This is a genomic window from Klebsiella sp. A-Nf5, from assembly GCF_002810545.1.
Lineage (GTDB): Bacteria > Pseudomonadota > Gammaproteobacteria > Enterobacterales > Enterobacteriaceae > Klebsiella > Klebsiella variicola.
In genome coordinates this window covers 1-113,605 of the sequence record NZ_PIOG01000280.1, presented here as the reverse complement: position 1 = coordinate 113,605, position 113,605 = coordinate 1, and the positions used below count along the sequence as shown (strand labels likewise).

The 113,605-nt window shown below is 56.2% G+C and carries 105 protein-coding genes, 4 tRNA genes and 3 pseudogenes (1 of these 112 cut by a window edge); 55 read left to right on the top strand and 57 right to left on the bottom strand.

Annotated features, from left to right (window positions below):
* Positions 1 to 3,558: the 5' portion of an autotransporter assembly complex protein TamB gene (gene tamB / locus CWM53_RS28740; protein ID WP_100730134.1), read on the bottom strand. Its footprint begins 219 nt before the window's first position; 3,558 of the gene's 3,777 nt are visible here — the first part of the coding sequence; it begins with the start codon at positions 3,556 to 3,558; its stop codon lies off the left edge, out of view.
* Complete coding sequence (gene tamA / locus CWM53_RS28735) at positions 3,555 to 5,288, bottom strand: autotransporter assembly complex protein TamA (protein ID WP_074387259.1); 1,734 nt, start codon at positions 5,286 to 5,288, stop codon at positions 3,555 to 3,557. The genes tamB and tamA overlap by 4 nt, the downstream gene beginning before the upstream one ends.
* A gap of 208 nt (positions 5,289 to 5,496) precedes the next feature.
* On the opposite strand from tamA, the gene msrA reads away from it, so the two are divergent.
* The 3 genes and pseudogenes from msrA to CWM53_RS28720 all read left to right on the top strand — a co-directional run.
* Positions 5,497 to 6,135, top strand: a complete 639-nt coding sequence (gene msrA / locus CWM53_RS28730) for a peptide-methionine (S)-S-oxide reductase MsrA (protein WP_100730133.1) — start codon at positions 5,497 to 5,499, stop codon at positions 6,133 to 6,135.
* Positions 6,136 to 6,315: 180 nt separating this feature from the next.
* The gene (locus CWM53_RS28725) at positions 6,316 to 7,653 is read left to right on the top strand and encodes a hemolysin family protein (RefSeq protein ID WP_100631241.1); all 1,338 of its coding nucleotides are present in this window, start codon (positions 6,316 to 6,318) and stop codon (positions 7,651 to 7,653) included.
* A 62-nt stretch (positions 7,654 to 7,715) separates the two neighbouring features.
* Positions 7,716 to 7,853 (top strand): annotated as a pseudogene (locus CWM53_RS28720) (helix-turn-helix domain-containing protein); the annotation flags it as partial.
* A 61-nt stretch (positions 7,854 to 7,914) separates the two neighbouring features.
* Here CWM53_RS28720 and CWM53_RS28715 read toward each other — a convergent pair.
* A complete protein-coding gene (locus CWM53_RS28715) occupies positions 7,915 to 8,121 on the bottom strand; it encodes a DUF1107 domain-containing protein (RefSeq protein ID WP_002886707.1) in 207 nt (68 codons plus the stop codon).
* A 323-nt stretch (positions 8,122 to 8,444) separates the two neighbouring features.
* Between CWM53_RS28715 and CWM53_RS28710 the strand changes: the two genes are divergently transcribed.
* Positions 8,445 to 9,002 (top strand): YtfJ family protein, encoded by a 558-nt coding sequence (locus CWM53_RS28710; RefSeq protein ID WP_074387261.1) that lies wholly within the window; start codon positions 8,445 to 8,447, stop codon positions 9,000 to 9,002.
* Here the strand turns inward: CWM53_RS28710 and cysQ are convergent.
* Complete coding sequence (cysQ, locus tag CWM53_RS28705) at positions 8,992 to 9,735, bottom strand: 3'(2'),5'-bisphosphate nucleotidase CysQ (RefSeq protein WP_074387262.1); 744 nt, start codon at positions 9,733 to 9,735, stop codon at positions 8,992 to 8,994. The genes CWM53_RS28710 and cysQ overlap by 11 nt on opposite strands.
* 191 nt (positions 9,736 to 9,926) lie before the next feature.
* Between cysQ and cpdB the strand changes: the two genes are divergently transcribed.
* Positions 9,927 to 11,870: a 2',3'-cyclic-nucleotide 2'-phosphodiesterase gene (gene cpdB / locus CWM53_RS28700; RefSeq protein WP_100730132.1), complete on the top strand. Its 1,944-nt coding sequence runs from the start codon at positions 9,927 to 9,929 to the stop codon at positions 11,868 to 11,870.
* 471 nt (positions 11,871 to 12,341) lie between these two features.
* On the opposite strand, the gene CWM53_RS28695 is transcribed toward cpdB, so the two are convergent.
* Entirely contained in the window at positions 12,342 to 12,713 is a 372-nt protein-coding gene (locus CWM53_RS28695) for a winged helix-turn-helix transcriptional regulator (protein WP_061156005.1), read from the bottom strand.
* 90 nt (positions 12,714 to 12,803) lie between these two features.
* Here CWM53_RS28695 and CWM53_RS28690 point away from each other — a divergent pair, with 90 nt between their 5' ends.
* The 4 genes from CWM53_RS28690 to ytfE all read left to right on the top strand — a co-directional run bounded on the left by CWM53_RS28690 (position 12,804) and on the right by ytfE (position 16,346).
* Positions 12,804 to 13,652 (top strand): SDR family oxidoreductase, encoded by an 849-nt coding sequence (locus CWM53_RS28690; RefSeq protein ID WP_100631238.1) that lies wholly within the window; start codon positions 12,804 to 12,806, stop codon positions 13,650 to 13,652.
* A 77-nt stretch (positions 13,653 to 13,729) separates the two neighbouring features.
* Positions 13,730 to 14,554 carry an AraC family transcriptional regulator gene (locus tag CWM53_RS28685; RefSeq protein ID WP_061156007.1) on the top strand — a complete coding sequence of 275 codons (825 nt, stop codon included), beginning with the start codon at positions 13,730 to 13,732 and terminating at the stop codon, positions 14,552 to 14,554.
* A gap of 75 nt (positions 14,555 to 14,629) precedes the next feature.
* Positions 14,630 to 15,601, top strand: a complete 972-nt coding sequence (locus tag CWM53_RS28680; RefSeq protein ID WP_165785149.1) for a DMT family transporter — start codon at positions 14,630 to 14,632, stop codon at positions 15,599 to 15,601.
* A gap of 82 nt (positions 15,602 to 15,683) precedes the next feature.
* Complete coding sequence (ytfE, locus tag CWM53_RS28675) at positions 15,684 to 16,346, top strand: iron-sulfur cluster repair protein YtfE (protein ID WP_061156009.1); 663 nt, start codon at positions 15,684 to 15,686, stop codon at positions 16,344 to 16,346.
* Between the two features lie 105 nt (positions 16,347 to 16,451).
* Here ytfE and cycA read toward each other — a convergent pair whose 3' ends face one another.
* Together cycA and fklB are read right to left on the bottom strand one after the other, a co-directional pair.
* Positions 16,452 to 17,855: a D-serine/D-alanine/glycine transporter gene (gene cycA, locus CWM53_RS28670; RefSeq protein WP_023323511.1), complete on the bottom strand. Its 1,404-nt coding sequence runs from the start codon at positions 17,853 to 17,855 to the stop codon at positions 16,452 to 16,454.
* Between the two features lie 305 nt (positions 17,856 to 18,160).
* The gene (gene fklB, locus CWM53_RS28665; protein ID WP_165785147.1) at positions 18,161 to 18,781 is read right to left on the bottom strand and encodes an FKBP-type peptidyl-prolyl cis-trans isomerase; all 621 of its coding nucleotides are present in this window, start codon (positions 18,779 to 18,781) and stop codon (positions 18,161 to 18,163) included.
* Between the two features lie 218 nt (positions 18,782 to 18,999).
* Between fklB and CWM53_RS28660 the strand changes: the two genes are divergently transcribed.
* Positions 19,000 to 19,671, top strand: a complete 672-nt coding sequence (locus CWM53_RS28660; protein WP_022064856.1) for a LysM-like peptidoglycan-binding domain-containing protein — start codon at positions 19,000 to 19,002, stop codon at positions 19,669 to 19,671.
* 111 nt (positions 19,672 to 19,782) lie between these two features.
* On the opposite strand, the gene rplI is transcribed toward CWM53_RS28660, so the two are convergent.
* Genes rplI through rpsF form a run of 4 tightly spaced genes read right to left on the bottom strand, consistent with a single transcriptional unit; the run spans position 19,783 to position 21,221 of the window.
* Complete coding sequence (rplI, locus tag CWM53_RS28655; RefSeq protein ID WP_008807173.1) at positions 19,783 to 20,232, bottom strand: 50S ribosomal protein L9; 450 nt, start codon at positions 20,230 to 20,232, stop codon at positions 19,783 to 19,785.
* A gap of 41 nt (positions 20,233 to 20,273) precedes the next feature.
* The gene (rpsR, locus tag CWM53_RS28650; RefSeq protein ID WP_000135199.1) at positions 20,274 to 20,501 is read right to left on the bottom strand and encodes a 30S ribosomal protein S18; all 228 of its coding nucleotides are present in this window, start codon (positions 20,499 to 20,501) and stop codon (positions 20,274 to 20,276) included.
* A gap of 4 nt (positions 20,502 to 20,505) precedes the next feature.
* On the bottom strand, positions 20,506 to 20,820 hold the full coding sequence (gene priB, locus CWM53_RS28645) for a primosomal replication protein N (RefSeq protein ID WP_002885722.1): 315 nt from the start codon (positions 20,818 to 20,820) through the stop codon (positions 20,506 to 20,508).
* 5 nt (positions 20,821 to 20,825) lie between these two features.
* A complete protein-coding gene (gene rpsF, locus CWM53_RS28640; RefSeq protein ID WP_008807174.1) occupies positions 20,826 to 21,221 on the bottom strand; it encodes a 30S ribosomal protein S6 in 396 nt (131 codons plus the stop codon).
* Between the two features lie 342 nt (positions 21,222 to 21,563).
* Between rpsF and CWM53_RS28635 the strand changes: the two genes are divergently transcribed.
* Positions 21,564 to 21,839, top strand: a complete 276-nt coding sequence (locus CWM53_RS28635; protein ID WP_061156018.1) for a DUF1471 domain-containing protein — start codon at positions 21,564 to 21,566, stop codon at positions 21,837 to 21,839.
* 149 nt (positions 21,840 to 21,988) lie between these two features.
* A complete protein-coding gene (locus CWM53_RS28630; protein WP_100730129.1) occupies positions 21,989 to 23,182 on the top strand; it encodes an MFS transporter in 1,194 nt (397 codons plus the stop codon).
* Positions 23,183 to 23,244: 62 nt separating this feature from the next.
* Here CWM53_RS28630 and CWM53_RS28625 read toward each other — a convergent pair whose 3' ends face one another.
* From CWM53_RS28625 to ulaA, 6 genes are read right to left on the bottom strand one after another with little or no spacing between them, the layout of a single operon-like run.
* On the bottom strand, positions 23,245 to 23,931 hold the full coding sequence (locus CWM53_RS28625) for an L-ribulose-5-phosphate 4-epimerase (protein ID WP_100730128.1): 687 nt from the start codon (positions 23,929 to 23,931) through the stop codon (positions 23,245 to 23,247).
* A complete protein-coding gene (locus CWM53_RS28620) occupies positions 23,931 to 24,785 on the bottom strand; it encodes an L-ribulose-5-phosphate 3-epimerase (RefSeq protein WP_008807178.1) in 855 nt (284 codons plus the stop codon). Before CWM53_RS28620 ends, CWM53_RS28625 begins: the two co-directional genes overlap by 1 nt.
* A gap of 9 nt (positions 24,786 to 24,794) precedes the next feature.
* On the bottom strand, positions 24,795 to 25,445 hold the full coding sequence (gene ulaD / locus CWM53_RS28615) for a 3-keto-L-gulonate-6-phosphate decarboxylase UlaD (RefSeq protein WP_074387274.1): 651 nt from the start codon (positions 25,443 to 25,445) through the stop codon (positions 24,795 to 24,797).
* Positions 25,446 to 25,458: 13 nt separating this feature from the next.
* A complete protein-coding gene (gene ulaC / locus CWM53_RS28610) occupies positions 25,459 to 25,926 on the bottom strand; it encodes a PTS ascorbate transporter subunit IIA (protein WP_100730127.1) in 468 nt (155 codons plus the stop codon).
* A 9-nt stretch (positions 25,927 to 25,935) separates the two neighbouring features.
* On the bottom strand, positions 25,936 to 26,241 hold the full coding sequence (ulaB, locus tag CWM53_RS28605; RefSeq protein ID WP_100730126.1) for a PTS ascorbate transporter subunit IIB: 306 nt from the start codon (positions 26,239 to 26,241) through the stop codon (positions 25,936 to 25,938).
* Between the two features lie 12 nt (positions 26,242 to 26,253).
* Positions 26,254 to 27,654, bottom strand: a complete 1,401-nt coding sequence (ulaA, locus tag CWM53_RS28600) for a PTS ascorbate transporter subunit IIC (protein ID WP_046622924.1) — start codon at positions 27,652 to 27,654, stop codon at positions 26,254 to 26,256.
* 366 nt (positions 27,655 to 28,020) lie between these two features.
* On the opposite strand from ulaA, the gene ulaG reads away from it, so the two are divergent.
* Positions 28,021 to 29,085, top strand: coding sequence for an L-ascorbate 6-phosphate lactonase (ulaG, locus tag CWM53_RS28595; protein ID WP_008807182.1), 1,065 nt, complete (start codon positions 28,021 to 28,023; stop codon positions 29,083 to 29,085).
* Between the two features lie 107 nt (positions 29,086 to 29,192).
* Positions 29,193 to 29,948 (top strand): HTH-type transcriptional regulator UlaR, encoded by a 756-nt coding sequence (gene ulaR / locus CWM53_RS28590; protein ID WP_004206453.1) that lies wholly within the window; start codon positions 29,193 to 29,195, stop codon positions 29,946 to 29,948.
* On the opposite strand, the gene yjfP is transcribed toward ulaR, so the two are convergent.
* Positions 29,945 to 30,661, bottom strand: a complete 717-nt coding sequence (yjfP, locus tag CWM53_RS28585; RefSeq protein WP_100730125.1) for an esterase — start codon at positions 30,659 to 30,661, stop codon at positions 29,945 to 29,947. The genes ulaR and yjfP overlap by 4 nt on opposite strands.
* A 209-nt stretch (positions 30,662 to 30,870) precedes the next feature.
* On the opposite strand from yjfP, the gene bsmA reads away from it, so the two are divergent.
* Complete coding sequence (gene bsmA, locus CWM53_RS28580) at positions 30,871 to 31,179, top strand: biofilm peroxide resistance protein BsmA (protein ID WP_008807185.1); 309 nt, start codon at positions 30,871 to 30,873, stop codon at positions 31,177 to 31,179.
* A 137-nt stretch (positions 31,180 to 31,316) separates the two neighbouring features.
* Entirely contained in the window at positions 31,317 to 31,592 is a 276-nt protein-coding gene (gene yjfN, locus CWM53_RS28575; protein WP_008807186.1) for a DUF1471 family protease activator YjfN, read from the top strand.
* On the opposite strand, the gene CWM53_RS28570 is transcribed toward yjfN, so the two are convergent.
* The 6 genes from CWM53_RS28570 to CWM53_RS28545 all read right to left on the bottom strand — a co-directional run bounded on the left by CWM53_RS28570 (position 31,583) and on the right by CWM53_RS28545 (position 38,808).
* Complete coding sequence (locus CWM53_RS28570; RefSeq protein ID WP_074387278.1) at positions 31,583 to 33,220, bottom strand: isovaleryl-CoA dehydrogenase; 1,638 nt, start codon at positions 33,218 to 33,220, stop codon at positions 31,583 to 31,585. The genes yjfN and CWM53_RS28570 overlap by 10 nt on opposite strands.
* A 125-nt stretch (positions 33,221 to 33,345) precedes the next feature.
* Positions 33,346 to 34,077, bottom strand: a complete 732-nt coding sequence (gene rlmB / locus CWM53_RS28565; RefSeq protein ID WP_061156025.1) for a 23S rRNA (guanosine(2251)-2'-O)-methyltransferase RlmB — start codon at positions 34,075 to 34,077, stop codon at positions 33,346 to 33,348.
* 82 nt (positions 34,078 to 34,159) lie between these two features.
* A complete protein-coding gene (rnr, locus tag CWM53_RS28560; RefSeq protein ID WP_100730124.1) occupies positions 34,160 to 36,598 on the bottom strand; it encodes a ribonuclease R in 2,439 nt (812 codons plus the stop codon).
* Between the two features lie 35 nt (positions 36,599 to 36,633).
* Positions 36,634 to 37,059 (bottom strand): nitric oxide-sensing transcriptional repressor NsrR, encoded by a 426-nt coding sequence (gene nsrR / locus CWM53_RS28555; RefSeq protein ID WP_002885667.1) that lies wholly within the window; start codon positions 37,057 to 37,059, stop codon positions 36,634 to 36,636.
* Positions 37,060 to 37,209: 150 nt separating this feature from the next.
* Positions 37,210 to 38,508, bottom strand: coding sequence for an adenylosuccinate synthase (locus tag CWM53_RS28550; protein ID WP_032736719.1), 1,299 nt, complete (start codon positions 38,506 to 38,508; stop codon positions 37,210 to 37,212).
* Positions 38,509 to 38,610: 102 nt separating this feature from the next.
* Entirely contained in the window at positions 38,611 to 38,808 is a 198-nt protein-coding gene (locus CWM53_RS28545) for a DUF2065 domain-containing protein (RefSeq protein WP_002885664.1), read from the bottom strand.
* Positions 38,809 to 39,031: 223 nt separating this feature from the next.
* Here CWM53_RS28545 and CWM53_RS28540 point away from each other — a divergent pair, with 223 nt between their 5' ends.
* Entirely contained in the window at positions 39,032 to 39,322 is a 291-nt protein-coding gene (locus CWM53_RS28540; protein WP_074387280.1) for a hypothetical protein, read from the top strand.
* A gap of 80 nt (positions 39,323 to 39,402) precedes the next feature.
* Here CWM53_RS28540 and hflC read toward each other — a convergent pair whose 3' ends face one another.
* The 9 genes from hflC to nnr form a co-directional block, all read right to left on the bottom strand.
* On the bottom strand, positions 39,403 to 40,407 hold the full coding sequence (gene hflC / locus CWM53_RS28535; protein WP_061156028.1) for a protease modulator HflC: 1,005 nt from the start codon (positions 40,405 to 40,407) through the stop codon (positions 39,403 to 39,405).
* Positions 40,408 to 40,409: 2 nt separating this feature from the next.
* Positions 40,410 to 41,672, bottom strand: a complete 1,263-nt coding sequence (hflK, locus tag CWM53_RS28530; protein ID WP_061156029.1) for an FtsH protease activity modulator HflK — start codon at positions 41,670 to 41,672, stop codon at positions 40,410 to 40,412.
* A gap of 65 nt (positions 41,673 to 41,737) precedes the next feature.
* Positions 41,738 to 43,018, bottom strand: coding sequence for a ribosome rescue GTPase HflX (gene hflX / locus CWM53_RS28525; protein ID WP_004146725.1), 1,281 nt, complete (start codon positions 43,016 to 43,018; stop codon positions 41,738 to 41,740).
* A 75-nt stretch (positions 43,019 to 43,093) separates the two neighbouring features.
* Positions 43,094 to 43,402, bottom strand: a complete 309-nt coding sequence (hfq, locus tag CWM53_RS28520; RefSeq protein ID WP_002885659.1) for an RNA chaperone Hfq — start codon at positions 43,400 to 43,402, stop codon at positions 43,094 to 43,096.
* Positions 43,403 to 43,494: 92 nt separating this feature from the next.
* Positions 43,495 to 44,445 carry a tRNA (adenosine(37)-N6)-dimethylallyltransferase MiaA gene (gene miaA, locus CWM53_RS28515; protein WP_061156030.1) on the bottom strand — a complete coding sequence of 317 codons (951 nt, stop codon included), beginning with the start codon at positions 44,443 to 44,445 and terminating at the stop codon, positions 43,495 to 43,497.
* Entirely contained in the window at positions 44,438 to 46,297 is a 1,860-nt protein-coding gene (gene mutL / locus CWM53_RS28510; protein WP_100730123.1) for a DNA mismatch repair endonuclease MutL, read from the bottom strand. Before mutL ends, miaA begins: the two co-directional genes overlap by 8 nt.
* Positions 46,298 to 46,307: 10 nt before the next feature.
* Positions 46,308 to 47,663, bottom strand: coding sequence for an N-acetylmuramoyl-L-alanine amidase AmiB (amiB, locus tag CWM53_RS28505; RefSeq protein ID WP_074387282.1), 1,356 nt, complete (start codon positions 47,661 to 47,663; stop codon positions 46,308 to 46,310).
* Between the two features lie 16 nt (positions 47,664 to 47,679).
* Positions 47,680 to 48,141 (bottom strand): tRNA (adenosine(37)-N6)-threonylcarbamoyltransferase complex ATPase subunit type 1 TsaE, encoded by a 462-nt coding sequence (tsaE, locus tag CWM53_RS28500; RefSeq protein ID WP_008807197.1) that lies wholly within the window; start codon positions 48,139 to 48,141, stop codon positions 47,680 to 47,682.
* Entirely contained in the window at positions 48,134 to 49,645 is a 1,512-nt protein-coding gene (gene nnr / locus CWM53_RS28495) for a bifunctional ADP-dependent NAD(P)H-hydrate dehydratase/NAD(P)H-hydrate epimerase (protein ID WP_165785145.1), read from the bottom strand. The genes tsaE and nnr overlap by 8 nt, the downstream gene beginning before the upstream one ends.
* Positions 49,646 to 49,658: 13 nt before the next feature.
* Between nnr and queG the strand changes: the two genes are divergently transcribed.
* Positions 49,659 to 50,798 carry a tRNA epoxyqueuosine(34) reductase QueG gene (queG, locus tag CWM53_RS28490; protein ID WP_074387284.1) on the top strand — a complete coding sequence of 380 codons (1,140 nt, stop codon included), beginning with the start codon at positions 49,659 to 49,661 and terminating at the stop codon, positions 50,796 to 50,798.
* 270 nt (positions 50,799 to 51,068) lie between these two features.
* Here queG and CWM53_RS28485 read toward each other — a convergent pair.
* The 3 genes from CWM53_RS28485 to CWM53_RS28475 form a co-directional block, all read right to left on the bottom strand.
* A tRNA-Gly gene (locus tag CWM53_RS28485) sits at positions 51,069 to 51,144 on the bottom strand.
* Between the two features lie 72 nt (positions 51,145 to 51,216).
* Positions 51,217 to 51,292 (bottom strand) — tRNA-Gly (locus CWM53_RS28480).
* A 68-nt stretch (positions 51,293 to 51,360) separates the two neighbouring features.
* A tRNA-Gly gene (locus CWM53_RS28475) sits at positions 51,361 to 51,436 on the bottom strand.
* A 294-nt stretch (positions 51,437 to 51,730) separates the two neighbouring features.
* Between CWM53_RS28475 and CWM53_RS28465 the strand changes: the two genes are divergently transcribed.
* The gene (locus CWM53_RS28465) at positions 51,731 to 52,462 is read left to right on the top strand and encodes a transporter substrate-binding domain-containing protein (RefSeq protein ID WP_100730101.1); all 732 of its coding nucleotides are present in this window, start codon (positions 51,731 to 51,733) and stop codon (positions 52,460 to 52,462) included.
* Between the two features lie 53 nt (positions 52,463 to 52,515).
* On the opposite strand, the gene orn is transcribed toward CWM53_RS28465, so the two are convergent.
* Positions 52,516 to 53,061 (bottom strand): oligoribonuclease, encoded by a 546-nt coding sequence (gene orn, locus CWM53_RS28460; protein ID WP_074387286.1) that lies wholly within the window; start codon positions 53,059 to 53,061, stop codon positions 52,516 to 52,518.
* A gap of 94 nt (positions 53,062 to 53,155) precedes the next feature.
* Between orn and rsgA the strand changes: the two genes are divergently transcribed.
* The 3 genes from rsgA (at position 53,156) to mscM (ending at position 58,694) form a co-directional block, all read left to right on the top strand.
* The gene (gene rsgA, locus CWM53_RS28450; protein WP_100730100.1) at positions 53,156 to 54,217 is read left to right on the top strand and encodes a small ribosomal subunit biogenesis GTPase RsgA; all 1,062 of its coding nucleotides are present in this window, start codon (positions 53,156 to 53,158) and stop codon (positions 54,215 to 54,217) included.
* A 160-nt stretch (positions 54,218 to 54,377) separates the two neighbouring features.
* On the top strand, positions 54,378 to 55,340 hold the full coding sequence (gene asd / locus CWM53_RS28445; RefSeq protein WP_074387288.1) for an archaetidylserine decarboxylase: 963 nt from the start codon (positions 54,378 to 54,380) through the stop codon (positions 55,338 to 55,340).
* A gap of 24 nt (positions 55,341 to 55,364) precedes the next feature.
* Positions 55,365 to 58,694 carry a miniconductance mechanosensitive channel MscM gene (gene mscM / locus CWM53_RS28440; protein ID WP_074387289.1) on the top strand — a complete coding sequence of 1,110 codons (3,330 nt, stop codon included), beginning with the start codon at positions 55,365 to 55,367 and terminating at the stop codon, positions 58,692 to 58,694.
* A 37-nt stretch (positions 58,695 to 58,731) separates the two neighbouring features.
* Here the strand turns inward: mscM and yjeM are convergent, their stop codons facing one another.
* Positions 58,732 to 60,234, bottom strand: coding sequence for a glutamate/gamma-aminobutyrate family transporter YjeM (gene yjeM / locus CWM53_RS28435; RefSeq protein ID WP_074387290.1), 1,503 nt, complete (start codon positions 60,232 to 60,234; stop codon positions 58,732 to 58,734).
* A 188-nt stretch (positions 60,235 to 60,422) separates the two neighbouring features.
* Positions 60,423 to 61,400 carry an elongation factor P--(R)-beta-lysine ligase gene (gene epmA / locus CWM53_RS28430; protein ID WP_008807206.1) on the bottom strand — a complete coding sequence of 326 codons (978 nt, stop codon included), beginning with the start codon at positions 61,398 to 61,400 and terminating at the stop codon, positions 60,423 to 60,425.
* A 274-nt stretch (positions 61,401 to 61,674) separates the two neighbouring features.
* On the opposite strand from epmA, the gene frdA reads away from it, so the two are divergent.
* From frdA to CWM53_RS28405, 5 genes are all read left to right on the top strand, one after another.
* On the top strand, positions 61,675 to 63,465 hold the full coding sequence (gene frdA, locus CWM53_RS28425; protein WP_061156040.1) for a fumarate reductase (quinol) flavoprotein subunit: 1,791 nt from the start codon (positions 61,675 to 61,677) through the stop codon (positions 63,463 to 63,465).
* Positions 63,458 to 64,192, top strand: a complete 735-nt coding sequence (locus CWM53_RS28420; RefSeq protein WP_061156041.1) for a succinate dehydrogenase/fumarate reductase iron-sulfur subunit — start codon at positions 63,458 to 63,460, stop codon at positions 64,190 to 64,192. The genes frdA and CWM53_RS28420 overlap by 8 nt, the downstream gene beginning before the upstream one ends.
* Before the next feature lie 10 nt (positions 64,193 to 64,202).
* Positions 64,203 to 64,598 carry a fumarate reductase subunit FrdC gene (frdC, locus tag CWM53_RS28415; RefSeq protein WP_074387291.1) on the top strand — a complete coding sequence of 132 codons (396 nt, stop codon included), beginning with the start codon at positions 64,203 to 64,205 and terminating at the stop codon, positions 64,596 to 64,598.
* A 10-nt stretch (positions 64,599 to 64,608) separates the two neighbouring features.
* Entirely contained in the window at positions 64,609 to 64,968 is a 360-nt protein-coding gene (gene frdD, locus CWM53_RS28410) for a fumarate reductase subunit FrdD (RefSeq protein WP_061156043.1), read from the top strand.
* A 113-nt stretch (positions 64,969 to 65,081) separates the two neighbouring features.
* On the top strand, positions 65,082 to 65,615 hold the full coding sequence (locus CWM53_RS28405; protein ID WP_074387292.1) for a lipocalin family protein: 534 nt from the start codon (positions 65,082 to 65,084) through the stop codon (positions 65,613 to 65,615).
* Here CWM53_RS28405 and sugE read toward each other — a convergent pair.
* The 4 genes from sugE to efp all read right to left on the bottom strand — a co-directional run bounded on the left by sugE (position 65,612) and on the right by efp (position 67,150).
* The gene (gene sugE / locus CWM53_RS28400) at positions 65,612 to 65,929 is read right to left on the bottom strand and encodes a quaternary ammonium compound efflux SMR transporter SugE (protein WP_049157131.1); all 318 of its coding nucleotides are present in this window, start codon (positions 65,927 to 65,929) and stop codon (positions 65,612 to 65,614) included. The two genes, CWM53_RS28405 and sugE, sit on opposite strands and share 4 nt — an antisense overlap.
* A gap of 143 nt (positions 65,930 to 66,072) precedes the next feature.
* On the bottom strand, positions 66,073 to 66,219 hold the full coding sequence (ecnB, locus tag CWM53_RS28395) for a lipoprotein toxin entericidin B (RefSeq protein WP_004206423.1): 147 nt from the start codon (positions 66,217 to 66,219) through the stop codon (positions 66,073 to 66,075).
* Between the two features lie 159 nt (positions 66,220 to 66,378).
* Positions 66,379 to 66,510 carry an entericidin A/B family lipoprotein gene (locus tag CWM53_RS28390; RefSeq protein ID WP_025712607.1) on the bottom strand — a complete coding sequence of 44 codons (132 nt, stop codon included), beginning with the start codon at positions 66,508 to 66,510 and terminating at the stop codon, positions 66,379 to 66,381.
* Positions 66,511 to 66,583: 73 nt separating this feature from the next.
* Positions 66,584 to 67,150: an elongation factor P gene (gene efp / locus CWM53_RS28385; RefSeq protein WP_004206421.1), complete on the bottom strand. Its 567-nt coding sequence runs from the start codon at positions 67,148 to 67,150 to the stop codon at positions 66,584 to 66,586.
* Between the two features lie 41 nt (positions 67,151 to 67,191).
* Here efp and epmB point away from each other — a divergent pair, with 41 nt between their 5' ends.
* Entirely contained in the window at positions 67,192 to 68,220 is a 1,029-nt protein-coding gene (epmB, locus tag CWM53_RS28380; protein WP_074387293.1) for an EF-P beta-lysylation protein EpmB, read from the top strand.
* Between the two features lie 124 nt (positions 68,221 to 68,344).
* On the opposite strand, the gene CWM53_RS28375 is transcribed toward epmB, so the two are convergent.
* A complete protein-coding gene (locus CWM53_RS28375; protein ID WP_100730099.1) occupies positions 68,345 to 68,989 on the bottom strand; it encodes a winged helix-turn-helix domain-containing protein in 645 nt (214 codons plus the stop codon).
* A 474-nt stretch (positions 68,990 to 69,463) separates the two neighbouring features.
* On the opposite strand from CWM53_RS28375, the gene CWM53_RS28370 reads away from it, so the two are divergent.
* From CWM53_RS28370 to yjeJ, 8 genes are all read left to right on the top strand, one after another.
* A complete protein-coding gene (locus CWM53_RS28370) occupies positions 69,464 to 70,015 on the top strand; it encodes a fimbrial protein (RefSeq protein ID WP_074387294.1) in 552 nt (183 codons plus the stop codon).
* A gap of 69 nt (positions 70,016 to 70,084) precedes the next feature.
* Positions 70,085 to 70,774 (top strand): molecular chaperone, encoded by a 690-nt coding sequence (locus tag CWM53_RS28365; protein WP_074387295.1) that lies wholly within the window; start codon positions 70,085 to 70,087, stop codon positions 70,772 to 70,774.
* Between the two features lie 58 nt (positions 70,775 to 70,832).
* A complete protein-coding gene (locus CWM53_RS28360) occupies positions 70,833 to 73,370 on the top strand; it encodes a fimbria/pilus outer membrane usher protein (RefSeq protein WP_074387296.1) in 2,538 nt (845 codons plus the stop codon).
* A 26-nt stretch (positions 73,371 to 73,396) separates the two neighbouring features.
* Positions 73,397 to 74,407, top strand: a complete 1,011-nt coding sequence (locus tag CWM53_RS28355) for a fimbrial protein (protein ID WP_074387297.1) — start codon at positions 73,397 to 73,399, stop codon at positions 74,405 to 74,407.
* Positions 74,408 to 74,685: 278 nt separating this feature from the next.
* Positions 74,686 to 75,075 (top strand): hypothetical protein, encoded by a 390-nt coding sequence (locus tag CWM53_RS28350; RefSeq protein ID WP_100750906.1) that lies wholly within the window; start codon positions 74,686 to 74,688, stop codon positions 75,073 to 75,075.
* A gap of 71 nt (positions 75,076 to 75,146) precedes the next feature.
* Positions 75,147 to 76,433: an HlyD family secretion protein gene (locus CWM53_RS28345; RefSeq protein WP_077268437.1), complete on the top strand. Its 1,287-nt coding sequence runs from the start codon at positions 75,147 to 75,149 to the stop codon at positions 76,431 to 76,433.
* The gene (locus CWM53_RS28340) at positions 76,426 to 78,543 is read left to right on the top strand and encodes a peptidase domain-containing ABC transporter (protein WP_100730098.1); all 2,118 of its coding nucleotides are present in this window, start codon (positions 76,426 to 76,428) and stop codon (positions 78,541 to 78,543) included. Before CWM53_RS28345 ends, CWM53_RS28340 begins: the two co-directional genes overlap by 8 nt.
* 25 nt (positions 78,544 to 78,568) lie before the next feature.
* Positions 78,569 to 79,435, top strand: a complete 867-nt coding sequence (gene yjeJ, locus CWM53_RS28335) for a YjeJ family protein (protein ID WP_074387302.1) — start codon at positions 78,569 to 78,571, stop codon at positions 79,433 to 79,435.
* Positions 79,436 to 79,477: 42 nt separating this feature from the next.
* On the opposite strand, the gene CWM53_RS28330 is transcribed toward yjeJ, so the two are convergent.
* From CWM53_RS28330 to CWM53_RS28320, 3 genes are all read right to left on the bottom strand, one after another.
* The gene (locus CWM53_RS28330; protein ID WP_004152419.1) at positions 79,478 to 79,831 is read right to left on the bottom strand and encodes a DUF4156 domain-containing protein; all 354 of its coding nucleotides are present in this window, start codon (positions 79,829 to 79,831) and stop codon (positions 79,478 to 79,480) included.
* Between the two features lie 260 nt (positions 79,832 to 80,091).
* Positions 80,092 to 81,738, bottom strand: a complete 1,647-nt coding sequence (gene groL, locus CWM53_RS28325; RefSeq protein ID WP_074387303.1) for a chaperonin GroEL — start codon at positions 81,736 to 81,738, stop codon at positions 80,092 to 80,094.
* A gap of 37 nt (positions 81,739 to 81,775) precedes the next feature.
* Positions 81,776 to 82,069 carry a co-chaperone GroES gene (locus CWM53_RS28320; protein WP_003855929.1) on the bottom strand — a complete coding sequence of 98 codons (294 nt, stop codon included), beginning with the start codon at positions 82,067 to 82,069 and terminating at the stop codon, positions 81,776 to 81,778.
* Positions 82,070 to 82,301: 232 nt separating this feature from the next.
* Between CWM53_RS28320 and yjeH the strand changes: the two genes are divergently transcribed.
* Entirely contained in the window at positions 82,302 to 83,552 is a 1,251-nt protein-coding gene (gene yjeH / locus CWM53_RS28315; RefSeq protein WP_061156056.1) for an L-methionine/branched-chain amino acid transporter, read from the top strand.
* 50 nt (positions 83,553 to 83,602) lie between these two features.
* On the opposite strand, the gene CWM53_RS28310 is transcribed toward yjeH, so the two are convergent.
* Entirely contained in the window at positions 83,603 to 84,079 is a 477-nt protein-coding gene (locus CWM53_RS28310) for an FxsA family protein (protein ID WP_061156057.1), read from the bottom strand.
* Between the two features lie 337 nt (positions 84,080 to 84,416).
* Between CWM53_RS28310 and aspA the strand changes: the two genes are divergently transcribed.
* The 7 genes from aspA (at position 84,417) to CWM53_RS28270 (ending at position 92,447) form a co-directional block, all read left to right on the top strand.
* The gene (aspA, locus tag CWM53_RS28300) at positions 84,417 to 85,853 is read left to right on the top strand and encodes an aspartate ammonia-lyase (RefSeq protein WP_002885424.1); all 1,437 of its coding nucleotides are present in this window, start codon (positions 84,417 to 84,419) and stop codon (positions 85,851 to 85,853) included.
* Between the two features lie 115 nt (positions 85,854 to 85,968).
* The gene (locus CWM53_RS28295) at positions 85,969 to 87,270 is read left to right on the top strand and encodes an anaerobic C4-dicarboxylate transporter (protein ID WP_008807221.1); all 1,302 of its coding nucleotides are present in this window, start codon (positions 85,969 to 85,971) and stop codon (positions 87,268 to 87,270) included.
* A 124-nt stretch (positions 87,271 to 87,394) separates the two neighbouring features.
* The gene (gene cutA, locus CWM53_RS28290; protein ID WP_061156059.1) at positions 87,395 to 87,718 is read left to right on the top strand and encodes a divalent cation tolerance protein CutA; all 324 of its coding nucleotides are present in this window, start codon (positions 87,395 to 87,397) and stop codon (positions 87,716 to 87,718) included.
* The gene (locus tag CWM53_RS28285; protein ID WP_100730097.1) at positions 87,694 to 89,490 is read left to right on the top strand and encodes a protein-disulfide reductase DsbD; all 1,797 of its coding nucleotides are present in this window, start codon (positions 87,694 to 87,696) and stop codon (positions 89,488 to 89,490) included. The genes cutA and CWM53_RS28285 overlap by 25 nt, the downstream gene beginning before the upstream one ends.
* Positions 89,491 to 89,525: 35 nt before the next feature.
* Positions 89,526 to 90,101, top strand: coding sequence for a transcriptional regulator (locus CWM53_RS28280; protein ID WP_074387375.1), 576 nt, complete (start codon positions 89,526 to 89,528; stop codon positions 90,099 to 90,101).
* 67 nt (positions 90,102 to 90,168) lie between these two features.
* Complete coding sequence (locus tag CWM53_RS28275) at positions 90,169 to 92,256, top strand: DUF1176 domain-containing protein (RefSeq protein ID WP_074387306.1); 2,088 nt, start codon at positions 90,169 to 90,171, stop codon at positions 92,254 to 92,256.
* A gap of 115 nt (positions 92,257 to 92,371) precedes the next feature.
* A tRNA-Phe gene (locus CWM53_RS28270) sits at positions 92,372 to 92,447 on the top strand.
* 579 nt (positions 92,448 to 93,026) lie between these two features.
* Here the strand turns inward: CWM53_RS28270 and CWM53_RS28260 are convergent.
* Positions 93,027 to 93,317 carry a PerC family transcriptional regulator gene (locus tag CWM53_RS28260; RefSeq protein WP_061156062.1) on the bottom strand — a complete coding sequence of 97 codons (291 nt, stop codon included), beginning with the start codon at positions 93,315 to 93,317 and terminating at the stop codon, positions 93,027 to 93,029.
* A 206-nt stretch (positions 93,318 to 93,523) separates the two neighbouring features.
* Between CWM53_RS28260 and CWM53_RS32135 the strand changes: the two are divergent.
* A pseudogene (locus tag CWM53_RS32135) lies at positions 93,524 to 93,631 on the top strand (hypothetical protein); the annotation flags it as partial.
* Here CWM53_RS32135 and CWM53_RS28255 read toward each other — a convergent pair.
* Positions 93,629 to 94,195 (bottom strand): helix-turn-helix transcriptional regulator, encoded by a 567-nt coding sequence (locus CWM53_RS28255; protein WP_074387307.1) that lies wholly within the window; start codon positions 94,193 to 94,195, stop codon positions 93,629 to 93,631. The pseudogene CWM53_RS32135 and the gene CWM53_RS28255 overlap by 3 nt on opposite strands.
* Before the next feature lie 632 nt (positions 94,196 to 94,827).
* On the opposite strand from CWM53_RS28255, the gene pgaA reads away from it, so the two are divergent.
* The 4 genes from pgaA to pgaD are packed head-to-tail and all read left to right on the top strand — an operon-like array spanning position 94,828 to position 101,066.
* The gene (gene pgaA / locus CWM53_RS28250) at positions 94,828 to 97,272 is read left to right on the top strand and encodes a poly-beta-1,6 N-acetyl-D-glucosamine export porin PgaA (RefSeq protein WP_165785144.1); all 2,445 of its coding nucleotides are present in this window, start codon (positions 94,828 to 94,830) and stop codon (positions 97,270 to 97,272) included.
* Between the two features lie 8 nt (positions 97,273 to 97,280).
* On the top strand, positions 97,281 to 99,296 hold the full coding sequence (gene pgaB, locus CWM53_RS28245) for a poly-beta-1,6-N-acetyl-D-glucosamine N-deacetylase PgaB (protein ID WP_074387377.1): 2,016 nt from the start codon (positions 97,281 to 97,283) through the stop codon (positions 99,294 to 99,296).
* Complete coding sequence (pgaC, locus tag CWM53_RS28240; protein WP_032736701.1) at positions 99,289 to 100,617, top strand: poly-beta-1,6-N-acetyl-D-glucosamine synthase; 1,329 nt, start codon at positions 99,289 to 99,291, stop codon at positions 100,615 to 100,617. The genes pgaB and pgaC overlap by 8 nt, the downstream gene beginning before the upstream one ends.
* Complete coding sequence (gene pgaD, locus CWM53_RS28235; RefSeq protein ID WP_008807231.1) at positions 100,617 to 101,066, top strand: poly-beta-1,6-N-acetyl-D-glucosamine biosynthesis protein PgaD; 450 nt, start codon at positions 100,617 to 100,619, stop codon at positions 101,064 to 101,066. The genes pgaC and pgaD overlap by 1 nt, the downstream gene beginning before the upstream one ends.
* 46 nt (positions 101,067 to 101,112) lie before the next feature.
* Here the strand turns inward: pgaD and CWM53_RS28230 are convergent, their stop codons facing one another.
* Positions 101,113 to 101,898, bottom strand: a complete 786-nt coding sequence (locus CWM53_RS28230; RefSeq protein ID WP_008807232.1) for a DsbA family protein — start codon at positions 101,896 to 101,898, stop codon at positions 101,113 to 101,115.
* 223 nt (positions 101,899 to 102,121) lie between these two features.
* Here CWM53_RS28230 and CWM53_RS28220 point away from each other — a divergent pair, with 223 nt between their 5' ends.
* The 3 genes from CWM53_RS28220 (at position 102,122) to cbpM (ending at position 104,173) form a co-directional block, all read left to right on the top strand.
* Positions 102,122 to 102,805 carry a TerC family protein gene (locus tag CWM53_RS28220; protein WP_100730096.1) on the top strand — a complete coding sequence of 228 codons (684 nt, stop codon included), beginning with the start codon at positions 102,122 to 102,124 and terminating at the stop codon, positions 102,803 to 102,805.
* A 145-nt stretch (positions 102,806 to 102,950) separates the two neighbouring features.
* Complete coding sequence (cbpA, locus tag CWM53_RS28215; protein ID WP_100730095.1) at positions 102,951 to 103,868, top strand: curved DNA-binding protein; 918 nt, start codon at positions 102,951 to 102,953, stop codon at positions 103,866 to 103,868.
* On the top strand, positions 103,868 to 104,173 hold the full coding sequence (gene cbpM / locus CWM53_RS28210) for a chaperone modulator CbpM (RefSeq protein ID WP_074387311.1): 306 nt from the start codon (positions 103,868 to 103,870) through the stop codon (positions 104,171 to 104,173). Before cbpA ends, cbpM begins: the two co-directional genes overlap by 1 nt.
* 568 nt (positions 104,174 to 104,741) lie before the next feature.
* On the opposite strand, the gene CWM53_RS28205 is transcribed toward cbpM, so the two are convergent.
* The 5 genes and pseudogenes from CWM53_RS28205 to CWM53_RS28185 all read right to left on the bottom strand — a co-directional run bounded on the left by CWM53_RS28205 (position 104,742) and on the right by CWM53_RS28185 (position 109,214).
* Entirely contained in the window at positions 104,742 to 105,113 is a 372-nt protein-coding gene (locus tag CWM53_RS28205) for a plasmid partitioning/stability family protein (RefSeq protein WP_048331451.1), read from the bottom strand.
* A gap of 9 nt (positions 105,114 to 105,122) precedes the next feature.
* Positions 105,123 to 106,079 carry a plasmid segregation protein ParM domain-containing protein gene (gene parM, locus CWM53_RS28200; protein ID WP_074387312.1) on the bottom strand — a complete coding sequence of 319 codons (957 nt, stop codon included), beginning with the start codon at positions 106,077 to 106,079 and terminating at the stop codon, positions 105,123 to 105,125.
* A gap of 150 nt (positions 106,080 to 106,229) precedes the next feature.
* A pseudogene (locus CWM53_RS31510) lies at positions 106,230 to 106,349 on the bottom strand (hypothetical protein); the annotation flags it as partial.
* Between the two features lie 4 nt (positions 106,350 to 106,353).
* Entirely contained in the window at positions 106,354 to 107,769 is a 1,416-nt protein-coding gene (gene melB / locus CWM53_RS28190; RefSeq protein ID WP_100676127.1) for a melibiose:sodium transporter MelB, read from the bottom strand.
* Positions 107,770 to 107,861: 92 nt separating this feature from the next.
* On the bottom strand, positions 107,862 to 109,214 hold the full coding sequence (locus tag CWM53_RS28185) for an alpha-glucosidase/alpha-galactosidase (protein ID WP_074387314.1): 1,353 nt from the start codon (positions 109,212 to 109,214) through the stop codon (positions 107,862 to 107,864).
* A 239-nt stretch (positions 109,215 to 109,453) separates the two neighbouring features.
* On the opposite strand from CWM53_RS28185, the gene melR reads away from it, so the two are divergent.
* Positions 109,454 to 110,392 (top strand): transcriptional regulator MelR, encoded by a 939-nt coding sequence (gene melR, locus CWM53_RS28175; protein WP_165784212.1) that lies wholly within the window; start codon positions 109,454 to 109,456, stop codon positions 110,390 to 110,392.
* A gap of 49 nt (positions 110,393 to 110,441) precedes the next feature.
* Here the strand turns inward: melR and proP are convergent, their stop codons facing one another.
* The gene (gene proP / locus CWM53_RS28170; protein ID WP_008807240.1) at positions 110,442 to 111,944 is read right to left on the bottom strand and encodes a glycine betaine/L-proline transporter ProP; all 1,503 of its coding nucleotides are present in this window, start codon (positions 111,942 to 111,944) and stop codon (positions 110,442 to 110,444) included.
* A gap of 544 nt (positions 111,945 to 112,488) precedes the next feature.
* Here proP and CWM53_RS28160 point away from each other — a divergent pair.
* Together CWM53_RS28160 and yjdN are read left to right on the top strand one after the other, a co-directional pair.
* Positions 112,489 to 112,824, top strand: a complete 336-nt coding sequence (locus tag CWM53_RS28160; protein ID WP_008807241.1) for a zinc ribbon domain-containing protein YjdM — start codon at positions 112,489 to 112,491, stop codon at positions 112,822 to 112,824.
* 228 nt (positions 112,825 to 113,052) lie between these two features.
* Entirely contained in the window at positions 113,053 to 113,487 is a 435-nt protein-coding gene (gene yjdN, locus CWM53_RS28155; RefSeq protein ID WP_100698487.1) for a VOC family metalloprotein YjdN, read from the top strand.
* Positions 113,488 to 113,605: the final 118 nt, after the last annotated feature.

The window sequence follows — 113,605 nt, the reverse complement described above, 5'->3', positions numbered from 1 at the left end:
GCCAAACGTCTCGCCGATTTTACCCACAACCTGACCACTTTGTGCAACCCCCATTCCAATAAGCATTGAGGTCATCGCGGCACTATCGCTCTGTCCGCTGCTCAAACCCTGGCCGCGCAGCAGATAAGATAGCGCTTCCTGCTGGGACATCACCGGGTCAGAGAAGATCTCCGCTTTCGGCTGATCGGCGGAGCCGGTGACGCGAACGCCGGCGATCACATCGTCTTCGGTAGCATCCGGGTTACGAATCGCTTCGATATTCAGCAGCGGCTGATCCGGCGGACCGGAGAACAGCAGCTCCCCTTTGCGAACAATCAGATCCTGACCATAGGCGTGGAAGCGGCCGTCCGGAATATTGATCTGCCCGTTGAGACCCAACCCTTGTTTATCCTGTGCCACTTTCAAATCACCGGTCAGACGCGCTTTCAGACCAAAGGCTTCCAGACGCACGTTGTTGCCGACGTGAATCGTCAGGTTGCTGTTGATCGGGATACCGGCGCTCTGCTGGTTAATCGGCTTGAGGTTTTTATCCAGCATCACTTCATCAGAAGACACGCCAACCGCGCTCTCCGGCACCTCGTTGACCACGATGCGCGCCCAGGGCACATCCACCTTGCCATCAAGGCTGAACAGGCTCGGCGTGGCGGTAAACACCACGTCCGGCGACACATCGAGACGTACCATTGGCGGCACCGTGATCCGCACCCGGCTGCCCTTCGCCGCAATCTGTGCCCGCCAGTTATCGATCTGCGTCCAGTCGGCGTTGCCGCTGAGAGCGATTTGCCCCTGGCGGGTGTTCACCGTCCCCTGCAGGGTCGAGCGCGTGCCGTTGAAGTTCATCGCCAGCTGGCTCGGCTGCATATCAAACGGCATGAAGTTGCCATCGATATCCACCCCGCTCAGTTGCATCTGGCCGAACAGCTGCGGGCTTTTCACGTTGCCGCCCAGACGCAGACGGGCGTTGAGCCTCCCCTCGGCTTTTTCGCCGCGTGCGAAAATCGGGTTGATCATCGCCAGCGAGAAGTTGCTGATATTGACGTTGCCGCCGAGATTACGCCGCCCCTGCGGGTCGGTGACCTGCACCTGCCCATCCAGTTGACCATTGTTGGTCAGGCGGATAAGCCAGCCCAGCTCGGCGCGATTGTTATGCAGGTCGGCGCTGAGATTCAGCGTATCGAACGCCACCGGCAGCGGCGCGTCATTGACCACCTGGGTCACCTTGACGTTGCGCCCACTGAGGGTCACTTTGCCCTGCGGCAGCCCCTCTTTGGTGGTGTCCCAGCTCACATCGGCATTACCGGTAAAGACGCCGCTGGCCTGGGTCGCCTCCGGCATAAACGGCTTGAGCATCGCCAGATCGAAGCGGTTGAGATTCACTCGCGCACGCCCGCTGGCGCCCGCGTCGATGGTCTCAGGGACGCAGAGCTCGGCGTTCGGGTTGCTCCAGCAGTGTGGCCCGATGCTGATTTTCTGCTCCTGGTTGCGGTAGTCCAGCGCAATGCTGCGCGTCAGCGCTACCGGCCCCACCGGCGTCTGGAAGCGGGTATCGCTCAGGGAGCCTCTCCAGCGTTCGGCCTGACGATCGAAGCTACCTGCCAGCGTCAGCTGGCCGGAAACCGGATCGCCCTGCACCCGCAGCCGCAGCTCATGCTGCTTCTCAGTACCTTTGGCATTGAGCTGCACCAGACTGATATTGACCCCCGGCTGGCTAATGCGATCTACCCGCACATCCAGGTTACCGCCAATCTGATCGGTGGATTTCACGTCCCCTTTGACGTTGACCTGGGCGATGGTCAGTTCCTGCCAGCGCAGCGCCCGGGCGGTGATGTCGGCCAGCAGCTGCGGCGCATCGACGGCGCCGCGCACTTTCACCAGCCCCTTCGCCGTTCCGCCGAGCCCCGGCAGCGCATTATCCAGGTGCGGGGCATCGATAGTGGCGTCGAGATTAAGATCCCTCACCCCCAGCTCGCCTTTGATATCGGCGCTGTTCGGGCCTAACGCCAGGTGCAGGCCCGGGATTTTCCACTGCAGATAGCTGTTACCCTGCAGCGAGCCCGAAACATCCACTTTGTTCTGCTTCACGTTGCCGGTAATTTTCAGCTCCGGCACCGACATCTGCCAGCTGCCGCCGTACAGGCTGCCCTGGGTCTTGATCATGCCGTTGAGCTTCGACGGCCAGTCCGGCACCTCTTTGGCGGTGTTGATCCCGTCAAGGGTCAGCTCGCCGCGCCAGCTGATCGCCTGCTGCCAGTCGAGCAGCGCCTTCAGCTCGGTTTTCCCTTCCAGGGCGTTGACCGTCAGCTTGTCGAGATTAATCTGCCGCTCATTGCCTTTGGCGTTGAGGGTGATTTTCGCCGGCGGCAGCGACTGACCTTTCACCGCCGTGGAGAAGGCCAGCGCGTAGTCGGTCATTTTGCCGCTGAACTTCAGCTGAACATCGTCGGCCTGGAACTGCTTCTCGCCGCTGAATGGCCAGGCGAGCTGCTTACTCTTCAGCTCCATATTGAGCGGCAGCCCGGCCTCCGCCAGCTGCGCATCCGCGCGCAGCGTGGCCGCGACCGGCCCGCTTAAGTCCACCCCGACCTTAAGCGTTTTACGCACTTCGCCGCCCACCTTCAGCTGCACCTTCTCCCCTTTCATCGGGTCAACGTTCAGCGTTCCGGCGAGGGTAATGTCCACCGGCCAGTTATCCTGCAATTGCGCGTGGCCCGAGGCGCTGACCTTGCCCTGATCGGAGTCGATATCGAGGGCGTCGAGCTTCATCTGACCGTCGATACTGCTGACTTTCAGCAGCAGGTTATACACGGTGATGTCGGTATCGCCGGTCAGGCGCAGCTGCTCCCCGCGGAACGCCTGAATATTGAGGTTCAGCGGCAGATGGACATCGGTCATTGCCGGCAGTACCGGCTGCGAGAAGAGGTCGGTCATCGTCTCGCCGAGCGGTTTTTCCTGCGGCTGCGGGTTGTCGATTTTCGGCTCGACCACCTGCTCCTGCGCCACTTTCGCCACCTTCGGCAGGGCAATCAGCAGCCCCTGCAGCGAGGTCGGCGTCAGGGTCAGGTTTTTCTCCTGCCAGTTCAGGCCGGTGGAAAAATCGCGCACGGACACTGCGGTATCGTCGATTTTAACGTTGACGTTATGCAGCGCGACGCGGCTGAGGGTGATCGGATAAGGGGTGGAGAGATTCAGCGGCCCGCTGTCTTCTTCCTCGACCGGCGCGGCGGGCGGCATCTTCTTGGTATCGACGGCGACGTAAATATCGCGCAGCGCGATGTCGTTCACGCACAGGCTGCTGCCCCACAGGCAGCGCAACCGGACGCTGAGGTGAAACTGGCCAGCGGTGACCGCCACGCCGGGCTGCTCGTAGCGAACATTATCGAGGGTTAAATCACGCCAGCCACCGGTGACTTTGCCGATATCCAGCCCCGGTACCCAGCGATCCGCCGCTTTGAACACCAGATGCAAGCCGGTGGTCGTCCCCACCAGGAACCCGACGGTGCCCAGCAGGAGCACCAACACGATTAAGACGCCGAGGCTTATCTTCTTCCATAAACTCATAATTCAGGCCCCAGACCGATGTAAAACTGTAAACCATGCTCTTCTTTGTCGCCGATCGGCCGGGCGATATCCAGCTTGATCGGCCCCACCGGCGACTGCCAGCGCACGCCCACCCCGGCGCCGGTTTTGAAATCACTCTCGCGAATATCGCTGACCGCTTCGCCGCTATCGACAAACACGGCCCCCCACCATTTACCACTGACGTTGTACTGATACTCCAGCGAGCCGGTCGCCAGCTTCGAGGCCCCGATCAGCTTGCCGTCATCGTCCTTCGGCGAGATGGATTTATATTTATAGCCACGAATACTGCGATCGCCCCCGGCGAAAAAGCGCAGGTCCGGCGGCACCTTGTCAAAGTTATCCGCTTCGATCCAGCCAAGGTTGCCGCGCACCACAAAGCGGTGGCGGTCATAGAGGGTACGGATCCAGACGTCCTGGGCCTGCATCACGATGAAGTTGATGTCCGAGCCCCACATGGTGTTCGAGTAGTCCACGGAGTAGCGCTGTGAATCGCCCCAGGTGGGCATCAGACCGCCGCGGGATCGGGTGCGGTTCACCGAGACCCCAGGGTAAATCAGCATGGTGGTGTTGGTGACGTTCGCCTGGGTAAAGTGGTCCAGGCTCCAGCGCAGGTTGATCGCCCGCTGCCAGCCGCTCGACATCTCCCAGAAACGCGACACCCCAAGCGTGGTGGAGTCGGCCTGGGTGTCATTAAGATCGGTGCGCTTAAAGCCGCCCTGCATCAGATAGTACTGCTCCAGCGGGCTCTTCAGCAGCGGGACTTTGTAGGTAAAGTCGAACTGCTGCTCCGGGGCAGAGAGACTGATGCTGGAGGTCAGGCTGTGGCCATACGAGTTCATCCACGGTTTTTTCCACGTGGCTTTCACGCGCGGCCCGACATCGGTTGAAAAGCCAACCCCGGTTTCCACGGTGTTCTCTTTGCGTGGCGAAACAACGCCCTGCAGAGGCAGCACCTTGGTTTTCCGTGACTTAGCGAAATCAGGCGCCACCACGACTGAACTGAACCAGCCGGTCGCCGCCAGGCGGCGGTTTAGCTCGGCCAGATCCTGCGAGGTGTAGTAGTCGCCCTCTTTAAACGGCACGAGGTTTTGCAGGTATTCATCGCGAATTTGCGATCCGGAGAAGGTGACGTGACCAAAGCGATAGCGCTCGCCGCTGTCGTAATCGATATCCCAGAACGCCTGGTGGCGGTCAAGGGAGACCCCGAGCTGGCTTTTGTTGAACTCGCTGTCAAAGTAGCCTTTGCGCAGGGCGACGCGGGTCAACGAGCTCTTGAAACCGTCATAATCGCCATGGTTCAGCACCGTCCCGATGGCCGGACGCGTTTTTAGCAGCGCCAGATAGTCGCTATCGGTACGGGCGCCGCCGCGCAGAATCACCTCGGTTCCGCCAATGCGGACCGGTTCACCCGGGGTCACTTTGGCGATCAGCACCTGACGCCCCCTTTGCGGCGGCGGACGTAAATCAAATTCAATCGTCGGCTCGTAATAACCCAGCGCTTTCAGACCTTCGCGAATGGCGTCATCGACGCGCGCGCGAAAGCGACGATCCGGCGTGACTTCATCACTCTGGATCGTGGAAAGCTGGGCGCGAACGTTTCTCTCCAGCTCCCCGGATAATCCCTCAACCTGCAAACGCACATTCGCTGCGCTGGCGATCCCGCTGACCAGCAAAAGGCTGGTGACACATAACTGGCGGATTTTTAGCACATTTTCTCCTGAATATCCCTGTTTCCCCCCACAGGAAACACTGGCGCCGCTCCACGGCTTAACAAAACCCTAACAACCAGGGTTGAAAAAGTGGCAATAACCCAAATAATTCTTATGTATTAATCTAGACGTATTACGCGTGTTTATTGTGTTAAAAGACACGCTTCGTTACAACCTTAACGACGATTTCTGTATTGAGAGGCCAACCGTGAGTCTATTTGATAAAACGCATCTTGTCGCCCAGGCGGATGCGCTGCCTGGACGCAATACCCCCATGCCAGTGGCGACGCTCCACGCAGTTAACGGCCACTCGATGACCAACGTCCCGGCGGGGATGGAAGTGGCGCTGTTCGCCATGGGCTGCTTCTGGGGAGTTGAACGCCTGTTCTGGCAATTGCCGGGGGTTTACAGCACCGCCGCAGGCTACACCGGTGGCTATACGCCGAATCCGACCTATCGCGAAGTGTGCAGCGGCCAGACCGGCCACGCGGAAGCGGTGCGCGTGGTTTACGATCCGCAGGTGATTAGCTATGAGCAGTTATTGCAGGTGTTCTGGGAAAATCACGATCCGGCGCAAGGCATGCGACAGGGGAACGACCACGGTACCCAGTACCGTTCGGCGATTTACCCGCTGACGCCGGAACAAACGGCAGCGGCAAAGGCCAGTCTCGCCCGCTTCCAGGCGGCGATGAATGATGCGCACGATACCCGCCACATCACTACCGAGATCGCTACCGCCAAACAGTTCTACTATGCCGAGGACGATCATCAGCAGTATCTGTATAAAAACCCGCACGGCTATTGCGGCATCGGCGGCATTGGCGTGTGCCTGCCGCCTCAGGCGTAATTCTGATTTCTGCCTCTACAGCGAGGCGGTTAATGAACGCTCTGGCGGCTTTACATTCCCTTACGCTATACTACCCAGTGTGACAGCCGGTCCAGCGCCTTCGGACCGGTTTTTTATGTATTCCACATTTAAGTTATCAACTTCCCTTCCGAGGATCTGACCTCTACGGTCAGAAAAGATATGTTAAACAGTATTTTAGTAATACTCTGTCTGATAGCCGTCAGTGCCTTTTTTTCGATATCGGAAATCTCACTGGCCGCCTCACGTAAAATCAAACTGAAACTGCTGGCCGATGAAGGCAACATCAACGCACAGCGCGTGCTGAAGATGCAGGAGAACCCAGGTACCTTCTTTACCGTCGTGCAGATTGGCCTCAACGCCGTTGCTATTCTTGGTGGTATCGTGGGCGACGCAGCCTTCTCCCCGGCTTTTTATAGCCTGCTCAGCGGGTATATGTCGCCGGAGCTCTCCGAGCAGCTGAGCTTCATCATCTCTTTTACCCTGGTCACCAGCTTGTTCATCCTGTTTGCTGACCTGACTCCGAAACGCATCGGTATGATTGCGCCCGAAACCGTGGCCCTGCGCATCATCAACCCGATGCGCTTCTGCCTGTTAGTCTTCCGCCCGCTGGTGTGGTTGTTTAACGGCATGGCCAACATGATCTTCCGCATCTTCAAACTGCCGATGGTGCGTAAAGACGATATTACTTCCGACGATATCTATGCCGTCGTCGAAGCCGGCGCGCTGGCCGGGGTACTGCGCAAGCAGGAGCACGAGCTGATTGAGAACGTGTTCGAGCTGGAGTCCCGTACCGTTCCTTCCTCCATGACCCCGCGCGAAAACGTCATTTGGTTTGATTTACACGAAGACGAGCAGAGCCTGAAGAATAAAGTGGCCGAACATCCGCACTCGAAATTCCTCGTCTGTAATGAAGATATCGACCACATTATCGGTTACGTCGATTCAAAAGATCTGCTCAACCGCGTGCTGGCAAACCAGAGCCTGGTGCTGACCGGCGGCGTGCAGATCCGTAACACGCTGATCGTGCCGGACACCCTGACCCTGTCGGAAGCGCTGGAAAGCTTCAAAGCCGCCGGGGAAGACTTCGCGGTGATCATGAATGAATATGCGCTGGTCGTCGGCATTATCACGCTGAACGACGTGATGACCACCCTGATGGGCGACCTCGTCGGCCAGGGGCTGGAAGAGCAGATCGTCGCCCGTGATGAAAACTCGTGGCTGATCGATGGCGGCACGCCTATTGATGACGTGATGCGCGTGCTGGATATCGACGAGTTCCCACAGTCCGGGAACTACGAGACTATCGGCGGCTTTATGATGTTTATGCTGCGTAAAATCCCCAAACGTACCGACGCGGTGAAGTTCTCCGGGTATAAGTTCGAGGTCGTGGATATCGATAACTACCGGATCGACCAGCTGCTGGTGACCCGTATCGATAACAAGCCAACGGTGCTGGTGCCTAAGCAGGCCGAAGCGGCGGAAAGCCAGAACGCCTGAGCGTAACCCTTTCTCTATTTTCAGGGCGGATAACTATCCGCCCTTTTTATTGCCCGAATGTGACGTCCTCGCTCCCACTTAACAAAATTGCTTTATCGGTGGGTTACAGCGATCCGGTCTATTTCACCCGCCTTTTTCGTAAACATAACGGCATCCCACCGGGCGAATATCGCAAACGCTATGCGGAAATGAAGGGCTAAAAACATCAACGGCTCCCATCGGGAGCCGTCTTTTACCTACTACGTACTGCTACGTTTCAGGTTATGCCATCTCAGTTTGCAGACGCAACACCTGACGATTGACTTCGGACATCACTGACAGATGCAGCTTGTCCTTTACCTTCGGGATAAGGATTTTGCCCTTATCAAATTCAAATGCGCCAACGTCCTTGATGTACAACCGTCCACGAAACAGGATCTTCACGTACTTCGCCACTTGCAGCGGATTGTAGCGTTGGAAAATTTTCATTCTTCTCTCCTGCCAGGGTTACGCTCCTGTGGTGCCACAGTTAGCCCACGTATCGGGAGCGCAAATTTTAATGCCCTAAAACTATAGTCCAGAATCTCAGAGGGACCCAGTGTGTATAAGTTTATTTACCGTTTGATGACAATAATTCAGAATTTTCGTTTCGGACATACGATGAAGTAAGTATAAGTCGCCGTTTTTCTACTGATTTGTGCGTCAACACACAAACTGGCATCCTCATTGCGGGTAATCGCCGCCAATCGCACTTATGATTAAACGAGACCAAGTGGTCGGATCACCTGCATAAAAATGATTAAGGATTGCGCATGACCCTACGTAGCATACTGGCCGCCTCGTTACTCCTTCTCCCGCTGCTGGCCACAGCGCATAACTTCGTCGACGGCCAGCGTGTGGCGCCGGTCGGCGTTGCGGATCGGGGAGAACTCATTCTGGATAATGATCAGTTTAGCTATAAAAACTGGAATAGCTCGCAGCTGGTGGGCAAAGTGCGAGTCATCCAGCACATCGCCGGACGCTCGTCAGCAAAAGAGAAAAATGCCAACCTGATCGAAGCGATTAAAGCGGCAGGCTTCCCGCACGATCGCTACCAGACCACCACTATCGTCAACACCGACGATGCCATTCCGGGCACCGGCATGTTCGTGCGCAGCAGCATTGAGAGTAATAAAAAGCTCTTCCCGTGGTCGCAGTTTATTGTCGACAGCAATGGGCTGGCGCGTAAAGCCTGGCAGCTGGACGAGAAGAGCTCGGCGATCGTGGTGCTGGATAAGGATGGGCGCGTGCAGTGGGCCAAAGACGGTGCGCTGACCCAGCAGGAGGTGCAGCAGGTGATCGACCTGCTGCATAAGCTGCTTAATAAATAGAGACCCGGAAGCCGGGGTTGAGGAAGGATTCACGCGGCGTGTAATCGAGGGTTTTGCCCTGCCAGTCGTGAACATGCGCCCCGGCGGCCACCGCGACCGCGTGGCCGGCGGCGGTGTCCCAGGTGCTGGTCGGCCCGAAGCGCGGATAGAGCTGGGCCTGGCCTTCCGCCACCAGGCAGAACTTCAGCGAAGATCCGATAGAAGTGGTTTGATGCTCGCCCAGTTGCTCAAGGTACTCCTGCAGCTCCGGATCGTTACCGTGAGAGCGGCTGATTACCACCAGCGGCGGACGGGCATCGCGGACCTGGATCTGCTTGCGCACGCCGCACTCTTCTTTCCATGCTTTACCTTTTTCCGCGCTGTACATCACCTTCATCACCGGCGCATAGACGACGCCCAGCGTCGGCTTGCCGTTTTCAATCAGCGCGATATTGACGGTGAATTCGCCGTTACGCTTAATAAATTCTTTGGTGCCGTCCAGCGGATCGACCAGCCAGTAGCGCTGCCAGTGCTGGCGTACCTCCCACGCTGGCGGGTCCTCTTCGGAGAGAACCGGGGTGTCAGGATCCAGCGCTTGCAGACCGCTGATGATGACGTTGTGCGCTGCGATATCCGCCGCCGTGACCGGAGAATCATCTTTCTTGCTGGCCACGTTAATCGGCTGGTTTCCATCGTAGACTTCCATGATGGCATCGCCCGCGTTCCGTGCAAGCTGACATACTTGTTCTAACATTCTCCACCTCGTCTGGTTACAGTGGCGTTAACTCGTTGTTTTATTTATATCGCATCACCGCGAGTTCCGCTATCTGTGATAACGATGGCGGTTTCTCTGCCCGCTTTTCTGGCAAGATTCACATTTCTGTAAGCAACAGAATATAAATACATTTTCTTCTGTGCTATCGCTCATAAAAAAGGACGCCTCTGATGATTAAGTTTAGCGCAACGCTCCTGGCCACGCTGATCGCCGCCAGCGTCAACGCCGCGACGGTCGACCTGCGGATCATGGAAACCACCGATCTGCACAGCAATATGATGGACTTTGACTATTACAAAGATGCCGCCACGGAGAAATTCGGTCTGGTGCGCACCGCCAGCCTGATCGAACAGGCGCGGGCAGAAGCGAAAAATAGCGTGCTGGTGGATAACGGCGATGTTATTCAGGGTAGTCCACTGGGCGACTATATGGCGGCAAAAGGACTCAAAGAGGGTGATGTGCATCCGGTGTATAAGGCGATGAACACCCTGAATTACGCCGTCGGCAACCTGGGCAACCATGAATTCAACTACGGTCTCGACTTCCTGCACAAGGCGCTGGCCGGGGCGAAATTCCCCTACGTGAACGCCAATATCATCGATGCCAAAACCGGCAAACCGATGTTCACCCCGTACCTGATTCAGGATACCCGGGTCGTGGACAGCGACGGTCAATCCCACACCCTGCGCATCGGCTATATCGGCTTTGTGCCACCGCAGATCATGACCTGGGATAAAGCCAATCTTAGCGGCAAGGTGAAGGTCAACGATATTACCGAAACCGCGCGCAAATACATCCCGGAGATGCGGTCGAAAGGCGCTGACGTGGTGGTGGTGGTCGCGCACTCCGGCCTCTCCGCCGACCCGTATCAGGCGATGGCCGAGAACTCGGTCTACTACTTAAGCCAGGTGCCCGGCGTTGACGCCATTATGTTCGGCCACGCCCACGCGGTGTTCCCAGGCAAAGACTTCGCCACGATTAAAGGCGCGGATATCGCCAAAGGGACGCTGAACGGCGTACCGGCAGTGATGCCAGGGATGTGGGGCGACCATCTCGGGGTCGTCGATCTGGTGCTGAACAACGACAGCGGCAAATGGCAGGTCACTCAGAGTAAAGCGGAAGCGCGGCCAATCTATGACGCGGTGGCGAAGAAATCGCTGGCGGCGGAAGATGGCAAGCTGGCGGCGGTGCTGAAAGCCGATCATGACGCCACCCGCGAATTCGTCAGTAAGCCTATCGGCAAGTCCGCCGACAACATGTACAGCTACCTGGCGCTGGTGCAGGACGACCCAACGGTGCAGGTGGTCAACATGGCGCAAAAGGCCTACGTCGAACACTACATTCAGGGCGATCCGGACCTGGCGAATCTGCCGGTGCTCTCTGCCGCCGCGCCGTTTAAAGTCGGCGGGCGTAAAAACGATCCGGCGAGCTTTGTCGAAGTGGAGAAAGGCCAGCTCACCTTCCGCAATGCCGCCGACCTCTATCTCTACCCCAACACCCTGGTGGTGATGAAGGTCAGCGGGAAAGAGGTCAAGGAGTGGCTGGAATGCTCCGCCGGACAGTTTAACCAGATCGATCCCGCCAGCAGCAAACCGCAGTCGCTGATCAACTGGGACGGCTTCCGCACCTATAACTTCGACGTGATTGACGGGGTGGACTACCAGATTGACGTCACCCAGCCGGCCCGCTACGACGGCGAATGTCAGATGATTCACCCGCAGTCAGAGCGTATTAAGCACCTGACCTTCAACGGTAAATCCATCGATCCGCAGGCCACTTTCCTGGTCGCGACCAATAACTATCGCGCTTACGGCGGCAAATTCGCCGGCACCGGTGAGAGTCATATCGCCTTTGCCTCACCGGATGAAAACCGTTCAGTGCTGGCGGCGTGGATAGGCGCGCAATCGAAAAAGGATGGCGCGATCCATCCGGCGGCGGATAACAACTGGCGTCTGGCGCCGATCCACAGCAACACGCCGCTGGATATTCGTTTTGAGACCTCGCCAGGCGACAAAGCCGCGGCGTTTATCAAAGAGAAAGCACAGTATCCAATGCGCCAGGTGGCCACCGATGATATCGGCTTCGCCATTTATCAGCTGGATTTGAGCAAGTAATGCCTGTTCCCCGGTGGCGCTGCGCTTACCGGGGCTACAAACCGGAGCTGACGGGTAGCCCGGATAAGGCGCCAGCCGCTATCCGGGAATATCCCCCCGGTGGCGCTGCGCTTACCGGGGCTACAAACCGGAGCTGACGGGTGGCCCGGATAAGGCGCCAGCCGCTATCCGGGAATATCCACCGGTGGCGCTGCGCTTACCGGGGCTACAAACCGGAACTGACGGGTGGCCCGGATAAGGCGCCAGCCGCTATCCGGGTACATCTCCCCGGTGGCGCTGCGCTTACCGGGGCTACAAACCGGAGCCGACGGGTAGCCCGGATAAGGCGCCAGCCGCTATCCGGATACATCTCCCCGGTGGCGCTGCGCTTACCGGGGCTACAAACCGGAGCTGACGGGTAGCCCGGATAAGGCGCCAGCCGCTATCCGGGAATATCCCCCCAGTGGCGGGGCTACAGGGAGTGATACTTTTTCACTCCCCGTGGTTAGCCAGCACCGCAGGCAGATTGCTCTCGATCCAGTCCGCCAGCGCCGCCACTTTCTCGCTCACCTGCAGGCCGAGCGGCGTCAGGCTATATTCAACGTGTGGCGGTACCACCGGATAAGAGACGCGGTCGATAAAACCATCCTGTTCCAGCGACTGCAGCGACTGCGCCAGCATCTTTTCGCTGACCCCACCCATTTTGCGGCGCAGATCGCTGAAGCGATGGGTCCCCTCGCGCAGCGCCACCAGAATCAACACGCCCCAGCGACTGGTGACATGTTTAAGCACATCGCGCGACGGGCACTGTTCCGCAAACAGGTTGCCGTTGCGCAGTTTCTCGCTCAGCGTCGGTTCGGCCATTTTCACACTTACCTTTTTGTACGTACTTACTAAAAGTTAGTTAAGGTGTTAGGTTACCACAACTGCCAATAAACACGAAGGAGAAGACCCATGATCGCCCTTACCGGTGCCACCGGCCAGCTTGGCCACTACGTTCTGCAAGACCTGTTAAAAACCGTTCCTGCCAGCCAGATTGTGGCGATTGTCCGCAACCCGGCAAAAGCCCAGGCGCTCAGCCAGCAGGGCGTTGTCGTCCGCCAGGCCGAGTACGGCGATGAAGCGGCGCTAACTGCCGCGCTGCAGGGCGTGGATAAACTGCTGTTAATCTCCTCCAGCGAAGTCGGTCAGCGCGCCGTTCAGCATCGCAACGTCATCAACGCCGCCAAAGCCGCTGGGGTGAAATTTATCGCCTACACCAGCCTGCTGCACGCCGACACCTCGCCGCTGGGCCTGGCCGGTGAACACATTGAAACCGAGCAGATGCTGGCCGACTCTGGTATCGCTTACGCCCTGCTGCGCAATGGCTGGTATACCGAAAACTATTTGGCCAGCGCGCCGCCGGCGCTGGAGCATGGCGTGTTTATCGGCGCCGCTGGCGAGGGTAAAATTGCCTCCGCCACCCGCGCGGATTATGCCGCCGCTGCCGCCCGCGTCATCGCCGGTGAAGGCCATGAAGGGAAAATTTACGAACTGGCGGGTGATAACGCCTGGACGCTGAGCGAGCTGGCTACCGAGCTGAGCAAGCAAAGCGGGAAAAACGTGGTCTACCAGAACCTCAGCGAAGCTGATTTCGCCGCCGCGCTGAAAAGCGTTGGTCTGCCGGCGGGTCTGGCGGATATGCTGGCGGATTCCGACGTCGGCGCGTCGAAAGGCGGGCTGTTTGACGACAGCCGCACCCTGAGTACGCTGATCGGCCGTCCGACCACCTCCCTTGCCGAAAGCGTGAAAGGCATTCTGTAACCGCCCCTGTCAGCTTTTGCGGTTGCGTCCCGGCGGTTCCTCTCTCATATTGAAGGGATAACCGTCGGGAGGCAGGCATGCAGGGCGTACCACCCCAATTTAGTGATGAAAAAGATCGCGCGCGCTTTCGCCATCTCGAACAGCTGCCCGGGGTGGAGCTCTACCACGCCCATATCTCCCGCTACGCCTTTGAACCCCATACCCACGAAGCCTTCGGCATCGGCGTGATTGAGCAAGGCGCTGAGCGCTTTCGCTACCGCGGCAGCCAGCATATCGCCGCTGCAAACGCCATTGTCACCATGAATCCCGACGAGCTGCACACCGGCGAAGCGGAAACCGCCGATGGCTGGCGCTACCGGATGATTTATCTGGAGCCGGACCGTCTGGAAGCCATCACCGGGGTGCGCGACTGGTGGTTCAGCGAGGTGGTCCGCGAGGATCCTCTACGTTCCCGACAGATTGGCCAGCTGATTTATGGCCTGTGGCATAGCGACGATCCGCTGGCCCAGCAGGGACTGCTGCTCGACCTCATCGACGCCTTCCGCCCTCTGGCCCACCATGCCTCTGCGCAGGGTGAGGCCGGGCATCGCTTCGACCGCGTACGCGACTACCTGCACGATAACTATATGCGCGCCATCACCCTCGACGAGCTGGCGCAGGTGGCGGCGCTTAGCCCGTACCACTTTCAGCGCCAGTTTAAAGCCCACTATCACGTGACGCCCCATCAGATGCTGATGGCCATCCGTCTGTGGCGCGCCAAGGCATTTCTCACCCACGGTATGCCCGCCGCCGAAGTGGCGATAGCCGTCGGCCTCACCGACCAGTCCCACCTGACCCGCGCCTTCACCCTGCGTTACGGTATTACGCCGGTGCGCTATCAGAAGCAGGTCGCCAGGCGCTAATGCGCAATCTCATACAATATTCCTGCCCGGCCCCCTTCTACACTGCAGACAACGGTGATGACAACGGATGCAATGATGATTAGTGGTGTGTTGTACGCCCTGCTGGCGGGGCTGATGTGGGGATTAATCTTTGTCGGGCCTTTGCTGGTGCCAGAATATCCGGCGACGCTGCAGTCGATGGGACGCTATCTGGCGCTGGGCCTGATCGCCCTGCCGCTGGCGTGGCTCGGGCGCGCGCGTTTGCGCCAGCTGAGCCGGAACGACTGGTGGACCGCGCTGGGCCTGACGATGATGGGGAATCTTATCTATTACGTCTGCCTGGCCAGTGCTATTCAGCGCACCGGGGCACCGGTCTCCACCATGATTATCGGCACGCTGCCGGTGGTACTGCCGGTGCTCGCTAATCTGCTCTACAGCCAGCGTGACGGTAAGCTACCGTGGCGGCGTCTGTTTCCGGCGCTGGTCTGCATCGCCGTGGGCCTGATCTGCGTTAACGTCGCAGAACTGCGCCAGGGGCTGCCTGATTTTAGCCCGTGGCGCTACGGATCCGGCATCGCGCTGGCGCTGGGATCGGTGGTCTGCTGGGCCTGGTATGCGCTGCGCAACGCTCGCTGGCTGCGGGAAAACCCGCATCAACCGCCGATGATGTGGGCTACCGCTCAGGCGCTGGTGACGCTTCCGGTTTCGCTGGCCGGCTATCTCGCCGCCTGCGCCTGGCTGCACGGTCAGCACGCCGGGTTTCCCCTGCCCTTCGGCCCGCGCCCGACGGTGTTTATTACGCTGATGCTGGCCATCGCAGTGCTCTGCTCATGGGTCGGCGCGCTGTGCTGGAATATTGCCAGCCAGCGGCTGCCGACGGTGATCCTCGGGCCGCTGATCGTCTTCGAAACCCTGGCCGGGCTCCTGTATACCTTTCTGCTGCGGCAAAGTTTACCGCCGCTGTTAACCCTGAGTGGGATCCTGCTGCTGGTGCTCGGCGTGGTCTCCGCCGTACGCGCCAGACCGGAAAAACCGATGTTGCAGCCGCTGACGGACGAAAAAAAGTAGCCAGGCCTCCTTAAGGGGTATTCCCTCGCCACAAAGATGCATTTAAAATGCATCTTATATTCCTGATGACGAGGTAACTGCTATGGCTTTCCGTGACCAACCTTTAGGCGAGCTGGCGCTGACCATCCCGCGCGCCTCCGCCCTGTTCCGTCAATACGATATGGATTACTGCTGCGGTGGCAAACAGACGCTGGCGCGCGCTGCATCGCGCAAAGCGCTGGATGTCGCGGTGATTGAAGCCGAGCTGGCGAAACTGGCCGAGCAGCCTCTCTCCCGCGACTGGCGCGCAGCACCTCTCGCGGAGATCATCGACCATATCATCGTTCGCTATCACGACCGGCACCGCGAACAGCTGCCGGAGCTGATTCTGCAGGCGACGAAGGTTGAACGTGTGCATGCCGATAAACCAAACGTGCCGAAAGGACTGACCAAATACCTGACCATGCTGCATCAGGAACTCTCCAGCCACATGATGAAAGAGGAGCAGATCCTGTTCCCGATGATCAAACAGGGGATGGGCGCCCAGGCCGGGGGGCCGATCAGCGTAATGGAAAGTGAGCACGATGAAGCGGGTGAACTGCTGGAAGTCATTAAGCACATCACCCATAACGTGACGCCGCCGCCGGAAGCGTGCACCACCTGGAAGGCGATGTATAACGGTATCAACGAGATGATTGACGATTTGATGGAGCACATCAGTCTGGAAAATAACGTGCTGTTCCCGCGCGCCCTCGCCGGAAAATAAAGAAAAAGGCGCCCGCAGGCGCCCTCGACATTGTCCGTCTTACTTTGGCCACTCCGGGTGGCCTTTTTTATGACGGGCCGTTGCAAGCAACGTTAACATTTTCTTTTATTTCGCCAGACGTTTTTTGCCGGCAAACAGCCAGCCCGCGCCCAGCAGAACAAACCACAGCGGGGTGACCATCAGCGCTTCACGGGTATCATCTTCCAGGGTCAACAGCACCAGTACGAAGACGAAGAAGGCCATACACACCCAGCACATGAATTTGCCCAGCGGCATCTTATATTTGGACTTCTCGTGCAGCTGCGGGCGCTGTTTACGGTAGACCAGATAAGAGCAGAGGATAATCGTCCAGACGAACATAAACAGGATCGCCGACACCGTGGTGATCATGGTGAATGCAGCAATCACGCTCGGGTTGACCATCAGCATGACCACACCGCCCAGCAGGCACATGCAGGAGAAGGTTAAACCCTTCGCCGGCACCGCACGCTTCGACAGCTTGGCGAACATCTTCGGCGCCTGACCATCCTGCGCCAGACCGAACAACATACGGCTGGTAGAGAACACGCCGCTGTTGGCCGAGGAGGCTGCGGAAGTCAGCACCACGAAGTTAATCAGGCTCGCCGCCGCCGGCAGGCCGACCAGCACGAACAGCTCGACGAACGGGCTCTTGCTCGGCACCACGGAGCTCCACGGCGTCACCGACATAATCACAATCAGCGCGAAGACGTAGAACATAATGATACGCAGCGGAATAGAATTAATTGCCCGCGGCAGGGATTTCTCCGGGTCTTTGGTTTCGGCGGCGGTGGTACCGACCAGCTCAATCCCCACGAAGGCGAACACCGCTATCTGGAAGCCAGCAAAGAAGCCGCTCAGCCCTTTCGGGAACCAACCGCCGTCATTCCACAGATGGGCGAAAGAGGCTTCGACGCCGGTCGGCGATTTGAAATGCATCATGACCATCACCAGGCCGACGACGATCAGCGCCACGATGGCGACGATTTTGATCATCGCGAACCAGAACTCCATTTCGCCAAACATTTTGACGGTAGCAAGGTTCAGGCCCAGCAGCAGCAGGATCACCGCCAGCGACGCAACCCAGTCGGAGAGTCCGGGAAACCAGAACTGCGCGTAGGCGGTGATCGCCACTACGTCCGCCATTCCGGTGACGACCCAACAGAACCAATAGGTCCAGCCGGTAAAGTAGCCCGCCCACGGCCCCAGCAGATCGGCCGCAAAATCGCTGAAGGATTTATATTCGAGGTTCGACAGCAGTAATTCGCCCATGGCTCGCATAACGAAAAACAGCATAAAACCGATAATCATATAAACAAAAATAATAGATGGGCCGGCAAGACTGATAGTTTTGCCAGAACCCATAAATAACCCAGTGCCGATCGCCCCGCCAATCGCAATCAGCTGAATATGTCGGTTTGTGAGATTTCGCCGTAGCGATTGTTCAGTCGGCTCCTGCTCAATAGCAGCGACTTTAACCTGATCTACCATGTGATTTCTTCCTGTTGTACCTGTCTGTGTTGTTCAGGCTCTGATGGCCCGTCGTCTGTCATTAACCCCAGCAAGGGCTAGTCGATATTAGGTAAGAATCGGAGGGATGAATACTATGATTTAGATATAATGTTAATTTTATGTTTAAAGTGAGTGTTATATCACTCATCTACCGCGAAATAGCTCACAAAAATACACCCATATGCGATGAATGCAAAACATAATTCTAATTAATTTTTAACTTAAGGATTTTACGCTATTTTTGCGGCTTCCCCCACCTCAGAGGAAGAGGAAGCCTCTGCTGTTTAGATAATATCCAGCAGTTCAACTTCGAAGATCAGGGTGCTGAACGGAGGAATCGACGCGCCAGCGCCGCGTTCGCCGTAGGCCAGGTTGTGCGGGATCGTCAGTTCCCATTTAGAACCGACCGGCATCAGGGTCAGCGCTTCAATCCAGCCGCCAATCACGCCGGTCACCGGGAATTCAGCAGGCTCACCACGGGCGACGGAGCTGTCGAAGACGGTGCCGTCGATCAGTTTGCCGGTGTAGTGCACGCGTACGCGGTCGGTACGTGCCGGGATCGAGCCTTCGCCCTGGGTCAGTACGCGGAACTGCAGACCAGATTCGGTGCTGTTCACACCCTCTTTCTCGCGGTTTTCATCGAGGTATTTCTGGCCGTCGGCGGCCATAGCCTGGAAACGTTCGCGGCGTACGGCGTCAGCACGCTCGTGGATTTCACGCAGCGCACGGTGAACGGCTTCTACCGGCACCTGCGGCTGGTTACCTTCCAGCGCATCAGCGATACCCGCCACCAGCGCTTCCGGCAGCAGCCCCTGCAGGCCGGATTCGCTCAGCTGTTGTCCAACCTGCAAGCCGATACCGTAACTTGCCTGCGCTTCGATAGTGTCAAAAGTTGGGGTTGCCATCTTTGTTCCTTTTTGGGTGATAAACATCAAGAGAAAAGCGTGCGAAAGCATAACAGCCATAGCGAAATGGGTAAAACTTTGTCGGCGGATGATGACAAATCTCAGCGAAACAGAAACAATAGGTGGCAGCAGGTTAACTTTACTTTGTTCCGGTCATCAGGACGTTAGCCATCTATACTCATATGCAGGATAAAAATATGCGGAGCAGGAGGAAAGCCATGCCCGGGCGCTTTGAACTGACATCTACCCTGGCGAAGATCTGGCACGCCCCGGATCATTTTCGCCTCCTGGACCCGCTGCCCCCGATGCACCGCCGGGGTATCATCGCAGGCTTCCTGTTGGTCATTATCGGTATCCTTCTTCCTTCCGACGATAGCCAAAGCCCGGCGACAAACAGCCGCGAAGCGAACCTGAATCTTCAGTCGCAGTCCCAGCCGCAAGCTGGCGGCAATCAGGCCGTTCCGCTCCCGCCGATCACCAATACGCCGACCGTGAGCGATGCCGATCAGATGGCGCCCGTCGCCCCGGAGCCGATTCAGGACGAGCAGCCAGATCAGGCGCAGACGCAGCAGCCTGCTTCCCAACCGTATCAATCCTCGCAGCAGCAGTCCGCACCGGGTATTGAGCAGCAGTGGCGGACCTATCGCATCGAGTCAGGCAAAACCCTGGCCCAGCTGTTCCGCGATCATGGGCTGCCGGCCACCGACGTCTACGCGATGGCGCAGGTTGAAGGCGCTGGCAAACCATTAAGCACGTTGCAGAGTGGACAGACGGTGCAAATTCGGCAGAACGCCAACGGCGTAGTCACCGGCCTCACTATCGATACCGGCAACGGCCAGCAGGTGTTGTTTACCCGCCAGTCGAACGGCAGCTTTGTGCGTGCGCGATAGCGGAGAAGACGACAGCAAGCGTTACGCCGCCGCAACAAAATGAAAGGCGTTAAAAAGCAAAACGCCGGCACAAGGCCGGCGATTTGTTGTTACCAGAACGTCAGAGGCCGATTACTCAGCAACCACGTTGATGATAACTTTAGCGAATACTTCGCTGTGAACCTGGAAGTCCACTTCGTGCTCGCCAACGTTACGCAGAACGCCGTTCGGCAGGCGAACTTCGCTCTTAGCAACTTTAACGCCTGCTGCAGTAACAGCGTCAGCGATGTCGCGAGTACCGATGGAACCGAACAGTTTACCTTCGTCGCCAGCTTTAGACGCGATGGTTACGGATTCCAGGGCGTTGATCTGCGCAGCACGAGCTTCAGCAGCTGACAGAACGTCAGCCAGTTTGGCTTCCAGTTCAGCGCGACGTGCTTCGAAGAATTCAACGTTTTTCTTGGTAGCAGGAACAGCTTTACCCTGCGGGACCAGGAAGTTACGAGCATAGCCCGCTTTAACGTTAACCTGATCACCCAGGCTACCCAGGTTTGCTACTTTATCAAGCAGAATAACTTGCATTACCTTATCCTCTCAAAGTCGTATTAATGGACCGTGACCGATTACTGATGACGATCAGTGTACGGCAGCAGGGACAGGTAGCGAGCGCGTTTGATAGCGCGAGCCAGCTGACGCTGGTATTTTGCACGGGTACCGGTGATACGGCTCGGGACAATCTTACCGCTTTCGGTGATGTAGTTTTTCAGCGTAGCGATATCTTTATAGTCGATCTCTTGAACGCCTTCCGCGGTGAAACGGCAGAACTTGCGACGACGGAAATAACGTGCCATATGGCTAGTCTCCAGAATCTATCAATTCAATCTGCTCGGCATGCAGAACCATTTTGCTCAAGCCGTTCTTTGCCTTATGGCAAGAGATGAACCCTCGAACGGTTACTGCGCTACCGACCGTTATACTGTGAGTAATGGCCTGGTTTTCGTGACCGCTAATAATAACGGGCATTTGACACCATGCCTGCCGGTGAAAACCGGCTTCCTCCTGCACTGAACGATGCTCAAGCACGAACTGGCAGTGAGGAATTCCTGACGGGCTGACCTTACGAAGTGGAGTCCTGCAAATAATGCCGGACAGCTCCAGACGGTTGGTCATCAGGATTACTCTTCAGAATCCCCAGCTTCAGAATCATCTGCGGTTTCGTTGGCGAAATCTTCGCGACGCTCACGGCGCTCGTCTTTCGCTTTAACCATCGGAGATGCTTCGGTAACAGCGTGCTTAGTACGCATTACCATGCTGCGGATAACGGCGTCGTTGAAGCGGAAGTTAGTTTCCAGCTCATCGATCGCTTCCTGCGGTGCTTCAACGTTCAGCAGAACGTAGTGAGCTTTGTGCAGTTTGTTGATCGGATAAGCCAGCTGACGGCGGCCCCAGTCTTCCAGACGGTGGATCGTACCTGCTGCTGCAGTGATTGCACCAGTGTAACGTTCGATCATGCCCGGAACCTGTTCGCTCTGGTCAGGATGGACCATAAAAACGATTTCGTAATGACGCATCGAATTGCTCCTTACGGATTATTCAGCCTCCTGTCTGGGTCAGCCGCGGCCCATGGAGGCAAGGAACGTGTTAAAGGGCGGCTGAAAAATTGACGCGTCATTCTAATGGCGCCCCCCCAGGAACACAAGCGCATTTGCACAAATAATTCGCACTAAGCGCCAAGTTGCGCTAAGTGGGTGATTTAAAATCAACCAATAACGGAAGCGGCATTTTTTTGAACAACTGCATCAGAAAAGGTCGCCATGCGCCGGACACGCAGCGATTACACTTAAATCAGAAACCCAATGCCCACAGGAGATCCCCCGAGTCAGCGTCAGGACTGTCAGTCAGGAGCGTAGTATATGAAACTGAAAATCATCGTCATGATGGCCGCGCTTTTCTTCAGCGCCAACGCGCTGGCAGCTATCCAAATCACCGAACGACAGGCCCGCAACATGGACGACGTGCAGAGCCTCGGCGTTATCTATATCAATCATAATATGGCCACTGAGCACGAGGCCGAGCAGGCCCTTAGCCAGATGAGCGATGCGCAGGGGGCGAAATACTTTCAGCCCATCCTGATGCACGAACCAGAAACCAATGGCCCGCTTCGCGCCAGCGCGGTGATTTACCGCTAACGCCTGCCCGATTCTTCGCCTCTCCTCGCGAGGGGCGAAGCAAGGCCTGCGCCTAAACGCAATTGAGAATTATTTTACAAACCGACTTATCAGCGTCATCGCAACCTGATTTAATCAGCCACTCGCCTTTCGATAATCAGGAGTGATTGATGGTTCCGCGTTTCGCCACCTTAGGCCGTATCCCCAAAGGCGTTTGGGTACTCGGCGGCGTCAGCCTGCTGATGGATGTCTCCTCCGAGATGATCCACAGCCTCTTACCGCTGTTTATGGCCACCACCCTCGGCGCCAGCGTGATAATTATCGGTCTTATTGAGGGGCTGGCAGAAGCCACCGCCCTGATCCTGAAAGTCTTCTCCGGCGTGATCAGCGACTATGTCGGCAAGCGCAAAGGACTGGCGCTGCTGGGATACGGCCTGGGCGCGCTCAGCAAACCGCTGTTTGCCATCGCCCCCACCGCCGGAGTGGTGTTTAGCGCCCGCATGATTGACCGCGTGGGGAAAGGTATTCGCGGCGCGCCGCGCGATGCGCTGGTTGCTGACGTCACGCCGCCGGAGATCCGCGGCGCCGCCTTCGGGCTACGTCAGGCGCTGGATACCGTCGGCGCGTTTCTCGGTCCGCTGCTGGCGGTGCTACTGATGTTTATCTGGGCCAACGATTTCCACGCCATTTTCTGGGTGGCGGTCATTCCCGCCGTGCTCTCCATTCTCCTGCTGGGTTTTGGCCTGCAGGAGCCAAAATCCGCCATCGCCCATAAACGCAGCAATCCGCTGAAGCGCGAAAATCTGCAAAAGCTCTCCGCCGCCTACTGGTGGGTGGTCGCCATCGGCAGCATCTTCACCCTCGCCCGCTTCAGCGAAGCCTTTCTGGTGCTGCGCGCCCAGCAGATGGAGATCCCGCTGTTTACCATTCCGCTGGTGATGGTGGCGATGAACCTGGTCTACAGCCTCACGGCTTACCCGTTCGGTAAACTCTCAGACAGCATGAGTCACAGCAAACTGCTGCAGTGGGGACTGCTGGTGCTGATCCTCGCCGATATCGTGCTGGCGCTCAGCGGCCACTGGAGTACGCTGCTGCTCGGCGTTGCGCTGTGGGGGATTCATATGGGAATGACCCAGGGCCTGCTGGCAGCGATGGTTGCGCATACCGCGCCGCCGGAACTACGCGGTACGGCATTCGGCATGTTCAACCTGATGAGCGGCCTGGCGCTGCTGCTGGCCAGTACCGGCGCCGGGGTACTGTGGGAAACCTTCGGCGCCGCCTCGACGTTTTACGCTGGCGCGATGATTTGCGTGGTCACGCTCATCGGCATGCGCGTGATGCCATCGGCCTATCGTCAGGATTAAAAACGGCTCCGGGGCCAGACCAGTTGCTTCACCGTGACGGTGAAAGCCCCGGAGCGCGCTGTTTACTTCTGCCCGTAGTAGGCGTTTGGCCCGTGTTTACGCAGAAAATGTTTTTTCATCAGCCAGCTGTCGATTGGCTGCAGCTGCGGATTAATGCCGCGGGCAATCCACGCCATGCGCGCCACTTCTTCCATTACCACCGCGTTGTGTACCGCCTCGTGGGCGTCTTTGCCCCAGGCAAACGGCCCGTGCTGATAGACGACGATCCCTGGCGTATGCAGCGGATTCGACGCACCCAGCGTTTCGATAATCACCAGGCCGGTGTTCAGCTCGTAAGCCTCGTCCACCTCCTGTGCGCTAAGCGCCCGGGTGCAGGGGATATCACCGAAGAAATAATCCGCATGAGTGGTGCCGAGCGCCGGGATCGCCAGCCCCGCCTGCGCCCAGGCGGTGGCGTGCGTCGAGTGGGTATGCACCACCCCGCCAAGGTCGGGATAACGACGATAGAGCGCCAGATGGGTGGCGGTATCAGAGGAGGGGCGATACAGCCCTTCCACCACGTTGCCCTCAAGATCCACGACAACCATATCGTCCGCCTTCATGGTCTCATAGGCGACGCCGCTGGGCTTAATCACCACCAGCCCGCGCTGCCGGTCAATGGCGCTGACATTGCCCCAGGTGAAGGTCACCAGGCCGTAGCGCGGCAGATCCATATTGGCCTCGAACACCTGCTGTTTCAGTTGTTGCATTACGCCGCCTCCATCAGGCCCGCGCGGGCCATCCGCGCCTTCACCCAGTCACGTGCCTTCGCCACCTCCGCCAGCGGGTCAGCGCTGGTTTCGCTCCACATCTCAATCAGGTACGGGCCACAGTAGCCGGTTTGCTTGAGCGTTTCGAAGCAGCGTTCAAAATCAACCACCCCTTCGCCGAACGGCACGTTTTTAAAGACGCCAGGTTTCGTGTCTTTGACGTGTACCGCCACGATATGCCCGCTCCCCGCCTTCAGTTCCATCTGGACGTCGTTATCCCACGCTGACAGATTGCCGATATCAGGGTAAAGCTGGAACCACGGATTATTCAGGTAATGGGCGTAGCCTAAGGCCTTACTGATCGAGTTCATCAGCGGGTAATCCATGATCTCCATCGCCAGGGTGACCTGGGCACGGCTGGCCATCTCGACGCTCTGTTTCAGGCCGTCGCGAAAGCGGCGGCGCGTCTCATCGTTCGCCTGCTGGTAATAGACGTCGTAGCCTGCCAGCTGGATCACCCGGATCCCCACATCCTGCGCCAGCTGGATGGCTTTACGCATAATTTCCAGCCCCTGATGACGCACCGCGTCGTCTTCACTACCCAGCGGAAAACGGCGATGGGCGCTAAGGCACATCGATGGTACCCGGACGCCGGTGTCAGCCACCGCCTTGACCAGCGCCAGACGCTGCTCGGGGCTCCAGTCCAGTCGCGCAAGGCGAACGTCCGTTTCATCGAGAGACATTTCCACAAAATCAAAACCCAGCGCCTTCGCCAGCTGCAGCCGCTCCAGCCAGCACTCCCCGGCGGGGAGCGCTTTTTCATAGATGCCGAGCGGAATGGATTTCGCCAACATAACCGCTCCTTAACCCCACAGCTGGGCGATTGAGCGTTTAAACTGGCGCGCCGCTTCCACCGGCGAGGCGGCATCGCGGATGCTGCGCCCGGCAATAAAGACGTGGATAGGGATCCCGGCGAACAGCGGCAGGTCTTCCAGCGCCAGGCCGCCGGTGACAGTCACTTTGAAGCCCATATCGGACAAACGTTTAATCGCGCTGATATCCGCCTCGCTCCACGCCACGCCTGCCGCCTGTGCGTCGCGGCTGCGGTGATAGACCACCTGCTGAATACCCGCCTCGCGCCATGCCTGCGCCTGCTCCCAGGTCCAGAAGCCGGTCAGCTCAATTTGCACATCGCCGTTATATTCTTTGGCGACGTCCAGCGCCCCTTTGGCGGTATTGATATCGGCACAGCAGATCACCGTGACCCAGTCGGCGTTGGCTTCAAAGCACATCCGCGACAGGATCTTGCCGGCGTCGGCAATTTTGGCGTCCGCCAGCACGATTTTATGCGGATACAGCGCTTTCAGATCGCGCACCGCACGCACCCCTTCGCCGACGCAAAGAATAGTGCCGACTTCAATGATATCCACCTCTTCGGCGATCAGGCGGGTCGTTTCATAGGCGCTGGCCAGCGTTTGGTTGTCCAGAGCGACCTGTAACATAGGTAATGACATGATGGTGTTCCTTTTAAACAGCCGCCGCGGTGGCGTTTTTGATTAAATCCAGCACTTCCTGCTCGCTACGGCAGGCGCGTAAACGGTCGAAATTGGCTTCATCGTCAAACAGGTTAACGATCTGCATGATGCCCACCTCCTGGTGGGTGGTGGCGTCAACCGCCGCCATAGTGATCAGGATGTCGACCGGGTCGTTATCTTCGTGATTGAAAATCAACGGTTTTTTTAGCGTCACCAGCGCAAAGCCGGTTTTTTTGACGCCCTCTTCCGGCCGCCCGTGCGGCATCGCCAGCCCCGGCGCGATAACAAAATAGGGGCCATGCTGCGCGACGCCGTCGATGATCGCCTGGTAGTAACGCGGTTCCACTACGTCGGCGGCCACCAGCAAATCGACGCCGATCTTCACCGCCTCCTGCCAGGTTTCCGCTTCCGCCTGCAGGCGAATGGAGTGGTTCTGCGCCAGTGAGTCATGGAGTTTCATGGCCGCTCCTTATTTCAGGTCCTGCGGGAAGTGAGCTTTGATCACCTCCAGCAGTTTTGGGCCGAAATCCGCCGGCGACAGCATATTGCGTACGCCCACCACGTGTTTATTGCCGGAGACGGTAATCTCCCCCGCGATATGGGTTGAAGCGATGATGATATCCGCGCCGTTCAGCTCGCTTCTGTATTCACCTACCGCGCAGCTGTTTACCGTGTGGTCGATGTTGGATTGCGTCAGGAACTGATCCACCTTCATTTTCATGATCATGGAACTGCCTTGCCCGTTGCCACACACAGCCAGAATACGTACGGTCATAATCAGAACTCCTTATTGGGCAGAGGCCTCTGCCAGTTGTTTTTCCGCGTCTTCCTCGGCGCGCAGTGCGCGGCCGGCGAAGAACATATAAGCCAGTGCAATCAGGATGATGACGGCCATAAACGCCAGCCCGATGGAGGCGAAGCCCTGCATCATCGGCGGCGCCAGAATCGACCAGTCCGCCATCCCCATCCAGGCGCTCATACCGGTGAGCTTCACCGCCCATACGCAGCCGAAGATTTCAATCATGCCCATCACCAGGCAGATCTTGAGCGCCGCGCGCCAGCCGCCGAAGTGGTTGGCAAAAACGCCAATCGTCGCGTTGGAGAAGAACATCGGGATAAAGCCTGGAATAATCAGAATTGAAGAGCCGATGCCGACCAGAATGCCGACGGCAATCAGCTGGCCGATGGTGCCCCACATAAAGCCCCACACCACCGCATTCGGCGCAAAGCTGTAGATCGCGGCGCAGTCAATCGCCAGCACCGCGCCGGGGATCAGGCGTTGCGAGATACCGTTGAAGGCTTCGGACAGTTCGGCGACGAACATCCGCACGCCCTGGGTAATGATGAAAATGGCCACCGCGAAGGAGAAACCGGTCTGCAGGATATAGACCGTCCAGTGGGTTTTGCCCGCCATCGCCTGCACCACGTCAATACCGAAGGAAAGCAGGATCGCGCCAAAGAAAATGGTCATCACAATCGCGGTAGAAACGATGTTGTCGTGGAAGATATTCAGCCAGCCGGGCAGTTTGAGGTCTTCGACGCTCTCCTCTTTTTTCCCCAGATACGGCGCCACTTTGTAGGCAATCCACGAGGCAAACTGCTGCTGGTGACCGATGGAAAAACCGCAGCCGTCGGTGACCAGCTGAGTCGGCTTGAACATCATGTTGGAGGTGATCCCCCAGTACAGGGAGACCAGTACCGCGGTGCAGATAATAGTCGTCCACATCCCGTAACCAAAGATGAAGAACGAGACCGCAATCAGCCCCGCCTGCTGAAACATGATATGGCCAGTCAGCATGATGGTGCGGATACCGGTAATGCGCCGCAGCAGGACATAACAGATGTTGAGCGCCAGTGCCAGGAGCACCGCATACCCCACCCAGCTGTAGGCCTCGCCCATCCGGTCGATGGTCGCCATCATCGAGGCGTAAGTGTCGGAAATCGCGCCATTGATGCCATAGACCTCTGACATTTTCGCCACCACCGGCTTAAAGGTGCTGGTGAGGATGCCGGAACCGGCTTGTAACAGCATGAAACCAATGATGGTTTTGATCGTACCTTTGATAATCACGCTGACGCTTTTACGCAACAGGATATAGCCAAGGCAGGTCACGATACCCAGCAGCAGCGGGGCATTGGTCATGACCTGATTAAAGAAGACGGTAAAGATGTTGTAGAGGATCTCCATAACACACTCCAGAAGAGGAAGGCTTTGAACGCGCATGTCGCTCAGCAGTTGTCGTCGCCCTCACTCTAATAATCAAAAATAATCACAACAAGATTGAATTTGATTAAATGTGACGTACACCGCAATAATCCTCACTTTCACTCTGGTCATTACCAATTATGTACGTAGACACACAAATAAACATCTTTAAATCATATAGATAAAACAACACCTAACGTCAATTTGAGCGGATAGAGCCCGGAAATTATGCGCGACGCCTCGCAAAAATGCAGGAAAACAAGATTGCAATCTTGAAAACACAGTGACAACATAAATCAAAACCAATCAAATACTGATTACTTTTGAAAATGCATGAGGAAGACCGCGATGAGTAAAGTCCAAACCATCACCCGAGAATCATGGATCCTGAACACCTTTCCGGAATGGGGTAGCTGGCTGAATGAAGAGATTGAACAAGAGCAGGTTGCGCCAGGCACCTTCGCCATGTGGTGGCTGGGCTGTACCGGCATCTGGTTAAAATCCGAGGGTGGGGCTAACGTCTGCGTCGATTTCTGGTGCGGCACCGGCAAACAGAGCCACGGCAATCCGCTGATGAAAACCGGCCATCAAATGCAGCGGATGGCGGGGGTGAAGAAACTGCAGCCAAACCTGCGCACCACGCCGTTCGTGCTCGATCCGTTCGCCATTCGCCAGATTGACGCCGTACTGGCGACCCATGATCATAACGATCATATTGACGTCAACGTCGCCGCCGCCGTGATGCAGAACTGCCCGGCCGATGTGCCCTTTATTGGGCCGAAAACCTGCGTCGATCTGTGGATAGGCTGGGGCGTACCGAAAGCGCGGTGTATCGTCATGAAGCCCGGCGATGTGGTGAAGATCAAAGACATTGAGATCCACGCGCTCGACGCGTTCGATCGCACGGCGCTGATCACCCTCCCGGCGGATCAAAAAGCCGCCGGCGTGCTGCCGGACGGCATGGACCAGCGCGCAGTCAACTATCTGTTTAAAACACCGGGTGGCAATCTCTACCACAGCGGCGATTCCCACTACTCCAACTACTACGCGAAACACGGCAACGAGCATCAAATTGACGTCGCCCTCGGCTCGTATGGCGAGAACCCACGCGGCATCACCGACAAAATGACCAGCGCCGATATCCTGCGTATGGCAGAGTCGCTCAACGCCAAAGTGGTGATCCCGTTCCACCATGATATCTGGTCAAATTTTCAGGCCGATCCGCAGGAGATCCGCGTCCTGTGGGAGATGAAAAAGGATCGTCTGAAGTACGGCTTCAAGCCGTTTATCTGGCAGGTCGGCGGCAAATTTACCTGGCCGCTGGATAAAGACAATTTCGAATATCACTACCCGCGCGGCTTCGATGACTGCTTTACCATTGAGCCGGACCTGCCGTTCAAATCCTTCCTTTAAGCCGCCTCCGGCAGGCACTGCCTGCCGGAAATACCCCGCCGCAGGGTTAGTATTTTCACATGATTTCAAATATCATCTTTGCCGTTCACTTTTAATCGGATTCGCTCATGACGGAAGCGCAAAGGCACCAAATTCTGCTGGATCTGCTCGCCCAAACGGGGTTTGTTACCGTAGAGCAGGTGATGTCGCGGCTCGGGATCTCACCCGCAACCGCCCGACGTGATATCAACAAGCTGGATGAAAGCGGCAAACTGAAAAAGGTTCGCAATGGCGCGGAAGCCATTAGTGAGCAGCGCCCCCGCTGGACGCCAATGAACATCCACCAGGCGCAAAATCTGGATGAAAAAGTGCGTATTGCACGCGCCGCTTCGCAGCTGATCGCACCGGGGGAAAGTATCGTCATTAACTGCGGCTCCACCGCCTTTCTGCTGGGACGGGAACTGTGCGGTAAACCGGTGCAGATCATCACCAACTATCTGCCGCTGGCTAATTACCTGATCGATCAGGAGCACGACAGCGTGATTATCATGGGCGGGCAGTATAACCGCAGCCACGCCATCACACTCAGCCCCCACGGTAGCGAAAACAGCCTGTATGCCGGGCACTGGATGTTCACCAGCGGCAAAGGGCTCACCGCCGAAGGGCTCTACAAAACCGATATGTTGACCGCCATGGCCGAGCAGAAAATGCTCAGCGTGGTCGGCAAACTGGCGGTGCTGGTCGACAGCAGCAAGATCGGCGAGCGCGCCGGGATGTTATTCAGCCAGGCCGGGCAAATTGACGTGGTGATCACCGGGAAACAGGCTGATGCCGCAATCCTCAAACAGCTTGAGGATCAGGGCGTCAGCGTGATCCGCGTTTAAAGATGCTGGCGGAAAAAGGCGACCGTCGCGGCCAGCGCCTCTGGCGTAATGCGATGGCGGACGCCCTTTTGCCAGACGCAGGTCAGCCTGGCGGCAAGATCGCCTTGCCGCAGCGCCTGCTCAAGACGGAAGGTCTCTTCCGGCGGCACCACATCGTCAGCGTCCCCATGCCAGAGCAACAGCGGCCGCCGGGCAAGGGACGCCAGCTGATGGCTGACATCCCACTCGCGGAGACTGTCAGCATCAAAGCCAGGCGAGGGAAACAGGGTTTGCGACAGCGAACGAAAATAGCCCGACCCCATCAGACAAGCGACGCTGTTCAGTTCGGGATGGTGCGTCATGATGCCCAGCGCCGTCATCCCTCCCATCGAGGCGCCAGCCACCGCCAGCCGCTCTCCCTCCAGCCATCCCTCGGCGATAATCGCCTCGCGCAGCGCGGGAAACTCCCTGAAACTCTGCTGCAGGATCGGCCAGAAGCGCTGCATCCGCCCGGCCTCGTCGCCCTGATAACGCGCCCCATGCTCCGGGGCGTCCGGCATGATCACCCGGAAGCCCGCCTCGGCCAACGCCACCGCAAAGTAGCTGTAGACCAGCTTCGAGGAGGTAAAGCCATGATAAAAGACGATACAGGGCAAAGGTTTATCCAGACTCTCCTGTGGGCAGGCATGCAAAATTTCACCGCCGCCGAGGTTGCGCATTTCTAGTGCAATCATTTATCGTCTCCCTTCTCTATCGTGGTTAGGCGTCATGGGAAAATTCATTCATCAGGCAACCCGGTTTGCTACGATTCATAATGTTGAGAACCTGGTTACGCTTTCACAACATTTTCATTCGAAAATCGCGTCAGAGATAACAGTTCGGGAACATTCCCCGGAAATCCTGTTAAGGCTACCACTACACTATCACTATCAGGAAACGAGATATGGTTATGCGCAGGTTTTCACCGTGGTTACTGGCTATCGTCCTCAGCGGGTGTAGTGCCCTGCAGGGGACGCCGGAAGCCCCGCCGCCCGCCACCGACCATCCGCAGGAGATCCAGCGTAATCAGACGGCTGGCCTGCAGAAAATGGCCACGGTGAGTGTGCTGATGTACGGTTCGCCGATGGATGTCGAAGCAGCGCTGAAGGCCAAAGCAGAAGCGGCCAAAGCCGATTACTACGTCATCATCATGATCGATGACACCATGGTACCCGGCCAGTGGTATTCGCAGGCGATCCTCTATCGTCGATGACGAGGCGGCGTCTTTAAATCTGCTTTACACAGCTTTGCGTCCATTCACGTTCTCCTGTGCATAATAACGTTCGGCCAGCCACCTGGCAGGACGTTAGCAACGGACTGCCCTTGGGACTACGTGAAATGGAGCTGACGATGAAACGATCTTTTACCCTACCCAGCCTGCTGTTTACCGCTGCGACGGCCAATACGTCCGCGCAGTCAGCCGAATTCGCCAGCGCGGATTGCGTCACTGGCCTGAATGAAATCGGTCTGATCTCCGTCACTAATCTTTCCGGCAGCCAACAGGATGTGGAGCACGCCATTGCCCGAAAAGCGGACGAGCAAGGCGCCTCCTGGTATCGCATTATTCAGATGTACGAAGAACAACAGCCGGACAGCTGGCGCGTACAGGCCATACTCTACGCCTGAGGCGCCTGGCGCCCGCGCCCCATGGCCCGCAGCAGCAGGTCGTCGAGGGTCGGCGCATCAAGACGCATGCCGCCGCGGGTGTCGAGCATCATCCGACACCAGGCTTCAGCCAGCGGCGGCGAAGCGTGGCGCAGCATCTGCGCCCCCGCGCCAAGACGATAGACCAGCCGGGCAATCTCTCTCCCCTGCTCTTCGGCGGGCCGTCTCAGCAGTTGCTGCAGTTGACGCCACGCGCGGTCGAGATGGCGATTCTGTCCTTTCACCTCCGCGCACTCTGCCGCCAGCAGCTCCATCGCCGCCGGCTGCTTGCTGAGCACCCGCATGACATCGAGACACATAATGTTGCCGGAACCTTCCCAGATGCTGTTGACCGGCATCTCACGGTAGAGGCGCGGGAGTTCGCTCTCCTCGCAATAGCCGATGCCGCCGAGCACTTCCATCGCCTCGGCGACAAACGGGATACCGGCCTTGCAGATGGCAAACTTGGCCGCAGGCGTAAACAGGCGCGCCCATGCGCTTTCCCGGGCATCATCCCGACGGTCCCAGGCGCGAGCCAGACGAAACAGAAACGCGGTTTGCCCCTCCAGACGCAGCGCCATTTGCCCCAGCAGCTGGCGCATCATCGGCTGATCGACCAGGTTTTTGCCAAACGCCTGACGCTGTAGCGCGTGATACAGCGCCACCGAGAAAGCGCGACGCATCAGGGCATGGCTGCCCAGCGCGCAGTCAAAGCGGGTCAGGCCGCCCATCCTGAGGATCTGCCGCACGCCGTCGCCCTCTTCGCCCACCAGCCAGCCGCAGGCATCATAAAACTCCACTTCACTGCTGGCGTTGGAGCGGTTGCCGAGCTTCTCTTTTAAGCGTTCAAGACGCACGCCGTTGCGCTGCCCGTCTGGCAGCAGACGCGGCACAAAGAAGCACGACAGTCCCGCGGGGGCCTGGGCCAGCACCAGGTGGGCATCGCTCTGCGGCACTGAGAAGAACCACTTGTGTCCCACCAGCCGGTAAAACCCTTCCGCCGTTTTCTCCGCGCGGGTGGTATTGCTCAGCACATCAGAGCCCCCTTGCTTCTCGGTCATCCCCATGCCAATCAGCAGGCCGCGCTTCTGACCGCCAGGCGCGAGGTGGGGATCGTAACGGTCGCTAAGCAGCGGCGACAGCCAGTCGCGAAAGGGCGCGGGCAGGGCGTGCTGCAGCAGCGGCGTCGCGGCGAAGGTCATGGTAATCGGGCACAATGTCCCAGCCTCCACCTGGGCATGGAGCAGAAAGCGAGCGGCGCGCGCCACAAAAGCGCCTTCACGGGCATCCTCCTGCCAGGCGAGGTTATGCACCCGGTTTGCACACAGCCCCTGCATCAGCAGGTGCCAGGCGGGATGGAAGCGCACATCGTCCAGCCGGGCGCCGGTGGCGTCATAACGCAGCAGCTCCGGTGGGTTACTGTTGGCCAGACGTCCCAGCTCCAGTGATTCGGCGGTCCCCAGCTGCTGGCCAATACTGGCGAGCAGATCGCCATCCCAGCCGGCGCCTTCGCGGACCACCGCTTCACGCAGGGCGGTATCGGACAGGAAAAGATTGCTGTTATTCAGCGGAGTCGGTTGATTAAAAACGGTGTGCGTTTGCCAGTGCATCGTGTCTCCCTCCATCAATGGCGATAGCCATAAGTATGGTTTTCAAGGGGGATTCTCGCCCGCGAAAGCGGTCACAAAAAAGCCATCCCGAAGGATGGCTTTTTTTGATTCGTCGACGGTTCAGCTTAGCTGCGCTGGCGTACCGCTTCAAACAGGCAGATGCCGGTGGCCACCGAGACGTTCAGCGAGGAGACGCTGCCCGCCATCGGGATGCTGATTAGCTCATCGCAGTGCTCGCGGGTCAGACGACGCATACCTTCGCCTTCAGCGCCCATCACCAGCGCCATCGGACCGGTCATTTTGCTCTGGAACAGCGTATGGTCGGCTTCGCCAGCGGTCCCGACGATCCAGACGTTTTCTTCCTGCAGCAGACGCATAGTGCGCGCCAGGTTGGTCACGCGGATTAGCGGGACGTTCTCCGCCGCGCCGCAGGCCACTTTCTTCGCCGTCGCATTCAGCTGAGCGGAACGATCTCGCGGCACGATCACCGCATGCACGCCGGCGGCGTCGGCGCTACGCAGGCAGGCGCCGAGGTTGTGCGGATCGGTTACGCCGTCGAGGATCAGCAGGAACGGCTGATCGTGCTGCGCCAGCAGATCCGGCAGATCGTTCTCCTGATACTGACGTCCGGGCTTCACGCGAGCAATGATCCCCTGATGCACCGCGCCTTCGCTCTTCTCATCGAGGAACTGGCGGTTGGCCACCTGAATCACCACGCCCTGCGCTTCCAGGGCATGGATCAGCGGCAGCAGGCGCTTATCCTCACGGCCTTTCAGAATATAAACTTCCTGAAAACGCTCAGGTGCGCGTTCCAGCAGTGCCTGCACCGCATGGATGCCGTAAATCATTTCACTCATTGATGTACTCGTTTTAGGTTCTGTTATCCGTCCCCTTCACCCCGTTCTGCGCCAGCAGACTTCTGGAGTGAAGGGACGTCAATCACTCGGCGATTTTCTTCTTTGCCGCGCGCTTGGCTTTGGTCGCGGCGGCGATTTTCTGTGTTTTCGCCGACGGTTTTTTCGCTTTCTTCTCGCCTTTGGGCTTCGCTTTAGCCTGCTCTTTTTCTTTGCGGAACGCGCTATCCGGCTCGAAGTTCACCTGTTTACCCACCTGGCGGCGACGGCCACCCGGTTTGCCAGAGGTGCTCTTTTTCGCTTTCTCACGGGCAGTTTTGCCAACATTACGCGGCGCACGCTCGCTGGAAATCAGGCTGAAATCAATCTTACGCTCGTCCATGTTGACGGCTTCCACGCGGACTTCCACACGGTCGCCCAGACGATAAGTCTGGCCGCCGGACTCGCCGATCAGCCGCTGGCCAACCTGGTCAAAACGGTAATAGTCGTTATCCAGGGAGGAGACATGCACCAGACCGTCAATAAACAGATCGTTCAGGCGGACAAAGAAGCCAAAGCCGGTCACGCTGGCGATGACACCGGAGAAGGTGTTGCCCACCTGATCCTGCATGAAGTCGCACTTCAGCCAGTCGGATACTTCACGCGTCGCTTCGTCGGCGCGGCGCTCGGTCATCGAACAGTGCTGGCCCAGCTGCAGCATCTCTTCCATGCTGTAGTGCCAGCCGCCGGTCTCGGTGCTATTCCCTTTATGTCCCTGCTCTTTTGCCAGCAGATACTTGATGGCGCGGTGCAGCGACAGATCCGGGTAGCGGCGAATCGGCGAGGTGAAGTGGGCGTATGACTGCAGCGCCAGGCCAAAGTGGCCACGGTTTTCCGGATCGTAAACGGCCTGCTTCATGGAGCGCAGGAGCATCGTTTGCAGCATTTCTGCATCCGGGCGATCGGCAATGGAGGTCAACAGTTCGGCGTAATCGCGCGGCTCCGGCTTGTTGCCGCCCGGCAGCTCCAGTCCCAGCTCAGCCAGCACGGTACGGAACGAGGTAATCGCTTCGGTGCTTGGCTTATCGTGGATACGGAACAGTGCCGACTCCTGCGCTTTCTCAACGAAACGCGCGGCGGAGATGTTCGCCAGGATCATACACTCTTCAATCAGCTTATGCGCATCGTTACGCTGAGTCTGTTCGATACGCTCAATACGGCGTTCGGCATTGAAGATGAATTTAGCTTCTTCACTTTCAAATGAGATACCGCCGCGCTCTTCGCGGGCGCTATCCAGCACTTTGTAGAGGTTATGCAGCTCTTCAATATGCTTCACCAGCGGCGCGTAGTGTTCGCGCAGCTCCTGATCGCCCTGCAGCATATGCCACACTTTGGTGTAGGTCAGGCGAGCATGTGAACTCATCACCGCTTCATAGAACTTAAAGCCGGTCAGGCGGCCTTTTGACGAAATCGTCATCTCGCACACCATACACAGGCGATCGACCTGCGGATTCAGCGAGCACAGGCCGTTCGACAGCACTTCCGGCAGCATCGGTACCACCTGCGACGGGAAGTAGACCGACGTCCCGCGGCTACGCGCTTCACCGTCCAGCGGCGTACCAGGGCGCACATAGTAGCTCACGTCGGCGATAGCCACCCACAGACGCCAGCCGCCGCCGCGTTTCTTCTCGCAGTACACCGCGTCATCGAAGTCGCGGGCATCTTCGCCATCAATAGTGACCAGCGGCAGAGAGCGCAGATCGACGCGTCCGGCTTTCGCCTCTTCCGGCACCTGCTCTTTGAGGCCGGAAACCTGTTTTTCCACCGCTGGCGGCCAGACGTAAGGAATTTCATGGGTACGCAGCGCCATATCGACGGCCATGCCGGTGCCCATGTTGTCGCCCAGCACTTCGACGATTTTCCCGACCGCTTTGGTGCGGCGGGTTGGGCGCTGGGTCAGTTCGACCACCACCACGTAGCCCATCCGCGCGCCCATGATTTCTTCAGGCGGGATCAGGATATCGAAACTCAGGCGGCTGTCGTCCGGGACGACGAAGCCAACGCCAGCGTCGGTGAAGTAGCGGCCAACAATCTGGCTGGTTTTCGGTACCAGCACGCGAACGATGCGCGCCTCGCGGCGACCCTTACGGTCCGCACCCAGCGGCTGGGCCAGCACTTGGTCACCGTGAATACAGGTTTTCATCTGCTCTGACGACAGATACAGATCGTCCTTACGCCCTTCAACGCGCAGGAACCCAAAGCCATCACGGTGGCCAATAACGGTACCTTTGAGGAGATCAAGGCGCTCCGGCAGCGCATAGCACTGGCGCCGTGTAAAGACCAGTTGACCGTCGCGCTCCATCGCGCGCAGGCGGCGGCGCAGCGCTTCTATTTGTTCTTCGCCCTCAATATTTAACTCGATGGCCAGCTCATCGCGGCTGGCAGGCTTTTCCCGTTTGGTTAAATGTTCGAGGATAAATTCCCGGCTAGGGATGGGATTCGCGTACTTCTCAGCTTCGCGTTCCTGGAATGGATCTTGTGACATATCGGTTCCTCCGTTGTCATCTCCGGCAGAGTGGTTCACTCCACCAGTAATAATTTATAAAGCGGTTGATTCTTCTCAACCAAATCAGCCAGCGTATAGTTATCCAGCTCCTTGAGAAAACTCTGCGCGGCTTCAGCTAGCGCCTGTTTCAGACGACAGGCTGGTGTGATGTGGCAAAATTCGCTGCTGCAGTTGACCAGCGATAAGGGTTCAAGGTCGCGCACCACGTCACCCACGCGGATCTGCCCTGCTGGTTTACCGAGGCGAATACCCCCATTCTTCCCCCGCACGGCAGTCACGTAGCCCATACGGCTTAACTGATTGATTATTTTAACCATATGATTACGGGAGACGCCATAGACCTCGGTCACTTCCGAGATGCTGGTCATGCGTCCTTCCGGCAGCGACGCCATATAAATCAGCGCGCGTAATCCGTAATCGGTGAAACTCGTTAACTGCACATAAACCTCAGGGAAAAGAAAACAGGGTATGTCGAGCGACATCATTATTATTGATGATAAACCAGCCAGCGCTCAGGCCGCTAATTTATTTGAAATGGGGCGGGCGAACAGCAAAAACAAGGGCGCCCGAACGGCGCCCCTTGAGAGTGATTACGCGTCGAACGGGTCGCGCAGAATCATGGTCTCGGTACGGTCTGGACCAGTAGAGATGATATCCACCGGCACGCCGGTCAGCTCTTCAATACGCTGGATGTAGTTCAGCGCTGCCTGCGGCAGACCGCTGCGCTCTTTCACGCCGAAGGTGGTTTCGGACCAGCCCGGCATGGTTTCGTAGATAGGCTCGATACCTTCCCAGTTGTCGGCAGCCAGCGGAGTGGTGGTCACTTCGCGGCCATCCGGCATACGGTAGCCGACGCAGATTTTCACTTCTTTCAGGCCGTCGAGGACGTCCAGTTTAGTCAGGCAGAAGCCGGACAGCGAGTTAATCTGCACCGCGCGGCGTACTGCAACCGCGTCCAGCCAGCCGGTACGACGACGACGACCGGTGGTAGCGCCGAATTCGTTACCCTGCTTGCACAGGAACTCGCCAGTTTCATCAAACAGCTCGGTCGGGAACGGACCCGCGCCTACGCGAGTTGAGTAAGCTTTGATGATGCCCAGGACGTAATCCACATAACGCGGACCCAGGCCGGAGCCGGTTGCCACGCCACCCGCAGTGGTGTTAGAGGAAGTCACGTACGGATAGGTACCGTGGTCGATATCCAGCAGGGTACCCTGCGCGCCTTCGAACATCACGAAGTCGCCGCGCTTACGCGCCTGATCCAGCAGATCGGATACGTCAACCACCATGCCGGTCAGGATGTCGGCAATCGCCATGACATCGTCCAGCACTTTCTGGTAGTCAACCGCTTCTGCTTTGTAGAAGTTCACCAGCTGGAAGTTGTGATATTCCATCACTTCTTTCAGTTTGTCAGCGAAGGTGGCTTTATCAAACAGGTCGCCAACGCGCAGGCCGCGACGAGCAACTTTATCTTCGTAAGCCGGGCCGATACCGCGACCGGTCGTACCGATAGCTTTCGCACCGCGTGCTTTCTCACGTGCGACGTCCAGCGCCACGTGATAGTCGAGGATAAGCGGGCAGGCTTCGGACAGCAGCAGACGCTCACGAACAGGGATACCACGGTCTTCCAGACCTTTCATCTCTTTCATCAGCGCAGCCGGAGACAGCACAACACCGTTACCGATGATGCTGATTACATTCTCACGGAGAATACCTGATGGAATAAGATGGAGGACGGTTTTTTCACCGTTGATTACGAGAGTATGGCCTGCGTTATGGCCACCCTGGTAGCGCACAACATATTTAGCCCGTTCTGTCAGGAGATCGACGATCTTCCCTTTACCTTCGTCACCCCATTGGGTGCCCAGTACGACGACGTTGTTACCCATTTTTCAAAATCACCGTTTGCTTAAAAATGGATTCTACCATCGCTTTTTCAGAGTTACAGCACTTTTTGCATCCAAAATAAGGCAAATCCGACCACTTTTTGATCAGCCAATCGATTTCCTCAACATGTAGTAGATCACAATCCCTGCAACCACAAGTCCGCCGCCAAAGCGACGCAATAAATTATCCGGTAACTGGCTCAGACTGGCGACCATTTTACGCCAGGCGCGTGGATAGAGCAGCGGGCCGAGCCCTTCGAGTACTAAAACCAGCGCCAGCGCCAGCCAAATGGTGGAGTTCATTATCAACCCTAATTGAAAAGTATTATTGCCGCCCTCGCGGGCGTCATCGGCCAGCATGGTGAATTCATTCACTCATTTCACATTGTCCCGTATTTCATCTTCATTATGAACCGGTAAGGTGAAACAAAATTCACAACTAATTGTATTGCTGGATATTTTTTAAATTGTAACTATGCCATCGCGTACTACAACCCGGTACGTCTACATAATCAGGAAGATTATCATGAGAGAATTAACCGCATTTGAAATTGAAAATGTGAGCGGCGCAGGCTGGTTACAGGATGGCCTGGCTTCCTTAGGTAGCAAGGTCGGCGCCGCCGTATGGACGATGGGTACCGATGCCCTGAGCATCAATCTGCCGCTGATTGGCACCATCAATCTGGCCGACCTTTCGCCGGACCTGGGCAAAACGCTGGGCGAAAGCGTTGGGTCGACCATTGGTGGCACCATCGAAAGTACGCTGGCAAGTCTGCCGGTGATCGGTAGCCTGCTGAACAAACTGCTCGGCAACTAATTAGCCTTTGCAGCATGAAAAAAGGCGCCTGTTTCAGGCGCCTTTTCGCGTTAGCACTTCAGGTTTACACCCTCTACGGCTTATTTACGCGCCGAATCCGGTGAACGCATATAGCGGAAGAAATCGCTGTCCGGGCTCAGGACCATCACATCCTGGTTGCTCTGGAAGCTCTTCTCATAAGCGCGCAGGCTACGGATAAAGGAGTAGAAGCCTGGATCCTGGCTGAACGCATCGGCAAACAGTTTTGCCGATTCCGCATCACCTTCACCACGCAGGATACGCCCCTGGCGCTCGGCTTCCGCCAGCGTCTTAGTGACTTCGTAGTCTGCAGTCGCGCGCAGTTTCTCAGCTTCTTCCTGACCCTGTGAACGGTGGCGACGAGCAACCGCTTCACGCTCCGCGCGCATACGATTATAAATCGCTTCCGACACTTCTGCCGGCAGGTTGATCTGTTTGATACGCACGTCGACAACTTCGATACCCAGCGCCGCCATACTGTTCGGGTTGATCACCTGCACTTTGCCGTTGGTTTCTGCTTCCACACGCTCAGCGGCTTTGGCGATAGCGTCATCAGCTGCCGGGGTGCTGACCTCATCTTCCGTGCCAGCAGAACCCGAGTTCAGCGCATCGCGCACTTCCAGCGTCAGGCGACCACGGGAGTCGGTAACGATGTCTCTCACATCCAGACGACCAATTTCAGAACGCAGACGGTCAGAGAATTTACGCTTCAGCAGGACCTCGGCCTGGGAGACGTCGCCGCCGCCGGTTGCCAGGTAGTAACGGCTGAAGTCGCTGATGCGCCATTTGATATAGGAGTCGACGATCAGGTCTTTCTTCTCTTTGGTCACAAAACGGTCAGCCTGGTTATCCATGGTCTGGATACGCGCATCCAGCATCTTCACTGATTCGATAAACGGGATCTTGAAGTGCAGGCCCGGCGCATACACCAGCGGCTTGTTCTCATCGTCGCGCAGGACTTTGCCGAAGCGCAGCGTAATCCCGCGCTCGCCTTCCTTCACCACAAAGACTGACATGTAGAGCACTACCAGCACGACGACAATGATCGCGATAACAGATTTACGCATCGTTATTCCCCCTGACGCTGGTAGTCGTTACGCTGCGCGTTAGCGCGGCGTTGGTCCATAATGCTACCCCCGGTTGAGCTCGAGGTTGATGAGGTGCTGGCGCTGCCGGTGCTGGATGCAGGTGGCAGACGCAGCAGATCGCTGGCGTCACTGCTATCGCTCTTTGCTGCCGGCGCGGCGGCGCCTTTCAGCATCTGGTCAAGCGGCAGAACCATCAGATTGCCGTTTTTGCTGTCGTTCACCAGCACTTTACGGGTGTGGCTCAGCACTTTTTCCATGGTTTCGATATACAGACGCTCACGGGTAATTTCCGGTGCGGCTTTGTATTCCGGCAGGAGCTTAGCAAAGCGAGCCACTTCACCCTGGGCTTCCAGGACGGTCTGGGTCTTGTAGGCACGCGCCTCTTCAAGGATACGCTGCGCCTGGCCATTCGCCCGCGGCTGTACTTCATTGGTATAAGCTTCCGCTTCACGGATGTACTGCTGCTCGTTCTCACGCGCGGCAATGGCATCGTCAAACGCCGCCTTCACCTCTTCCGGCGGACGTGCCGTCTGGAAGTTGACGTCCAGCAGGGTGATCCCCATGTTGTACGGGCGGATAGTCTCTTCCAGCTCGCGCTGGGTATCGCTACGGATCACGGTACGACCTTCGGTCAGAATGCGATCCATGGTGTATTTGCCGATCACGCCGCGCAGCGCGCTGTCAGTCGCCTGACGCAGACTGTCATCCGCGCTGGTGACGCTAAACAGATAGCGTTCCGGATCGGTGACGCGGTACTGCACGTTCATCTCAACGCGCACGACGTTTTCGTCAGAGGTCAGCATGACGCCGGAAGCGGCCAGTTCACGTACCGACTCCACGTTCACCGCCTGAACGTTATCGATAAAGGTCGGTTTCCAGTTCAGGCCTGGCTCAACCAGATGGCTGAACTTACCAAAACGGGTCACGACGCCGCGTTCGGCTTCTTTAATGGTATAAAAACCGCTGGCCGCCCAGATAATCACTGCCGCCGCGGCAACGATGCCGACAATACGCCCGCCCATCGGTCCGCGAGGCGTCTGCGCGCTATTACCACCGCCCAGTCCGCCCTTGCCGCCGCCGAGCCCGCCAAGTTTTTTACTTAACTTGCGGAAGATATCATCCAGATCCGGCGGCCCCTGCTCGCGACCACCTTTGTTGCCATTTCCCTCAGAGTTGCCGCCAGGTTTGCTGCTCCCCCACGGGTCGCGGTCCTGTCCGTTATTACCGGGCTGATTCCACGCCATGTATATGCTCCATATTTGTTTTTGATATCCCCACAGGGGTCAATATCTTCAGGCAAGCTGCAAGGTTAAACCACATAGTCAACAAGCGTTGGCTCTTGCTTACAGAGGCGCCGCCAGTCAACGATCGGCATGCGCACCTGCAGACTCACGCTGCCGTCATCCTCCATCCACTCTTTTTCTATCGCCTGAAGCTGATAGAAACGGCTTCTCAGTCGCCCTTCTTTCGGCGGTAAGCGCAGCGTATGCTGGGCCACTTCACCGGAAAGACGTTCCGTTAATGCCTGAAAAAGCAGTGGTACGCCAACCCCGGTCTGCGCTGAAAGCCAGACCCGAATCGGTTTATTTTCATCGTCGCGATCGATGCGCGGTTCAAAATCGTCAAGCATGTCGATTTTGTTCATCACCAGCAGCGCTGGGATCTCATCGGCCTCAATCTCAGCGAGAACCGTATTTACCGCATCAATGTTTTCCTGCACGCGGACATCCGCCGCGTCAATCACATGCAGCAGCAGCGTCGCCTGACGCGTCTCCTGCAACGTCGCTTTAAACGCGGCTACCAGATCGTGCGGCAGATGGCGAATAAAGCCGACGGTATCGGCCAGCACCGTTTCGCCGACGTCAGGGACGTCAATGCGGCGCAGCGTCGGGTCCAGGGTGGCGAACAGCTGGTTCGCGGCATAGACCTCGGCGGCGGTGATCTGGTTAAAGAGCGTTGATTTTCCGGCGTTGGTGTAGCCCACCAGCGACACGGTTGGAATATCGGCTTTCGCGCGCGACCGCCGCCCCTGCTCACGCTGTTTCTCAACTTTTTCCAGTCGCGACAGGATCTGCATGATGCGGTTACGCAATAAACGACGGTCGGTTTCGAGCTGGGTTTCACCCGGGCCACGCAAACCAATCCCGCCCTTCTGTCTTTCAAGGTGGGTCCAGCCGCGGACGAGGCGGGTCGCCATATGGCGCAACTGCGCCAGCTCAACCTGCAGTTTCCCTTCATGGGTGCGCGCGCGCTGGGCGAAAATATCTAAAATAAGACCGGTACGATCGATAACCCGGCATTCGCACAGGCGTTCCAGGTTGCGTTCTTGTGCCGGACTCAGGGCATGATCGAAGAGCACGACCGACGCGCCGGTCGCTTTAACGGCTTCCGCAATTTCGACTGCCTTACCTTCACCAACAAAATACTTCGGGTGCGGTGCTTTACGGCTACCGGTAATCACCTGCATTGCTTCGACACCGGCGGAAGAGGCCAGAGTTTCAAACTCCTGGAGATCTTCCATATCTTTGTCTTGCGAAAAATAGATGTGTACCAGTACCGCCTGCTCACCGGCGTCATAACGGTCAAACAAGCGTAAACCCCTTATAAAATACCAGCGGGGAACGCAGAAAACCTGGCTCCCCGGCGTGGAAAAACAGCACTGGCCTTATTCGGCGTCGTCGCTGTCTTGTTGCGGCGCAGAAGAGCCCTGCGCGCTACCACCGTGGTGATAGTTACTGGAACCGCCGCCAGCATTATTGCTGTGGTGAGACACCGGGCGAGACGGGACAACAGTAGAAATTGCGTGCTTATAGACCATCTGGCTGACCGTGTTCTTCAACAGGATCACGAACTGATCGAAAGACTCAATTTGCCCTTGCAGCTTGATACCATTCACCAAATAAATAGAAACCGGAACACGTTCCCGACGCAAAGCGTTCAGGAACGGATCTTGTAAAGATTGCCCCTTAGCCATTCTCTCTTTTCCTTATATGTATGCTTGTTTTGTACTCAGAACCTTACGATTCTTAAAAAAAATTACGCACGATACCGTTTAATTGTACACGTTCAGTTCTGGCTCGCACCAACAACCTGTAATACTTTGTTGAGCGCTTGTTCAGGTTGTTCACTGTCTAACCAGTGCACACCTTCCCAACCGCGCAGCCAGGTGACCTGACGTTTGGCTAACTGTCTCGTGGCGCAAACACCTCGATAAACCATCTCATCATACGGGATCTCGCCATTGAGGTATGACCACATCTGGCGGTATCCAACACAACGGATGGAAGGCATATCCGTATGCAAATCTCCGCGGGCAAAAAGCGCCCGTACTTCTGCTTCAAAACCTGAAGCTAACATCTGATGAAAACGCTGTTCTATGCGTTGATGGAGCAGTTCACGGCTCGCCGGGGCGATGGCGAACTGATGCACCTGATATGGCAGAGCGTCTCCTGACGTTTGCGTCAGTTCCGTTAAAGTTTTACCCGAAATGAAAAAAACTTCCAGTGCCCGGGAAAGCCTTTGCGGATCATTTGGATGAATACGCGCAGCAGCCACGGGATCGATCGCCTGTAATTGCTGATGTAACGCGTTCCATCCCTGCTCTGCGGCCTGCTGCTCAATCCGCGCTCTGACCTCTGGGTCAGCCGACGGTAAGGGCGACAATCCTTCCAGCAACGCTTTGAAATACAACATCGTTCCGCCGACTAACAGCGGAATTCGCCCGGCAGCGACAATATCGGCCATCGCCGCCAGCGCGTCGCGGCGAAAATCAGCCGCGGAATAGGCTTCTGCGGGATCCAAAATATCCAGCAGCCGGTGCGGCGCAGCGCTAAGCTCCGCGGCATCCGGTTTGGCAGTGCCAATATCCATTCCCCGATAAATGAGGGCGGAATCAACACTAATCAACTCTACTGGCAAAACTTTACGTAAGGCTATCGCCAGCGCGGTTTTGCCTGAGGCCGTCGGGCCCATTAAAAAAATTGCCTTGGGCAGGCTCGCCTCGGTTACATCATTCATCTTTCAGGGCATTCATCGCCGAATGGAGATCTACAGGTTGTAACAGGCCGCCCGGCGGTGTTTTCACCAGCTGCGGGCAAAGACGTTCGACGTCCGCCAGCAGCGCAATCGCCTGCGCCATATTCCATGACGCCTGTTCGCTCGTCAGATTACGTGCCATCCATTGGGCGATGTTGCCGACGTCGAATGCGTTTTGCTGCGCCAGGTAGCCTATCAGTTCAGGAATCAAGATTTGTAAATTTTGTTGTCTTAAGGGTAAAGGGACCGCGCGCACCGTCACGTGCAGGGCATCGGTATGGAGCTCGATCCCCAGCTGCGTCAGCGCCGACTGCGCAGCGGCCAGCGCCCGCTTCTCCCCTTCCGTGACTTTTAACCGCAACGGGATCAGCAGCGGCTGGGCACATACCGCTTCCACCCCCGGCGTCAACTGCGCCTGGCGCAGCCAGCGCTCGGCAACGGTCAACGACAGCAGCGCCAGACTGCCCTCGCTCTCCAGCAGCGCGCAGTCGCCGCCGACAATCGTCAGCACTCTGCCAAAACTCTGACTGTGACCAGCCAGTTCCGCCGGGGCGACGGACGGCTGCGCGGGTCGCGGCGCGGCGGGCGTGTCGAGCAACTGACGATAAAGCGCCCCCTGCTGCTTCTGGTAACCCGGCTGCGCATGCGGCCAGCTCGCGCCGCCCGAACTGCCGCCGGAGGCAGCCGGCTCACGCGACGATGTCATGCTGAATCGGGTTGCCGGTTCACGCGCTTCCGACGGGCGAGCAAACTGATTGCCGCCTGCGGCGATGCGGTTCTCCGGCATCTGGCGCGGCGCCGGCGGGTCGTCTTGTTCCGCGAGCGGCGCATCAAGCTGCTGCTGCAGCACGCTCAGTACGCCCTGGTAGATAAAGTCATGCACCAGGCGCGACTGATGGAAACGCACCTCATGCTTGGCCGGATGGACGTTCACATCCACCTGATGGGGATCGATCTCCAGATACAGCACAAACGCCGGCTGCTGATCGGCCCCCAGCTTGTCTTCACAGGCCTGGCGGATAGCATGGTTGATCAGCCGGTCGCGCATCATCCGCCCGTTGACGTAACAGTACTGAATTTCCGCCAGCGCCGGGGTGGTATGGAGCGGATCGGCAACCCAGCCGCGCAGGGTCAGATCGCCATGCTGCCACTCGATCGCCAGCGCATGTTCGAGAAAAGCGGTGCCGCAAATGGTTCCCAGCCGCCGCTCCCGCTGGCCATCCTGCGCCACTGCCCGATACTGGCGCATCACCTTGCCGTTATGGCTGAGGTTAATGGTGACGTCGAAGCGCGCCAGCGCAATGCGGCGCACCACTTCGTCAATATGGCCGAACTCGGTTTTTTCGGTGCGCATAAATTTGCGCCGCGCCGGCGTGTTGTAGAACAGATCGAGGACTTCCAGGGTGGTGCCGACCGGGTGCGCCGCCGGCTTCACCGTTACCGCCTGATCGCGGCCTTCGGCATAAGCCTGCCAGGCTTCCTGCTGCTCCGCCGTCCGCGAAGTCAGCGTTAAGCGCGCCACCGAACTGATACTGGCCAGCGCTTCGCCGCGAAAGCCGAGGCTGATAATCGCCTCCAGATCGTCAAGCGAAGCGATCTTGCTGGTCGCATGACGAGCCAGGGCCAGCGCCAGCTCGTCTTTTTTGATGCCGCTGCCGTTATCGCGGATGCGAATGAGCTTCGCGCCGCCGCGTTCGATATCAATGTCAATCCGCGTAGCGCCAGCATCAAGGCTGTTCTCAACCAGCTCTTTCACCACCGACGCGGGCCGCTCCACCACTTCGCCGGCGGCAATCTGGTTGGCGAGCTGCGGCGGCAGAACCTGAATCGGCATCCCCTGCTCCTTAGTTAATCAACATCCCACCTGGCGCTGCGGCGCTGGCGGTCTGCGCCGCCTCCCCTCGAGGCGCCGACTGCAGCGGATGCTGCATAAAGTAGTTACGCAGGCCGTTGTAAATCGCCTGTGCGATCTGCTCCTGGTAATCCTCACTCCCCAGCAGCCGCTCTTCACCGTTGTTACTGATAAAGCCCGTTTCCACGAGGATCGACGGGATATCCGGCGAGCGCAATACACCGAGGCTGGCATGCTCCGGGCGGCGTTTGTGCAGGTTGCCAATGCGCTGCAGCTGGCTCAGCACGTTGGTCGCCACATCGTAGCCGACGCGCTGGGAATGACCGAACTGCAGATCCAGCACCGCCTGGCTCAGATAGGGGTCGGCCTGGCTGTTCGCCAGCACGTCGCCTGCCCCGCCGAGCAGTTCAGACTGCTTCTCATGCTGCTCGAGCCAACCGGCCATTTCGCTGTTGGCGCGACGGTTCGAGAGCACCCACACCGAGGCGCCGGTCGCATCGCGGTTTGGCGCGGCATCAGCATGGATAGAGACGAGGAAGTTGGCGTTTTGCTTACGCGCCACGTCAGAGCGCCCCATCACCGAAATAAAGTAATCTCCGTCGCGGGTCAGCACCGGCTTAAACTGCGGATCGGCGTTCAGTAACGCCCGCAGCTTGCGCGCGATGGCGATAGTCACGTTCTTCTCTTTGGTGCCGTTCGGGCCAATCGCGCCTGGATCCTGGCCGCCGTGTCCGGCATCGATGGCGATAATCACCTTATCATCCGCCGACACCGTACGGGCCGCCGGGCGAGTCACGGTCTGATTGTTGGTCATCGCCGGCTGAGAGGAGGTCATCGCCGTCTGCCGTTCATGGCCCGACGAGCTGAATGGGTTACGCCCTGCCGTCGCCGTCCGGGAAGGCATCACCGGCGGCGGGTCAGCCCGTTTCACCACCACGGGCGGCGGTGGCGGTGGCGGTGGTGCGTCGGCGTTGATGGTAAAAACCACCGTGTAATTCGCCCCGTTCTGCTGCTTCACCGCTCGCGTTTTACCATCTTCCGTCAGATCCACCAGCAGACGCAGCGTCTGCGTATCCTGCGGCGTACCGGCGCGAATACTTTTCACCAGGTTACTGCCGCTAAACTGCAGCGGTAGTCCCTGCAATACGCCGGTCTGCTTGATATCCAGTGCTACCAGACGTTTGCCCTGTGGGGAAAAGGAGTACTCCGGCTCACCGACAAAGCTCAGGGTAATACGGGCCTGCTGGTCTCCGTTGGAGACCTGGATATCGGATAAACTCGCCGCAGTGGCGTGAAGACTCGACAGCATTAGCGCAGCGGCAAGCCAGGTGGTTATGCGATACTTCATCCCGTCATCCTTCAGGCTAAATGGCTAAACGCGCCAGTAAAGATTCACCCCGTGAGGAGATCGCGGTAATACGCGCCTCACGCCCTTGTGCCTGGTAATCAAGGTGAATTTCAACGTCCGGGTCAGGCAGGACACCTGCGCCTTGCTGCGGCCATTCCACCAGGCAGATGGCATCGTCGGCAAAATAATCACGGATCCCCATAAATTCGAGCTCCTCAGGATCCGCCAGTCGGTAGAGATCGAAGTGATATACCATCAGATTCTCGAGGGTATACGGCTCCACCAGGGTATAGGTTGGGCTTTTGACATTGCCGCGGTGACCGAGCGCCTGCAAAAAGCCGCGGCTGAAGGTCGTTTTCCCCGCGCCTAAATCACCATACAGATAAATCACGGTGGCGCCGGTACAGACCTGCGCGATGCGGTCGCCAAGGGCCAGCGTGGCCTGCTCATCGGGTAAAGGAATCACTCGGTTAATCATGGTCTACGTCAATCACATCCGGGTTAACAACACGCCTGAGCGTGGAAAAGAGATCGGTCGCCAGCATGCCGCGGGTGCCCTCGCGGGCGGCCAGCCGGTCGGCGGCGTCGCCATGAGCGACGCACCCGGCACAGGCTGCATCATACGGCGTCAGGTGCTGTCCTAACAATGCGGCAATAATGCCGGTAAGCACATCGCCCATCCCGCCGCTGGCCATCCCGGCATTGCCGGCATCGATAATGCCCATCGCCCCGCTTTCACGGGCCACCACCGTGCCCGCGCCTTTCAGCACAACCACGCCACCATACCGTTTTACCAGACGCTGCGCAGAAAGTAAGCGATCGCTTTCAATTTCTGCCACGCTGACATTCAGCAGACGGGCCGCTTCGCCGGGGTGCGGCGTTAGCACGCGATTGTGACGTTTATCGGGATTGAATGCCAGCAGGTTCAGCGCGTCGGCGTCCCAGACCATCGGTTTGTTAAAACTTTCCACCGTGCGCAGTGCGCTGCGCCCCCATTCGCGCTGCCCCAGGCCCGGGCCAATCGCCACCACATCAGCCCACTCCAGCGCGGCTTTCAGAGTCTGCGGCGTCAGTTCATCCACCATTAATTCCGGCCGCACGGTGACAATGGGCGCGATGTTCTCAGAGTGAGTAAGCACTCGCACCAGCCCGGCACCGCTGCGTAGGGCCGCTTCACCGCACATACGGATAGCGCCTGCCGTGCCGCGATCGCCGCCGACAATCACCAGCTTGCCGTGATCACCCTTATGGGAGGTGGCCCGCCGCGGCGGCAGCCAGTCGGCGAGGTGGGCGGCGCAAAACCGCGTCAGGGGAGTACTTTGCCCGGCGAGCCAGCGCTCGAGCCCAAGGGCATGATGATGGAGATGCCCGACGACATCCCGCGCCTTGCCGGTCAGCAGCCCGGGTTTGAGGGCGATAAAGGTCAGGGTGTGGTCAGCCTGAACCACTGCACCTGGCGTCGCGCCGGTCTGCGCATTCAGGCCGGAAGGGATATCCAGCGCCACCACCGGCGCCGGGTGGTGGTTCGCCTGGTGGATGAGCGCCGCGACGGGATCGCGCGGCGCACTGCGCAGACCGGTGCCGAGCAGGCCATCAATAATCAGTGAGATATCGTCGGGCCATGGGATAGTCGCCGCATGGATCACACCGCCGGCGTTAAGCCACGCCTCCCGCGCCGCCTGCGCCTCTTCCGGCAGCGGGCTGTCACTCTCTACCGCCAGCAACGTCACCCGCCGCCCCGCGGCCTGTGCCAGACGCGCGACGACATATCCGTCGCCGCCGTTGTTGCCATGTCCGCAGAGGATCAGCCAGTGCGCGCTGGCGGGATAAGCGCGGCTGGCCAGCTGAAAGGCCGCCTCGCCCGCGCGCTGCATCAGTTCGAACAGCGTCAGCCCCAGGCTGTCCGCCGCCTCTCGTTCGGCCAGGCGCAGCGCCTCCGCAGGCCAAATGTTGTATGGTATACTGTCAGGGTTTTTCGTCATTGTATGGTCCATCATGTCACAGCCCCTCGATCTCGTTCAGTTAGCGCAACAAATCAAACAATGGGGCACAGAGCTCGGGTTCCAGCAGGTGGGTATCGCCGATACCGACCTCAGCGCCAGTGAACCCAAACTGCAGGCATGGCTGGATAAACAATACCATGGCGAAATGGAGTGGATGGCCCGTCACGGAATGATGCGCGCCCGCCCCCACGAACTGCTGCCCGGTACGTTACGCGTCATCAGCGTGCGGATGAACTATCTGCCCGCCAACGCCGCCTTTGCCCGCACCCTGAAAGATCCCGCGCTGGGTTACGTCAGCCGTTATGCCCTCGGGCGTGATTATCATAAGCTGCTACGTAATCGCCTGAAAAAACTGGGGGAGAAGATTCAGGAACAGTGTGCTTCGCTCAATTTTAGACCTTTTGTCGATTCCGCGCCTATCCTGGAACGGCCAATCGCAGAAAAAGCGGGCCTTGGCTGGACAGGTAAGCACTCACTTATCTTAAGCCGCGACGCGGGGTCATTCTTTTTCCTCGGCGAACTGCTGATCGACCTCCCCCTGCCAGTCGACAGCCCGGTTGCGGAGGAGTGCGGACGCTGCGTCGCCTGCATGACCATCTGCCCCACCGGCGCCATCGTTGAGCCCTACACCGTCGACGCCCGGCGCTGCATCTCCTATCTCACCATCGAACTGGAAGGCGCTATCCCGGAGGAGTTCCGTCCGCTTATCGGCAACCGTATTTACGGTTGTGATGATTGCCAGCTCATCTGCCCGTGGAACCGTTTCTCACAGCTCACCGATGAAGAGGATTTCAGCCCACGCAAAGCGCTGCATGCGCCACCGCTGGTGGAGCTGTTCGCCTGGAGCGAAGCGTGGTTTCTGAAGGTAACCGAAGGGTCGGCGATTCGTCGCATTGGCCATCTGCGCTGGCTGCGCAATATCGCCGTCGCGCTGGGCAACGCGCCCTGGGATGAAGCTCATCTTCGCGCGCTGGAGAGTCGCCGGGGTGAGCACCCGCTTCTCGACGAGCACATCGAATGGGCTATCACTAAGCAAATAAACAAGCGGAACGCCGACGCCGTCGAAGTACAGCTGCCGAAAAAATTACGTCTGGTCAGGGTGGTAGAGAAAGGCTTGCCACGCGACGCCTGATTCATTCACAGGCTGTGAATAAAATCTAAAACACATTGCGTTTCAAGGCGCCGACCAAGGTCAAGTGATCGAATTAACATTTTGAAATGAAATTTAAATGTTAAATTTCAAAGAGATACAAAGATACTATTTACAAAGCGAAGCATTCCCGCCGTCATGGATGAAACCATAACCTGTGGATAACTCTGTTCACAGTATTTCTGAAGATCAAACGAAAATCATCCCCGGCGCTGGATTGCACTGTGGATAAATAAGAGATGGAAGAAAATTTGGAGCGGGAAACGAGACTCGAACTCGCGACCCCGACCTTGGCAAGGTCGTGCTCTACCAACTGAGCTATTCCCGCTTAATCATCGTCATTCAAGCTACCGTGTAGCAACCTGAATACTGCGACTGGTGTGGTATGTCTTTCAAATTTTGGAGCGGGAAACGAGACTCGAACTCGCGACCCCGACCTTGGCAAGGTCGTGCTCTACCAACTGAGCTATTCCCGCTTAATCTTCGGCTTTCGCCTCGCATCTGCGAGTTGAAATCCTGTGATCAGGATGGTGCTTTCAAATTTTGGAGCGGGAAACGAGACTCGAACTCGCGACCCCGACCTTGGCAAGGTCGTGCTCTACCAACTGAGCTATTCCCGCGTTACTGCTTTTTTTGCCATATTTTGATGGCGTCGTAATTTGCATTTCTGCGTCGTTACGGGAGGCGCATTATACGAGAATTCGATGCCCCTGCAACCCCCTGACGATCACTTTTTTGCGTTTTTTGTTTAAATGGACATTTTCTCGCCACCTACGCCGCTGAATTGTATAAATAAGCGTCATAACGGGCAAAATTGCTTTTTCCGTCCGGCTGAATGACGCAAAATCGCTCGCATCATATTGCGGTGGCGCGACGTACAACGCGGCCACCACGACGCCAAACAGGGAATTAGCATGAGAAAAGTCCTCACCGTCCTGCTGCTGAGCACGCTGGCCATTGGAACCGCGTCAGCCGAGACGCTCCATTTTGGCACCACCACAGCCAATCCACCATTTGTCACCACCAACGGCAAAAATCAGCCCATCGGCTTTGATATCGATCTTGCTCACGCCCTGTGCCAGCAGATGCAGGCGCAGTGCCAGTTTACGGCGCAGCGTTTCGATACCCTGATCCCGGCATTGCGCTTTAAGAAGTTTGATGCGGTGATTGCCGGTATGGAAGTGATCCCAATGCGCGAGAAGCAGGTCGCCTTTAGCCGCCCCTATCGCCAGGCGCTCTCCGGGGTGGTGATCGTCAATAAAGATGTCGCCCATACCTTTGCCGATCTGAAAGCCAAAAAAATCGGCGTGGTGAAAGGCACGCTGCATCAGCACTATCTGCGCGATAAGCAGAAGGCCGTGCAGGCGATCCCTTACGACGACGTCGCCAGCGCTTTAGCCGCGCTGAAAGCCGGCGAAATAACCGGCGTCATGAGCGACTTCGCCACCCTTGACGCCTGGCAACAAGAGAACCCTGACTACGCCATCATGGATGAGCGGGCCACCGACCCGGCTTATTACGGTAAGCAGTATGCGATTGCGGTGCGCAAAGACGATCCGGAGTTGCTGAATGCCATCAACGATGCCCTGATCGCGGTCATGGCGACGCCTGACTTCCAGCAGATGCAGCAAAAGTGGTTTAAATAATCAGAAAGATGTACCGGGCCGCACCAGGCCCGGTTTTCACAGCCAGTCGTGGTTTACAGCTTAATGAAATGCTCGCGATAGTAGGCCAGCTCGGCGACCGACTCGCGGATATCGTCCATCGCCTGATGGGTGCCCTGCTTTTTAAAGCCGTCAAGAATTTCCGGCTTCCAGCGGCGAGCCAGCTCTTTCAGCGTGCTGACGTCCAGATAGCGGTAGTGGAAATAGGCTTCCAGTTGCGGCATGTACTTAAACAGGAAGCGACGATCCTGGCCGATGCTGTTGCCGCAGATGGGCGACTTGCCCGCCGGCACCCACTGCTTAAGAAACTCAATGGTCGCCAGTTCGGCATCGTGCTCGCCGACGGTGCTGGCCTTCACGCGATCCACCAGTCCGCTGCCGGTATGGGTCCGCACATTCCACTCGTCCATTAATGCCAGCTGAGCATCCGACTGATGCACGGCGATGGTCGGCCCTTCAGCTAAAATGTTCAGGTTGGCATCGGTCACCAGGGTGGCGATTTCGATAATGCGATCGCGCTCCGGATCCAGCCCTGTCATCTCAAGATCGATCCAAATGAGGTTGTTTTCATTTGCACTCATGCTATTTTCCACCCTTCTTGCGTGACTATATTCATCTAAAATAGCGTGTATCATAGAGGTTTTGCCCCATCAGGGCGACCAGGAGCCAGTTCGATTGAGTAAAAATAAACTCTCCAAAGGCCAGCAGCGCCGCGTCAACGCCAACCACCAGCGCCGCCTGAAAACCACTGCGGAGAAGGCCGACTACGATGACAACCTGTTTGGCGAAACGTCGGAAGGCATTGTCATCAGTCGCTTTGGCATGCATGCCGACGTCGAATCCGCTGACGGCAGCGTCCATCGCTGCAACATTCGCCGGACAATCCGTTCGCTGGTCACTGGCGACCGCGTGGTCTGGCGGCCGGGTAAAGATGCCGCCGACGGCGTAAACGTCAAAGGGATCGTCGAAGCGGTGCATGAGCGCACCTCCGTCCTGACGCGTCCGGATTTTTACGACGGCGTGAAGCCTATCGCCGCCAATATCGATCAGATCGTGGTGGTTTCCGCGATCCTGCCTGAGCTGTCATTGAATATTATCGATCGTTATCTGGTGGCCTGCGAGGCGCAGGATATCGAGCCGTTAATCGTTCTGAATAAAATCGATCTGCTGGATGACGATGGCCTGCGCTTCGTCAATGAGCAAATGGACATCTACCGCAATATCGGTTACCGCGTGCTCATGGTCTCCAGTCGGACTCAGGACGGCCTCAAGCCGCTGGAAGCGGCCCTGACCGACCGCATCAGCATTTTCGCCGGGCAGTCCGGGGTCGGTAAATCGAGCCTGCTGAACGCCCTGCTGGGGCTGAATGAGGATCAGATCCTCACCAATGATGTCTCGGACGTTTCCGGCTTAGGCCAGCACACCACCACCGCGGCGCGCCTCTACCACTTCCCGCACGGCGGCGATGTAATTGATTCACCGGGCGTTCGTGAATTCGGCCTCTGGCATCTGGAAGCGGAACAAATCACCAATGGCTTTGTCGAATTCCATGATTATTTAGGCCATTGCAAATACCGCGACTGTAAACACGATAACGATCCTGGCTGTGCGCTTCGCGAAGCGGTAGAGAACGGCAAGATCGCCGAAAGCCGTTTTGAGAACTACCACCGCATCCTCGAAAGCATGGAGCAGGTACAGGTAAAAACGCGTAAAAACTTTTCCTCGTCCGATGACTGATCATTAAGCTGAGCGTCACGTCAGGCTCTGCCAGGACGCGGTCAAACTGCGACTAACGCGGATGCCATTTGGCGAGGTTTACGTATAGAATCGTCCCCTTTTTTCATGTCCCCGCCCGCGGGCGGGGTCAGGAACGACATATCATGGCCTGGAGGCTACTTTGTTAAACGATCTTAAACTTTCACTGCAATACATTCTGCCTAAACTGTGGCTCACCCGCCTCGCAGGCTGGGGTGCGAGCAAACGCGCAGGTTGGTTGACGAAACTGGTCATCGATCTGTTCGTGAAATACTACAAGGTCGATATGAAAGAGGCGCAGAAGCCGGATACCGCGGCTTATCGCACCTTCAACGATTTCTTTGTGCGTCCGCTGCGCGACGACGTTCGCCCGCTGAATACCGATCCCAACGTGCTGGTGATGCCGGCAGACGGCGTGATCAGCCAGCTTGGCGCCATTGAAGACGATAAAATCCTGCAGGCCAAAGGTCATGACTACAGCCTGGAAGCCCTGCTGGCCGGCAACTATCAAATGGCCGACCTGTTCCGTAACGGCAGCTTCGCCACCACCTATCTGTCGCCGCGCGACTATCACCGCGTGCACATGCCGTGCAACGGCATCCTGCGCGAAATGATCTACGTCCCTGGCGACCTGTTCTCGGTTAACCATCTGACGGCGCAGAATGTGCCTAACCTGTTCGCCCGTAACGAGCGCGTCATCTGCCTGTTTGATACTGAGTTTGGCCCGATGGCGCAAATTCTGGTGGGCGCGACTATCGTCGGCAGCATCGAGACCGTGTGGTCCGGCACCGTGACCCCGCCGCGCGAAGGCATTATTAAACGCTGGACCTGGCCCGCGGGTGACAGCGAAGGCTCCGTCGCCCTGCTGAAAGGCCAGGAGATGGGCCGCTTCAAACTGGGTTCCACCGTGATCAACCTGTTCGCCCCGGGCCAGGTGAAGCTGGTTGACTCGCTGCAAAGCCTGTCCGTGACTAAAATCGGCCAACCGCTGGCGACCGCCGTGGAAGCCAGCGCCGCTGCTGAACCCGCGCCGTTACCGGAAGAAGAGATCCGCGCCGAACACCGCGCCAGCCCGCTGGTTGACGATACACAAGACCAAGGTTAATTCTTCAGCAAAAAGGGTTATGCCGTGCGCCTGATATACACTTTCCTGTTGGCCTTGAGCCTCAGTTTCGGGGCGTACGCTGCGACAGCCCCGGATGCTAAACAGATAACCCAGGAACTGGAACAGGCGAAGGCGGCAAAGCCCGCCCAGCCTGAAACCGTTGAAGTTCTACAGTCCGCGCTGAACGCGCTTGAGGAGCAAAAATCGTCCCTCGAGCGCGCCCGTCAGTATCAGGACGTTATCGATAATTTCCCCAAACTGTTTCAAAGCCTGCGCTCTCAGCTCAACAATCTGAGCGAAGAACCGCGCCAGGTGCCAACCGGCCTGACCGCCGATGCGCTGAACCAGGAGATCCTGCAGGTCAGCAGCCAGCTGCTGGAATCGAGCCGCCAGGCGCAGCAGGAGCAGGATCGCGCGCGTGAAATCGCCGACTCCCTGAACCAGCTGCCGCAACAGCAAACCGATGCCCGTCGTCAGCTCAATGAGGTTGAGCGCCGCATCGGCACGCAAACCGGCAACAATGCTCTCGCCCAGGCGCAAAATCTTGCCCTGCAGGCGGAATCGGCGCGCCTGAAGGCGCTGGTGGATGAACTCGACCTCGCCCAGCTTTCCGCCAACAACCGCCAGGAGCTGTCGCGCGCCCGTTCCGAGCTGGCGCAAAAGCAGAGCGAACAACTGGATGCCTATCTGCAGGCGCTGCGCAATTTACAGAACAGCCAGCGCCAGCGGGAAGCGGAAAAGGCGCTGGAGAGCACCGAACTGCTGGCGGAGAACAGTGAAAACCTGCCGCCGGACATCAACGCGCAGTTCAAGGTCAACCGGGAGCTCTCCCAGGCGCTGAACCAGCAGGCGCAGCGCATGGATCTGGTGGCGTCCCAGCAGCGGCAGGCGACGAATCAAACGCTGCAGGTGCGCCAGGCGTTAAACACCCTGCGCGAGCAATCGCAGTGGCTGGGCTCTTCCAACCTGCTGGGCGAAGCCCTGCGCGCCCAGGTGGCGCGACTGCCGGAGCGCCCTCGCCCACAGCAGCTGGATACGGAAATGGCACAGCTACGCGTGCAGCGTCTGCGCTTTGAAGATTTGCTGAGTAAGCAGCCGCAGCTGCGGCAGATCCGTCAGGCCGACGGCGAACCGCTGACCAGCGAGCAGAACAAAATCCTGCAGGCGCAGCTGCGCACGCAGAACGAGCTGCTGAACTCGCTGCTGCGCGGCGGCGATACCCTGATGCTGGAGCTCACCAAGCTGAAGGTCGCCAACGGCCAGCTGGAAGACGCGCTGAAAGAGATCAACGAAGCGACTCACCGCTATCTGTTCTGGACTTCGGACGTCAGCCCTATCGGCTTCTCCTGGCCGCTGGAGATTGTCCAGGATCTGCGGCGCCTGATCTCCCTGGATACCATCAGCGAACTGGGCAAAGCCAGCGCGATGATGCTCACCAGCAAAGAGACTCTGCTGCCGCTGTTTGCCGCCCTGCTGCTGGTTGGCTTCAGCATCAGCTCGCGGCGCCATTTCACCCGCTTCCTTGAGCGCTCCAGCGCCCGGGTGGGGAAAGTCACCCAGGATCACTTCTGGCTGACGCTGCGCACGGTCTTCTGGTCGATACTGGTGGCCTCGCCGCTGCCGGTGCTGTGGATGACGCTCGGCTATGGCCTGCAGTCCGCCTGGCCCTTCCCGCTGGCGGTGGCGATAGGCGATGGGGTCACGGCGACCGTGCCTTTGCTGTGGGTGGTGATGATCTGCGCCACCTTCGCCCGGCCAAACGGGCTGTTTATCGCCCACTTTGGCTGGCCGCGTAACCGCGTGGCGAAAGCGATGCGCTACTACCTGATGAGCATCGGGCTGATTGTGCCGCTGATTATGGCGCTGATCATGTTCGATAATCTTAACGACCGCGAGTTCTCCGCTTCGCTGGGCCGCCTGTGCTTCCTGTTGATCTGCGGCGCGCTGGCGGTGGTCACGCTGAGCCTTAAGCACGCCGGTATCCCGCTCTATCTGGATAAAGAGGGGAATGGCGACAATATGGTGAACCGCCTGCTGTGGAACCTGATGCTTGGCGCCCCGCTGGTGGCCATGCTGGCGGCCGCCGTCGGCTACCTCGCCACCGCCCAGGCGCTGCTTGCACGTCTGGAAACCTCGGTCGCCATCTGGTTCCTGCTGCTGGTGGTCTATCACATCATCCGCCGCTGGATGCTGATCCAGCGCCGCCGGCTGGCCTTCGACCGGGCCCGCCACCGTCGCGCGGAAATTCTCGCTCAGCGTGCCCGCGGCGAAGATGAGCCCGTTCACGTCAGCAGCCCGGAGGGGTCGGTGGAAACGGAGATCAGCGAGGTCGACCTCGATGCCATCAGTACTCAGTCGCTGCGGCTTGTGCGCTCCCTGCTGATGCTGATTGCGCTGCTGTCGGTCATCGTGCTGTGGTCGGAAATTCACTCGGCGTTTGGCTTCCTTGAGAATATCTCGCTGTGGGACGTGACCTCGACGGTACAAGGGGTGGAAAGTCTTGAGCCGATCACGCTTGGCGCGGTGTTGATTGCCATTCTGGTGCTGATCATCACCACTCAGCTGGTACGCAACCTGCCCGCGCTGCTGGAGCTGGCGATCCTCCAGCATCTCGATTTAACGCCCGGCACCGGCTACGCCATCACCACCATCACCAAGTATCTGCTGATGCTCGTCGGCGGGCTGGTGGGCTTCTCGATGATCGGTATTGAGTGGTCGAAGCTGCAGTGGCTGGTCGCCGCGCTGGGTGTGGGTCTCGGCTTTGGCCTGCAGGAGATCTTCGCCAACTTTATCTCCGGCCTGATTATCCTGTTTGAGAAGCCGATCCGTATCGGCGATACGGTCACCATTCGCGACCTGACGGGCAGCGTCACCCGCATTAATACCCGTGCGACCACCATCAGCGACTGGGACCGGAAAGAGATTATCGTGCCGAACAAGGCGTTCATTACCGAACAGTTTATCAACTGGTCGCTGTCGGACTCGGTCACCCGCGTGGTGCTGACGGTGCCGGCCCCCGTGGACGCCGATACCGATGAGGTAACGAAAATTCTCATCGCCGCGGCGCATCGTTGCTCGCTGGTCATCGATACCCCAGCACCAGAGGCGTTTCTCGTCGACCTGCAGCAGGGGATCCAGATTTTCGAGCTGCGTATTTTTGCCGCCGAGATGGGGCACCGCATGCCGCTGCGCCATGAGATGCATCAGTTGATCCTGGCGGGCTTCCGCGAACATGGCATTGATATGCCGTTCCCTCCGTTCCAGATGCGTCTGGAAAGTATCGACGGCAGGCAAAGCAGTAAAACCATGACCTCGGCCGGAAAAACCAGCCGCCGTACGGCTGGCGGACTGTAAGTCATCACCTGCCCGGCAGCAACGCCGGGCAGGCTCTCTAACTCTCCATCACCAGCGCGCCGGACGCCATGCGCCGACGGTAGCTTTCGTAGATCCCCAGCGCCAGCAGTGAGAAGAAGATCGGCCCACCGACCATCCACAGGGTGCTGTTCCAGTCCCCGCTGTCGATGACGGGTTGGATAATGGTGAAGATATTGGCGAAGGTCACCACCAGCAACACCACGCCGGTCGCCAGCAGCGTCGACGGTCGGTTTTTGAAAATCACGAACGGCCGGTCGAGATGCGTTTTCGCCTTGAAGAACGGGAAGGCGATGGTCAGGAACAGGTAGGGCAAGGTCATGGAGACATTGGCCATCAGCGTCAGCTTGTTATAAAACGCCGAAGCACTATCCCCGCCGAACGACACCAGCACAATAAACACCCCGACCAGCAGGCACTGCAGCCACATCGCCGCGGCGGGCATGCCGTTGACGTTAAGACGGGTCATCACCGACGGCCAGAGCGCTTTTGGCGTGCCCTGAATAATCGCTTTCAGGGGCGAATAGCTGAGGGTGAAGAATGCACCGGTATAGGCGAGAAACATCGACAGGCCGGTAATACGGGCGAACCAGACTCCGGTCAGGGCCGCCGACTCTGGCGTCAGGTGCAGAGCCTGGCCGAGCGTCGTCCCGAGGCTGGTCATCAGCACATAGGTGATGTTGCCGAGGTTGGTCGAACGCGCGCCAAGCACCTGCTGCCAGTTGGCGCTCACGCCCCACAACACAATCGCCAGCGAGTAACCGACCGAGATAACGATCGCCGCGATGATAATGCCTTTGGCAAAGTTCTTTTCCGGCTTGTCGGTCTTATCCACTAAGCCGCCGACCGCCTCAATTCCGCCGTAGGCAAAGATGGCAAATACTACAAACGACAGCATCGCCATGCCCGACTGATACCCGGGATTAGGTGAAAGGGTGAAGTTTAACGGCTGGGCGAAATGGCCGCCGTTGAGCAGGAGGATCGCCCCACTCACCAGCAGTAGCACCAGGTTAAGCCCCATCACCGCGATACCGCCGACGGCGGTGATTTTGGCGATTTTATTGATCCCTTTGACGGCAATAAAGGTCACGATGCCCATCCAGCAGGCTGCCAGAATGCCCACCGTCTGCGTCGGGGTCAGGCTAGCCAGCGCCCAGGTCTGGGTTTTGTCCGCGCCAAACAAAAAGGTGGATAACGGCACCCAAATTTTAGCCGCCGTACTCACCATCCACACCACGTACGACGCAAACCACATAAAGGTGCCGATGAAAGCAAAGCGCGGCCCGACGCTGTGGTTCATCCAGGAATAGATCCCGCCCTCTTCGCGACGATAAGCCGAGCCCATCTCCGCCATCATCAGCGCGAACGGAATAAAGAAAAAGAGGGCGGAAAAAAGATAAAACGGCATCGCACTGTAGCCCATCAGATAAAACGCCGACGGGCTGTTGGCAAAGCCAAACACCGAAGTGAAGATCATCAGAATCAGCCCAATCAGGCTCATCTTCTTGAATTGTTGATGCATAAATCTATCCAAACGTGGGCATCGCCCAACAGGCAACGCCTGGCCTCAAAAAATGAGCGCGGATAGTAGCAAAAGCACGGAAGGAGATTGTGGGTATTCGGGCTAAAACCGGGACAGCGTGAGTGCGTTGTTTTCAGGGCGGGTCTGTCACCTCCCCCGCTCTCAGGCGGCAGGAGGTGACAGCGCCATCAGGCGCGGTCGACCGTAAAGGCGATCACCTCACCGATGCTTTCGGCACCCAGCGCCAGCATCACTACACGGTCAACGCCCAGCGCGACGCCGGAGCAGTCCGGCAGGCCCGCCTCCAGTGCCGCCAGCAGGTTGTTATCGATAGGCTGCTGCGGAAGGCCGCGCGCGGCGCGTTTGCGGTTGTCCTGCTCAAATCGCAGGCGCTGTTCGCGGGCATCGGTCAGCTCGTGGAAACCATTCGCCAGCTCAATACCTTTGTAGTAAACCTCGAAGCGCTCAGCGACCCGATGATCTTCCGGGCTGATCTGCGCTAAAGAGGCCTGGGTGGCCGGGAAATGATAGATAAACGTCGGCCGATCTTTGCCGATGTGCGGCTCCACGCCCATGGTGAACAACAGTTGCAGCAGCGTGTCGCGATCTTCTTCAGTATCGGCGATATTGCTTAAATCCAGCTTCGCCGCGACTTCACGCAGCTGCGTTTTATCAGCAGAGAGCGGATCAATATCCAGATGACGCTGGAACGCCTGCTGATAGGAGAGGCTTTCCGCTGGCTGACACTCCAGAACCTGCTGCAGCAGGTCGTCCACCTCGTTGATCAGGCGATACATGTCATAGCACGGACGATACCACTCCAGCATGGTGAACTCCGGATTGTGATGCCGGCCCATCTCTTCATTACGAAAGCTGCGACACAACTGGAAAACCGGACCGCAGCCCGCCGCCAGCAGGCGCTTCATGTGGTATTCCGGACTGGTCATCAAGTACAGATTGAGTCCCTGTGAATGGCCCGGGCCGACGAAACGGGTTTCGAACGGGAACAAATGAATATCCGTTACCGTCGCCTGACTCATGCAAGGCGTCTCCACCTCCAGCACGCCGCGATCGGTAAAGAAACGGCGGATTTCCGCCATCACCGCCGCGCGTTTCAACAGATTGGGAATGGGTGCGCTCGGCTGCCAGGTTGCCGTCTCGCTCATGGTACTTTCTCCGGTTACAAACAAGGGCACGAAGTCTACTCGCAACCGGCGAGTGAAACAAATTTTGTGCAATCCCCGGCAGATTACATGCCATTAATCTATCGTTAACCTGAATGCATAAATATCACTGATAAATAACCGCACATATCGATAAAAAAATCGAACACGTCAATTTTCCATACTGACCCTACGGCTATACTCCTGTACCTATAAAGGAGCAGTGATACTTTTTCGCCAGCCCGGCGGCGAAATACACTAAAACTGGAGGAATGTCGTGCAAACTTTTCAAGCCGATCTCGCCGTAATTGGTGCCGGCGGAGCAGGCCTTCGTGCCGCTATCGCTGCCGCACAGGCCAACCCCAATGCCAAAATCGCCCTGATTTCTAAAGTCTATCCGATGCGCAGCCATACGGTCGCTGCAGAAGGGGGATCCGCAGCCGTTGCCCAGGATCACGATAGCTTTGAGTACCATTTTCACGACACCGTCGCCGGAGGCGACTGGCTGTGCGAGCAGGATGTCGTCGACTATTTCGTTCATCACTGCCCGACGGAAATGACCCAACTGGAACAGTGGGGATGCCCGTGGAGCCGCCGCCCTGACGGCAGCGTCAACGTCCGGCGCTTCGGTGGTATGAAAATCGAACGCACCTGGTTTGCCGCCGATAAAACCGGCTTCCACATGCTGCATACCCTCTTCCAGACCTCCCTTCAGTTTCCCCAAATTCAACGCTTTGATGAGCATTTCGTCCTTGACCTGCTGGTCGATGACGGGCAGGCCCGCGGCCTGGTGGCGATGAATATGATGGAAGGCACCCTGGTGCAGATCCGCGCCAACGCGGTCGTGCTGGCCACCGGTGGTGCCGGGCGCGTCTATCGCTACAACACCAACGGCGGCATCGTTACTGGTGATGGTATGGGTATGGCGCTGGGCCATGGTGTGCCGCTGCGCGATATGGAATTTGTTCAGTATCACCCGACTGGTCTGCCGGGCTCCGGGATCCTGATGACCGAAGGCTGCCGCGGGGAAGGCGGGATTCTGGTCAACAAAAACGGCTATCGCTACCTGCAGGATTACGGCATGGGCCCGGAAACCCCGCTCGGCGAACCGAAGAACAAATATATGGAGCTGGGTCCACGCGACAAAGTTTCCCAGGCCTTCTGGCACGAATGGCGGAAAGGAAACACCATCCCGACGCCACGCGGTGACGTGGTCTACCTCGATCTCCGCCACCTCGGCGAGAAAAAACTGCTGGAGCGTCTGCCGTTTATCTGTGAGCTGGCGAAAGCCTACGTCGGCGTCGACCCGGTGAAAGAGCCGATTCCGGTACGGCCGACCGCGCACTACACCATGGGTGGTATCGAAACCGATCAGCAATGCGAAACCCGGATTAAAGGGCTATTTGCCGTGGGCGAATGCTCGTCCGTCGGTCTGCACGGCGCCAACCGTCTAGGTTCCAACTCGCTGGCCGAGCTGGTGGTCTTCGGCCGTCTGGCCGGGGAACAGGCCATGCAGCGCGCCGCTCAGACGACCGAGGCGAATAGCGCCGCACTGGATGCGCAGGCTGCGGATGTGGAGCAACGTCTAAAAGCGCTCGTGAACCAGGAAGGTAACGAAAACTGGGCGAAAATCCGTGACGAAATGGGCCTGTCGATGGAGGAAGGCTGCGGCATCTACCGTACGCCGGAGCTGATGCAGAAAACTATCGATAAGCTGGCTGAGCTGCAGGAACGCTTTAAGCGCGTGCGCATTACCGACAACTCCAGCGTATTCAACACCGACCTGCTTTACACCATTGAGCTGGGCCACGGCCTGAACGTTGCCGAATGTATGGCGCACTCGGCCATCGCGCGTAAAGAATCGCGCGGTGCGCATCAGCGTCTGGATGAAGGCTGTACCGAGCGCGACGACGTCAACTTCCTCAAGCACACCCTCGCCTTCCGCGAGGCCGATGGCACCACCCGTCTGGAATATGGCGACGTGAAGATCACCACGCTGCCACCGGCAAAACGTGTTTATGGCGCCGAAGCGGAAGCGGCCGAGAAGAAGGAGACCACCCATGGCTGAGCTGAAAACCCTGAAAGTCGAAGTGGTGCGCTACAACCCGGAGGTCGACACCGCACCGCATAGCGCGTTCTATGACGTGCCCTATGATGAGCAAACCTCGCTGCTGGACGCGCTGGGTTACATTAAAGACAACCTGGCGCCGGACCTGAGCTACCGCTGGTCCTGTCGGATGGCGATCTGCGGCTCCTGCGGCATGATGGTCAACAAGGTGCCGAAGCTGGCCTGCAAAACATTCCTGCGTGATTACACCAAAGGTTTAAAGGTTGAGGCGCTGGCCAACTTCCCAATCGAGCGCGATCTGGTGGTGGATATGACCCACTTTATCGAAAGCCTGGAGGCCATTAAGCCGTATATCATCGGCAATAACCGCACGCCGGACCAGGGGCCAAACAAGCAGACCCCAGCCCAGATGGCCAAATACCATCAATTCTCCGGCTGCATCAACTGCGGGCTGTGCTATGCCGCCTGCCCGCAGTTCGGCCTGAACCCGGAGTTCATCGGCCCGGCGGCGATCACGCTCGCCCACCGCTACAACGAAGACAGCCGCGACCACGGCAAAAAGGAACGTATGGCGCAGCTTAACGGCCAGAACGGCGTCTGGACCTGCACTTTCGTGGGCTACTGCTCGGAAGTGTGTCCGAAGCACGTCGACCCGGCGGCCGCGATCCAGCAGGGCAAGGTGGAAAGCTCGAAAGACTTTCTTATCGCGACCCTGAAACCACGCTAAGGAGTGCATTATGACGACGAAACGCAAACCCTACGTGCGGCCGATGACCTCCACCTGGTGGAAAAAACTGCCGTTTTATCGCTTCTACATGGTGCGGGAAGGCACGGCGGTACCGACGGTATGGTTTAGCATTGTGCTGATTTACGGGCTGTTTGCCCTCAAGCACGGCGCCGAAAGCTGGGCGGGATATATCGGATTCCTGCAAAACCCGGTGGTGGTGATCCTCAATCTGATCACTCTGGCGGCGGCGCTGCTGCACACCAAAACCTGGTTTGAGCTGGCGCCGAAAGCCGCCAACGTCATCATCAAAGGCGAAAAAATGGGGCCAGAGCCGGTCATTAAAGGGCTCTGGGTGGTGACGGCAGTGGTCACCGTGGTAGTCCTGTTTGTCGCTCTGTTCTGGTAAGGAGGCTGAGATGATTAATCCCAATCCGAAACGTTCCGACGAACCCGTATTCTGGGGGCTGTTTGGCGCTGGCGGTATGTGGGGCGCGATTGTCGCGCCGGTGATGGTGCTGCTGGTCGGCATCTTGCTGCCGCTGGGGCTCGCCCCGGCCGACGCCTTCAGCTATGAACGCGTGCTGGCCTTTGCCCAAAGCTTTATCGGCCGCGCGTTCCTGTTTCTGATGATTGTCCTGCCGCTGTGGTGCGGTCTACACCGTATTCACCACGCCATGCACGACCTGAAAATCCATGTGCCCAACGGTAAGTGGGTCTTCTACGGCCTGGCGGCAATCCTCAGCGTCATCACCCTCGTTGGCGTACTGTTTATCTGATCCTGCAAGAGCCCGGCTGCATTTCTGCTACCGGGCTCGCTTCATAGAAAAATCTTGCCGCCTTTTCCCTGCTGGACTCTACACTTAGCTTAAAAGCCAGCAAGGAGCATGCCATGCGTATCCTGCCGATAATGACCGCGATTGCCGTCTCGTTCCTGTCTGTCGCCTGCAGCACGCCCACCCCGCCGCCGGGCGTCACCGTAGTCAGCCCCTTCGATGTTCAGCGCTATCTGGGTACCTGGTATGAAATCGCCCGCTTTGACCACCCTTTTGAGAGTGGGCTGGAAAAGGTCACGATCGCCTGGCACCCACGTGATGACGGCGGTCTGGACGTGACCAATAAAGGCTATAACCCCGACCGCGGCATGTGGCAGAAAACGGACGGGGTGGCCTACTTTACCGGGGAGCCCAGCCGCGCCGCGCTGAAGATTTCCTTCTTCGGCCCTTTCTACGGCAGCTATAACGTCATTGCGCTGGATAAGGAGTATCGTTACGCGCTGGTCTGCGGCCCCGATCGCGATTATCTCTGGCTGCTGGCGCGGGCGCCCACCATCGCTCCGGAGGTCAGGCAGCAGATGCTGGATATTGCCACCCGGCAGGGCTTTGATGTCAGCAAACTGATCTGGGTCAATCAGCGCTACAACTAGTGCGCGCTAATCTTCAGTCCAATGATGCCGACCACGATGCAGGCGAGACTGGCGATACGCATAACGCTGGCGGATTCACCCAACAGCACAATACCGGTCACGGCGGCGCCCACGGCGCCGATCCCAGTCCAGACCGCGTAGGCGGTACCGACAGGCAGGGTTTTCATCGCCCACGAAAGCAGCGCCATGCTGACGACCATCGCCACGATGGTGATGACGCTGGGAACCAGCCGGCTAAAGCCATGGGTATATTTCAGGCCAACGGCCCATACCACTTCCAGCAGACCAGCGATAAACAAGACAATCCAGGACATAAGGCTCCTTTGCTGGGGCCGTCCCCGGATGAGAAACGCCTACGGGTCGTCCCGTAAGGTGGATGAAAAGTCGCAGTGAGTATAGCTAACAGGATAGGGGAAGTGAAGAACGGTACGGCGTAAAACCGTACCGTCGACGGCGTTTATTGCTGAGCTTTGGTTGCCGCGCCAGAGATTGCGCTACCGCCTTCTGAAATATCCTGACCCACTCCGCGCGTAGTGTTACAAGCAGTCAGTGCTGAAGAGAGGACCAAAACCGTAAAGAACGCTGCAATCGTTTTTTTCACCATAATGTCATCCTTAGTGTCAGTTTTGTTTTCATGCCCTATAAGCATAGACAAACCGTCCAAAGATGAAGGGATCTTTGCGTTTTTTAAGAGAAAAGGAGTATTAATGGAGGAGCCTGACATATCGGTAGGCAAGCGCCATTAACGAAACGGCAGGGAAATTTAGCTCACAGCGTGAGAGATAGCGTGGCCCAGGCCCTGAATATCTTCACCCACACCGCGGGCGGTATTGCAGCCAGCCAGCAGGACGCTGCTCAGAAAGAGTAACACCAGGAGTTTAACGCTGCGCTTCATGTGTCGTGCTCGTCGTACCTGTAAGGAGAGAGCGGCGCAGCACGGAGGCTGCGCCGGTCATCATGACGCGAAATTACTTCACGCGGGATACGTATTCGCCAGAGCGAGTATCCACTTTGATCACTTCGCCAATCTGAACGAACAGCGGAACCTTAACCACCGCGCCGGTGGACAGGGTCGCTGGTTTACCGCCGGTACCCGCGGTGTCGCCTTTCAGACCTGGATCGGTTTCCACGATTTCCAGCTCAACGAAGTTCGGCGGGGTGACCGCGATCGGCTGGCCGTTCCACAGGGTCACGATGCACTCAGCCTGATCCAGCAGCCACTTAGCGTTGTCACCGATTGCTTTCGCGTCAGCAGACAGCTGCTCGAAAGTTTCGTTGTTCATGAAGTGCCAGAACTCACCGTCGTTGTACAGATAAGTCAGGTTCATATCGACAACGTCCGCGCCTTCTGCGGAATCGGTAGATTTGAAGGTTTTCTCAACACGGGTACCGGTCAGCAGGCGGCGCAGCTTAACGCGTGCAAACGCCTGGCCTTTACCTGGTTTAACGAATTCGCTGGCTTCTACCGCATAAGGTTCGCCATCTAACATGATTTTAAGACCAGCACGAAAATCGTTGCTATAGTAAGTCGCCATAAGGCCCTCTGAAATTGTTTAACTGGTAGCTAAGCCACAAAATGGCGCATATTGTAACCCTAAATACCCCATCCAGAGAAGATTGGATAACGCAACTTGCCAATGTTGTGACCAGTCCTGATGAACTGCTGCGTCTTTTAAATGTAGACGCTGATGAAAAACTGCTGGCCGGACGCGAGGCCAGACGCCTGTTCCCGCTGCGCGTCCCGCGCGCGTTTATCGCCCGCATGGAGAAAGGCAACCCTAACGATCCGCTGCTTCGTCAGGTACTTACCGCCGAGGAAGAATTTATCGTTGCCCCCGGTTACTCCACCGATCCGCTGGAAGAACAGCACAGTGTAGTGCCCGGTCTGCTGCACAAATATCGCAACCGGGCCCTGTTGCTGGTGAAAGGCGGTTGTGCAGTCAATTGCCGTTATTGTTTCCGCCGCCACTTCCCTTATGCCGAAAATCAGGGCACCAGGCGCAACTGGCAGACGGCGATGAACTACATAGCTGAGCATCCGCAGCTCGATGAAATCATCTTCTCCGGCGGCGACCCGCTGATGGCGAAGGATCATGAACTCGACTGGCTAATGACCCAGCTGGAAGCCATTCCGCACGTTAAGCGCCTGCGTATTCACAGCCGCTTGCCGATTGTGATCCCGGCGCGCATTACTGAGACGCTGGCCAGCCGCTTCCAGCGTTCGTCGCTGCAGGTAATTCTGGTTAACCACGTCAATCACGCGAATGAAATTGACGATGAGTTTCGCGCGTCGATGGCCATGCTGCGTCAGGCGGGGGTCACGTTGCTCAACCAGAGCGTGCTGCTGCGCGGGGTGAACGACAACGCGCAAGCGCTGGCCGACCTCAGCAATGCGCTGTTCGACGCCGGGGTAATGCCCTACTACCTGCACGTGCTGGATCGGGTGCAAGGGGCGGCACACTTCATGGTTAGCGATGATGAAGCACGTGAAATCATGCGTGAACTATTGACCCTTATCTCCGGCTATATGGTGCCGAAGCTGGCGCGAGAGATCGGCGGCGAACCCAGCAAGACACCGCTGGATTTAGGGCTGAAGCAGCGATAAACGTCAGATTCATTTGTCTGCCAGGACGGTCTGGCAGACAAGCCATATGGAGCCATTTCTCGCCAGGGGGTTAGGTAACCGGCTATCCGCTATCACATTACATGATAAATCCCTTTGCGACGAGCTACCGGTGTAGCACCAGCAGCACCACAATATTAATCACAATCATCACTACAATCAGCGTGGTTAACCAGGTGGGCATTTTAAAAGTCACCTGTAATCGTTCCGATTCTTTTCCTGCTATTTCCACTTTATTTTCTATCAAATTATCATGCTGACTCGCGACGTTTCTCGTTAATGGGATAACTAAACGATCATCATAATTAACATTCCCATCAGGAAGAACCTCGACAGCCTTATTATTTTGATAATGCGTTAATGTTACCCGGTTCATGTTTTCACACTCTTCATCAGAGAGAGGGATGATCAGGGTATCAGGTGAGACGCTGAACCCTTTTTGCCTTACGGTGATAATGATATCCGCCGACAGCCCCGCTTTGAGTAATGATTTTCGCAGCAAAGAGATATTTTGATAGAACGTATTTTGCGAAACTACTACGCCCCGGTTTTCCCAAACGGCAGCCAAAAACTCATCCCGCGAAATCACTTTGCCGCTATTCTGCAGGAGCAATAGCAAGCATCTGGCGGTGGGGGCGTTAAGGCTAACACTCCCACCATCGCCGGAAAGCGGCCGTAATTCATTCATACTGGCATTAAAGATAACTTCATGATTAATCATACATCCATTAAATAACACAGTTTCATCCATATCCCTGCCCCACGAAAAACCATTATCTATAATAAAATTCAATTAATTCAGTCAACTCATTCAATGAACATTATCACTTCAAACAGAAGCGAGCTCGGTTCACATTGACCGTCTCTGGACAGAATACTGCAGATAAAAAGACAAGCGACAATTATCTTGTTTAGTCACCACATTTTCAGATTAAATTCATCACAGTTGGAAGCGCCCTCGCATCAAAAACAGTGAATGTTAAATTCACGAGCGCTTCATAAAGAATTCACAAGCATTTTTTGCACCAGACTTTTAAATTACTCCCGCTTTCCCATGGCTCGCTATGGCAAGCGATATCATAGAGCCGACAATTATATTGGTAAATATCGAGCCCATCTCATTTTATCAAAATTATCAATGAATGATATGTCATTCACATGATAATGACTAATTATCGGTATCTATGCAGGACTAAGTAACTTTATATTTATATGGACTTGTAAAATGAAAAAAAATGCTAAGCTTCTCGCTGCATTCGTAGCTGCGTCAATCATCTCCTGCAACGCACTGGCGGCTGACGGTACCGTTCAGTTCACTGGTACTATCACTGATGCATCCTGCGAAACGCATATCGGCAGCCTGACTGGCGGCAGCAACGAAACCGTTGATCTGGGCATTGTACCTGTGAGCAGCTTCACTGGTGTTGGCTCAACTGCAGCACAAGGCGCTGGCTCCACTAATGTGAAGATCTTCCTGACCGAATGCCCGGCGGGCACTCCTACCCAAGCCAGCCTGAAGTTTGATGGTGCATATTACAATGGCGACAACAGCTACCTGGCACTGGACAGCGGTTCTACCGCATCCGGCGTTGCGATCCTGCTGTCTAACCCAAGCGGCAATGCGCTGAAACTGGGTGAAGCTTCTGAGCCGTTCACCTTGAACGTAGGCACCGGTAGCTCTACCGAGCTGAACTTCAAAGCAGCTTATATCCAGCGCGAAGCCACAATCTCTGCTGGTACTGCGAACTCTAGCGCTACCTTTACCATTAACTACTAATAATAGTTAAGATGTAATTTGTGCTCCCATACATGGGGGCACATCATCTTTAAATAAGCAGAGAAAATTATGCGTACTATTTTATCATTTTTCCTGTCAATAATGATGGTTCTTTTTCATATTACGAATGCCCAAGCGGGAGTTGTGATTGGCGGTACTCGCCTTGTGTACCCGGAAGGAAAAAAAGAGATAAATATTACTGTCGAGAATAAAGAAAACTTCCCTTATTTGATAAAAACATTCCTCGAGAAAGGAAGCATTGAAGCATCTTCTGGCTATTTTATGATCACGCCTCCACTCTTTCGTCTTGATGCTCAGCAAAAGAGCGTTTTACGCGTCTTCAACGCAAGCAATGCAATGCCAGCAGATCGAGAGTCACTTTTTTACTTTAACGTAACATCCATCCCAGCGGCGACAGATGAAGATGCGAAACAAAATACACTGCAAATCGCAGTGCGCAATCGGATGAAATTATTTTATCGGCCAAAGGCGCTTGCTGATGACACACCAGAAAATGTCACTAACAAATTAACTTGGGCAGTATCCGGAGGAAAACTCAAAGTCACAAACCCTACGGGTTATTACATGAACTTCTCTACTGTGAAAGTTAATAATGGATTAATAAAGGATGCGCTATTACTTGCGCCATTCTCCAGCACTGAATATGTACTTCCCAATGGAGTATCAAGTGGGACCGTAATCTGGAAGATCATAAACGACCAAGGTGGTATTGGTCCGGAACATAAAACCACATTATAAAAGTGCATAGACGGAAAAAAACAATAAGGCGATATTTGCTAATATAAAGGATTATGCAATGGTTTTTAAATTTAGATACACCACCTATTCTCTTGCGTTGATGAGTGCCTGTCTTACTTGCTTGAGTTCAAATGCCATTGCTCGAGACTTTTTCAACCCGGCATTTTTGAACGGTATGAATGGTTCGGACCAAGTACCGGATCTTTCAGCATTTGAGCATGAAAACTCACAGTCTCCGGGTAAGTATCGTGTTGATATAATTGTTAACGATGTATTTATAGATACTAGAGATGTTGAGTTTATTGCTAAAAACTCAGCTAGTGGTAAGAACAGCAATGCCCTTCAGCCATGTTTAGGTGTGAAAGATTTTCGTGGATTCGGTATTAGAACTGATTCATTTGCAAACTTAATTGATAATACACAAGGGTGCGCAGATATTTCAGTTATTCCTGAAGCGTCTTATGAATTTACTTTTAGCACGCAAACGTTAAGGTTTAGTTTACCGCAGGCGGCTCTCAGCCCGGCCATTCGTGGTTATGTGTCCCCGGATCAATTTGATGATGGCATCACAGCTTTGCTGATGAATTATCAGTTCAACGCTTCTAACAGCTATGCACGCCAGTCCAATATCAGCGACACCGAGAACTATAATCTCAATATGCAACCAGGTCTCAATCTGGGCCCATGGCGCTTGAGGAACTACACCACATGGAACAAGTCTGACAGCGGTTCAAGCTCAGGGGACTGGGATACAGTCTATACCTATGTAGAACGAAATATTCCAACAATTAAAAGCGTTTTAACGATGGGCGAAAGTTCATCAACTGCAGATATTTTTGATAGCGTTCCTTATACAGGTGCTCAGTTAGCCACCGACGACCAAATGGATGCCGATAGCATTCAGGGATATGCTCCTGTTGTTCGCGGGATCGCAAGAACGAATGCTAAAGTCTTAATTAAGCAAAACGGATATTTGATCTATCAATCTTATGTTCGTCCCGGTGCATTTGAAATTTCAGATATGTATTCCACTGGCGGTAGCGGTGACCTCTATGTCACGGTAGAAGAGTCAGATGGTAGTAGACAAGAATTCGTTGTACCCTATGCCTCTCTGCCGGTTCTGCGTCGCGAAGGTAGCCTGAAGTACAGTATCACCTCTGGGCAATATCGCCCCTACGATGGTGCCGTTGACGAAACACCATTTACACAAGCCACAGCCAGCTATGGTTTACCATATGGTGCTACCACGTTTGGAGGTTTTCAGTCATCCTCAAAATACCAGTCTGTTGCACTCGGCATTGGACAAAATATGGGTGACTTTGGTGCAGTATCCGTCGATGTCACACAAGCATGGTCAACATTAAAGAATCAGGATAAAACATCAGGTCAATCCTGGCGTATACGATATAGTAAAAATTTAACCGATATCGGAACAAACTTATCTATTGCTGGTTATCGTTACTCAACGTCTGGTTATAATACTTTAGGTGATGTGTTAAATAGTTATCGCAATAGCGGAAGTTATTCATACGACCGTGTTCGTAATAGAACAGAAGCGACAATTAGTCAGAATATGGGTCGTTCATTGGGCTCCTTAACACTCAATGGTGTGGTTGAAGATTACTGGAATGAAGATCGCCGTAACACTTCTCTCAGTGTTGGCTATAATAACACCTGGAAATGGATTAATTATTCACTGAATTACTCATATAACAGGTCTTCACAAATCAATGGCGACTCGAATCGACACTATGATAGCGATAAGCTATTCTCACTCACATTAAGTCTACCATTTAGCAGTTTGTCACCAAACACGTGGGCAACGTATTCAATGAACACGGCGAACCCGGGCTCAACGTCTAACAGCGTTGGGTTGAATGGAACGGCCTTGGCTGATAATAATTTAAGCTGGAACGTTCAACAGTCTTATGATAACGACCAATATGCTAGCGGCAGTGCTGGCATGGATTATAGTGGCACTTATGGTGAAGTTTTTGGTAGCTATGACTACGATCACAATGCGCAACGTATCAACTATGGCGCGTCAGGCAGTCTTGTGCTTCATGAAAATGGTTTAACTCTTGGGCAACAATTGGGCGACACTGCAGCTCTGGTAAAAGCACCAGGAGTAGCTGATACCCGGATATTAAATGAAACCGGCGTAAAAACAGACTTCCGCGGATATGCCATTGTCCCGTATCTGACGCCTTATCGTTATAATGAAATTATGTTGGATAGCGAAACTTTTGCTGATGACGTCGATATGGACATTACAGCTCAAAAAGTTGTTCCAACCCGTGGTGCTATATCCAGAGCAAACTTTAGTGGTAATGTTGGATTTAGAGCAATCATTAGATTGGTTGATACTTTAAATAATCCTTTGCCTTTCGGTGCCACTGTATCTGACCCTGCCCAGGAAAATTATAGCAGCATTGTTAACGATAATGGCATGGTATACCTTACTGGCCTTCAAGAGACTGGCTCGTTGAAAGTGCAATGGGGTAAAAAATCGACTCAAATGTGTACTGCTGCATTCTCATTACAAACTGCTTCGCAGAACGCAGGGATAACACAGTCTCAAGCGGTTTGCCGCTAATCGGATGCGATAAAAGGATATTGAGCATGAGAGTTACTAGAACCAATATATTGCATATAAGCCTGTTGCTCGCGGCTACGTCTCTGACTATCGGCAAGGCGCAGGCGGCAGATTGCTCTGTCAGTGCTGGTCGAGCAAATGTCACCATTAATTCACTCAAAATCGACCCCAATGCACCGGTTGGTAGCGTATTAAAAGTACAGATTGTAAATACTCGAAATAATCCCGCCTCCTTTAACTGTGGAACGCAGGCGCTGTGGTATGGGTCAACGATGGGTTCTACTTTTAGTACAGAATCTGCTGTTTCGGGAGTCTATGAAACAGGACTAACTGGTATCGGTATCCGCGTTACGGATATTGTTTATCGCTCACAGTATGCCCCCTATACACAGAGTCCGGCTTTGGGAAAATGGGACGGCAACGATGCCACTGGTACGGTAAAGATAGAGATTATTAAAACAGGTGAAATCCCTGCTACCAATAAAGGAAAATTTAAAACAGGTACGCTGGTTACTGCCAAAGTTAACTCACGTGCAACTCCGGTTGGTGCCAAGCAATTTTATGAAATCTATATCTCCAATGGGCCCTCCGGCGGCTGGACGGCGAAAAGTTGTACTTTAAGTAACTCAAACCGTAACCAGACAGTACAGATGGGGACTATCAGCAAAAGTGATTTTAACAGTGGTGGCTACGGTCCTGTAAAAAATTTCAAGCTGGTGATTAACTGCCCCGATGGCATCCCTACCGATGCGCCGGTGAAAATTTCCTTCGAGCGAATGACATCTGGTGCAACTGATGGTTTTATGGATGTTGATTCAACAGTCGCCAATGCAGCCCAGAACGTAGGCGTTGAGGTGCGTGATAACAATAACACCTTGCTGAAATTTTCTTCGGATTACACCTACACGAGTTCCAGTGTTAGTAACAAAGAACTCACGCTTCCAATGACTGCCAGGTATAAGGCTGCAACCACCGTCGGTAACATTGGCCCAGGCACGGCAAATACCGGAATGACGGTTACCATCGATCAGGATTGATATACAACCCTAATAATAAAACCCTCATCTATTGCTGAGGGTTTTATTTTCGATGAATTTTGAGTGTGAAGTATTAATTCACATTGCATGATAATACAACATCCTTTAGTTTTATGCGGGTTTTTCCGAACCATGATACAAGTTGTCGCTATGATCTTACCAGTCGCGAATATTCGTATTATTGTTCAAATAATATTTATATTAGCTATAGCTGTAAGGAGCATTTCTCCAGCTCTCTAAAATGGAGATATCAATTTTAAATTTTAAAGGAAATAAAAATGAAAGAATTATCAATTATCGAAATGGATTACGTCTCCGGGGCTGCGGACACCCCGGGATGGGGCACCGGCTATCACTGGGATTTCAGCTCTGTTGAAAGCACCCTTGCCACTATCGCCAACAATGGATGGCAGGCTATTGCCGGTCTGATCGCTGGCGGCGTGGGTGGAACGCTCGGCGGCATAGCGGCCGGGGCTGCTATCGGTGGTAATACCGGCGGCAATCTCGGCTTCGGCCTGCTTGGTGCCCTGGGTGGTGCCATCGTCGGCGGCATTGCAGGCCTGATTGGCGGCCTGACCGCGGGCTTCTTTGGCGGTTTTGATACCGTTGCTCAGATTGCTGAAGACGTGCTGTATGCGGGCTTCAACGGCACACTTGTGTTCTGGTAAGTCTGAACTAATAAACACTATTAAGGCCCGTTTGCGGGCCTTTTCTCTCCTCACTGAAAAAGTAGACGCACATGGCCCAAAATATTTATCGCAAGGAAGCGATCGAATATAAAAAATATCATTGGAAAGGCAAAGCACTCCTGTTGGCAGGGATGCCTGCCTGGCTTATTACCCTGCTAGGTTGCACATTTTTAATCGTTCTGGTTTTCATGCTGGTTTTTTTTAATTATACCCAGAGAATTAATGTTTATGGTGAAGTTGTCACATTACCACACTCCATCAACGTATTTGCTCCCCAGCAGGGTTTTGTTGTTAAACAATTTGTGAACATTGGTGATGTTGTCAAGAAAGGGACGCCATTGTATGAACTTGACGTCTCCAGGCATACCACGAGTGGAAATGTTAGCCTGGCTATGGTGGAAGTGATAGACGAAAAAATTAGTAATGCTAAAGAGATCATCCAAAAAATTACTGAGAATAAAAAAGAAACAGTAGATGCGCTTACTGAACAACTTGCTAGCGTCGAGTCCTCACTACATGAAACTGTACGCATGCTGGCAAATACTCAGTCTGGTCTGAAAAAAATGCGCACCAACCTTTCCAGTTATGATGATTATCTAAGTAAGGGATTAATTACCAAAGATCAATATAACTATCAGCATAACCTTTATTTCCAGCAGCAGAGTTCGTATCAATCTCTTACCAGCCAAAAGATGCAACTTGAGACGCAGTTAACACAGCTTAAAAGTGATATGGTAACTAAATCCGCTGATTTTGATAATCAGATTTCCAGTCAAAAAAACCAAATCAATGATTATAAAAACCAACGTGTCGAGTCTAGCGCAAACGACAATGCTATCATTAAAGCAACTGCCGACGGAAAAATAGAATCATTAGCAGTGACTCGCGGTCAAATGGTTGATCGTGGCAGCAGCCTGGCACAAATTAAGCCCATTGGGAATGTTGAGTATTATCTAATGCTTTGGTTACCTAACAATAGCATTCCCTATATCAAGGTTGGGGATACCATAAATATACGTTATGAAGCATTCCCTTCAGACAAATTTGGACAGTTTCCGGGTAAAGTGGCGACTATTTCAACGGTTCCTGCCTCGCGTCAAGAGTTGCAAGAATATACGAATGTTGTTAATTCAGCTAATCAGCAAGATATTACTTTATATAAAGCGCTGGTTTCTATAGAAGACAGCTCATTTGTTTACAATGATAAAGTATTAACTCTTTCTAATGGGCTTAAAGCTGAGGCAACAGTTTTTCTTGAGGAACGACCGCTTTATATGTGGATGTTTACTCCTTTCTATAAAATCTCTCACAGTGTAAATGGGCCGCTCAATGATTAACGAAATATTTAATAAAATAACTTCTCGCGTAAATTTTTCGTTACGTCGTAAGGTCCCGATTATATTGCAATCTGAAGGTTCAGAATGTGGCATAGCCTGTCTGGCGATGATATGTGGCTATCATGGCCTGGAAATTGATTTATTTAACTTCCGTCATCGCTTCGGTAGCGCCTCACAAGGTGCTACACTGCTATCCCTTAGCAAAACAGCTGAGCAAGCGCAACTCAAAAGTCGAGCATTGTCACTCGATCTTGATGAGATTCAACAACTAAAACTACCCTGTATTTTGCATTGGGATTTAAATCATTACGTAGTACTAATAAAACGCAAAAAAAACAGTTTTATTATTCACGATCCGGCGATGGGTAAACGTGTTATTGGCATGAAAGAAATGTCAAATCATTTTACCGGTGTTGCACTTGAATTATGGCCCGATAATAACTTTCAGCAGGAAAAAGCCAAAAGTCGTTTACGGCTTATTGACTTGATGAAAAATATCAGCGGGCTAAAAAATGCTTTACTGAAAATTTTTGCTTATTCAATAGTCTTTGAGGCTATCAACCTGCTATTACCTATTGGTACCCAGCTGGTGACTGACCATGTGATTATTGCTCACGATGAGAGCCTTTTGGCTGTCATCTGTATCGGTTTAGTCATGTTCACGCTATTTCGTACATTCATCAGTATGCTGCGTGCATGGACATCTTTAACACTAAATACCTTAACCAGTATCCAATGGAAAACGACGCTGTTTGATCATTTAATGAGTCTGCCACTCTCTTTCTTTGAAAAGCGGCACCTGGGTGATATTCAATCACGTTTTTCATCACTGGATACGATTCGCTCAACGTTTACTAATAGCATCATCTCTGGCTTGATAGACCTGATTATGACAATCGGCTTAATCATCATGCTGACGCTGTATGGCGGATGGTTGGTCTGGGTAGTGATCGGGTTTACTCTGTGTTACGCCATCATGCGTCTGGCGACTTATCAGTTCTATCGCCGAGTGGCGGAAGAGCAGGTTGTAAAAGGCGCGCGTTCCAGCTCGCATTTTATGGAATCATTATATGGCATATCAACGATCAAGGCTCTCGATCTAAAAGGTCGACGTTCGGAACATTGGCTCAATATAAATATTGAAGCCTGTAATGCGGGTATTAAACAAACACGCTTCGATATGCTATTCGGCGGGATAAACACCCTAATCACATCAATAGACCAGGTTGTTATCCTGTGGTTAGGAGCAGTTATGGTTATCGATAACGAAATGACGCTTGGGATGTTCATGGCATTTAATGCCTTCCGTGGCCAGTTTTCACAACGGGCTTCAAGCCTGGTGGACTTAAGTATGCAGTTACGCATGCTCTCTTTACATAATGAACGTCTTTCTGAAATCGTTTTTACCGAGCCTGAAAAAGAACTCCCGGCCCGCCGTATATTTGAGGAGAATCGAGGTGTCGCCCTCAACGTTCAAAACTTGAGCTATCAATATGATCCGTTTACGAAACCAATCTTCAGCGATCTTAATATAAATGTTCTCCCGGGCGAATCAATTGCGCTGGTCGGTCCCTCAGGTATTGGTAAAACGACGCTTTTGAAAGTGATGTGTGGTCTTCTGACCCCAACTCATGGGGAAGTCGTTGTTGAAGGTTTAGATATATCAAAAATTGGTTTAAATAACTATCGTATGAGTACAGCTTGTGTATTGCAGGAAGATCGCCTGTTTTCTGGCTCTATTGCGGATAACATTTGTAGTTTTGAAGATAACCCTGATATGGATTTTGTTATGCACTGTGCCAAACTCAGCAACATTCATGATGAGATTATGAAGATGCCAATGGGGTACGAAACACTTGTTGGGGAATTAGGTTTGGGGATATCTGGTGGACAGAAACAACGTCTGCTTATCGCCCGCGCACTTTATCGTAAGCCTAATATTTTATTTATGGATGAGGCCACAAGTCATTTAGATTTAGCTAACGAATCATATATTAACCAGTCAATATCATCATTAAGCATTACGCGTATTATTGTAGCACACAGGCCATCAACTATTGCTTCTGCAGATAGAATCATCGATCTCTCTAGCAAGAACATTAATAAATAATTGTTAATCTCAAGGAAGGAGAAAAATGAGTAATATAATTAGAGGTATTAATACCGGAACTATCATGCATGAAGAAAACTTGCTTGCAATTGTCATCAAGGTTCGCAATAGAGATGGTATTGATGAAGCTTATACTATGCAGCATACTGTCATTCGTGATTTTTTATTAATCATACAGAATAGATTAATGGCGGTGATGGAGAAGTTACAAATAGACGGTGATAAATATAAAGCTGTGCTGATCGCTGAAAACCAAGAGCTTATTAGCAATATTCCAACTATGCAACAAGAAGATGTCGAATGCCCTGACCCTGCAAAACGCATCATGTCAATCGCTTTAAAAAAAGATAGCGAAACATTCACTATCATCTGTGCATTACAAAGTGAGCAAATTATTACTCTACGCTTTAGCAATGGTCAGTCTGAGTTTATCATGCGGGCAATACTCCAGGCGCTACAGAACTCCGGTGATAAAGAAGCGATACTTCATTTCAGTGGAACTCTGGATTTTATTATGCTATACGACTGCGAACTTGATGAAAGCGCAACCATGAATTATCAACACTATACTCATGATGAATGGCGTAAGGCTTTATTTCCCAATCATGTCGCCATTCTGTTCAGTTACCATACCGACGATGGCGAGAAGCTGCTGTGTGGATGTATCGTAAAAACGTATCTCACTGCCAAAGATCAGCAAATTCAAAATGTTGCATTACGTATAATGCATCTTATCCCTAAATTTCGAGGATATAACGACAAACACAAGATAAAGCGGACTTTTATGCATGACATCTCCGCCGAAGACTACCAGACGTTATCGGCTGAACAGGGCTTAAAGTTCCTGCAAAATTACTATCTGGAAACTAAAGCATCTTTAGGGATTGAATAATACTACGCCTCTCTCTGCGCTCGCAGAGAGAGGCGTAACGCATCAGTTCGGGCACTTATAAACCTGGCCGTTCATTTCGCTGTCGGTAGGCACAAAGCTCGACAGCAGGTTTTGCGTCGGGCTGCTGACGCCGTAAATCACGTTGCCACCCATTGCTGCTGCCTGGTTACGCAGAGCGTTCGCCGCACCGCGCATGGAACCACCCTCATCGCCATTCTGGCCGGAGAGCCAGTTGCTCTGTTTACCCGTCGCGGTCCCTAACAGCTGACACTCTGCGCCCGGTTTCTCCTGCACGAAACGCACATTCTGGCCGGCAGAGGTTAATTCATTGCTGGAACTGCAACCTGCCAACAGTAAGGCTGCGCCGACAATCCCTGCTAAATATTTTACCTGCATGTTATTCCCCATGATCGATGAGCTGGACGCACTGGCCCGGATGTAAACCTGTCATCCTTCAAACTGCGTCGGCATGAGCCGCGTTCATTCCCTCCCCGGTCGCGCTTGTCAGTTCACGCCCGAAACGGAGGTGCTTGCCGCTCTGATGCAGCTTAAATGATTTTTATGTATAAGCCTTATACTAAAAAGCGCGCCAAAAGAAAAACCCCCAGCCATTGCTGGCCAGGGGTTTCTGCTTTTTTAAGCCGTAGAGCGCACGATTACATCATGCCGCCCATACCGCCCATGCCGCCCATGCCGCCAGCAGCACCTAAGTCAGGCGCGTCGCCTTTCGGCAGGTCGGTCACCATGCACTCGGTGGTGATCATCAGACCAGCCACGGAAGCTGCGTACTGCAGAGCAGAACGGGTCACTTTGGTTGGGTCCAGGATACCGAAGTCGATCATGTTGCCGTATTCTTCAGTTGCCGCGTTGTAACCATAGTTACCGTCGCCTGCTTTCACTTTGTTAGCTACAACAGACGGCTCTTCACCGGCGTTGGACACGATCTGACGCAGCGGTGCTTCCATTGCGCGCAGCGCAACTTTGATACCGACGTTCTGATCTTCGTTCTGAGCAGTCAGGCCAGCCAGTTTAGCCGCAACGCGAACCAGCGCTACGCCACCACCAGCCACCACGCCTTCTTCAACCGCAGCACGGGTCGCGTGCAGGGCGTCGTCAACGCGTGCTTTTTTCTCTTTCATTTCAACTTCGGTAGCCGCACCGACTTTGATTACTGCCACGCCGCCAGCCAGTTTAGCTACGCGCTCCTGCAGTTTTTCACGGTCGTAATCGGAGGTTGCTTCTTCGATCTGCTTACGGATCTGAGCTACGCGGCCCTGAATTGCGGATTCTTCGCCAACGCCATCGATGATGGTGGTGGTGTCTTTGTTGATAACCACGCGTTTTGCCTGACCCAGGTCTTCCAGAGTCGCTTTTTCCAGCTCCATACCGATCTCTTCAGAGATAACGGTACCGCCAGTCAGCGTCGCGATGTCTTGCAGCATAGCTTTACGACGGTCGCCGAAGCCCGGTGCTTTCACCGCAGCCACTTTAACGATACCGCGCATGGTGTTAACCACCAGAGTCGCCAGCGCTTCACCTTCAACGTCTTCAGCGATGATAACCAGCGGTTTGCCAGCTTTCGCTACGGCTTCCAGAACCGGCAGCATTTCGCGGATGTTGGAGATTTTTTTGTCAGCCAGCAGGATGAACGGGCTTTCCAGCTCAACAGCACCGGTGTCCGGTTTGTTGATGAAGTACGGAGACAGGTAGCCGCGGTCGAACTGCATACCTTCAACCACGTCCAGTTCGTCTTCCAGACCGGTACCGTCTTCAACGGTGATCACGCCTTCTTTACCAACTTTATCCATCGCTTCAGCGATCAGTTTACCTACGGTTTCGTCGGAGTTAGCGGAGATGGTACCAACCTGAGCAATGGCTTTAGAGTCAGAGCACGGTACGGACAGCGCTTTCAGTTCTTCAACGGCGGCAACGACAGCTTTGTCGATACCACGTTTCAGATCCATCGGGTTCATGCCCGCCGCAACGGCTTTCAGGCCTTCTGCGATGATAGCCTGAGCCAGTACGGTCGCGGTGGTGGTACCGTCGCCTGCCGCGTCGTTCGCTTTAGAGGCAACTTCTTTCACCATCTGTGCGCCCATGTTTTCGAACTTGTCTTCCAGTTCGATTTCACGAGCAACGGAAACGCCATCTTTAGTGATGGTCGGCGCGCCGAAGGATTTGTCCAGAACCACGTTACGGCCTTTCGGGCCCAGGGTCACTTTAACTGCATCTGCCAGTACGTTTACGCCGCGCAGCATTTTTACACGAGCGTCGTTACCGAATTTTACGTCTTTTGCTGCCATTTCTTTTATTCCTCAAATTCGTTCAGGGTCGTGCGAATTACGCTTCAACAATTGCCAGGATGTCGCTTTCGGACATGATCAGCACTTCTTCGTTGTCGATCTTCTCAGACTTCACGCCGTAGCCATCGTTGAAAATCACGATGTCACCAACTTTAACGTCCAGCGGCTGCACAGTTCCGTTTTCCAGGATGCGGCCTTTACCGACAGCGATGATTTCGCCACGAGTTGATTTAGCTGCCGCAGAACCGGTCAGAACGATGCCGCCTGCAGATTTGGTTTCAACTTCTTTACGTTTGACGATCACACGATCATGTAACGGACGAATACTCATTGATAGCTCTCCTTCGAGAAAGTCATTATCAGTTATGGGTGACGCCGGGCCGAACGCGGTTTACCGGCTAGTGCTGAGAGAGATGGGGGTGGCCATTTCCCGCTTCAAGGGCAAAATCAAAAAAAATTTTTTCCTTTGCGCTAGCGCGCAAAAAGCGGCGCTATCGGCCAACGCGTCATAAGGAAAAGCGATTGTGATACTCTCTTTTTTTTCACTGGCGCAGGATGGAATCATGAGTGGTTTAAAACAGGAGCTGGGGCTGGGACAGGGAGTCGGTTTGCTTTCCACCTCATTGCTGGGCACCGGCGTCTTTGCCGTTCCGGCGCTGGCGGCGCTGGTCGCTGGCGATAACAGTCTGTGGGCATGGCCGCTCCTCATTCTCCTTGTTTTCCCGATTGCCATCGTCTTTGCCCTGCTGGGCCGCCATTTTCCCAGCGCGGGCGGCGTGGCCCATTTTGTCGATATGGCGTTTGGCCCGCGTCTGGCCAGCGTGACCGGTTGGTTGTTTTTATCGGTTATCCCGGTCGGGCTCCCCGCCGCGCTACACATCGCCACCGGCTTCGGCCAGGCGCTGTTCGGCTGGCATGATGCGCAGCTACTGCTGGCGGAGCTGGGCACCCTGGCCATCGTCTGGTGGGTTGGGTCGCGTGGCGCCAGCTCCAGCGCCAACCTGCAGACGCTGGTTGCCATACTGATAGTGGCGCTGATCGCCGCCGTCTGGTGGCGCGGTGGAATAAGTCCGGCGCAGATCCCCTTCCCCGCCCTGACGGAGATCGACCGCGGCCAGCTCTTCTCCGCGCTGTCGGTCATGTTCTGGTGCTTCGTCGGTCTGGAAGCTTTTGCCCACCTGGCCTCGGAATTCAAGCATCCCGAGCGCGATTTTCCCCGCGCGCTGATGATAGGCCTGCTGCTTGCCGGCTCGGTCTACTGGGCCTGTACCGTGCTGGTGTTGCACTTCCACGCCTTTGGCGAGGAGATGGCGGCGGCCGCGTCACTACCGAACATCGTGGTCCGTCTGTTCGGCGTCGAAGCGCTGTGGGTGGCCTGCGTTATCGGCTATCTCGCCTGTTTCGCCAGCCTCAACATCTATATTCAAAGCTTCGCCCGCCTGGTCTGGTCGCAGGCGCAGCATAAGCCACAGAGCTACCTCGCTCGGCTGTCGCCGCGGCAGATCCCGCGCAACGCCCTCAACGCCGTGCTGGGCTCCTGCGTAGTCAGCACCTTGTGTATCTATTTGCTCGATATCAATCTGGACGCGCTGATCGTCTATGCCAACGGCATTTTCATCATGATCTATCTGCTGTGCATGCTGGCGGGATGTCGTTTGCTGCGCGGGCGCTATCGGCTATTGGCGGTGGTGGGCAGCATTCTTTGTCTGCTGCTGCTGGCGATGGTCGGCTGGAAGAGTCTGTACGCGCTGGTGATGCTGGCGGGGCTGTGGCTGTTTTTACCCAGGCGCAAGCTGGCGACAGGCAGCGTGTAAGCCTGGAAAGAAAGCGGCCCGGTCGCATCTGCTGACCGGGCCATCAGAAGTTAATCGCGGCGATCGTCCTTATGGTCCAGACGGTCGCGCTGTTCATCCTTGCGCTGGAATTCCCCTTCGAAGGTCTCTCCAGCGCCAGTTCCGGCGCTAAAGCCGCCGCCCGGCATCCGGCTGAAGCGCAGATGCGGCATCAGCTTCATCGTCAGGTGCTTCTGCACTGGAGGCAGCAACAGCAGCAGGCCGAGGAAGTCGGTAAAGAACCCCGGGAGCAACAGCAGCAGACCGGCGATAATCAGTGAAACGCTCTTGATCATCTCCGCCGCCGGGCTCTCGCCCGCGGCCATCTTCTGCTGCATCAGCAGGAAGTTTTTGAAGCCCTGGTTACGCACCAGCGACATCCCCACCACCGAGCTAAAGATCACCAGGATCAGCGTCATAAAGACGCCCAGCACGTGCGCTACCTGGATAAAGATCGATATCTCAATGTAAACGTAAAGAAAAAAGGCAATAAACGGAATCCAACGCACCGGCGTCTCCTTCATCAACGGGCGCTGAGTTCAGCGCCCGTAGTCATCAATTTGCTGATCGCATCCCACTAAGATGGGGATGCTGCGCGGCTTTTCAATCAGCGGAAATGCTTATTTTTCTCAGGAATGGGAAAGCGGTGACCCATTTCACAGATTAATAAATCTTATCCCGCCCACGACGTAATAAGTGATCAAGCTTACTGATATTCGCTATCATCAGCATATGATCTTGGGCACCAGGCCGGTTAAGGAAATAATCGTCGGCCAGAAAATATACTGAATCCTGGATATTCTGTGTATTTGGTGAATTCATTGGCAGCTTGAAAAGAAGGTTCACATGTTAAACAACATTCGTATCGAAGAAGATCTGTTGGGCACCAGGGAAGTTCCCGCGGACGCTTACTACGGCGTTCATACTCTGCGAGCGATTGAAAACTTCTACATTAGCAACAGCAAAATCAGCGACATACCAGAATTCGTGCGCGGCATGGTGATGGTGAAGAAAGCCGCCGCGCTGGCGAACAAGGAGCTGCAGACCATTCCCAAAAGCGCGGCAAATGCGATTATCGCCGCCTGTGACGAAGTCCTGAATAACGGCAAATGCATGGACCAGTTCCCGGTCGATGTCTTCCAGGGCGGGGCCGGCACCTCCGTAAACATGAACACCAACGAAGTCCTGGCGAACATCGGCCTTGAGCTGATGGGCCATCAGAAAGGCGAATACCAGTACCTGAACCCAAACGATCACGTCAACAAATGCCAGTCCACCAACGATGCCTACCCGACCGGGTTCCGCATCGCGGTGTATGCCTCCATCCTGAAGTTAATCGATGCGATTAAACAGCTGGGTGAAGGCTTCCAGGCGAAAGCCGTGGAGTTCCAGGACATCCTCAAAATGGGGCGCACCCAGCTGCAGGACGCGGTGCCGATGACCCTCGGCCAGGAGTTCCATGCCTTCAATGTGCTGCTTAATGAAGAGACCAAAAGCATTCTGCGCACCGCGGAGCTGCTGCTGGAGGTGAACCTCGGCGCCACCGCCATCGGTACACGCCTCAACACCCCGGACGGCTATCAACAGCTGGCGGTGCAGAAGCTGGCGGAAGTGAGCAACTTACCGGTCGTCCCGGCGGAAGATCTGATTGAAGCCACCTCGGACTGCGGGGCGTACGTTATGGTCCACAGCTCGCTCAAGCGTCTGGCGGTGAAACTGTCCAAGATCTGTAACGATCTGCGCCTGCTCTCTTCCGGTCCACGCGCGGGCCTCAACGAAATCAACCTGCCGGAGCTGCAGGCGGGTTCCTCTATTATGCCGGCGAAGGTTAACCCGGTAGTGCCGGAGGTGGTCAACCAGGTCTGCTTTAAAGTGATCGGCAACGACACCACGGTGACCATGGCCTCCGAAGCCGGGCAGCTGCAGCTGAACGTGATGGAGCCGGTGATCGGCCAGGCGATGTTCGAATCCATACATATCCTGACCAACGCCTGCTACAACCTGCTGGAGAAATGCGTTAACGGCATCACCGCCAATAAAGCGGTATGTGAAGGCTACGTCTACAACTCCATCGGCATCGTCACCTACCTCAACCCGTTTATCGGCCACCACAATGGCGATATCGTCGGCAAGATCTGCGCCGAAACCGGCAAGAGCGTGCGGGAAGTGGTGCTGGAGCGCGGGCTGCTAACGGCGGCAGAGCTGGATGACATTTTCTCCGCACAAAACCTGATGCATCCTGCTTATAAAGCGAAGCGTTATACCGATGAAAGCGAACAGTAATCTTTCCGGTTAGTCATTGAAAGGCATGTCAGCGATGACATGCCTTTTTGCTTTTTAGTTTTACTAAAATACAACAATCCAATATCAACTTGTTAAAAAAACAAGGAAGGCATATATGTTTGGTGCAGAACTGGTTATTGTCCTGCTGGCGATTTATCTCGGCGCCAGGCTCGGCGGCATTGGTATCGGCTTTGCCGGTGGCCTTGGCGTCCTTGTCCTGACGCTTATTTTTCAAATCAAACCGGGTGCGATACCCTTCGACGTTATTGAAATCATCATGGCGGTCATCGCCGCTATCGCCGCCATGCAGGTCGCAGGCGGGATGGATTACCTGGTCAGCCTCGCCGAACGGATGCTGCGCCGCCACCCGAAGTACATTACCTTCCTTGCCCCGCTGGTGACCTGGTTTATGACCGTACTCGCCGGCACCGGCCATACCGCTTTCTCCACGCTGCCGGTGATCACCGAAGTGGCCAAAGAGCAAGGCATTCGCCCATCTCGTCCGCTGTCGATTGCGGTCGTGGCCTCTCAGATAGCGATCACCGCCTCACCTATCTCCGCCGCGGTGGTGTTCTTTGCCGGGATCCTTGAGCCGCTGGGCGTTAGCTACCTGACGCTGCTGGCCATCTGTATTCCGGTTACCCTGCTGGCGGTGATGCTTACTGCTATCGTTTGCAACTTCCTCGGCTGTGAACTAAAAGACGACCCCATTTATCAGGAGCGGCTGGCCAAGGGTGAAGTCAGACTGCGCGGCAGCCAGGTGTTTGAGCTGAAGCCGCACGCCAAACGTTCCGTTCTGCTGTTTCTGATCGGCATCGTGGCGGTGATGTTCTACGCCACGGCCATCAGCGATACCGTCGGCCTGATCAAGAACCCGGTGCTACCGCGTAACGAAGCGATCGTGGTGTTTATGCTGACCATCGCCACCCTGATTAGCATCACCTGTAAAATCGACACCGGCGAAGTGCTCAACGCCAGCACCTTTAAGTCCGGGATGAGCGCCTGCGTCTGCGTGCTCGGTGTCGCCTGGCTGGGCGATACCTTCGTTAAAGCGCACATCAGCGACATTCAGGCCGTGGCCGGCGACCTGCTGCACAATTACCCGTGGCTGCTGGCGGTGGTGCTGTTCTTCGCCGCCACGCTGCTCTACTCGCAGGCCGCCACCACCAAGGCGCTGATGCCCGCTGCGCTGCTGCTCGGCGTCAGCCCGCTGACGGCGATCGCCTCGTTTGCCGCCGTCTCGGCGCTGTTCGTCCTGCCAACCTATCCGACCCTGCTGGCGGCGGTGGAGATGGACGACACCGGCTCGACGCGCATCGGCAAATACGTCTTTAACCACGCCTTCCTGATCCCTGGCGTTATCGCTATCACGCTGTGCGTAATCCTGGGCTTTATCTTTGGCGGGATTATGCTGTAAATACCGCTGGCGGCGGGCCCAGCGCGGGCCCGCTGCCCGTTTCCCTCCCCTACCCCGATCGTGACGCTAATATCCCCGCATCTTGCGTGTTATAGTGCCTCTTTTCGCTGATACGAGGTTCATGATGACTACGCCTGATGCTGTTGTTGTTCTCTGTACCGCGCCGGACGAAGCGACCGCCCAGGATCTGGCGGCAAAAGCCCTGGCGGACAAGCTTGCCGCCTGCGCCACGCTGCTGCCGGGCGCCACCTCGCTCTATTACTGGGAAGGGAAACTGGAGCAGGAGTATGAAGTTCAGATGCTGCTCAAAACCGACCTTGCCCATCAGCAGGCGCTGCTGGATTGTCTGAAGTCTCACCACCCGTATCAAACGCCTGAACTGCTGGTTCTGCCCGTCACTCATGGAGACAACGATTACCTCTCATGGCTTACCGCATCATTACGCTGATCCTGCTGCTGTGCAGCACGTCAGCCACCGCCGGGTTATTCGACGCGCCGGGGCGCTCGAACTTCGTGCCTGCTGACCAGGCCTTCGCCTTTGACTTTCAGCAGCAACAGCACGATGTCAACCTGAGCTGGCAAATCAAGGATGGTTACTATCTTTATCGTCAACAGTTTACCTTCAGTGCTGCCGGGGCGACGATCGACGAACCGGCGCTTCCGGCGGGAGAGTGGCATCAAGATGAGTTTTACGGCAAAAGCGAGATTTTCCGCCAGCGCCTGACCGTGCCGATCTCAGTGAAGCAGGCGGAGAAAGGCGCCACCCTCACCGTCACCTGGCAGGGCTGCGCCGATGCTGGATTCTGTTATCCACCGGAAACGAAGGTGGTCCCGCTGAGCGCCGTGCTGGCGGCTTCATCCGACGGTCAAGCAACCGCCATCGAGCCCACACCATCGGCGAGCAGCCGTCCAGCGTTCAACCCGCCGCTGCCGGTTGAGCCACGACCGGCCCCGGAGATCGCCACATCGTCTGCGCCAGCCACCGCGCCACCAGCGGACGCCCCTGCCCGCCTGCCCTTTACGGCGCTGTGGGCGCTGCTGATTGGTATTGGTATCGCCTTCACCCCCTGCGTGCTGCCGATGTACCCGCTGATTTCCGGCATTGTGCTGGGCGGAAAGCAGCGGCTTTCCACCGCGCGCGCCCTGTTGCTGGCCTTTATTTACGTCCAGGGGATGGCCTTAACCTACACCGCGCTGGGGCTGGTGGTGGCCGCCGCCGGTCTGCAGTTCCAGGCGGCCCTGCAGCACCCGTATGTCCTGGCAGGACTGTCAGCGGTGTTTATTCTGCTGGCGCTTTCCATGTTCGGCCTGTTCACGCTCCAGCTGCCCTCGTCGCTGCAGACGCGGCTGGCGCTGCTGAGCAATAAGCGTCAGGGCGGCTCGCCCGGCGGGGTCTTTGCGATGGGCGCCATTGCCGGGCTGATCTGCTCCCCTTGCACCACCGCGCCGCTGAGCGCCATCCTGTTGTATATCGCCCAGAGCGGTAATCTGTGGCTGGGCGGCGGCACGCTGTACCTTTACGCGCTGGGCATGGGTCTGCCATTGATCCTCGTCACCGTGTTTGGCAACCGTCTGCTGCCGAAGAGCGGCCCGTGGATGAGCCATGTGAAGACTGCCTTCGGGTTTGTGATCCTTGCCCTGCCCGTTTTCCTGCTGGAGCGCATTGTCGGCGACCCGTGGGGATTGCGTCTGTGGTCAATGCTCGGTGTCGCCTTCTTCTGCTGGGCGTTTATCACCTCGCTGGGCGCTACCCGGCCGTGGATGCGGTTGGTGCAAATAATCCTGCTTGCTGCCGCGCTGGTCAGCGCGCGGCCCCTGCAGGACTGGGCATTTGGCGCCCCGGCAGTCGAGCAGCAGGCGCATCTGGCCTTCACCCGCGTCAGCTCGGTGGCCGAGCTTGACCAGGCGCTGGTCCAGGCAAAAGGCCAGCCGGTGATGCTCGATCTCTACGCCGACTGGTGCGTGGCGTGCAAAGAGTTTGAAAAATACACCTTTAGTTCACCTGACGTGCAGCAGGCACTGAAAGGCATCGTGTTATTACAGGTTGATGTGACGAAGAACAGCCCGCAAGACGTCGCGCTGCTGAAACACCTGCAGGTGCTCGGTCTGCCGACGATCCTGTTCTTCAACGCTGAGGGTCAGGAACAGCCTGACCGGCGAGTCACCGGCTTTATGGATGCCGCGGCATTCAGCGCCCATTTGCGCGATTGGCAAGCGTGAGCGACACTTTAGGAGGAAAGATGGAGGAGAACACCGTGCTACGTGAAGACGTCCTGGCAGAAGCCATTAAAATTCTTGAAATTGAAGGTATCGCCAACACGTCGCTGGAGATGGTCGCTGAGCGCGTGTCCTGTCCCACGAGCGACCTGAAACGCTTCTGGCCCGATCGCGAAGCGCTGCTGTACGATGCGCTTCGCTATCTGAGCCAGCAGGTGGATGCCTGGCGTCGTCAGCTCCTGCTCGACGACACCTTAGGCGCAGAGCAAAAGCTGCTGGCACGCTATGCGGCGCTCACCACCTGCGTCAGCAACCACCGCTACCCCGGCTGTCTGTTTATCGCCGCCTGCACCTTCTACCCCGATCCCCAGCACCCGATTCACCAGCTGGCGGAACAGCAGAAGCAGGCTTCGCTGGCCTACACTCACGAGCTGCTGACGCAGTTAGAGGTGGATGATCCGGAAATGGTCGCCAAACAGATGGAGCTGATTGTCGAGGGCTGCCTGAGCCGCCTGCTGATCAAGCGTAGCCAGACGGATGTGGATACCGCCCGGCGACTGGCTGAAGATATTCTGCGCTTCGCTCAGTGCCGTATGGGCGGCGCCTTAACCTGATTCTGATATCCTAACCGCCACGGCGCGCCTATAATTTCCCCCTCACTGATTGCTGACAGGGATTGATATGCGCGCGTTCTTCTGGGTTGCCTGGCTGGGCCTCTGCTCTACGTCATTGCTGGCGGCTCCCCTGCAAGGTTTTTCCTTTGCGCAAAAGGACTGGGAGCTCGCCTGCGATAACACCGGCACCTGCCGGGCGGCGGGCTATGGCGTCCGCATGGGCGAGGTCAGCGTGCTGTTAACCCGCAATGCGGGCAGTGAACAGCGCCTCGCCGCCACGGCCACCTTTGCGCAAATCGAGCACGATATCCCCGCCGACTCCACCGCCAGCTTGCTGATCGACGATCGGGATCTCGGCGCGCTGGACGCCCAGGACGACAGCCATTTCCGTCTGGACAGCGATCAGACTACCGCCCTGCTACAGGCATTGACGAATCAGCGCAAAATCGAATTCACCCTTAACGGCCAGCACCTGCCGCTTTCCAGCGCCGGCAGCCGCGAGGTGCTGGGTAAAATGGATGCGTTTCAGCGACGCACCGGCACCGCCGACGCGCTGCTGGATAAAGGCGATGCCGGCGACGATGCCATTTTGCCAGCCACTCCCGCCCCGGAGATTATCGCCGCCCCGGTGATCCATAACGCGCAGCCGGTGGCGCTGAGCATACTCCAGCGCCAGAAGCTGCTGCCCTCCCTGACGCCGCTGCTGAACCAGCGCTGTGACGACTGGCAGAACCCAGCCATCCCGGCGGCAGAGCGCCAGATCACGCTCACCGCGCTGGATAAAACCCATTCTCTGGTGCAGGCGCTCTGCTGGCGAGCGCCCTATAACGATGGCTATGCGCTGTGGCTGGTCGATAACGCCCAGCTGAACAAGCCACGGTTGCTGACCACCGAGGCCTCCAGCTACGCCAACGGTACTATCATCTTTTTGCGCAAAGAACGGGGCATTGCCGACTGCCTAACCGGCGAAACGCGCGTCTGGGAGGGTAAAACCTTTACCCCCAGCCTAAAGTACAGCACCGGTATGTGTCGGGAAATCACCCCCGGCGGCACCTGGATGCTGCCGACCTTTGTCAGCCAGGTGATCCCCAGGCAGCAGAAAGAGGCGGATAACCTCGCCCTGCGAACGCTGTATAACGCAGTGCTGAAAGCGCAAAAAAGCGATCCAGAACTGGCGTTGAATAAGGTCGCCGAGCAGTTTCCGTTAACCGGCCATATTACCGACTTCACGCTCACTTACGCCGATGACACCCTGGTTTCGACCAGCAAACCTTCCCCGGATATCAGCGATGACGAATGGCAGGCGTTTCTGCGCTCCTCGATCAGCGCAGATTCAGAAAACGGTAAAGTCAGCTTTACCCTGATCGATCTCGATGGCGACGGCAAACGCGATCTGATCATCGACAGCTACGTGGGCGGCACCGGGCTCTTCAGCTACACCGGGGTGCTCCGGCGCGGCGATAATGACTTTGCCGCCGTCGATGGCAGCGACAGTGATAACGGCGATGATTTCGATGCCGGGGTGCCCGGCGCCCTCTTTTCCATCAATGGCCGCGGGGCTAACCAGTGGAACCACTGGGTCAAAATCAACGGCCAGGTGTATGCCCTGTGGTACAACGGCCAGTTTGGCGAAGATAATCTCTACCTGCTGCGCCCGTTCAGCACCGCGAGCCAGACGCCCGTGGTGACGGTTCGCTATCGCTATACGCTGAACAGCATACGCTCCCCGGAGAAAGACCAGCCGTTAACCCCACCCCTCAGCGACGGCGATAAAGCGGACCTGCTGCGTTCGCTGGAGGTCATGCAGGGCAGCCTGCTGAAAGACAAACCCGCCAGCGACAACGACGCGCCGATCTGCCCCATCCCACCGGGCACCTCCGCCGACGAGGCGGATAACTACTACAGCGGCGTCGCCGTCAACTATATCTATGAGACAGTGGCCTATATTCCGGTCTGGCTGAACGGGAAGTGTTATATCGGCACTATTTTCAGCCACCATGGCGCCTATCGTCACGGCGTGGATGCGGAAATTACGCTGAGCTCGCCGCGTGAGGATGAAGAGGTCATTGGCGATTATATTATCTCCGGGTTGCGCCACGTTATCGCTATTACCAGCGGCTGGAAAACCCGCGAGGGCGATAACGGCATGCAGTGAAGTTAAGCCAAAACGCGCCTTTGAACGCAGAATTGCCGCAAAGATAAGCAATCGATACGTAATTTAAGAAATTTGGTTGACGGGCTGGGCGGATTACGGTTTAATGCGCCCCGTTGCCCGGATAGCTCAGTCGGTAGAGCAGGGGATTGAAAATCCCCGTGTCCTTGGTTCGATTCCGAGTCCGGGCACCACTTATTCAGAGAACCCAGCCTATGGCTGGGTTTTTGCTTTTCTGCATCCGGACTCTTCATCGAACTCTGTTCGATTATTCGCCGCACAGCGGCTCACCCCTTCGGGGCCAGCGCGACAAGCGCGCTGTTCAACGCCTGCGGCGTTAGTCCGAGTCCGGGCACCACTATTTAAAGAACCCGCCCAAAAGGCGGGTTTTTGCTTTTCTGTATCCGGACTCTCCATCGAACTCCACTCTATGATCCCCTGCCCGGCGGCGCTGCGCTTGCGTGGGCCTACGCTGTTTGAGCCTGCAGGGGGACCCGTAGGCCGGATAAGGCATTTATGCCGCCATCCGGCACAACCGCGGGTACGGTGTCTGATGTGTATCGCCCGGCGGCGCTGCGCTTGCGCGGATCTGCGCTGTTTGAGCCTGCAGGGGGACCCGTAGGCCAGATAAGGCATTTATGCCGCCATCCGGCACAACCACGGGTACGGTGTCTGATGTGTATCGCCCGGCGGCGCTGCGCTTGCGCGGGCCTACGCTGTTTGAACCTGCGAGAGACCCGTAGGCCGTCAGGCAAACGCCATGAAGAAAGGGATTACTCGGCGGCCGTTTTCCCTTTGCCGGGTAGCCTGAACGCTTCGCCATAGGGCTTCGCGATACCCATGCGATACTGCGTCTCTTTGGCCGCCTGGTGGAGGTCGGCAAACTCCTCTTTCGGCGCTGGCGGACGTTGCGCCTTTTTCAGACACTGATTACGATGGTGACGGATCCACTCTCTGTCATCATCGTTCAGGCAGCGCTGCATCACCTCAATCCACCTGGATGCCGCCCGACGGTAGAGCCCACACGCCTCTAACCGTTCAGCAATACTGTCCCTTATTCTCATCCACCTCGCTCCTCTGATGCTTTCACGATATCCCATGGTATTCCGACACCTGAGCCGGAATACCATGGTAGAGTTAATTTATGACAAAACTATTCCAGTGCAGCGCAAGGAATATATTCATTATAATAATCGCTGTGCATAGCAAACCGCATTCGCGGTAATTACTTCCAAAGAGCTCCGGAATTATATGTCGAATGCCGCCATAGATACCGGATGGTATCGACGGTTGTACCTATCAATAGCTATTTAATTTATTATATTTCCGTTATCCAATACCTTGCGATGTTATCCACTCTCTGTACAGCGAAGCCTCATGGCGAGCTACCGGCGTGCTCCAGCAGTTTATTTCTAAAGATAAATAAGCAAGCCTCATTGAAATTATCTAACCCCAGTCGCTCATAAAGCGCAGTGCGCTTCCGGTAAAGGCCTTTTACCGAGGTATTCAGATTCACCGCCACCTCCTCCATGGTCATACCCGCCCCAAGCAAACGAAGCATTAACTGTTCAGTCAAACTTAAGCGCAGATCGTCAAACCACTCTTTGGTCAGCCGCTTGCTCTTCATCTCCAGAAAAAGCCCAAATAATGTCGCCATATCGGCGGGTGATAATGACATGTTTAAAAACGATTTCAGACTCAGTAAATGCTCTTCCCGATGGCGCATGTCGAGGACAATACAACATATTCGCTTTCTGGATTGTGCCGCCTCCATCACCAGGTAATCGTAATGACAAAGCGGCGAACGGCTATCAACCAGCAGAGAGACCTCATCAACCTCATTATCTAAAATCGCTTTTCCGCTAGAATCTAACTGAATGATATCAGGAAAGAAATTCTTAACACCTTGAAAGAGATAGTAATCCTGGGTAACCAATATCATTGAAGTTGCCACAAATCGTCCCTTTAACATTTAATCAACAAATTCTCGTCAACCAGACGTTTTCCCTCCCCTGTGAAACGCTTCGCATGGCGGTAAAAATAACGAGACCTGTGATTTATCATTAGCGCGGCATCTAAATCTGGCTGTGAAAAACCTCCTTGCGTTCTGACGGGAAATAAACAGATTAATTATAAATAAAAAAATCCCACAGAAAAGATGCTTTTTCTGCTATTGAGAATTTTTGTCAGAAATCATCTTAAATATCCACAAAAAATCATCACATACTCGCCAATATATCTTATTGTTCATTTTTGAAACAAAATTTCATCTGCCGCTCTTTTTTATTTATTTCAGTTAGTTAAAGAACAGCCTCTCAACGCCAGTGTTCAATCAAAGCCGATTTTACAGATTTATCTTAAAACGCAGTTCATCATTTACCCATATTTATCCGCTGCCATATCGGGTATAAATTATCCATCCAATTATCGACAGGAGATATGTTTATTACTTTGCAATAAGTCATTCACCCGCAGTGCCAGTCAGCTAAATGGGACCATCCTCATCCTTTAACTCACCGTCAAAGGACGGTCGTGTTGTGCAATGGATTCTTGATGAACATATGGCAAATAGAAATGGAAAGATCACCTTATTCAAATACGTTATTGTTTAATCGCAACACGAAACTCTCGCTGTCAATCGGCTTACTTTTGCTCTTCCCGGCGCTGGTTCAGGGAGCAGATTCGCTCTATGACCAGCAGATCCTGCAAGCGCGTCAAGGCCAGTATGCCCCCTTTCTCTCTTATCTTCAGCAGTACCAGCTGCGGCATGCCTTAACCCCTTCTCAGGTGGCGGACTGGCTGCAGGTAGCCCTCTGGGCTGGTCAGGACGATGAAGTGGTGAAAGTCTGGCGACGCTACCAGGTCTATATGCCGCTTCCCGCACGCGGCACCGCGGCGGCGGCGCAGGCCCTGCGCAACCAGAAACAGTGGCAAGCCTCGCTCACCCTCTGGCAGCAAGCCCTAAGCCAGGCACCCGACGACGATTATCGTATCGGCTATATCAAAACGCTGGCCGATGCCCGCAAGGACGGCGAGGCACTCAGTGAAGCGCGTCGCCTGGTGGCGGAGCAGGCGAGCACCGCGCACCTGCAAACGCTCTCATATGTCTACCTGCGGCTTGGCAAAAGCTGGGACCAGCTGCTGGTGGACACGCAGATCCTCGATCGTGAGCCGCAAAACAAAGCTGCGCTGACCAGCCTGATGGCGACCCTGACCCGCAACCGGATCGATTCCCCTGCTCTCGGCCTGGCGGATAGTGTTGAACTGACGCCTGCGGAAAAGCGCAATCTGCAGTTGAACGCCGCTGCCGAACTGGTGCGCCTTGCTGATACGCCTTCCCGCGAAGAAAACGCGCGTTACGCGCTGGCCCGCACGGCGCTCACGCAGTATGACGCGATGATCGCCGCCTGGCACCCCGATCCCCAGGCTGCGCCCGACATCATCCGGGCGCGCATTGATCGTCTTGGCGCCCTGTACGCCAATGCAGATTACGCGCAGGTCATCCGCGAATACCAAAATCTCATCGCGCAGCAGCAGACCGTTCCCGACTGGGCCATCGGCTGGGTCATCTCCTCTTATATCGCCCTTAAGCAAATTGAGCCTGCGCTGACGCTTATTCACCAGCATCCCTCGTGGCTGACAAGCCAACAGAATGAGGAACACGAGCTTTTCTACGCCCTGCTGGACACCGGTCAGTACCCGGCGGCGCAACAGTATGTCGCCCGCCTCACCCGGAATGCACCCTACATCCGTCGTCTCTACGGTTCGCCGACGCCGCAGCCGAATGACGACTGGCTCACCGCACAGTCGCTTAACGTGCACTATTTAGCGGCCACCAACGCCCTGCCGCAGGCCGAAGCCCGGATGCAGCGCCTGGCGGCAACGGCCCCCGGCAATCAGGGCCTGCAGATAGATTATGCCGCCCTTCTGCAGGACAGAGGGCTACCGCGAGCCGCCGAAAGCCAGCTAAAAGCAGCGGAATCTATGGATCCCACCAGCCTGCAGCTGGAGCGCCAGCAGGCCTGGGTCGCCCTCGATCTGCAGGAGTGGCGGCAAATGGAACTGCTGACTGACGATGTCATCGCCCGCTCGCCACGAGATCTGAATACCCAACGCTTAGCCAGAGCCCGCGAGGTCCATCATCTTTCCGAACTTCGCCTGAGTGTTGGCAAAGGATTGCACTCCGACAACCCGGTCAGCGGTACCCACGACCTCAGTTTTGAGACGGCGATCTACAGTCCGCCGCTAGCCGACAGCTGGCGATTGTTCGGCGGGCACCGCTTCGCTGAAGGCAATTTTGAAGAGGGAAAAGGCAGCCGTCGCCAGCTGTTCGCCGGCGTTGAATGGCGCCCGCGCGACTACTGGGGCGAGCTTGAACTCTCCAGCGTCAATTTTCACGGCGAGAACAAACCCGGCGTCCGCCTTTCCGCCGCGCATGACGTCAGCGATCGCTGGCAGCTGGGCGGCGAACTGGAGCGGATTTCGCAGCAGACCCCGCTGCGCGCGTTACGCAACGGCGTCAGCGCCAACCGCGGCGAAGGCTGGCTGCGCTGGTATCAAAACGAACGCCGGGAGTACCGCGTCAGCGTGGCCGCCAGCCGGTTTACCGACCACAACCGCCGCCAGGAGTACACCCTCTCCGGTAAAGAACGCCTCTGGCAGACGCCGTGGTTAACGCTGGATCTGCAGCCCGGTCTGTCGGCCAGCACCAATAGCCGCACCGACACCGCCTACTACAGTCCGGCACGGGACCTCGCCGCCACCGCGGCGCTGGCCGTCGATCACACGCTTTACCAGCGCTATGACACCGTCTGGAGCCAGCAGCTACTCGCCGGCGGCGGCAGCTACTGGCAAAAAAATCACGCCGCCGGCGCGATCACGGTGCTGGGCTACGGGCAGCGCCTGCGCTGGAACAACGTCGTCGACACCGGGGTGATGCTGAACTGGGACAAACGCCCCTACGACGGTAAACGCGAAAACAACCTCGCCATCACTCTTGATGCAAATATACGGTTTTAAGGATGACCATGCTGAACACGACCCTGCGCAACGGCCTGATGCTTCTCGTCTGGCTGTGCCTTATCTTCAGCGTGCGTGCTGAGGAAGTCCCCTTCCTCGCCCCGCAGCAGCGCCCCCAACTGGAGGCCAATCAACCCTGGCCGGCGGATCGCTTTCTGGTGCTGGCCTACCATGATGTCGAAGACGACGCCGCCGACCAGCGTTATCTTTCAGTGCGCACCAGCGCGCTCAACGAGCAGATCGCCTGGCTGCTGCATCACGGCTACCATGCGGTGAGCGTCCAGGACATTCTTGACGCGCACCATGGCGTTAAGCCGCTGCCGGCCAGGGCTTTTCTTCTCAGCTTCGACGATGGCTATAGCAGCTTTTACACCCGCGTCTGGCCGCTGCTTAAAGCCTGGAATGTTCCGGCGCTCTGGGCGCCGGTGGGCAGCTGGGTGGACACTCCCGCCGGGCAGCCCGTTAATTTTGGCGGCCTGATGACACCGCGCGATCGCTTCGCCACCTGGGAGATGGTGCGCGAGCTTAGCCGCTCGCCGCTGGTGGAAATCGGCTCGCACACCTGGGCCTCTCACTACGGCCTACCGGCCAATCCGCAGGGCAGCCGCGAGCCCGCCGCCGCCAACCGCGGCTGGGATAAAACCACCGGTCGTTATGAAAGCGACGCGCAGTTTACCCGGCGCATGGCCGATGACGTGCAGAAAGTGACGGCGAAAATCCACGAGGTCGCCGGGAAAGCACCGCGCGCCTGGGTGTGGCCCTATGGCGCCGCCAGCGGCAGTACCCTGGCTATCGCCAAACAGCAGGGCTATCAGCTGGCGTTTACGCTGAACGACGGCCTGGGCAACGTGAAGGACCTGGACAATATTCCGCGCCTGCTGATCGCCGGGAATCCGTCGATCAAGGCGTTTGCCAACGCCGTAACCCAGATCCAGGAAGCCGATCCTGTTCGGGTGATGCATGTGGATCTGGACTATGTCTATGATCCCAATCCCGTCCAGCAGGCGAAGAATATCGATAAGCTGGTGCAGCGCGTCTATGACATGAAAATCAGCCATGTCTTTCTGCAGGCCTTTTCCGACCCGCAGGGCGACGGCACGGTCAAGTCGCTCTATTTCCCTAACCGCTGGCTGCCGATGCGCGCCGACCTGTTTAACTTCGTCTCCTGGCAGTTGCAGACCCGCGGCGGTGTGAAGGTGTATGCCTGGATGCCGGTGCTGGCCTTCGATCTCTCGTCCGATCTGCCGCGCGTTCAGCGCTGGGATCCGCAAACCGGCAAGGCATTACTTGCCCGCCAGCCGTACGTTCGCCTGTCGCCCTGGGATCCCCGGGTTCGCCAGCAGATCACCGACATCTATGAAGATCTGGCCCGGCACGCCAGCTTCAGCGGGATTCTGTTTCACGATGACGCCGTGCTGACCGATTTTGAAGACGTGAGCCCGGAGGCGGTCGCCGCCTGGCGGCAGACGGGTCTGGGACACGATGCCGGCCCGGTGCCCCAAAGTCCGCAAGAGCGCCAGGCATGGATGCGTTTCAAAAGCCAAACCCTGACCCGCTTCACTCTGGATCTACGCCAGGCGGTGCAGGCCATCCGCGGCCCGCAGGTGAAAACGGCGCGTAATCTCTTCGCCCTGCCGATCCTGGAGCCGCAGAGCGAAGCCTGGTTCGCGCAGAATCTGGATGACTTTCTTGCCGCCTATGACTGGACGGTACCCATGGCGATGCCGCTGATGGAGTCCGTACCGATTGACGCCAGCCAGGCCTGGCTGACGCGGCTGGTCCAGGCCGTCGCCAGCCACCCGGGCGCGCTGAAGAAAACCATCTTTGAACTGCAGGCCAGAGACTGGAACCGACGCCAGCAAAACGCCATTCCCGACCAGCAGCTAGCGGACTGGATGCGTTTGCTGCGGCTGAACGGCGTCAAAAATTACGGCTACTACCCTGACGATTTTATTAACAACCAGCCTGATATCTCCCGTATCAGGCCGCAATTTTCTTCCTGGTGGTACCCTGACCATGACTGATCGCATCATCGCATTGTGCATTTTATGCCTCGTATTCGGGCTGCCGTTAGGTGTCGCAGCGGTATTTACCGGCGAGCTCATCCTCGACTTTGTCTTTTTCTGGCCGCTGTTTATGTCAGTGCTGTGGATCACCGGGGGCCTTTACTTCTGGTTTCAGCTGGAACGCCACTGGCCATGGGGGGAGGATACCCCGCCGCCGACGCTGCCGGGCAATCCGCTGATTTCGATCCTGATCCCTTGTTTTAACGAGGAGAAAAACGCCCGGGAAACCATCAGCGCGGCGCTGGCCCAGCGTTACGCCAATCTCGAAGTGATCGCCATTAACGACGGCTCTTCGGACAACACCGCCCAGGTGCTCCAGCAGCTGGCGCAGGAGGAGCCGAAGCTGCGGGTGATCCACCTGGCCGCCAATCAGGGAAAAGCGGTGGCGCTCAAAGCAGGCGCCGCCGCCGCCCGCGGCGATCTGCTGGTCTGCATCGATGGCGACGCCCTGCTGGACCGGGATACCGCGGCCTGGCTGGTCGCGCCGTTGATCCACTATCCGCACGTCGGGGCGGTCACCGGCAACCCGCGGATCCGCACCCGATCCACGCTGATCGGTCGCATTCAGGTGGGAGAATTCTCGTCGATCATTGGGCTTATCAAGCGGACGCAGCGGATCTATGGCCGGGTCTTTACCGTCTCCGGTGTGATTGCCGCCTTCCGGCGCCAGGCGCTGGCGGACGTCGGCTACTGGAGCCCGGATATGATCACCGAAGATATTGATATCAGCTGGAAGCTTCAGCTCCGCCACTGGGACATCTTTTTCGAGCCGCGGGCGCTGTGCTGGATCCTGATGCCGGAGACCCTTAAAGGGTTATGGAAGCAGCGTCTGCGCTGGGCGCAGGGAGGCGCGGAGGTTTTCCTGGTTAACCTCCGTCGTCTGTTTCACTGGGAGCATCATCGGATGTGGCCGCTGTTTCTGGAGTATGCCTGCTCCACGCTGTGGGCCTTTGCCTACGCGGTTACCATTCTGCTGTTTATCCTCAGCCGCCTGATGCCGCTGCCTGACAATCTGGCGGTGCACAGCCTGTTTCCGCCGGAGTTCACCGGCATGCTGCTTGGCGTGATGTGCCTGCTGCAGTTCGTCGCCAGTCTGTATATCGAGCGACGCTACGAGAAAAAGGTCGCCAAATCGCTGTTCTGGGTGATCTGGTTCCCGATGGTTTACTGGATGATCGGCCTGCTGACCACGCTGGTCGCTTTTCCAAAAGTGATGGTGAAACGTCAACGTTCCCGCGCGCGCTGGGTGAGTCCGGACCGGGGAAAAGGAAGCCTGTGATGAATGAAAATACGCTCATCTTAACCGAACACCGTGTGCTGCCCCGGCTGGTCGACGCCGGTTTAACGCTGCTGGCCTGGCTTGGTTTTCTGTTCTTTCTGTACGCCAATTTGCTGATGCAGTTCATCGCGCCGCCCTCTCCGCGCTGGGAGTCGCTGATGGCTTCACTGAATACGGCGCTGGTGTATCTGCTGATTGCCGCGCTGAACGGCTGGCTGTTGATCCTCTGGTACCACTACAACCGGCGCCGCGCCCGCACCCGGCATCATACCGCGGTGCTCACCCTGCGACATGATGAGCTGGCGAGCAGCTTTAACGTTGCGCCGCAAATTATCTCGGAGATGAGCCGCTATAATTTGCTCACCGTTTACCACGATCAAATCGGGCAGATTATTGATTTAAAAAGCCACGCGTTACCGCCGCCGCAGGAAGAGAGCGAGCGCGCATGAGAGCAAGGCCGCCGTCGGCGGCCTGGATAGGTAACGACGTCGGGGATCAGCCGCCGGCTTTTTTGATGGCGGCTTCCAGCGAGGCCTGATCCGCCAGCCCCGGGAAGACGGTGATGCTGGCTTCCGTGGCGCCGGTGGTCGGCATCACGATCACGCCCGGCGTGCCGCTCAGACCAATCTCCTGCGCCAGATCGTTAATGCTCTGCAGCACCGGTTCGACGTCGGTGGCCTTCTTCGCATCAAAGCCGGCTTTCTTCGCCTGCTGCTGGATATCCGCCGTCGTCAGCTTACCTTCGTTATGGCCGGTAGCGTAAATCCCGTTATGGTAGGCCAGATAGGCATCCGCCCCTTTCTGCTGATAGATCTGCAGGCCGGTTTTTGCCGCCTCCAGCGAGCTTTCCCAGCGGCCGCCGAAAATCGGCCACTCTTTAAAGGCGAAGCGGGTCTGCGGGTGCGCTTTAATCACCTGCTCCATCACCGGCGCCAGACGGCTGCAGTAGACGCACTGGTAGTCGAAGAATTCGATCACCGTGACTTTGCCATTGGCCGGGCCGTAGGTCGGGGTATTTTTATCCTGGGTCAATACAGCCGCGTTTTTCAGCACTGCCTGGGTGGCCGCGCTGGCCTGCTGTTCAGCCTGTATTTGCTGCAATTTCTGGCTCGCCTGCAGGAGGACTTCCGGGTGGGCGACCAGGTAGTCGGCGGCGATTTTGCCGATTTTCGCCTCCTGTTCCGGGGTGAAGGTCGCCGGCGCGTCAGCGGCAGAGGCCATCGCCGGCAGTAAGACAGCGCTCAGCAGGGCGACAGAGAGGTATTTCTTGTGGCCAGACATAGTGGGGATCCTTGCGATAAGTGAACGGCAGGTGAGTCTGGGTGACAAAATATCACCCTTTTTCGCCGAAGCCTTGCCCAACGGCGCGTTGATTCGTAACTTTATTTTTCAGGCTCGCTTTTCCCGCGCGACGGCGCGGGTCTGCGTCAGTGGTCAATGCGCCCCAGGCGGAGTACCCTGCGCAGCGGTTTTTCTTGCTCTTTTTCAGGTGGTTTCTCTCGAAATGAATGCATTACTCCAACAATGGGACATGGCGGTGATTATGCTGCAGATTGTCGCCATCGATTTACTGCTGGGCGGCGATAACGCCGTGGTGATAGCCATGGCCTGCCGCAAACTTCCGCCACAAAAACGCACCAAAGCGATCATCATCGGTACCGTGGGGGCGATCCTGGCGCGCGTGCTGTTGCTGGCGATCGCCCTGTATCTTCTGTCGCTACCGTGGCTGAAAATAGTCGGCGCGTTGCTCCTGCTGTGGATTGGTATGAAGCTGGTGAGTAATGAAGAAGAAGAGAGCGAGGTCGGCAGCTCCGCGAGCCTGTGGCGCACCGCGATCACCATCACCGTCGCCGATGTGATCATGTCGCTGGATAACGTGCTGGCGGTCGCTGCGGCGGGGAAAGGGCACATTGCGCTGGTCGCCCTCGGCGTGGCGATCAGCATTCCGATTATCGTCGCGGGCAGCAAACTGGTCCTGGTCCTGCTCACCCGCTTTCCCGCCGTGGTGCTGTTGGGCGGAATGCTCATCGGCTGGATTGCCGGGTCGATGCTGGTCAGCGATCCCACCATTCAGCAGCTGTTTCCCGACGCCGGAGACGGCACCGCGCGCTTGGCTGGCGCCGTCGGCGCGCTGCTGGTGCTGTTTGAAGGATGGCGCCGTCGCCCACGCCCGCAGGCGAAAGACTAGCCTCGCCCATGACGCCGTTGACCCCGACGGCGTCAAGTTTCCGCCACTTTTCTTCCCCTTCAGGGCGCATTTGCCCTACGCTTTATACTGACGCCTGTTCCAGGGAATATGTAACCACCGCACTGAGCATAGATGAGATAAAATCATGGAATTGAAGGATTATTATGCCATTCTCGGGGTGCAACCAACCGACGATCTGAAAACCATCAAGACCGCCTACCGCCGCCTGGCACGCAAATACCACCCCGACGTCAGTAAAGAAAGCGATGCCGAAGCCAAATTCAAGGATCTCGCCGAAGCCTGGGAAGTCCTGAAAGATGAGCAGCGGCGCGCCGAATACGATCAGCTCTGGCAGCATCGCAACGATCCCGGCTTCGGTCGCCAGCAGCAGACACACGAGCAGAGCTACAGCCAGCAAGATTTCGACGACATCTTCTCCTCCATGTTTGGCCAGCAGGCGCATCAGCGTCGCCGTCAGCATGCCGCACGCGGCCACGATCTGGAGATCGAAGTGGCGGTGTTCCTTGAAGAGACGCTGGCCGAGCAGACCCGCACCATCAGCTATAACCTGCCGGTATACAACGTGTTTGGCATGATCGAAAGTGAAACGCCGAAAACGCTGAATGTGAAGATCCCCGCCGGGGTAGTCGATGGTCAGCGTATCCGCCTGAAAGGCCAGGGGACGCCGGGCGAAAACGGCGGCCCGAACGGCGATCTGTGGCTGGTTATCCACATCGCCCCGCATCCGCTGTTCGACATCGTGGGCCATAACCTGGAGATCGTCCTGCCGCTGTCGCCATGGGAGGCCGCGCTGGGCGCGAAAGTGACGGTGCCCACCCTGAAAGAGAGCATCCTGCTAACGGTGCCGCCGGGCAGTCAGGCAGGACAGCGCCTGCGCATCAAGGGTAAAGGGCTGGTGAGCAAAACCCACACTGGCGATTTGTTCGCCGTCATCAAAATTGTCATGCCGCCAAAACCAGATGAAAAAGCGCGTGGGCTCTGGCAACAATTGGCCGCCGCCGAAGCCAGCTTCGATCCGCGTAAGACATGGGGGAAAGCCTGATGGCTACAGTAACAGTGACGTTTACCATTACCGAATTGTGCCTGCGTACCGGGGTATCGGAAGAGGAGCTGGCGGAGATCGTCGGCTTAGGGATGATTGAACCGCACCAGCCGCAGGCGGAAACCTGGCTGTTCGACGACAGCGCGGTGACGATTGTCCATCGCGCGGTGCGCCTGCGTAATGAGCTGGAGCTGGACTGGCCGGGGATTGCGGTGGCGCTGACGCTGCTGGATGAGAACGCGCGGCTGACCCGCGAAAATCGCCTGCTGCAGCAGCGCCTGGCCCGCTTCCTCGCCCACGGATAGGGGCGACATCCCGGGTGGCAGCGTTCCGTCTTCGTGCCGGGTGGCGGCTACGCCTTATCCGGCCTACAAACGGCACTGGGCCCACCATTGAACTGGATCCGTAGGCCCGCGCAAGCGTAGCGCCGCCGGGCATGGCCACAGCCAAGGAGCCGCCTGTATGCCGGGTGGCGGCTACGCCTTACCCGGCCTACAAACTGCACTGGGCCCACCATTGCACTGGATCCGTAGGCTCGCGCAAGCGTAGCGCCGCCGGGCATGGCCACAGCCAAGGAGCCGCCTGTATGCCGGGTGGCGGCTACGCCTTACCCGGCCTACAAACGGCACTGGGCCCACCATTGAACTGGATCCGTAGGCCCGCGCAAGCGTAGCGCCGCCGGGCATGGCCACAGCCAGGGAGCCGCCTGTATGCCGGGTGGCGGCTACGCCTTACCCGGCCTACAAACTAAGCGGAATTTCCCGGGTCGCGGCGTTCCGCCTTACCCGGGCTACCGGACAGTGCAAACAGTAGCCCGGCTAAGCGCAGCGCAAGCCGGGGAGTTTCCCGGATAGCGCAAACCGGGAACAGCGCTTAATCCGGTAACGAACCGGCGAGATTACGCGCGGAGACGCTCTCGCTCACCGGGGCTGGCGGCTCCGGCGCTTTAACCGGCGCGGCCGCTGGCGCGGACGCCGGGGCGGAAGAGGCCGGCTGGATTTCAAGGAACGAAGCCAGCATCTTACGCAGCGTTTCCGGTTTAGTATCTTCCGCCAGCAGCGCCGCCAGCATCGACGGCAGGCGGCTATCGACTTCCCCTAACGCCAGCCCCGCCAGCAGCGCCGTACGCGACATATCGCCGCGGTCGCCGCGGTGATGGGCCTCAATTTTCGCGTCCGCAAAGCGCTCGCTGGCGCTGATATCCGGGCGCAGGTATATCAGAACCTTTCTGCGATCCAGAGTCATAGACGCTCCTTAGCCAATAATTTTCAGACCACGCACCAGGGCGAACTGCGGCTCTTCAGCCACCACGAAACGATCTTCGCGCAGGCCCATACGTTCACGAATCGCATCGGCCACCAGCGGCGCGCCGCCGCCAATCACGATGGCGTGCGAATAGCCTTTAAAGCTATCGATGGCTGTCAGGACGCGGGTGGTCAGGCGCTCAATACTGTTCGCGATGACCTTTTTCACCTCAGAAACCGCATCCGGATCGTTGATGTTGTCGGTCAGGTATTCTTCGTCGTGGCGGTTGATAATTATCTGGTCGACGTTATAGCTAGAAGTGTCGGTATTCGCCCGGGCCAGCGCCAGCTTAACGGCATCGGTCACCAGCGATACACCCAGCTTCGGATCGCCGTAAATGCGCGAAACCGAGGTCATCTGCCCGGCGACCATTGAAATATCCAGCGTGGTGCCGCCGAGGTCGATAATCAGCACCGAATGCGACGGTTTCAGTTCATCGCACAGGCTGATCCCCGCCGGAATGGATTCCGGACGCACGGTGACTTTGGTGATATTGAACACCACGCCTTTATTCAGTTTAACGTCGCGCAGCAGGCTCTTTTTCTTACGCTCAATGTTGTCGAGGCGATATTGCGCATCTTCGTCATAAAATTCGGTCAGCGGTAGGGTGACCACAATTTCAACATCCTGCGGCTCCAGACCACTGGTCAGCAGCGCGTGATGGACGGCGATGGAATTCAACGGGCTATATTGCCAGTCAATGTTATTGGTCGGCAGCGCATCGGGGGTGATCAGGTCGAAAGAGTACTTTTCATCATCCACGGTGTAGTTAAATGGCTTCCCGGAACCGAAGGTGGCAGACCAGCCTCGCTTGAAACTGTTGGGGCTGATATGGGTGAAAGTTTCGCCATCTTGCTCCCACAGCATTTTGATATTGGTTGAACCATCATCGATAAAAATGCGCATCGCATTGCTCCATCACTGAGACAAATAAGAGAAAAATGTAAGACCCAAAAAGAGTAGCAAGAGTTAAAAAGCAGCGCAAGAGCACGAAAAAGAGACAATTCCGAGTTTTATTTGAGAACATCGGGAGAAAAAGACAACTCCATGAACCCAGAAAGAGAAATTATTGAGACAAAATAGAGAATTACAGTTTCCTTTCTCTGTCTGTTTCAGACGCTGTTTTTTGTACAAAAAGAGAGCATCCCTCCCCTCTTTCGTCAGCGGTTTTCGCACGCTTTTACACCTGATTGGGTACTACAATCGGCCGTTCCGGCTCGACGACATTTTCCGGTACCCGGCGATATTTATCCAGCAGGTGAATCTGAATACGACGCAGCATATCGCCATTCAGTTTGTAATAACGAAAATAGAGAAACAGCGTCAGGGCAAAAAAGAGCGTCGGCAGCGCAATCATAATCGCCTGCATCCCCAGTTTCGTCTGTGCAGATTGAACAACATTCGGCACGTAGCCGATGATACTCAGCACCACAGCAATAAACCAGGCCGCAAACGCCGAGCCCGCTTTCACCACCAGCGTCTGTACCGAGTAGGCGATGCTTTCGCAGCGGATATTCATCGTATATTCGCCGTAGTCGACGGTATCGGCCACCATAATGACCTGCAGCACCCAGAACAGCGCGGTGCCGATATTCAACAGCACCCCGGCCAGCGAAATCAGCGCGATGTTGTAAACGCCGCTCAGCGCCATCAGCAACAGCACGCCGCAGCCCAGCACCGGCATGATCGATGCCCCCGCCCACAGAATGCGCCGCGACAGCCCTTTTACCAGCCGTGGGAACAGGATCAGCGTCAGCAAATTCGCCGCCCCCGCGTAGGACATGTAATACGGAAACATCTCCGCGCTGCCAATGACGTAGGTAAAGTAGTAAATCGCAAAGCCAGCGATAATATTCGCCGCCGTGTTATAGGCCAGCGCCATGCCTAACAGACAGGCCAGCTGATCGTTTTTATAGATAAGCGCCACCATCTGGCGCAGTGAAAGATGGCTGGAATCCTCGCTCACGCCGCTGTCGGAGGAGTAAACCTCATGGACGTTGCGCAGGGTGACGAGGGTGGAAACCACAAAGAAGGCGATCAGCACCAGAGTGAACATCTGGAAACCAAAACCGCGGTCGGCGCCGCCGACAGCGCTGACAAACGGCAGCGTGACGCCGGCCGTAACAAACCCGGCAAGACTGGCGAAAAAGCGCGGGTAAGGCACCAGTTGTTCGCGTTCGCGTTTATCGAGGGTAATGGTCGGCACCAGCGACCAGAACGGCACATCCATGATGGTGTAGGTGAAGCCCCACAGTAGATAGGTCAGCCATACCCACGCCAGTAGCGCCCCGCCGCTGAAGTGATGGGCGCTGAACAGCATATACAGCACCGCCGAGTTGGTTATCGTGCCGATCAGGATCCACGGTTTGAACTTCCCCCATCGCGATCGCGTGCAGTTGACGATCCATCCCATGATTGGATCGGCTATCGCATCGAGGATCCGCGCCACCAGGAATAAGGTGCCGACCACCCCAACCGATAACCCGACAATATCGGTGTAGTAATACATCAGGTACATGTAGACGATACCGATAGCGAAATCTTTACCAAAGGCACCAAATCCGTAGCTGAGCTTTGTTGTCATTGAAATACTCATAGGGTACAGGTCGCTGTCGCCAGCGCCTCCTTCAGTGTTTGATAGAGCATGGCAGGCGCCGCCGGGCCAGATCCCCCGGCGGCATGAGAGGATTAACGGTGCAGCCAGGCCGGCAGCCAGTCGCCGTGGCTGGCGATCAGATCGTCCACCAGCGCGTAGATCTCTTCGATCCCCAGCACCGCGGCGGTGTGCGGATCCATCATCGTGGCGTAATAAACATAGTCGCGATTTTCCGTCAGAATGGCCTCCGTTAGCAGCGTCTGCACGTTGATGTTGGTCTGCATCAGCGCCGCCAGATGCGCCGGCAGCGCGCCCACTTTCGTCGGTTGAATACCGTTGGCGTCCACCAGGCAAGCCACTTCCACACAGCAGCCCTGCGGCAGGTTGTCGATGAGATTATCGTTGCGCACATTGCCGTACACCACGCTTGGCTCGCCGGTCCAGATGGCGTTCATGATGGTGCTGGCATACTCGCGCGATGGTTTAACGTCGATGCGCTCACCGCGCTTATAGCTCTCCAGCTCTTTATGCCAGTTGGCCAGTTGCTCGACGCAACGTTTAGGGTATTCATCCAGCGGCACTTTATAGCGGGCGATAAGATCATCGCGGCCCGGCTTGATAAACCATGGCGTATATTCCGCGAAATGCTCCGACGATTCGGTGACAAAGTAGCCCAGCTTTTTGAACATCTCATAGCGGACGATGTTTTCGCAGCGCGGGTTGCCGTGCAGGTTCGGCTTCGGCGCCCGGCCCTCGGCGTAGGCCTGCAGCAGGTCGGGATAGAGACTGACGTAGCTGCCGTCAGCGAGCTTTTTCTCCAGCGACAGATAGAACGCCATATGGTTAATTCCCGCGCAGCGGTAGCGTAAATCCGCCGGATCGAGATCGAGATCGCGCGCCAGCTCTTCCGCTGTCCCCTGTACCGAATGGCACAGGCCAACCTGCTTGATATGCGGGTAGCGGGCGTACATGGCCCAGGTGTTCATCGCCATCGGGTTGACGTAGTTAAGCAGGGTGGCGTCCGGGCAGACCTCTGTCATATCGTCGCAGATAGCCCACAGGTGGGGAATGGTCCGCAGCGCGCGCATAATGCCCCCCGGCCCCAGCGTATCGGCGATGGTTTGCTCCAGGCCGTGGCGCTTGCAGACTTCAAAATCGGTGACGGTACAGGGCTCATAGCCGCCAATCTGGAAAGCGACGACGACAAAATCGGCGCCTTGCAGGGCGGTTTTACGATCGCGATGGCAGCTGATTTCGCCGTTCGCGCCCACCGAATCCATCAGCTTGCGCACCACGATATGCGACTCTTCCAGCCGGGTTTCATCGATATCCATCAGCGCGATATGCGCCGACTTCAGCGCCGGGCGCTGGAAAACATCACCGAGAATATTTTTGACGAACACCGTCGAACCGGCGCCGATAAAAGTAATTTTTGGGGCAGACATTGCACTCTCTCCATCAGATCATTGAACGCTTTCAGAGTGGCACGCCGCTCCCCGCTGCGCTGCCCTGTTCGCGCCGGAGCATTCCCGGAAACTCAGATCGGCCATTAAGCGCCACAAAATCTGAGCTTTTGGGAATAGATCGACTTAAAAGGAGAGAAAACGGGCCAGTTATTCGGCTAAGCTGTCGTCAGTTTTGGTGAAAAATGCAGCCACTCTGACAATCCAGGAACACGTTAATGATGGAACACCGCTTTACTTCCCTGCCCCCCGATCCCTTCATGTGCAGCAGCGACGAAAAGCAGAGCCGCAGTCCGCTGGCGCTCTACTCCGAGTATCAGCGTATGGATATCGAACTGCGCCCGCCGCACGCCATGCCCACCAGCCACTGGCACGGCCAGGTGGAGGTCAACGTGCCATTCGACGGCGATGTAGAGTATTTGATTAATAACGAAGTGGTGCGTATTGAAAAAGGCTATATCACCCTGTTTTGGGCCTGTACGCCGCATCAGCTGACCCGCCCTGGCGATTGCCAGCAGATGGCGATATTCAACCTGCCGATGCATCTGTTTCTCTCATGGCCGCTGGACCGCGAACTGATCAACCACGTCACCCATGGGATGGTGATTAAGTCCCTCACCGCGCAGCAGTTAAGCGCCTTTGAAGTGCGCCGCTGGCAGCAGGAGCTGAACCACGACAATGAACAGATTCGCCAGCTGGCGATCGATGAAATCGCCCTGATGCTCAAGCGGCTGAGCCTCTCCGGCTGGCAGCCGATTCTGGTCAACAAAACCTCGCGCACCCACAAGAACAGCGTCTCGCGCCACGCCCAGTTTTATGTCAGCCAGATGCTGGAGTTTATCGCCGCCCACTACGACCAGGCGCTGACCGTCGACGCCGTCGCCGAGCACGTTAAGCTCAACCCGAACTACGCGATGGGGGTCTTTCAGCGGGTGATGCAGCAGACCATGAAGCAGTACATTACCGCTATGCGTATCAATCACGTGCGGGCGCTGCTGAGCGATACCGACAAGACCATCCTGGATATTGCCCTCACCGCCGGTTTCCGTTCCAGCAGCCGCTTCTACAGCACCTTTACCCGCTACGTGGGCATGCCGCCGCAGCAGTACCGTAAACTTAGCCAGCAGCGACGTCACGGGCTGGCCTTGCCGGAGGCATAAAAAATGCCGCCGGGGTCTCCCCAGGCGGCATGATTAACAGTGAAAACGGTTAGTCGTTGATACGCGGATGCTGCTGCACCAGACGCGACCGTTTTGCCTGCAGATCGGCGATCTCCTGATCGATATCTTCGATTTTTTGTTCGATGTTATCGTAGTGCTCGCCAAGGATTTCTTTCGCTTCCTGGATATCCGACGCTGCCGGGGTCGCCCCTTTCAGCGGGCGGTTAGCCGTCTCTTTCATCGACAGACCCGTCGCCATCCCCACCACCGCGATGACCATCAGGTAGTACGCCGGCATCATCAGGTTCTGAGTGGTTTCCACCAGCCACGCCGCCAGGGTTGGCGTCAGACCAGCAACCAGCACCGAGATGTTAAAGGCGCTGGCCAGGGCGCTGAAGCGGATGTGCGTCGGGAACATCGCCGGCAACGAGGAGGCCATCACCCCGATAAAGCAGTTCAGCACGACCGCCAGCAGCAGCAGACCAGCGAAAATCAGGCCAATCACGTTGCTGTTAATCATAATGAAGGCCGGGATCGCCAGGGCAAACAGCGCCACGCTACCAATCAGGATGAACGGACGACGGCCAAAGCGGTCGCTGAGCATACCGATAACCGGCTGCACAAACAGCATCCCGACCATGATGGCGATGATGATCAGCACCCCATGATCTTCCGAGTAGTGCAGGTTATGCGACAGGTAGCTCGGCATATAGGTCAGCAGCATGTAATAGGTCACGTTGGTGGAAATCACCAGACCAATACAGGTCAGCAGGCTACGCCAGTGCTTGGTGGCAATCTCTTTAAAAGAGACCTTCGGCCCGTCCTGCAGTCCTTCACGGTCGCCCTGCTCCATGGTGTCCACATGCTGCTGGAACGCCGGGGTCTCTTCCAGCGCATGGCGCAGATAGAGACCGATGATGCCTAACGGCAGCGCCAGGAAGAACGGGATACGCCAACCCCAGTCGAGAAAGTTCTGTTCCCCCACCACGCTGGAGATGAGAACCACCACGCCGGCCCCCATCACAAACCCGGCGATGGAGCCAAAGTCCAGCCAACTGCCCATAAAGCCGCGTTTACGGTCAGGAGAATATTCCGCGACGAAGATCGATGCCCCGGTATATTCACCGCCGACCGAGAAGCCTTGCGCCATTTTACACAGCAGCAGCAGGATCGGCGCCCAGATGCCTATCGTGGCATACGACGGAATCAGGCCGATACAGAAAGTACTTATCGACATGATCACGATGGTTATTGCGAGGATTTTCTGCCGACCATATTTATCGCCCAGCATCCCGAAAAACAGGCCGCCTAACGGACGAATTAAAAATGGAACGGAGAAGGTACCGAGTGCGGCAATCATCTGCACGCTTGGGTTGGCATCGGGGAAGAAGACTTTACCTAAGGCGTAGGCCACAAAGCCATAGACGCCGAAATCGAACCACTCCATCGCGTTACCCAGGGAGGCCGCGGTGATCGCCTTTTTCAGTTTACCATCATCGATGATGGTCACATCCTTAAGGGTGATGGGCTTTATTTTTTTCCTTTTAAGCATATTTTTCCTCTGCTACTCCGCCTTGAGTACACGCATCATCGCCGAATGGCAATGCCATTCGCATCGTGCGTCAGGAGCGGTGAATTGCTGTGCTCCTCATTTCAAGCGTAGCAGGTTTGCCTGCACTGTCTGCTGACAGAATGTACAACCGAACCTGTTGACGCCTGCTCTGGCTACTGGTGAATAAATAGAGCGGCCGATCGTGATACCTGATGAAATTGACCTGCTCCCCTTTTTTACCCTAACAGCGTTTATATCTGCGATCAACTTCACATAAATTTACCGCCCTATTACAGAGTGTCCGAAAATAAATAAGTTCATTTTACTGGCTGCTCGCAAAAATTATTTCCTCACTCCCCCTTATCCTCTGGCGGATAATTTTGGCGGTTATTCTGCTTTCACCCGAATAGTGTGATGGGTAATTTTTACTAAAAAAACACCCGACAAAAGTGGGTGATTGCGCTATAATCAGCCACACTTTCGGCTATCAGCCGCTGTTTAGAGGACCAACGTCCTGTTTTCCGACGACATCACGAGGAACGTCATGCAACTGCCACACTGCCCAAAATGCGATTCGACTTACACTTATGAAGATAACGGCATGTACATCTGCCCGGAATGTGCCCATGAGTGGAACCCTGCCGAGGCGACAGAAGAGAGCGACGTTCTGATCGTTAAAGATGCCAATGGCAATTTACTGGCCGATGGCGATAGCGTTACCGTAGTGAAAGATCTGAAGGTAAAAGGCAGCTCTTCGATGCTGAAAATCGGCACCAAAGTGAAGAATATCCGTCTGGTCGAAGGCGATCACAATATTGACTGCAAAATTGACGGTTTTGGTCCGATGAAGCTCAAGTCGGAATTCGTCAAAAAGAACTGATTTATTTCCGGGAGGGCGGCGTCATTATTTTCCTGCACCACCGTCGCCGCTCCCGATATCATCGTGACCCACCCGCTCCCTGTGCAACCTGTTATTTTCCGCCTCAGTCCCCGCTATTTTCACTGACCATTTCGCCGCTATGCCGCTACACATTTTCGCGCTGCCGTCTGGCTCAACAGCGTCCCCGGCGACTACGCTTTACGGGTTACGGCCACTGAGGTATTCACCATGTCCTTAAGTCCCTACCTTGCCTTTGCGGGCAACTGCGCCGAGGCAATCGCCTTCTATCAGCAGACGCTGGGTGCAGAGTTAACGTTTAAAATGACCTTTGGCGAAATGCCGCCATCGACACAGGAAGCGTCGGATGACTGCCCGTCCGGTCAGCAGATAGATCAAGACGCCATCGCTCACGCCAGCCTGCGCATCAACAACGGCGAGCTGATGCTGAGCGACAGCGTCTTCGGTTCCGATGCGCAATACACTGGCTTCACCCTCGCCCTCGCCCCCAGCGATGTCGATGAAGGTCAGCGCTGGTTCGAAGCGCTGGCCGTTGGCGGGCGCATTGAGATGCCCTGGCAGGAAACCTTCTGGGCCCACGGTTTCGGCCAGGTCGTGGACCGCTTTGGCGTCCCCTGGATGATCAACGTGGTTAAACAGGGCTGACCCCGGCAGGGCGGTCCTGCCGCCCTGTCATCCTTCTGGCACCAACTCTTCATCCTTTAGTCATCATCACTTAACCGAAATGCAACATAAACCGGTCAGGATCGGCCCACAACGCGAG

What these genes read in the sequence shown, in the direction of transcription:
- CWM53_RS28725 (WP_100631241.1), top strand. Translation starts at nt 6,316, where the DNA reads ATGTTAAACAGTATTTTAGTAATACTCTGTCTGATAGCCGTCAGTGCC.
- CWM53_RS28715 (WP_002886707.1), bottom strand. Translation starts at nt 8,121, where the DNA reads ATGAAAATTTTCCAACGCTACAATCCGCTGCAAGTGGCGAAGTACGTG.
- CWM53_RS28710 (WP_074387261.1), top strand. Translation starts at nt 8,445, where the DNA reads ATGACCCTACGTAGCATACTGGCCGCCTCGTTACTCCTTCTCCCGCTG.
- cysQ (WP_074387262.1), bottom strand. Translation starts at nt 9,735, where the DNA reads ATGTTAGAACAAGTATGTCAGCTTGCACGGAACGCGGGCGATGCCATC.
- cpdB (WP_100730132.1), top strand. Translation starts at nt 9,927, where the DNA reads ATGATTAAGTTTAGCGCAACGCTCCTGGCCACGCTGATCGCCGCCAGC.
- CWM53_RS28695 (WP_061156005.1), bottom strand. Translation starts at nt 12,713, where the DNA reads ATGGCCGAACCGACGCTGAGCGAGAAACTGCGCAACGGCAACCTGTTT.
- CWM53_RS28690 (WP_100631238.1), top strand. Translation starts at nt 12,804, where the DNA reads ATGATCGCCCTTACCGGTGCCACCGGCCAGCTTGGCCACTACGTTCTG.
- CWM53_RS28685 (WP_061156007.1), top strand. Translation starts at nt 13,730, where the DNA reads ATGCAGGGCGTACCACCCCAATTTAGTGATGAAAAAGATCGCGCGCGC.
- CWM53_RS28680 (WP_165785149.1), top strand. Translation starts at nt 14,630, where the DNA reads ATGATTAGTGGTGTGTTGTACGCCCTGCTGGCGGGGCTGATGTGGGGA.
- ytfE (WP_061156009.1), top strand. Translation starts at nt 15,684, where the DNA reads ATGGCTTTCCGTGACCAACCTTTAGGCGAGCTGGCGCTGACCATCCCG.
- cycA (WP_023323511.1), bottom strand. Translation starts at nt 17,855, where the DNA reads ATGGTAGATCAGGTTAAAGTCGCTGCTATTGAGCAGGAGCCGACTGAA.
- fklB (WP_165785147.1), bottom strand. Translation starts at nt 18,781, where the DNA reads ATGGCAACCCCAACTTTTGACACTATCGAAGCGCAGGCAAGTTACGGT.
- CWM53_RS28660 (WP_022064856.1), top strand. Translation starts at nt 19,000, where the DNA reads ATGCCCGGGCGCTTTGAACTGACATCTACCCTGGCGAAGATCTGGCAC.
- rplI (WP_008807173.1), bottom strand. Translation starts at nt 20,232, where the DNA reads ATGCAAGTTATTCTGCTTGATAAAGTAGCAAACCTGGGTAGCCTGGGT.
- rpsR (WP_000135199.1), bottom strand. Translation starts at nt 20,501, where the DNA reads ATGGCACGTTATTTCCGTCGTCGCAAGTTCTGCCGTTTCACCGCGGAA.
- priB (WP_002885722.1), bottom strand. Translation starts at nt 20,820, where the DNA reads ATGACCAACCGTCTGGAGCTGTCCGGCATTATTTGCAGGACTCCACTT.
- rpsF (WP_008807174.1), bottom strand. Translation starts at nt 21,221, where the DNA reads ATGCGTCATTACGAAATCGTTTTTATGGTCCATCCTGACCAGAGCGAA.
- CWM53_RS28635 (WP_061156018.1), top strand. Translation starts at nt 21,564, where the DNA reads ATGAAACTGAAAATCATCGTCATGATGGCCGCGCTTTTCTTCAGCGCC.
- CWM53_RS28630 (WP_100730129.1), top strand. Translation starts at nt 21,989, where the DNA reads ATGGTTCCGCGTTTCGCCACCTTAGGCCGTATCCCCAAAGGCGTTTGG.
- CWM53_RS28625 (WP_100730128.1), bottom strand. Translation starts at nt 23,931, where the DNA reads ATGCAACAACTGAAACAGCAGGTGTTCGAGGCCAATATGGATCTGCCG.
- CWM53_RS28620 (WP_008807178.1), bottom strand. Translation starts at nt 24,785, where the DNA reads ATGTTGGCGAAATCCATTCCGCTCGGCATCTATGAAAAAGCGCTCCCC.
- ulaD (WP_074387274.1), bottom strand. Translation starts at nt 25,445, where the DNA reads ATGTCATTACCTATGTTACAGGTCGCTCTGGACAACCAAACGCTGGCC.
- ulaC (WP_100730127.1), bottom strand. Translation starts at nt 25,926, where the DNA reads ATGAAACTCCATGACTCACTGGCGCAGAACCACTCCATTCGCCTGCAG.
- ulaB (WP_100730126.1), bottom strand. Translation starts at nt 26,241, where the DNA reads ATGACCGTACGTATTCTGGCTGTGTGTGGCAACGGGCAAGGCAGTTCC.
- ulaA (WP_046622924.1), bottom strand. Translation starts at nt 27,654, where the DNA reads ATGGAGATCCTCTACAACATCTTTACCGTCTTCTTTAATCAGGTCATG.
- ulaG (WP_008807182.1), top strand. Translation starts at nt 28,021, where the DNA reads ATGAGTAAAGTCCAAACCATCACCCGAGAATCATGGATCCTGAACACC.
- ulaR (WP_004206453.1), top strand. Translation starts at nt 29,193, where the DNA reads ATGACGGAAGCGCAAAGGCACCAAATTCTGCTGGATCTGCTCGCCCAA.
- yjfP (WP_100730125.1), bottom strand. Translation starts at nt 30,661, where the DNA reads ATGATTGCACTAGAAATGCGCAACCTCGGCGGCGGTGAAATTTTGCAT.
- bsmA (WP_008807185.1), top strand. Translation starts at nt 30,871, where the DNA reads ATGGTTATGCGCAGGTTTTCACCGTGGTTACTGGCTATCGTCCTCAGC.
- yjfN (WP_008807186.1), top strand. Translation starts at nt 31,317, where the DNA reads ATGAAACGATCTTTTACCCTACCCAGCCTGCTGTTTACCGCTGCGACG.
- CWM53_RS28570 (WP_074387278.1), bottom strand. Translation starts at nt 33,220, where the DNA reads ATGCACTGGCAAACGCACACCGTTTTTAATCAACCGACTCCGCTGAAT.
- rlmB (WP_061156025.1), bottom strand. Translation starts at nt 34,077, where the DNA reads ATGAGTGAAATGATTTACGGCATCCATGCGGTGCAGGCACTGCTGGAA.
- rnr (WP_100730124.1), bottom strand. Translation starts at nt 36,598, where the DNA reads ATGTCACAAGATCCATTCCAGGAACGCGAAGCTGAGAAGTACGCGAAT.
- CWM53_RS28550 (WP_032736719.1), bottom strand. Translation starts at nt 38,508, where the DNA reads ATGGGTAACAACGTCGTCGTACTGGGCACCCAATGGGGTGACGAAGGT.
- CWM53_RS28545 (WP_002885664.1), bottom strand. Translation starts at nt 38,808, where the DNA reads ATGAACTCCACCATTTGGCTGGCGCTGGCGCTGGTTTTAGTACTCGAA.
- CWM53_RS28540 (WP_074387280.1), top strand. Translation starts at nt 39,032, where the DNA reads ATGAGAGAATTAACCGCATTTGAAATTGAAAATGTGAGCGGCGCAGGC.
- hflC (WP_061156028.1), bottom strand. Translation starts at nt 40,407, where the DNA reads ATGCGTAAATCTGTTATCGCGATCATTGTCGTCGTGCTGGTAGTGCTC.
- hflK (WP_061156029.1), bottom strand. Translation starts at nt 41,672, where the DNA reads ATGGCGTGGAATCAGCCCGGTAATAACGGACAGGACCGCGACCCGTGG.
- hfq (WP_002885659.1), bottom strand. Translation starts at nt 43,402, where the DNA reads ATGGCTAAGGGGCAATCTTTACAAGATCCGTTCCTGAACGCTTTGCGT.
- miaA (WP_061156030.1), bottom strand. Translation starts at nt 44,445, where the DNA reads ATGAATGATGTAACCGAGGCGAGCCTGCCCAAGGCAATTTTTTTAATG.
- mutL (WP_100730123.1), bottom strand. Translation starts at nt 46,297, where the DNA reads ATGCCGATTCAGGTTCTGCCGCCGCAGCTCGCCAACCAGATTGCCGCC.
- amiB (WP_074387282.1), bottom strand. Translation starts at nt 47,663, where the DNA reads ATGAAGTATCGCATAACCACCTGGCTTGCCGCTGCGCTAATGCTGTCG.
- tsaE (WP_008807197.1), bottom strand. Translation starts at nt 48,141, where the DNA reads ATGATTAACCGAGTGATTCCTTTACCCGATGAGCAGGCCACGCTGGCC.
- nnr (WP_165785145.1), bottom strand. Translation starts at nt 49,645, where the DNA reads ATGACGAAAAACCCTGACAGTATACCATACAACATTTGGCCTGCGGAG.
- queG (WP_074387284.1), top strand. Translation starts at nt 49,659, where the DNA reads ATGTCACAGCCCCTCGATCTCGTTCAGTTAGCGCAACAAATCAAACAA.
- CWM53_RS28465 (WP_100730101.1), top strand. Translation starts at nt 51,731, where the DNA reads ATGAGAAAAGTCCTCACCGTCCTGCTGCTGAGCACGCTGGCCATTGGA.
- orn (WP_074387286.1), bottom strand. Translation starts at nt 53,061, where the DNA reads ATGAGTGCAAATGAAAACAACCTCATTTGGATCGATCTTGAGATGACA.
- yjeM (WP_074387290.1), bottom strand. Translation starts at nt 60,234, where the DNA reads ATGCATCAACAATTCAAGAAGATGAGCCTGATTGGGCTGATTCTGATG.
- epmA (WP_008807206.1), bottom strand. Translation starts at nt 61,400, where the DNA reads ATGAGCGAGACGGCAACCTGGCAGCCGAGCGCACCCATTCCCAATCTG.
- CWM53_RS28420 (WP_061156041.1), top strand. Translation starts at nt 63,458, where the DNA reads ATGGCTGAGCTGAAAACCCTGAAAGTCGAAGTGGTGCGCTACAACCCG.
- frdC (WP_074387291.1), top strand. Translation starts at nt 64,203, where the DNA reads ATGACGACGAAACGCAAACCCTACGTGCGGCCGATGACCTCCACCTGG.
- frdD (WP_061156043.1), top strand. Translation starts at nt 64,609, where the DNA reads ATGATTAATCCCAATCCGAAACGTTCCGACGAACCCGTATTCTGGGGG.
- CWM53_RS28405 (WP_074387292.1), top strand. Translation starts at nt 65,082, where the DNA reads ATGCGTATCCTGCCGATAATGACCGCGATTGCCGTCTCGTTCCTGTCT.
- sugE (WP_049157131.1), bottom strand. Translation starts at nt 65,929, where the DNA reads ATGTCCTGGATTGTCTTGTTTATCGCTGGTCTGCTGGAAGTGGTATGG.
- ecnB (WP_004206423.1), bottom strand. Translation starts at nt 66,219, where the DNA reads ATGGTGAAAAAAACGATTGCAGCGTTCTTTACGGTTTTGGTCCTCTCT.
- CWM53_RS28390 (WP_025712607.1), bottom strand. Translation starts at nt 66,510, where the DNA reads ATGAAGCGCAGCGTTAAACTCCTGGTGTTACTCTTTCTGAGCAGCGTC.
- efp (WP_004206421.1), bottom strand. Translation starts at nt 67,150, where the DNA reads ATGGCGACTTACTATAGCAACGATTTTCGTGCTGGTCTTAAAATCATG.
- epmB (WP_074387293.1), top strand. Translation starts at nt 67,192, where the DNA reads ATGGCGCATATTGTAACCCTAAATACCCCATCCAGAGAAGATTGGATA.
- CWM53_RS28375 (WP_100730099.1), bottom strand. Translation starts at nt 68,989, where the DNA reads ATGGATGAAACTGTGTTATTTAATGGATGTATGATTAATCATGAAGTT.
- CWM53_RS28370 (WP_074387294.1), top strand. Translation starts at nt 69,464, where the DNA reads ATGAAAAAAAATGCTAAGCTTCTCGCTGCATTCGTAGCTGCGTCAATC.
- CWM53_RS28365 (WP_074387295.1), top strand. Translation starts at nt 70,085, where the DNA reads ATGCGTACTATTTTATCATTTTTCCTGTCAATAATGATGGTTCTTTTT.
- CWM53_RS28360 (WP_074387296.1), top strand. Translation starts at nt 70,833, where the DNA reads ATGGTTTTTAAATTTAGATACACCACCTATTCTCTTGCGTTGATGAGT.
- CWM53_RS28355 (WP_074387297.1), top strand. Translation starts at nt 73,397, where the DNA reads ATGAGAGTTACTAGAACCAATATATTGCATATAAGCCTGTTGCTCGCG.
- CWM53_RS28350 (WP_100750906.1), top strand. Translation starts at nt 74,686, where the DNA reads ATGAAAGAATTATCAATTATCGAAATGGATTACGTCTCCGGGGCTGCG.
- CWM53_RS28345 (WP_077268437.1), top strand. Translation starts at nt 75,147, where the DNA reads ATGGCCCAAAATATTTATCGCAAGGAAGCGATCGAATATAAAAAATAT.
- CWM53_RS28340 (WP_100730098.1), top strand. Translation starts at nt 76,426, where the DNA reads ATGATTAACGAAATATTTAATAAAATAACTTCTCGCGTAAATTTTTCG.
- yjeJ (WP_074387302.1), top strand. Translation starts at nt 78,569, where the DNA reads ATGAGTAATATAATTAGAGGTATTAATACCGGAACTATCATGCATGAA.
- CWM53_RS28330 (WP_004152419.1), bottom strand. Translation starts at nt 79,831, where the DNA reads ATGCAGGTAAAATATTTAGCAGGGATTGTCGGCGCAGCCTTACTGTTG.
- groL (WP_074387303.1), bottom strand. Translation starts at nt 81,738, where the DNA reads ATGGCAGCAAAAGACGTAAAATTCGGTAACGACGCTCGTGTAAAAATG.
- CWM53_RS28320 (WP_003855929.1), bottom strand. Translation starts at nt 82,069, where the DNA reads ATGAGTATTCGTCCGTTACATGATCGTGTGATCGTCAAACGTAAAGAA.
- yjeH (WP_061156056.1), top strand. Translation starts at nt 82,302, where the DNA reads ATGAGTGGTTTAAAACAGGAGCTGGGGCTGGGACAGGGAGTCGGTTTG.
- aspA (WP_002885424.1), top strand. Translation starts at nt 84,417, where the DNA reads ATGTTAAACAACATTCGTATCGAAGAAGATCTGTTGGGCACCAGGGAA.
- CWM53_RS28295 (WP_008807221.1), top strand. Translation starts at nt 85,969, where the DNA reads ATGTTTGGTGCAGAACTGGTTATTGTCCTGCTGGCGATTTATCTCGGC.
- cutA (WP_061156059.1), top strand. Translation starts at nt 87,395, where the DNA reads ATGACTACGCCTGATGCTGTTGTTGTTCTCTGTACCGCGCCGGACGAA.
- CWM53_RS28285 (WP_100730097.1), top strand. Translation starts at nt 87,694, where the DNA reads ATGGCTTACCGCATCATTACGCTGATCCTGCTGCTGTGCAGCACGTCA.
- CWM53_RS28275 (WP_074387306.1), top strand. Translation starts at nt 90,169, where the DNA reads ATGCGCGCGTTCTTCTGGGTTGCCTGGCTGGGCCTCTGCTCTACGTCA.
- CWM53_RS28260 (WP_061156062.1), bottom strand. Translation starts at nt 93,317, where the DNA reads ATGAGAATAAGGGACAGTATTGCTGAACGGTTAGAGGCGTGTGGGCTC.
- CWM53_RS28255 (WP_074387307.1), bottom strand. Translation starts at nt 94,195, where the DNA reads ATGATATTGGTTACCCAGGATTACTATCTCTTTCAAGGTGTTAAGAAT.
- pgaA (WP_165785144.1), top strand. Translation starts at nt 94,828, where the DNA reads ATGGAAAGATCACCTTATTCAAATACGTTATTGTTTAATCGCAACACG.
- pgaB (WP_074387377.1), top strand. Translation starts at nt 97,281, where the DNA reads ATGCTGAACACGACCCTGCGCAACGGCCTGATGCTTCTCGTCTGGCTG.
- pgaC (WP_032736701.1), top strand. Translation starts at nt 99,289, where the DNA reads ATGACTGATCGCATCATCGCATTGTGCATTTTATGCCTCGTATTCGGG.
- pgaD (WP_008807231.1), top strand. Translation starts at nt 100,617, where the DNA reads ATGAATGAAAATACGCTCATCTTAACCGAACACCGTGTGCTGCCCCGG.
- CWM53_RS28230 (WP_008807232.1), bottom strand. Translation starts at nt 101,898, where the DNA reads ATGTCTGGCCACAAGAAATACCTCTCTGTCGCCCTGCTGAGCGCTGTC.
- CWM53_RS28220 (WP_100730096.1), top strand. Translation starts at nt 102,122, where the DNA reads ATGAATGCATTACTCCAACAATGGGACATGGCGGTGATTATGCTGCAG.
- cbpA (WP_100730095.1), top strand. Translation starts at nt 102,951, where the DNA reads ATGGAATTGAAGGATTATTATGCCATTCTCGGGGTGCAACCAACCGAC.
- cbpM (WP_074387311.1), top strand. Translation starts at nt 103,868, where the DNA reads ATGGCTACAGTAACAGTGACGTTTACCATTACCGAATTGTGCCTGCGT.
- CWM53_RS28205 (WP_048331451.1), bottom strand. Translation starts at nt 105,113, where the DNA reads ATGACTCTGGATCGCAGAAAGGTTCTGATATACCTGCGCCCGGATATC.
- parM (WP_074387312.1), bottom strand. Translation starts at nt 106,079, where the DNA reads ATGCGCATTTTTATCGATGATGGTTCAACCAATATCAAAATGCTGTGG.
- melB (WP_100676127.1), bottom strand. Translation starts at nt 107,769, where the DNA reads ATGAGTATTTCAATGACAACAAAGCTCAGCTACGGATTTGGTGCCTTT.
- CWM53_RS28185 (WP_074387314.1), bottom strand. Translation starts at nt 109,214, where the DNA reads ATGTCTGCCCCAAAAATTACTTTTATCGGCGCCGGTTCGACGGTGTTC.
- melR (WP_165784212.1), top strand. Translation starts at nt 109,454, where the DNA reads ATGGAACACCGCTTTACTTCCCTGCCCCCCGATCCCTTCATGTGCAGC.
- proP (WP_008807240.1), bottom strand. Translation starts at nt 111,944, where the DNA reads ATGCTTAAAAGGAAAAAAATAAAGCCCATCACCCTTAAGGATGTGACC.
- CWM53_RS28160 (WP_008807241.1), top strand. Translation starts at nt 112,489, where the DNA reads ATGCAACTGCCACACTGCCCAAAATGCGATTCGACTTACACTTATGAA.
- yjdN (WP_100698487.1), top strand. Translation starts at nt 113,053, where the DNA reads ATGTCCTTAAGTCCCTACCTTGCCTTTGCGGGCAACTGCGCCGAGGCA.